This is a genomic window from Flagellimonas sp., assembly GCF_965233845.1.
Classification (GTDB): domain Bacteria; phylum Bacteroidota; class Bacteroidia; order Flavobacteriales; family Flavobacteriaceae; genus Flagellimonas.
The window spans coordinates 2,367,331-2,482,673 of the sequence record NZ_OZ247584.1; the positions used below are offsets into that span (position 1 = coordinate 2,367,331).

Genomic DNA, 115,343 nt, shown 5'->3' on the forward strand with positions numbered 1-115,343 from the left:
CGATGGAGGAAATACGAAGGCGGTGAATGCCATCTACTTCGTCCAACGCTTTCACCAAATCAAAAAAAGTGTGTTCATGCTTTTTATTGCCAAACTCTCCCTTCCCGTAATCCCCTATGTTTACGCCTGTCAACACAATTTCCTTGATGCCTTTGGAGGCAATTTCGGTAGCATTGGACAACACATTTTCCAAAGTATCACTTCGGGATATCCCTCTTGCCAATGGGATGGTACAATAGGTGCACTTGTAGTCACAGCCATCCTGAACCTTTAAAAATGCCCGGGTCCTATCCCCAATCGCATAACTACCCACATAAAAGTCAGCTTCCTCAATCTCGCAGGAGTGTACTTCTCCCTGCTCATTTTTGGTAAGGTCGTTAAGGTAATCGGTAATCTTAAATTTTTCCGTAGCACCCAAAACCAAATCCACTCCGTCAACCTCGGCCAATTGCTCAGGTTTCAATTGCGCATAGCATCCCACAGCAGCCACAAAAGCCTCCGGATTACTTTTTTGGGCTTGTTTTACAATGGTCTTAAAGCGTTTGTCCGCATTTTCCGTGACAGAACAGGTGTTGATCACATAAATGTCGGCCTTCTCAGCAAAGTCCACACGGTCAAAGTCCTCCTTTTCAAAACTTCTGGCTATGGTAGAGGTTTCGGAGAAATTAAGCTTGCAACCCAAGGTATAAAAAGCAACTTTTTTGCGCATTGACCCTTCTTAAATTTTGGGCTGCAAAGATAGTGATTCGTTGGGACTTAGGTTGTTCTGGATGTATTCCAATTTTGAACGGCCTTTTGAAAACGAATAAGTGATTCCTATAACAAAATCCCCGCAGACCCATATTGCATAATACCCAAAACTTGGACTATTTTAGTTGACCACATAAACACCTTCCAAAATTGCACTCATGAAGCACTTTTTGCTCTTTGCATTCATCTTATTTCTTTCACCAATTTCCGCCCAAGAAAAGACGGACATCGAATGGTGGAATCCGGCCGAGCATGAGTTCCCAGTGATTTCAGGCCAAGCTTGGCCCAATGAGGTGGAATCCCACTTCCACAGACTTCCTGCCCGTGCAGAACAAAACGTAAGAACAGCGGTTTGGAACTTATCGAAGCAAGCGGCCGGCTTGTCCATCAGGTTTTGGAGCAATGCCAAAAACATTCACGTAAAATACACGCTCAAAGGAAACCTCTCTCTACCCCATATGCCAGCAACAGGGGTCAGCGGATTGGATTTGTACGGCAAAACGCCTCACGGGGACTGGATACGCCATTGGGGGTTCTACTCCTTGGATAAGGAAAGTAACTATACCTTCACCATTGATTCGGATACTCAGGCCTACTATCAATACGGTAGGGAGTATCAGCTCTTTTTGCCGCTATACAATGAAATAGCAAGTTTGGAAATTGGAATAGAGGATGGTTCCTATTTGAATCCACTTCCGATAAGAAAAGAGAAGCCCATTGTAGCCTATGGTACGTCCATTTGCCAAGGAGCATGCGCCTCGCGACCCGGAATGGCATGGACCAATATATTGGAACGTAGACTGGATAGATCCATCATCAATCTTGGCTTTTCGGGGAATGGCAGACTGGAACCCGAACTCATTGAGTTAATGACTGAAATTGACGCCAAACTCTATATCCTGGATTGCCTTCCCAACCTGAGTCCAAACCGCGATAATACCCAACTACTGTTATTGAATGCGGTAAAAAGACTCAAGGAGAAAAGACCCCATACCCCAATAATTCTGACAGCACATGTGGGTTACGCCGATGATTTTACCAACCAAGAAAACAAAGACCGGTACATACCTCTAAATGAAGACCTCGAGAAGGCATTCTATCAGTTAAAATCTGAGGGGTATACGGATGTTTTCTTGTTAGCGAAGGACACTATTGGCCTAGGGTTTGATTCTTTTGTGGATATCATTCATCCCAATGATTATGGCATGCTACAATATGCCGATGCTTATGAGCAACTGATTCGTGAAATTCTGCATGAACCTAAAGGGGAAATTCCCACCACCATCCCCAAAACACAAGGTAGGGATATAGCGGTGTATCAATGGGAAAATCGACATCAACAAATTCTAGAGGCGAATTCTTTGAATCCTCCCAAGATCTGTCTGTTCGGGGATTCTATTATCAATTTTTGGGGAGGAGAACCAAAGTCCAGTATTGCCAACGGAGCGGATTCTTGGGAAGAAATATTATCACCACTGGGTATACGGAATTTTGGATACGGATGGGATCGCATTGAAAATGTGCTATGGCGGGTACAGCATGGTGAGTTGGACGGATTCGAATCGGAAAGCATTATTCTCATGATTGGAACCAACAATCTCCATCTCAATACGGATTCTGAGATTATTTCCGGATTACGAAATTTGATACAGGCTATAAAAACCCGTCAACCCAAAAGTCAACTACATCTTATTGGGATACTGCCAAGAATGGGAAAAGAGACTCGGGTCAGGGAAATTAATCTCAAAATTGCCGAATTGGCCCAATTGGAAAACATCCCATATGCAGATATTGGAAGCCCGCTATTATTAGAGAACGGAACTTTAAACGAGTCTCTATTTACCGATGGCCTACACCCAAATGCCGAAGGATATAGATTGCTCGCCCAACAGTTGGTCTCACAGCTTCAAAAGGCTTCGGAATAATTATAGTAGGGTATAATGGCCATGAATGCATAGCCATTTCCCATGTTCTTTTACAAAAATTCGGGTTGATTTCCCTCTTGACGCAAAGGGTTCTCCATTGGTAATACCCTGATCCCTCCAATAATAGGTAATCCAAGCCACATTGCCCTTAATAGTCACTTGAGGTTCGTCCATTTCGGTATGTATCCGTTCTGAATCCTTTACCCAAGCTGCCACTCCCCTCACTTCGGTCTCCTTCCCCACTCTGAGGATTGAATCTGTTTCCCCAAATTGGGTAAAATCAGGATGCACATAGGTTGCATAGCGTTCAACATCGCCTTTTTCAATGGCATCCCACATGGATATCAATGTGGATTTTATTGCTTCTTTCTCTTCTTCAACTGTTGCGACAATATCTTCCTCATGCTTTTTTTCAGGAATGCAGCTTATCAAGAGAAAACTTGCTACGATAAGGTTTGTAAGTGGTTTCATTTGAATTCGGATTTAGGTGTTTTAGCAAAGTAAGCAAAAGTGAACCTCTTTATCCGTTCTTGTCCCCTGTAAAATTTCATTCTTTTTCCATTAACTTCGTGGACCTAGCTGCAATATTCTAATCAACAGATAACTTTTGAACATGCACAAGACTGTCCTTACCCTGTCCATGCTTCTTTTACTTGTGGGTTGCAACACCAAATCCTCTGACAAGAAGACGGCAAAAGATACGCTCCCTAAAATAGCCATCGCAGGAATTGCTATTGAATCCAGTACCTTCTCTCCTGCAGTCACATTGGAGGATGCTTTCCATGCCAAAACGGGAGATGATGTCTTTTCCCTATATCCATTTATGTCCAAAGATTCGCTCTCTAGAAAACGTGCCCATTGGTTTCCAACCCTAAAAGGTCATGCATTGCCAGGCGGTATCGTAACTAAGGAAACTTACGAATCCTTGGTGGGCAAAACTTTGGAGATGCTTAAGGAAAATGCACCCTATGACGGGCTCTTTTTTGACATTCACGGGGCTATGAGTGTCGAAGGTTTGGATGACCCCGAAGGGGACCTTATTTCTCGTATTCGGGAAGTAGTTGGATACGAAACGCTTATATCCACCTGCATGGATCTGCACGGCAATGTTTCACAAAGACTTGCAGAACAAACCGATTTAATCACCTGCTATCGTATGGCGCCACACGAAGATGCCATGGAATCCAAAAAAAGGGCGGTAGTGAATCTTCTGGATAGATTGGAAGGTAATCAAGGAAAGCCTGCTTACAAAGCTTGGATTCCAGTTCCTATACTTTTACCCGGGGAGATGACGAGTACCCGTGTTGAGCCAGGAAAAAGTCTTTACGCCAAGGTTGCCCCAATCGCAGCTCAGAAAGGTATTGTGGATGCCGCTATATGGGTAGGATATGCATGGGCGGACGAACCTAGAAATCATGCCGTGGTGATGGTAACTGGGGACGACAGGGACAAAGTAACTCAAGGTGCTGAACAACTGGCCAACAGTTTTTGGGAGGCTAGAAATGCCTTTGAATTTGTTGCCCCAACCACAACTTTGGAAGAAAGCTTGAAAAAAGCACTGTCCAGCAAGGAGAAACCCTTTATCATCAGTGATATGGGAGATAACCCGACTGCAGGAGGTGCCGGTGATGTCACCTGGACTTTGAGAGAGTTATTGGCTAGACCGGAATTTTCTTCCCCCAATGGCCCGAGTTTGATTTATGCTTCCATTCCTGGCCCAGATCTGGTGCAAAAAGCGGTGGAATTGGGTGTGGGAGAAAAAATAACGGCATTGGCAGGAGCCCAAGTGGACAGCCGTTTTTCACCTCCCATTGAACTCTCAGGAACTATAGAGGCAATCAAGCACGGGGATAGGCATGCCGAAACGGAAGTGGTAGTGAAAGTGGGAAGTATTTCAGTAATCGTTACCAAAAAAAGGAAGCCTTACCACAAGGAAAATGACTTTACCAATTTGGGATTGGATCCGAGAAACTCAGACATCCTAGTGGTGAAAATTGGGTATTTGGTACCTGAACTTTACAATATGAGAGGGGATTGGATTATGGCCCTTACTCCCGGTGGAGTAGATCAAGATTTGGAGCGTTTGGGGTACCAGCGAATCAATAGGCCTATGTTTCCATTGGATAAAGACATGGAAAATCCCAATCTAATGGCCCAGCTCATTCCTTTATCAAGTAATGCCATTAAACAATAACTAAACCGAACTAGTTGCTCGTTCAAAGGAAGATTAGCTTTGCCAGAGTTTGATATTCAACAATATTTTGCATTAATGATCAGTAATTAACTGGCTTGTCAGGTCGAGCGCAGTCGAGACCTACTTGAATAACCCAGGTTAATGACTTCTCGACTGCGCTCGAAGTGACATTATCTTAGTAATTCCGCCATTTTTTGGTCAGTTCAAAGACCTGCTCTAAAATTCGGGCCTCCACCTCATCAAATTCCCTCCCTCTCCTGGCCATCATGACCTTGGCCGCTTCAAATGCCCTTTTGGGCATGTAAGTTGAGAAACCTGAAGCTCCTCCCCAACTAAAGCTGGGAATAAAATTCCTAGGAAACCCAGGCACATAGATATTGGAATTTACGCCAATTACGGTTCCTGTATTGAACATGGTATTGATTGCGGTTTTACTATGGTCTCCCATCATTAATCCACAAAACTGAAGTCCTGTATGGTCAAACTTTTGCGTCTCATAATTCCACATACGGACTTTGGCATAGTTGTTCTTAAGGTTGGAGTTGTTGGAATCGGCTCCAATATTGCACCATTCCCCAAGCACTGCATTCCCTAAATACCCTTCATGTCCCTTACTGGAGTATCCAAAAATTACAGAGTTGCTAATCTCGCCACACACCTTTCCATGGGGACCAACTGTTGTGGGTCCATAAATCTTGGCTCCCATTTTCACCACGGCTTTTTCGCAAAGTGCCAACCCCCCGCGAATCAGTGCGCCTTCCCACACTTCAGCATTAGCTCCGATATATATGGGGCCATTGGAAGCATTCAGAATACTATATTCCACGCTCGCTCCCTCTTCCAAGAAAATGTTTTCAGGACTGATGAGTTTATTGGTATTCGAAATTGGGGCACTTTTCCTTCCCTCGGTGATGAAATCATAATCGGCCTGGAGAGCCTCGCCATTTTTGGAAAAAATATCCCAAGTAAAATCTACTGTGATAAGTTCTCCCTCATAAGTTTTCATTTTGTAAGTGGAAAAATCCGGCTCCGAATTGGGGTCGGCGGTGTGATAGGCCACTACCTTATCTCCATATTGGATGGCCTCGTTTGCTGAAAGGACACTTACCATTTCAGACAGACCTTGGTCGGGTACGATGGCTCCATCTATGACTACGTTTTCCTTTGCGGAAACCATGGGATACTTCTCTGAGAGATATTCCTCTGTCTTAAAACTTAGTTTGGTTTTGAGTCTTCTTTCCCATTTTTCCCTAATGGTCAATATGCCTATTCGTATTTCTGCTACGGGTCTGGTAAATGTAAAGGGAAGTAGTGCGGTCCTTCTTGGGCCATCGGCCAGAATATAATTCATGCTGGTTGTTTCTAGCTGTAAAAATAAAAAACGCCCTTGATTAAAAATCAAGGGCGCCTCATCTATTTATTAAGAAGTTGACTACTCAGCCTTTTCTTCTTTGTTGAATTTCTTGTACTTGTTCTTGAACTTGTCAATTCTACCAGCGGTATCCACCAATTTGGTCTTACCAGTATAATACGGATGTGAAGTTCTGGAGATTTCCAATTTTACCAAAGGATACTCAACACCGTCCACGGTAATGGTTTCTTTGGCATCAGCAGTAGACTTTGTTATAAATACGTCGTCATTGGACATATCCTTAAAAGCTACCAATCTATAATTTTCTGGGTGTATACCTTTTCTCATCGCCTTAAAAACTTATTCTCAGAATTTTCGAGCTGCAAATTTAATGATTTCTTTTAGAATCCCAACCCAAAAACATTAAAAAAGAAAAAATCTACCTTTAACTGTAACAAAACCTTAACAAAGGTCACTAACAGACAGCTATCAATCTTAAATAATTTTTTAAAATGGAAGAAAATCAACCAAAAGTGGGAACGTTTTCCCGCAATTATGGAATAATACTTGGATTAGCGTCCATAGTATTTGGTGTAATGTTATACACACAGAACCTTCATTACGAAATGAGCACTCCGGTAATCGTTGTTTCCACCATAATTACAGCAATAATCATATTTGTTGGAACAATGAATTTCAAAAAGGCCAATGGAGGATATCTTAAAATTGTTGAAGCCCTAAAATTGGGAGTAGGCATTGCTCTGGTTTCAGCTATTTTATCCTTGATTTACCAATACCTTTTAATCAATTTCATTGAGCCTGATTTCATGGACAAAGCATTTGAAATAGCTAAGTCCGCAGCTTTTGAAAAAAATCCCCGCCTGACCGAGGAGCAATGGCAGCAGGGTGTTGAGATGCAAAAGAAATTGGGATGGATTAGATATCCTATTGGGTTAATCATAAGCTGCATCATTGGATTGGTATTAGGTTTGATTACAGGCTTGATTCTCAAAAAAAACAAACCGGCCTACTAACACAAAAAATGCTACTTTTGAAGGGAATTCCAGAAAGAAACAATGCAGATTTCCATTGTAATCCCTTTACTTAACGAGCAAGAATCCCTTACAGAACTCCATGATTGGATTGTACAAGTTATGCAATCCAATCATTTTTTGTACGAGATTATTTTTATTGATGACGGAAGTATGGATGATTCTTGGAAAACCATACAAGAGCTTTCAGAAAAAAATGAAAACGTTAAGGGGATTCGGTTTTTAAAAAACTACGGAAAGTCCCAGGCCCTGCACGCCGGTTTTGAAGCCGCTGAAGGAGAGGTTGTCATTACCATGGATGCAGATTTGCAGGACAATCCGGAGGAAATCCCCGAACTGTACAACCTTATCAAGCAAGACAACTATCACATTGTCTCTGGCTGGAAAAAGAAACGCTACGATTCCGTAATCACCAAAAACATCCCATCCAAGCTGTTCAATTGGGCCGCACGAAGAACTTCGGGAGTCAAACTCCATGATTTTAACTGTGGACTCAAGGCCTTCAACAAAGATGTGGTTAAAAACATTGAAGTTTCTGGTGAAATGCATAGGTACATTCCAGTACTTGCCAAGAATGCCGGTTTTTCCAATATTACCGAAAAGGTGGTTCAACACCAGGCCAGAAAATATGGGAGCACCAAATTTGGTGCGGAACGTTTTGTAAACGGATTTTTGGATTTGATCACCATCTGGTTCGTCTCCAAATTTGGCCGACAACCCATGCATCTTTTTGGTGCCCTGGGTGTAATTATGTTTGTAGTAGGTTTTGGTTTTTCCATCTATTTGGGAATAGACAAACTCTTTTTAAACCCCACTGGCCGTTTGATAACCGACCGACCCCAGTTCTATATTGCCTTGGTGGCCATGGTCATCGGAACCCAGTTGTTTTTAGCTGGTTTTTTGGGTGAAATTATGGTTCGCTCAAGAAAAAATGATACCCGATATACCATCTCCAAGAAAATTAACATTTAAGCGAGGCCAATTTCATATTCTTTGTACTTTTAACACGAAGAAAATTACATTATTTCATGGATTCCATCACCGCAAATGCCAAGACTTGGCTTACCGATTTTTTTGACGCAGACACCAAAAAGGAAGTTCAATACCTTATAGAAAACGATACCGAAGAATTAAAGGAACGTTTTTATAAGGATTTGGAATTTGGAACCGGGGGAATGCGGGGGATCATGGGGGTTGGAACCAACAGAATCAACAAATACACCTTGGGTAAAAACACCCAGGGGCTCAGTAATTATTTAAAAAAGGTTCATGGCAACAACGAGATCAAAGTGGTTATTGCCTACGATTGCCGTCATAATTCGGACACTTTATCCAAAACAGTATCCGAGGTTTTTGCTGCCAATGGAATCCAAGTTTATTTGTTCTCCGAATTACGAACTACGCCTGAACTTTCTTTTGCGGTAAGACATTTGGGCTGTCAAGCGGGAATTGTTCTGACTGCATCGCACAATCCACCTGAATACAATGGGTACAAAGTGTACTGGGCAGATGGAGGGCAAATTGTACCACCACAGGATGGCGAAATCATAGCTGAAATAGATTCGCTTTCTTTTGAGGATATAAAGTTTGAGGCCGATGCTGGGCTTATTCAGCTTATAGATAAAGAAGTGGACGAGGCTTTCTTTAAAGCTTCGGTAAGCAACGGCAGTTTTGATGCCAAGGGAAAAGATGATTTTAAGATTGTGTTCACCTCTTTGCACGGTACCTCTATTACTGCCATTCCCGAGGTGTTGAAAAGAGCCGGCTACAACAATGTCACCATCATAGAAGAACAGGCCAAACCTGATGGGGCGTTCCCTACTGTGGAATCTCCAAACCCAGAAGAACCCGCTGCTTTGGCCATGGCCATTAAAAAAGCAGAGGAAATTGGAGCCGATATGGTGGTGGGCACCGACCCTGACAGTGATCGCCTAGGAATAGCCGTTAGAAACTTGGAAGGCAAAATAGAATTGCTCAATGGTAACCAGACCATGATCATGATGACCAAGTTTTTGTTGGACAAATTCAAGGACAAAGGATTGCAGGGCAATGAGTTTGTAGCTTCCACCATTGTATCCACACCCATGATGCAACAAATGGCAAAAGCCTATGGGGTGGAATGCAAGACCTCCCTGACCGGATTTAAGTGGATTGGGAAAATGATAAAGGACTTCCCGGATTCCCAATTTATAGGTGGAGGAGAAGAAAGTTTTGGTTATATGGTTGGCGATTTTGTTCGGGATAAGGACGCAGTTACCTCTACCCTACTGGCTTGCGAAATAGCTTCTGATGCCAAAGCCAGTGGCAGCTCTTTTTATGAAGAACTGATCAATTGCTATGTTGAGTTCGGCTTCTACAAAGAGAAACTCATTTCCCTGACCAAAAAAGGAATCAGTGGTGCTGAGGAGATCAAGCAAATGTTGATTGATTTCAAAGAAAATCCAGTGGATTCTGTTCAAGGTTCCAAGGTGGTTTGGATTGAGGACTACAATACTTCGACTGCCAAAAATGTACAAACCGGAGAGGAAAAGGCCATAGACCTGCCAAAATCGAACGTTTTGATCTACGAAACCGAAGATGGCACACGAATTGCCGCAAGACCTAGCGGAACCGAACCCAAGGTGAAATTTTACATGAGCACCAACGCCAAATTGGAGAATGCTGCGGATTATAAATCCGTAAATTCGCAGTTGGATGCCAAACTGGAGGGCATCGTTTCCGAATTGAACTTGTAGTGAATGAATTATTTTAAAAAGATTCTCCGTTTTGCAGTTCCCTATCGCAAATACGGTTTTCTCAATATTTTCTTTAATATCCTGTACGCTCTTTTTAGCGCGCTTTCCTTTGCGGCCTTGATTCCCATGTTGGATGTGCTTTTCAAGCCTAACGAAAAGGTGCTTGTAGAGCCAGTTTATACTGGAATGGGTGGTTTAAAGGATTATCTCCAGGATTACATCAACTATCGGGTCACAGCTTATTCCGGAGATGATGATATGAAAGGACTTATTTTGGTCATTGGATTGGTACTGGTATTGTTTCTTTTGAAAAACGCCTTCAATTATCTGGCCATGTTTTTTATCACCTTTCTTAGAAATGGGGTGCTAAAGGACATTCGGAACAAAATGTACCAGAAAATTGTGGATTTGCCCATCTCCTATTTTTCGGAAAAACGCAAAGGGGATGTTATAGCCAGAATCACTTCGGATGTTTTGGAGATTCAACACTCTTTCCTGTCCATTTTGGAATTGATTGTTAGGGAGCCCTTGACCATTCTGTTTACCATTTTGATCATGTTCGGCATCAGCGCCAAACTGACCATTTTTGTTTTTGTTTTTATTCCCATTGCAGGCATGATTATTTCCCGAATTGGAAAGTCGCTAAAGCGAAAATCAGATAAAGTACAGAAGGAACAAGGTGAGTTTTTGTCCATTGTGGAGGAAACTTTGGGTGGTTTACGGGTCATCAAGGCCTTTAACTCTGAATCTCGTTTTTTCAATACCTTCAAAAAATCCACAAACCGCTTTTTTACGTTTTCCAACTCCCTATTGAACAGGCAAAACCTAGCCTCGCCAACTGGCGAATTTTTGGGCATATTGGTTATTGGCGTACTGCTATGGTTTGGAGGTAAGATGGTCTTGGTGGATAAAACGCTGGACCCCTCCTCTTTTATAGCCTATATGGGACTTGCATATAATATTCTAACCCCTGCAAAGGCCATTAGCAAGGCTTCCTACGGCGTTAGAAAAGGAAATGCCGCCGCAGAACGGGTATTGGAAGTTCTGGAATCTGAAAATCCAATCGCGGACAGTCCAAACGCCACAGAAAAAACAGATTTCTCCAATAGCATATCCCTCAAGGAGGTTTCCTTTAAGTATGAGGATGATTATGTCTTGGAAAACTTCAATCTGGAGGTCAAAAAAGGGCATACCGTAGCCTTGGTTGGCCAATCCGGAAGCGGGAAAAGTACCATCGCCAATTTGGTCACCCGTTTTTACGATGTGAACGAGGGCGAAATCAACATTGATGGAATCAACATCAAGGATATTTCCAAAAAATCCCTTCGTGGACTTATGAGCTTGGTGACCCAGGATTCCATCTTGTTCAACGATACGGTTAAAAACAATATTGGTCTGGGCAAAGAGGGCGCTACTGATGAAGAAATTATGGAAGCTGCCAAAGTGGCCAATGCCCATGACTTTATCATGGAACTTCCCAATGGCTATGATACCAATATTGGGGATAGCGGAAACAAATTAAGTGGAGGCCAAAAACAACGGTTGTCCATAGCAAGAGCGGTGTTGAAAAACCCTCCTATCATGATTTTGGACGAGGCCACTTCCGCCTTGGACACGGAGAGCGAGAAGCTCGTTCAGGATGCGCTGGAGAAAATGATGCAAAACCGAACCTCCATTGTCATCGCACACCGTCTTTCCACCATTCAAAATGCAGATTCCATCGTAGTCCTCAGTAAAGGAAAAATTGTGGAGCAAGGCACCCATGATGAACTGATGAAGTCGCAAAAGGGATACAAGAAACTGGTAGAAATGCAGACGCTTGGGTAAAAGTTAAAGTACAAGCTCAAGTTCAAATTCCAAACTCAAAATACCAAAATTCCAAACTCCAATCTTAAAGCACCAAACTCCAAGAACCTAGACTTGAGAGCCAAGAGCCAAGACTCCAAATCCCAAAATCCCAACATCTGTTACCTGACTTCTGACATCCGAAACCTGGTAATCAAAGCACCAAAATTCCAAACTCCAACAACCAAGACCAAAGACTAAACACCCCAAGACTCAAACTCCAAATTCCAAGCATCCAAAAACCGGACAGTTCATCATCTCATGTCTCACGTCTCACGTCTCACGTCTCACGTCTCACGTCTAAAAAGAATTAAACCTTTTACCTTTACCATAGTCATAGCATCAAATCAACAAAAAATTGATCGCTGAGGAAACCTTAGTCGCTGAGCTAAAACATAAGGATAGTCAAGCCAGAGCCTTTGAAGTGTTGGTCAACACCTATAAGGAACGCTTGTATTGGCATATCCGAAGGATTGTCCTGAATCATGATGATGCTGATGATGTGCTTCAGAATACATTTATCAAAGTGTATCGAAACATAGACGGTTTTAAAGGGGACAGTAAGCTGTATTCATGGATGTATCGCATAGCGACCAACGAATCCTTGACTTTTTTAAAACAAAAATCCAGGAAAGCGGGTATCAGTGATGAAGAATTGAAAACGGCAATGGTAGAAAACCTTCAGTCCGATGTGTATTTTGAAGGAGATGAAATCCAATTAAAGCTTCAGAAAGCTTTGGCCACACTGCCTGACAAGCAAAAGTTGGTTTTCACCATGAAGTATTTTCAGGAAATGAAATATGAGGAGATATCAGAAGTGCTTGAAACCTCGGTAGGGGCTCTAAAAACCTCTTACCATTTGGCGGTAAAGAAAATTGAAACGTATCTTAAAGCCGATTAAACCTTTTTAAGGTTCGGGGGTCAAACAAAAAAGATGGGAAAGGATAAAAAAAATAAATTCAAAACTCCGGAAGGTTATTTCGATAACTTTCATGACCGACTTATGGACAGAATCCAGCAGGAGGATTCCCAAGAGGAAAATTCCATAATTCCTAAGTCGGACGGTTTTGCTGTGCCCGAAACCTACTTTGAAGACCTTACCCCAAAAGTAATGGCCCAACTGGAACCTAAAGAAGTTAAGGTTGTTCAACTTAAACCGTATAAGAAAATATACTACAGCATAGCTGGAGTTGCCGCAGTATTGCTGTTGTTCTTTGGACTCAATGGAAACCATACCGATACGGTAACCTTTGATGACTTGGCAAATTCTGAACTGGAAGCCTATTTTGATACTACCGACCTCAATCTTTCTTCCTATGAAATTGCCGAGGTGATTTCGCTGGAGCAAATTGAACTGTCCGATATGTTGGACCAACATTTGGGCGAGGAGCAAATTTTGGAATATCTGGATGAAAATGTGGAGGACATTGAGGATTTAAACCTAGACTACAATGATTATGACTAAAAAAATACTCATTCTAATTTTCAGTTTTGCCATGGGAACCTCATGGTTTTATGCCCAGGGTCCTGCCCGTGAACGCATCAAAACCCTAAAAGTGGCATTTATTACGGAGCGTTTGAACCTCACCAGCCAAGAGGCGCAATCCTTCTGGCCCATTTACAATGAATACGAAGAAACTTTAGAGCGTATTCGCAGAACCGAACGCATGGAACTTCGCTCCCAAATAGCATTCATCCAGGATTTATCCAATGCAGAGTCCTCTACCCTATTGACCAAGTTTTTGGATGTACAAGAAGAAAAGCATGAAGCCCAACTGGAGTTCATCTCCAAGATAAAAAATGTGATTTCGCCAAAAAAGACCTTGCTACTGCTGAAGGCCGAAGAAGATTTTAAAAAGCGACTGTTACAACAAATGCGAAAACGTAGGGGTGGCGGGTAACCTCTTAAGCATGTCAATATCCGTACTTGAGTCAAGTGCCTAAATATGCAGCTTATAGATGAATTCTATTTAATCCAATCGAGCTTCCCAAATATTTATCAATTGAAATCTTCCATCCGTCAATTGATACATGTCATTGATCAATTCTGACCTGATCACTGGCGAGCAATAAGATTTATTTGCAGTACCCTACAATTACAAGGGTGTTAATTGAAAAAACTGCTTAAAAATCTTATTATGAAAATCAAAGCATTATTTACTATTGCCATGACTACGATTCTCTGGAGCTGCAGCTCGGATGACCCTGCAAACATACAGAATCCTGAACCTACTGTCTCGGAACTGCAAAAAGAGACCGCTGATCTTTTAACGGATGATGGAAACTCCAAAGTATGGAGAATTGCATCAGCGAAACTTGTTAATGGTGACGAAGTCCTTGATATTACAGATAATTTTAATGTGGCCGATGATGAGTTCATCTTTTCAGGTGGAACGGATGGGTCTCTAGAGTGGCGCAGAGGTCATGATGTCAACAAATCTGCATCAACCGTAGACGGAACATTGCTTGACTACTATAGGTCACCAAAGACTTCCTCATTTTCTTTTGTTGGGGAAAGCACCTCTGATTTGGCATCCGATGATTTTGATATCAAAGTAATGGAAGATGGAACAGTGGAAGCGACATTGTCAGGATCAGTAACAGCAAAAAGTGGTGCCAACGCAGGAAAGTCCACTGAAGGGATTTTGAATTTTACTTTGGCTGGCAAGGATGTGGTAGACTACAAAGCTCCAGTCGAAGATCTTGATTTTTCCGAGGCTTTTACATTTGAATCTGCGGCAATTAATGGCCGTTCCCCAGGGATGATCGGATCTTACAGTGACAATAGTTTTTTTATTGTTACCAAGGAAGATGTTCTTGATAACTTCGAAAAAAGACCTGAGCGAGTAATCAAATTCAATATGAATGATAACTCCCAGACAGACTATGTCAATTATGATTCTGAAGAAGATGCTGTTTCCAAACAATTGCATATTGTCAATAATCAACTCATAGCATTTGGAGCTAGATATGTAAATACCTATGGATTGGACATTTCTGGCGCCCCGACTTCCGTACCTCACAATATCATATCCGAGGAGTACGAAATGGAAATTGCCTTTACCCGTTTTGGGATATCGGTTCAAGACGATGCTGCATATATTATAGGCGGGGCATTTATTCCTGCAACTATTGACAATAGTGCAATTTTCGAAATAGAGGAAGCAAAGAATATTTACAAATGGGATTTGGAAAGTCAAACTTCTACCTTATTCGCAACCCTCCCAGAAACCAGATATGGTGCCAGAGGTACCATTATCAACAATAAAATGTATGTGTTTGGAGGAGGCCAAGATTTTTACGATACAAATCCCTCCAATACCATTTACATTATTGACATGGACAATCCCACCGATATTGAAACCCTCTACATGGAAAAACCATTGAGTTTTAGTTTTGTCCAAAAAAATGAGAATTTGATTTATGTGGCTGGCTTCAAAGCAAATGTAGAAATGGAAGATGATGTTTTAACCGTTGTTGGAAAGGAAACTACAATTGGGGTGTTCAATACATTGGATAACAGTTTTACTGAACTAACACATAACCTACCCAAACCAAGTGTACACCATTCCATCCATCAAATGGCATTGTTCAATGATGAAATGTACATAATCTATGGCGGAGAGCACGGTGAAGAAATTCTTGATAGCTTTTATGAGGAGTGGGCCATTTACAAAGCGGATCTAAATTAATGCGGTACGAATTAAAGTGAGTTCGATGAAATTTTGTTCACTGATCTAATCGATAAAAAACATAAAAAAGGAGCCAATTGGCTCCTTTTTTAATTAAACCATCTCCCATTTCCATAGTCAAAGAACCAGAAACCATAAAATCTACATTATGAAAGCTTTAAAAACAATCCTAGTCGCCGTGGCCCTTTTGGGAACAATGGCCGTTAGTGCCCAAAGAACAGTGGTTCGCGTATATCCCAAACACGGAACCGTGGTAACTACCATTAAAAAACCACGAGTAGTGGTGCACAAAAAGACCAATTTTTATTTCGCGGATGGCGTGTGGTATAAAGCACGGGGAAAAAGGTATGTGGTCTGTGCGGCCCCAGTAGGAATCAAAGTGAAAAGACTTCCCAGAACCCGAACCGTGGTTGTGGTAAACGGAAGAAAACTATATAAATCCAGAGGTGTCTGGTATAAAAAATCAGGTCGCCATTACGTGGTGGTCAACGTTTAAGTTGGTTTGGTTAGTAGTTAGAAAAGAGCGGCGATATTCTCGTCGCTTTTTTATTGAAATACCAATTTGGCAATCCTGTTTTTTCCAGAGGCATAGGCAACCGTATCGTTCAAAAAACGAAGGGAGTAAAAGCCTTCATCACTGAGCTGTTTCCAATGCTGTCCTGAATCTTGGGAATAGGAAATCCCGGTAAATCCTACGGCTACCAATCCCTCCCCATCGGAATGGGGTACATACTGCACACAACTTTTATAGTTGGGTTCCTCCCCATCGGCAATCAATTGCCAAGTTACACCCCCATCTTGGGTAACCACCTTATTGGCTTTGTTGGATTGGGGCTGGGTATAATCCCCTCCAATGGCAAACCCGATGTTTTCATCATAAAAATCAATGGAATAAATACCTTCGGTAGGTTTCTCTTTAACAATGGGCGTTACCGTTTTTGACCAAGTTTCACCCTTGTCCTTGGACTTATATATGGCGCCAGCCGTTGTCGCAATCCAAGCATTGTTGCCCACAATAGCAATATTGGTGTTGCTGGCTGCAAAAGCCGCTTCCCCTTCTTCGGCTTCTGGCAACTGTGAACAAGGCAATTTAGTCCAGGTATTACCCCCATCCCGGGTAATGATGATAGACAGGCATCCGTGCATGCTATCGCCAACGGCCATTCCTTCCCTATCGTTCCAAAATTTCAGGGAATCATAAAAAACACCTTCACCTTCTTCCTTATACACCAATTCCATGGTTCCAGCATCTCCAGTTTTGTAGAGTAATGCCGGATTTCCAGCCGAAAGCATGAAAAAGTCCGAAGACGTCTTTCCCACCGCCCTAAATCCAGGATAAAGGCTGTCATGGGTTTGTCTATTGGAACGCACCTTGTGGTTGACAACATCCACGGTTCCATATACGCCTCCACTCCCCGCAAATGCCAATGTTTTGCTATCCAAAAACGCAAGAGCACGTATGCTTACCGAGTCTTCAAAAACCGTCTTTATCTGAACCGTGGAAAAATGCTTTGGTTTTTCCTTTTCGGAACAGGCAACGATCAAAATCAATAAGGCAAGCAATGGGAAGTATTTCATGCAGATGTGTTTGTTCAAATGTAATTGGAATCTTATTAGAAACCATACCTTTGCATTTCTTAATTTTTGGGATGCGATTACACCGAAACTTGGTCTTTGCCGTAATTGATGCGTTGAACATGATCTTCAACGAAAATGAATATGCCGATAAGGTAATTGAGAAAGTACTGCGGTATGATAAGCGATGGGGTTCACGGGATCGCGGCTTTATTGCTGAAACCACTTACGATATTGTACGTTGGAAACGCCTTTATACTGAAATATCGGAGGTGCACGAACCTTACTCTAGGGAACATTTGTTCCGATTGTTTGCCGTATGGTGTGTGCTGCGTGGCATCCGAATCCCGGATTGGAAGCAATTGGAAGGTACTCCCGAGCGTCGGATCAAGGGTAGGTTTGATGAGCTGTCCAAAATCAGAAAAATAAAAGAATCCGTACCAGATTGGATGGATGAACTTGGTGAAAAGTCATTGGGAAATGAACTTTGGACAAAGGAAATCACTGCCTTGAACAAGCAGGCCGAGGTCATTCTTAGAACCAATACCTTGAAAATAAAAAAGGAACAGCTTCAAATTGCCTTGGAACAACATGAAATTGAAACTGAACCTATCAAGGGCTATCCCGATGCCTTAAAACTCAAGGAAAGAAAAAATGTTTTCACCACGGAATCCTTTAAGGATGGCTTGTTTGAAGTGCAGGATGCCTCTTCTCAACTGGTAGCTCCTTTTTTGGAGGTAAAACCTGGACAACGAGTGGTGGATGCCTGTGCCGGTGCTGGCGGGAAGACTTTGCATTTGGCCGCACAAATGGAAAACAAAGGACAGCTGATTGCCCTCGACATTTATGAGAGTAAACTCAAAAAACTGAAGATTCGGGCGCGTCGCAATGGGGTCCACAATGTGGAAACAAGGGTTATTGATTCCACCAAGGTCATCAAAAAACTGCACAATAGTGCAGACCGACTTCTACTGGATGCTCCTTGCTCAGGCTTGGGCGTAATTCGTCGTAATCCAGACTCCAAATGGAAGTTGGAACCTGAATTTATTGACCGTATCATGGGGGTTCAGCAGGATATACTTCAGAACTACAGCAAAATGCTCAAAAAAGGTGGGCAAATGGTATATGCCACCTGTTCTATTCTTCCACAAGAAAACACGGAGCAGGTACAAAAATTCTTGGATTCTGAACCTGGGCAAGAATTTACCTTGGTCAAGGAGCAAAATTTATTTGCATCAGAACATGGGTATGATGGTTTCTATATGGCGTTGCTCAGGAAACAATGAGCAGTGAACAATGAAAAAAAGCTATTCGATTTTCAAATTCCAAACTTGAAATCCCAAACACAGATACCAAGCACCAAATACCAAGTTCCATACTTCAAAAATCAAACTTAAGTTCAAGCTTCAACGCGCTGCCCGTTAACCCAAGACCCATGACCAGAGACCAAAGACCAAAGACCGAAGACTAGAGACCAGAGACCCAAGACTTCAAATTCCAAGAATCCCATTTATTTGATTTATGTAACTTTGAAGCATGGCAAAACGTGTTTCCATCGAGGAGTTTTATAGTTTCAGTCAAAACCGCATTCCAGAAGATCTCAAAACAGGGATAGGGCATTTCAATGTATTTAAGTTGGATGAATTTGCGGGGCCCAAGCCCAAACCTATGCCCTTTAACCGTAGGGATTACTTCAAAATAAGTCTGGTATCCGGCAGAAGTAAGGTGCACTACGCTGATAAGGTTGTGCCGGTCGATGAACATGTGCTGGTATTCTCCAACCCACAAATACCGTACAACTGGGAACAAATAGATGAGCAACTTACAGGGTATTTTTGTGTATTCACCGAAACTTTTTTTCATCAATTTGGCGCACTCTTGAATTACCCAGTTTTTCAGCCCGGAGGGATTCCCGTGGTGCAGTTGACCCATCAGGATATGGATAGGTTTACGCCCTTGTTTCAACGCATGTTCGAAGAGCTGAATTCAGATTACGCCTTCAAATATGATATCTTGAGAAACCTAGTTTTTGAACTCATTCATGAGGCTATGAAACTGCAGCCCGCCCATACCATTGCCAATATCCATTCCAACGCCTCGGAAAGAATCACCTCCCTTTTTACCGAATTATTGGAAAGACAGTTCCCCATAGAGAGCACGGGGCAGCGCATGAAGCTTCGTTTTCCATCTGATTTTGCCAATCAACTCAGCATCCATACAAACCACTTAAACAGGGCATTACAGGAGGTTGAGCAGAAAAGCACCTCCCACTTAATTGCGGAACGGGTTATCAAAGAAGCCAAGATACTCGTAAGACACAGCAATTGGAATATAGCCGAGATTGCATATGCGCTCGGATTTGAGGAAACTGCCCATTTTTCCAACTTCTTCAAAAAACACACCGACCTCTCCCCCTTAAAGTTTCGAAAAATCGAAATTGTTTGATTTTTGCAATTATTGGATTGACCCTCACAAGATAATCAAGTCATCCCCGCTGAACTTTGCAGTATTCATAACTAAAAACAAAAAACATGAGTACAAAAATTGCATTGATTACAGGCGGAAGTCGAGGGCTGGGTAAGGACATGGCCATTGAACTTGCAAAAAAAGGCTTGAATGTGGTCATCACATACCATTCAAACAAAGCAGCTGCCGAAACCACCATTGGGGAGATAGAGGTCATGGGCAGACAAGGTGTTGCCTTGCAGCTGGACACCACCAGTCTTTCTTTTGAATCCTTCAAGGTCCAGTTGGCCCAAACCCTTAAAAAGGAGTTCAACTCGGACGGTATTGATTTTCTAATCAATAATGCCGGATTCGGGTATAACGCATCTATTACCGAAACCACTGAGAAAAATTTCGATCAGTTGTTTAATGTCCACTTTAAGGGGGTCTATTTTTTAACCCAGACCCTTTTACCCATTCTAAAGGATGGGGGTGGAATTGTCAATATATCAAGCGGGCTTGCTCGTTTTTCTTTTCCCGGATATTCGGCCTATGCGGCAATGAAAGGGGCTGTGGAAGTCTTTACCAGATATCTGGCCAAAGAGTTGGGATCAAGGAAAATTAAAGCAAACACGGTTGCTCCTGGGGCAATCAACACCGATTTCAACAAGGAACGTTTTGAGGAAATGCCTCAAATGGTTGAGCATATAGCCAACCTAACTCCCTTAGGGCGAGTAGGTGAAAGCCATGATATTGGTGGTTTGGTCGCTTTTTTATGTACAGATGAGGCCAAATGGATCAACGGTCAGCGCATTGAAGCCTCTGGAGGGATGTTTGTATAGCAACCGGTTTTCCAAAAACTATTAACAATCCAAGGTTGAAAACTGTTGTTGAGCTTGGCATGGAATCGTATAGAAAAGCGTAAATTTGCACTTTCTTAATCTGTTCAACAATTAGGCTGATATGATTCATTTCTTTGGGGACAAGGCAACTAAGGTTTTTGCCGTCCAGACCACTCAAGAAATTGCACCAAAAGACATTCAAAAACTTACATGGTTGTTCGCCTGTCCCGAACTAGTTTCGGCAGCAACAAAAAAACCTCTGGCGTCTCTTGACGCCTTTTTTATTGGGCCTCGGGCGGCCATGATAACCCCTTGGAGCACCAATGCCACAGAGATAACCCAGAATATGGGCATAGAGGGAATTCAAAGAATTGAGGAATTTCACGCAACCGAAGAGGGGCATCAGGACTATGACCCCATGCTTTTTCAAAAGTATCAGGGATTAAACCAAGATGTTTTTACTATTGATATTGTTCCCGAGCCCATTTTGGAAATTGATGATATTGCCAGCTATAACCAGCAGGAAGGTTTGGCATTGAGTGATGACGAAGTCTCTTATTTGGAGGAACTGGCGGAACGTATTGGCAGAAAGCTGACGGATTCGGAGGTATTTGGCTTCAGTCAAGTAAATTCTGAACATTGCCGACATAAAATTTTCAACGGGACATTTATTATAGATGGGGAAGAAAAGCCATCGTCCTTGTTCAAAATGATCAAAAAGACTTCGGAGGAAAATCCGAATGGAATTGTTTCAGCCTACAAGGACAATGTAGCTTTTATCGATGGGCCCAAAGCGGTGCAATTTGCTCCCAAAACAGCCGACAAGCCTGACTATTATGAAGAAACGGAGTTCGATTCGGTTTTATCGTTGAAAGCCGAAACCCATAATTTTCCAACCACGGTAGAACCTTTTAACGGGGCAGCCACAGGTTCAGGAGGAGAAATCAGAGACCGTTTGGCAGGCGGAAAAGGCTCGCTTCCTTTGGCAGGAACAGCAGTGTACATGACCGCTTACTCCCGATTGGAAGACCCATTCGACTCCGCTCAGGGCCGTCCATGGGAAAAGGGCATGGTGGAACGCGACTGGTTGTACCAGACTCCCATGGATATTTTGATCAAGGCTTCCAACGGTGCCTCCGATTTTGGGAACAAATTTGGACAACCCCTAATTGCAGGTTCCGTACTTACCTTCGAACATCAAGAGGAAGCTCGAAAATTAGGCTTTGATAAGGTTATTATGCTGGCCGGGGGAATTGGATATGGAAAAAAAGAGCAAGCCCTTAAGGATCAACCCCAGAAGGAAGACAGAATTGTCATTCTGGGAGGAGATAATTATCGTATAGGGATGGGAGGTGCCGCAGTATCCAGTGCAGATACTGGGGAATTTAGTTCTGCCATTGAACTGAATGCGGTACAACGCTCCAATCCCGAAATGCAAAAAAGAGCCTCCAATGCCATTCGAGGAATGGTGGAGAGTCATGATAACCCTATTGTTTCCATACATGATCATGGTGCTGGTGGACATCTCAACTGTTTGTCCGAATTGGTTGAGGAAACCGGAGGTACCATCAATACCGATAAACTTCCTGTGGGGGACCCTACCCTATCGGCCAAAGAACTTATCGGTAACGAATCCCAGGAAAGAATGGGATTGGTCATTGGTAAAAAAGACTTGGATTTATTAGATCGTATCGCGGCTCGTGAGCGCTCCCCCATGTACAATGTGGGCGAGGTTACAGGAGATCATCGATTTACATTTGTTTCGGATAAATCCGGGGATAAACCCATGGATTTGGAGCTTTCCGACATGTTTGGAAGTTCCCCAAAAACCATCATGGAGGACAGCACGGTGTCTCGGGAATATCCCAAGCTCAAGTACTCCCTGGAACATTTTCACGATTATCTGGAACAATTGCTTCAGTTGGAGGCCGTGGCCTGCAAAGACTGGCTGACCAACAAAGTGGATCGCTGTGTTGGAGGTCGGGTGGCCAAACAACAATGTACAGGTCCATTACAATTGCCATTGAATAATTGCGGGGTGATGGCATTGGATTTCAAAAGCAAGGAAGGAATTGCCACCAGTATTGGACACTCGCCAATTTCGGGCTTGGTAGACCCCGTTGCCGGTAGCCATAATAGTATCACGGAAGCTTTGACTAATATCATATGGGCACCGTTGAAGGATGGACTTAAATCGGTTTCCTTATCCGCCAATTGGATGTGGCCCTGTAAAAATGAAGGCGAAGACGCTCGTTTATACGAGGCTGTTAAAGCTGTTTCCGATTTTTCCATTGCGCTGGGAATCAACGTTCCTACAGGAAAAGATTCCCTTTCCATGAAGCAAAAATATAAGGATGGGGATGTGATTTCACCCGGCACAGTAATCATTTCTGCGGCCGCAAATTGTAACGACATCAACAAAATTGTTGAACCTGTCCTGCAAAAAGATGGCGGGGATATCTATTACATCAACTTATCCAAAGATGGACACAAGCTAGGAGGTTCCTCATTCGCACAAATCCTGAATAAAATAGGTGACGAAGCTCCTTCAGTAAAAGATGCAGCCTATGTGAAGTTGGTTTTCAACACCCTACAGTCATTGATAAAAGAGGATAAAATTCTTGCGGGTCATGATGTGGCCTCTGGCGGATTGATCACTACGCTTTTGGAAATGTGTTTTGCTGATTTGGCTCTTGGAGCGCAACTGGATCTTACCGAAATTGGTGAGGAAGATACCATCAAATTACTTTTCGCCGAAAATGCGGGAATTGTTTTCCAAGCTGCCGACAGTTCGGTGGAAGAAGTGCTAAGGGATTCGGGGATTGAGGCAATCAAAATTGGTTCGGTTGCTTCAAAAGAGGAACTGACCATCAAAAACCACGGCATAGAAATAGGCTTGAATATTCCATCGCTAAGAGACACTTGGTTCAAAACTTCATATCTTCTGGACGACAAGCAAACGGCAAACAATCTGGCCAAAGACCGCTATGAAAACTACAAAAACCAGCCGTTGGTTTACAAGTTTCCGGAAGGCGCCGCTTCGAGTGCCCCAATGAAATCGGGAAGTATTGAGAAGCCAAAGGCGGCCATCCTCCGCGAAAAAGGAAGCAACTCCGAACGCGAAATGGCCAATGCTATGTACCTGGCCGGATTTGATGTAAAAGATGTGCATATGACCGACCTGATTTCCGGCAGAGAAACTCTGGAAGACATTCAGTTTTTAGGTGCCGTAGGTGGTTTTTCCAATTCTGACGTACTCGGTAGTGCCAAGGGATGGGCTGGTGCCATCAAATACAATGAGAAGGCCAATAAGGTCATCAACAATTTCTTTGCTAGACCTGATACCTTATCCATTGGGATTTGCAATGGTTGTCAATTGTTCATGGAGTTGGATTTGATCAATCCGGATCACGAAACGCACGGGCGATTGACCTACAATGATTCGGGCAAGCACGAAAGTAATTTTACCTCGGTCAAGATTCAAGACAACAACTCAGTGATGTTGGGCTCTCTGGCGGGATCAACATTAGGAGTATGGATTTCCCATGGCGAAGGAAAGTTCAGCCTCCCACATTCTGAAGACCAATATGATATTGTGGCCAAATATGGTTATGAAGGCTATCCCGCCAACCCTAATGGGAGTGACTTCAATACCGCCATGCTATGCGACAAAACAGGTAGACACTTGGTGACCATGCCACATATTGAGCGTTCCACTTTTCCATGGAACTGGGCGCACTATCCGAAGGATAGGAATGATGAGGTCTCGCCTTGGCTACAAGCATTTATCAATGCTAGGGAATGGGTGGAACTTCATAGACTCTAGACTTTAGACGTAAGATACAAGACAATAGACACAAGACACAAGACACTTGGAATAACCTGATTCGGCATGGCAGTATGGTTCGTGTCAAACAATACAGCTATTTACCTCTCAAAAAGTAATTCGTTAAATTAGTGTCTAACCGTTAAAAACAACTCCATTGTGTCCAATATCATACGCCAAGCTACCCTTAAGGACGTTCCTGTCATAGTTGAAATGCTGGCCAATGACAAATTGGGCAAGCTACGGGAGGATTTTCGGAAACCCCTTCCTGAAAAGTATCTAAAAGCGTTTGAGAATATCAATAAAGACCCAAACCAAGAGTTGATGATAATCGAGGACGATTCCGGCAATACCATTGGCACCATGCAGCTCAGTTTTATTCAATATTTGACCTATCAAGGTGGGATTCGGGCCCAAATAGAGGCAGTTCGCGTACATCAGGAGTATCGCGGCAAGGGAATCGGCAAAAAATTGTTCCAATGGGCCATTGAGCACGCTAGGGAAAAAGGAGCTCATGTAGTACAACTCACCACGGATAAAAAACGCCCAGATGCTTTGGAATTTTACCAAGTCCTGGGGTTTAAAGCTTCCCATGAAGGCCTCAAATTACATTTGGGCTGAATCAAAACTGATGAAGACAACTTTCAATTCTTCAAGTACTTAAGGACTTAATGGATAAGTCCAAAAATTATCAATTCAACAATCCAACAGTCCAATTATCCAAAAATCCATTTTAAAATACCATATCCTTTCCCTATTTTGCAATTACTTTACAGAAACTTACTATGCAAACAGTTACCAGATTATTTGATTTTCCATATTACCAATTGGAAAAATTCCCCCTTGAAAATTCGCTGGTTACCAAATACAACGGAAAGTGGGTGCCTACTTCTACCCAGGCCTATATTGATCAGGCCAATGCCGTTAGCCGAGCTTTATTGAGATTAGGGGTTCAACCAAACGACAAAATTGCCGTGATTTCCATGACCAACAGAACGGAATGGAACATTATGGATATAGGGGTATTGCAAATCGGTGCGCAAAATGTACCTATCTACCCCACCATCTCAGCGGCGGATTACGAATATGTACTGAACCACTCCGAGGCAAAATACTGCTTTGTTTCCTGTAACGAAGTTCTGGAAAAGGTGCTTGAGGTATCTTCCAAAATCAAAAACCTGAAGGACGTGTACTCCTTTGACGAATTGGGCAATTGCAAAAACTGGAAAGAAGTTTTGGATCTGGGTGCGGACACATCCAATCAGGATGAAGTGGAAAAGTTGAAAGCGCAGGTAGCACCCAATGACCTGGCCACCTTGATTTATACCTCAGGTACCACGGGAAGGCCCAAAGGTGTGATGTTGTCCCATGATAATCTGGTAAGCAACGCCATTGAAAGTTCCAAACGTTTTCCCATTGTGGACGGCGAAACCCGCTCCCTAAGCTTTTTGCCCCTGTGCCATGTCTATGAGCGAATGCTTATTTATTTGTACCAATACAGAGGTGTAGCCATACATTATGCCGAATCCTTGGAAACCATAAGTGACAACCTCAAGGAAACGGAACCACATGTAATGACGGCCGTACCCCGTCTGTTGGAAAAGGTATACGACAAGATCATAGCCAAAGGAGCGGCACTTACTGGTATAAAAAGAAAGCTTTTCTTCTGGGCCGTTGAAGTGGGACTCAAATACGAACCGTATGGACAAAACGGTTGGTGGTACGAAAAGAAATTGGCCTTGGCCCGTAAACTAATTTTTAGCAAATGGAAAGAAGGGCTTGGTGGCAACCTAAAATTGATAGCCTCAGGTAGTGCTGCCTTACAACCCCGTCTGGCGCGAATTTTCAACGCTGCCGAAATGGGCGTAATGGAAGGATATGGCCTTACCGAGACTTCTCCCGTGGTTTCTGTAAACGATATGCGGGAAAGCGGTTTTAAAATTGGAACGGTAGGTAGACCTATTGCAAGAACGGAAGTAAAAATTGCCGATGACGGCGAAATCTGCATCAAAGGGCCACAAGTGATGCAAGGGTATTACAAAGACCCTGAAAAAACTGCGGAGGTTTTAAAAGATGGCTACTTCCATACCGGTGATATTGGAGAGGTGGATGCTGATGGTTTCCTGCGCATCACCGACCGTAAAAAGGAGATGTTCAAGACTTCTGGCGGAAAGTATGTGGCTCCGCAATTGTTGGAGAACCGTTTTAAGCAATCCCGGTTTATAGAACAGATCATGGTTGTGGGCGAAGGCGAGAAAATGCCCGCTGCCCTGATTCAACCCAATTTTGAGTTTTTGCACAAATGGGCCAAACGCCATGAGATTACGGTGGGTGCCAACTCAGATATAACCATAAATGACAAGGTCATTGCGCGTTTCCAGGAAGAAGTGGACTTGGCCAATGAGGACTTTGCCAAATGGGAGAAAGTAAAACAGTTTAGGCTCACCCCAGATGTATGGAGTGTGGATGATGGCCACCTGACCCCAACCATGAAACTGCGGCGGAAAATTGTCAAGGAAAAATATCTAGACCTGTATAATAGTATTTACGGGTATTAGAACCAACCAAAAAAAGAAACCCTCCGCTTTGCGGAGGGTTTTTACTTTTCATAATGACACATCCCCGATTTCGAACACTTCCCTAATTTCAACAAGTTGAAATTTTCCCTTCTCAAGAAGGGAGTTTTCTAAAAGGGCTCCAAAAGATTTCCCCTCTTGAGAGGGGCTAGGGGTGTGTTATCTGGACAAAGCTTAAAATCACTCTAACTTACCTTCACTTGGCAAAATTTATATCTACTAAACCTTCCAACTTGTTCTGAACGCAGTTGCCTTGCTCCAACTCCTTGATGGACTTCAACAAAATCTCCCTGTTTTTACCCCTAAGCAGATATTCAGTCTCTTTATTATCCAATCTACAAAACGTACGGAAATAAATACTTTTCACAATGACACATCCCCGATTTCGAACACTTCCCTAATTTCAACAAGTTGAAATTTTCCCTTCTCTAGAAGGGAGTTTTCTAAAAGGGCTCCAAAAGATTCCCCCCCTTGAGAGGGGCTAGGGGTGTGTTATTCTAGACAAAACTTAAAATCACTCTAACTTACCCCCTCTTGGCAAAATTTATATCTACTAAACCTTCCAACTCCTTGATGGACTTTAACAAAATCTCCTTGTTTTTTCCATAAAGCAAATAATCAGTCTCATTATTGTTAAGTCCACGGGACGTGTGCGAATAAATACTCTTTACCTCAAAAATTGACATTATGATATTGATATTGGGAGTACTCTCGCAAAGAAATGTTTACTCTATTCATTGAATCAAAAAGTGACTACTTTACATATACAGCATTTGCATACGTTGAACCATCCCCACCAAGTAGTTCGATTGGCTCTTCATCATTCTTCCATACAAATCCAGCCGTTTCTTCGCCATAATCACCATATCCAGCAACAAATACATCATTGTCATAAACGTAAACTGAGAATGCCTTTTCACCTCCTGAAAGAATCTTTGGTTCAGCGTTAACCCATAAAACTGCCTGATTATTCTCATCTCCGGCAATGTATGTGTCGGAATCAGCTGTCATAATAGAGTGTGCATATGCATGGTACTCTGCATCAGTGGATAGGATGACCTCCCCATTTTCCCATGCTCTGGCGATGTAATTATACGGATCAAGATTAAATTCGTGACCAGCCACATAAACGTCATCACCTTCAACATAAACCGAAAGTGCTCGTGCATCGTTACTATTTATATGCTCTAGGTATATAGGTTCACCGTTTTTCCACACTCTTGCATATTCATACCCATCTACAACCTGATATCCGGCTACATACAAATCAGTTCCACTAACGTAAATTGACTCTCCAAATGTATCGCTTGTTTCATCAAAAGTATATGAATCATATTCCTTACCATTTTTCCAAACCTTAGCTATGAAACGGCCATCTTCCTCTTCAAATCCGGTAACATAATAATCCGTTCCCGCAAGAAAAATGGAATTTGCAATGGCTTCATTTTGCCCATCAGTCAATAAGATTTCATCATCATCAATCCAAACTTTTGCCTGATTTGTATTGTTTAAACTTTCAAATCCAGCATTATAAACAACACCATCCTCCCTCACGGCAATAGAACGGGCACCTGCTTCGTTTTCACCATCGGTTAAAAACGTAACCTGGCCATCTTTCCAAAACATTGCAATAGCTTTGCTGTTATCATATCCACGACCAGCCACGTAAACACTTGGCCCCTGGGGTTCGGGAATTGCCAAAGTAAAATCCTTAATACTTGTGGCCGTTTCTGTACCAACAGTCACTTTAATCTTCCCATCAACATCTCCATTGGGCACAACAGCTACCAATTGGGTAGCGGTGGCGCTGTTTAAGGAAGCATTTACCCCATTAAATTGCACCACGTTCCCACTGGTAGTTGTGGCAAAGTTTTTACCCGTAATGGTCACCGTTTTGCCCACTTCTTGTGTCAAGGGAGCAAAACTGGTAATTTCCAGGGTATTGGCTTCCCCTGGTGGTGTGTCGTCATCTTTGTTCTTGCTACAGGCCAACACCAAAACACCGGTTGCGGCCAATACTAAAATGGAATTCCATATGTTTTTCATCATCTAAAATTTTGGGGCTAGTTTACTCGCTCCTAATGAAAAAACTTCCCCCAAATTGATGGATGCCCTTTTTCAATTGACGGATGGGCTTTCCTATTTGAAATTACTCCCAAACTAAATTGTATTTATTATGCATGCATAATAAATTTTTGTATATTTGGTCACACCAATCCTGTTCCATGAAAGATTTGACCATTGATTATGCTTTAAGGGCCACTTGGCAAGCAGTTAGCAAGATGTACAATGAAGAGGCCAAGAACTACGGGCTTACCATGGCCATAGGTTTTACCCTACTGAGCATAGACCCCAAAAAAGGTACCCCAAGTACCGCATTGGGGCCCAAAATGGGTATGGAGGCCACTAGCCTATCCAGAATTCTGAAAAACATAGAGGAACGGGGTTACATTCAACGGAAACCTAACCCCAAGGACGGGCGGGGCGTTTTGATCCACCTTACCGCTTTGGGGCTGGACAAACGCAAGGACTCCAAGGATGTGGTGCTTCGGTTCAACGAGGTGGTCAAAGAACATGTTTCCGAAGCCGACTTGGCTAGCTTTTTTAAGACCGCGGCAGTGATCAACAAGCTTATCGTAGATAAAAAAATATATATAAAATCAACAAATTAATTCCAACGCTTACATGAAAAGGCATATCAATAAAGTTGCCGTAATCGGTTCTGGCATCATGGGCAGTGGCATAGCCTGTCACTTTGCCAATATCGGGGTCCAAGTATTATTATTGGATATTGTTCCCCGAGAACTTACCGAGAAGGAAAAAGCCAAGGGTCTCAGCTTGGAGGACAAGGTGGTGCGCAACAGACTGGTGAACGATTCCCTGGCCGCAGCCCTAAAATCAAAACCCTCTCCCATTTACCATCAAAAATTTGCCAATAGAATCGCTACTGGTAATTTGGAAGACGATGTTGCCAAGGTTGCAGACGTGGATTGGATCATTGAAGTAGTGGTGGAGCGCCTCGATATTAAAAAACAGGTGTTTGAAAACCTGGAAAAGTATAGAACGCCCGGCACGTTGATCACATCCAATACCTCGGGTATTCCCATCAAGTTTATGAGTGAAGGAAGGAGTGACGACTTCCAAAAACATTTTTGCGGAACCCATTTTTTCAATCCGGCCAGGTACCTTAAACTGTTTGAGATTATTCCTGGACCAAAAACCTCTATGGAAGTGCTGGATTTCCTTAACGGATATGGGGAGCAATTCCTCGGGAAAACCTCAGTGGTAGCCAAGGACACTCCTGCTTTTATTGGGAATCGCATTGGAATTTTCAGCATTCAAAGTCTCTTCCATGCGGTTAAAGATTTAGGAATGACCGTGGAAGAAGTGGATAAACTTACAGGACCTGTCATTGGCCGACCTAAATCCGCAACTTTCCGAACGGTGGATGTGGTTGGTTTGGACACCTTGGTACATGTGGCCAATGGCATCCATGAAAATTGCAAAGAGGATGAACGTCTCGAGTTATTTCAACTTCCTGACTTCATCAACACCATGGTGGAAAACAAATGGTTGGGGAGCAAAACGGGACAAGGCTTCTATAAAAAAGTAAAGGACGATAAGGGGAAAAGTGAAATCCTCACTTTGGATTTGGACTCCATGGACTATCGGGCTAAGAAAAGTGCCAAGTTCGCTACCCTGGAATTGACAAAGACCATTGATAAGGTGGTAGACCGTTTTTCGGTACTTACTTCTGGGAAGGACAAAGCTGGGGAATTTTACAGAAAGAGTTTTGGAGCCTTGTTCGCCTATGTTTCGCATCGAATTCCAGAAATTTCGGATGAGCTTTATAAAATAGACGATGCCATGAAGGCTGGATTTGGATGGGAACACGGGCCTTTCCAGATTTGGGATGCGGTAGGGTTGGAAAAAGGACTGGAATTCATTAAAGCAGAAGGATTGGAGGCTGCAGCCTGGGTTTCTGAAATGAAAGAAGCTGGTGTTACCTCGTTTTATGCTGTAAAAGACGGTGCTACCTATTTTTATAATATTCCTAAAAAATCAATGGCCAAAGTACCCGGTCAGGATGCTTTTATAATTCTGGATAACATCCGGAAATCCAATGAGGTATTCAAGAACAGTGGGGTGGTCATCGAAGATTTGGGAGATGGCATCTTGAATATCGAATTCCAATCCAAGATGAATACCATTGGCGGGGATGTTTTGGCCGGACTCAACAAAGCGGTTGATTTGGCCGAAAAGGATTTCCAAGGATTGGTGGTAGGAAACCAAGCAGCCAATTTCTCGGTTGGGGCCAATATTGGAATGATCTTTATGATGGCCGTGGAGCAAGAGTATGATGAACTCAATATGGCCATTAAATATTTCCAGGATACCATGATGCGGATGCGATATTCCTCAATTCCGACTATTTCAGCCCCTCACGGCATGTGCTTGGGTGGCGGATGTGAGCTTTCCTTGCACGCGGATAAGATTGTAGCCGCAGCGGAGACCTACATTGGATTGGTGGAGTTTGGCGTTGGGGTCATCCCCGGTGGAGGTGGTTCCAAGGAAATGGCCTTGCGTGCTTCGGACACTTTCCGTAAAAACGATGTGGAATTGAACGTGCTACAAGAGTATTTCCTCACCATTGGAATGGCCAAAGTATCCACTTCGGCCTATGAGGCTTACGATTTGGGAATCATGCAAAAAGGAAAAGATGTAGTGGTTGTCAATAAAGACCGACAAATAGCTACAGCCAAGGCCTATGCCAAGCTAATGGCGGAAGCAGGATATACTCAACCCGTAAAACGCAAGGATGTTAAGGTACTTGGAAAACAGGCTCTGGGTATGTTCTTGGTGGGAACGGATTCCATGGAAGCCGGGCATTATATCTCTGAACATGACAAGAAAATTGCAGATAAATTGGCCTATGTAATGGCCGGAGGGGATTTGTCCGAGGCCAGTTATGTCACCGAACAATATCTTTTGGACTTGGAGCGGGAAGCATTCCTATCCCTCTGTACCGAAAGAAAGACTTTGGAACGTATTCAGCATATGTTGAAAACAGGGAAACCTTTGAGAAACTAGAATCTAGAAAAAAGAGCCAAGACAATTGGTCTTGATTCTTGGCTCTTGCATCTTATATCTATAAAAAATGAAAACAGCATACATAGTTAAAGCATACAGAACAGCAGTGGGAAAGGCTCCCAGAGGTTTGTTTAGGTTTAAAAGACCTGATGAACTGGCAGCGGAAACCATTGAACACATGATGAAAGAGCTGCCCAATCTGGACAAAAAACGTATTGATGACGTCATTGTCGGAAACGCTATGCCAGAAGCGGAACAAGGATTGAACATGGCCCGTTTGATTTCCTTGATGGGATTGAACATTGATGATGTACCCGGGGTTACGGTCAACAGATATTGTGCATCCGGTTTGGAAACCATAGGGATTGCCACCGCCAAAATCCAGTCTGGAATGGCAGATTGTATTATTGCCGGGGGTTCTGAAAGCATGAGCTACATTCCCATGGGTGGATACAAACCCACTCCGGATTATGCCACGGCCAAAGAAGGACATGAAGACTATTATTGGGGCATGGGATTGACTGCCGAAGCAGTGGCCAAGCAATTCAACATATCCAGGGAAGACCAAGACGTATTTGCGTATAGCTCCCACATGAAAGCGCTTAAAGCCCAAGAGGAAAATCGTTTTCAGGATCAAATTGTTCCCATAGAGGTAGAACACACCTTTGTCAATGAAGCAGGAAAAAAGGAAACCAAGTCCTATACGGTAAGTAAGGATGAAGGGCCGCGAAAAGGAACCAACATTCCCACGCTTAATAAGTTACGACCTGTTTTTGCTGCCGGAGGAAGTGTTACGGCAGGAAATTCATCCCAAATGAGTGATGGAGCAGCCTTTGTGATGGTGATGAGTGAGGAAATGGTAAAAGAACTGAATCTGGAGCCCGTTGCCCGTTTGGTCAACTACGCGGCAGCAGGAGTAGAGCCCCGAATTATGGGAATTGGTCCGGTAAAGGCTATTCCAAAAGCGTTAAAACAAGCCGGCTTAAAACAGGATGATGTGGAATTGATTGAGTTGAATGAGGCCTTTGCATCCCAATCGCTTGCTGTAATTCGCGAATTGGGTCTAAATCAAGAAATTGTGAACGTAAATGGCGGCGCAATCGCCTTGGGGCATCCCTTGGGCTGTACAGGGGCCAAGTTATCGGTTCAACTTTTTGATGAAATGCGAAAACGCGGCATGAAAGGAAAATACGGCATGGTGACCATGTGCGTTGGTACCGGACAAGGAGCGGCGGGGATATATGAGTTTTTATCCTAAGAACGTAAGAAAAGAGATTAGAGAAAAGAGACGTTTCAATGAAAAGACATAATTATAAAAAGTTGAGGATTTGGCTGCTTGGATTGGAAATAGCCAATGAAATTTCGGATTTGCTCGTCAATTTCCCCAACCATGAACGATACGATCTAAGTTCTCAAATTAGCAGGTGCTCAATCTCAATGCCAAGCAACATAGCCGAAGGGTCCTCCAGAACAGATAAATCTTTTAAATACTTTATAGATGTCGCTTTGGGATCTTCCTTTGAACTCGGAACACAACTTTTAATTGCAAAACACAGAAATTATATCAACCCTAAAAATTTAAATATCCTTGAAGATAAAATTGAAGAATGGCAAAAAATGACCATGGGATTTCAAAACGGATTGAAATAAGTCTTTCATCTATTTTCTATCTTCTATAATCATAATCAAAATGGAAACAATAAACAAAGACATCCTCCGAGGTGGGCAATTCTTGGTCAAAGAAACCAAATGCGAAGACATATTTACCCTTGAGGACCTCAACGAAGAGCAAAAAATGATGCGGGAAAGCACGAAAGAGTTCGTGGATCGTGAACTCTGGGGCCACTGGGAACGTTTTGAGCAGAAAGACTATGCCTATACCGAAGAAACCATGCGGAAAGCTGGGGAATTGGGCCTGTTGAGCATCGCTGTTCCAGAAGCTTACGGCGGTATGGGAATGGGATTTGTCTCTACCATGTTGGTATGCGATTATATTTCTGGAGCAACGGGTTCCTTTAGTACAGCATTTGGTGCACATACAGGTATTGGCACCATGCCCATCACCTTGTATGGAACTGAGGAACAAAAGCAAAAGTATGTACCCAAGTTAGCGACAGGTGAATGGTTTGGTGCTTACTGTCTAACAGAACCTGGGGCGGGTTCGGATGCCAATTCGGGTAAGACCAAAGCAGTTTTGTCCGAAGACGGGAAATTCTATAGCATTACAGGACAAAAAATGTGGATTTCCAATGCGGGATTCTGTAACGTGTTCATTGTGTTCGCCAGAATTGAGGACGATAAAAACATCACCGGATTCATTGTCGAAAACGACCCAGAAAATGGAATCACCCTGGGAGATGAGGAAAAGAAATTAGGAATTCACTCCTCCTCTACCCGGCAGGTGTTTTTCAACGAAACCAAGGTTCCGGTTGAAAACATGCTTTCCGAAAGAGGAAATGGGTTCAAAATTGCCATGAACGCCTTAAATGTAGGCCGAATCAAGTTGGCTGCCGCATGTTTGGAGGCACAACGTAGGGTATTGAACGAGGCCACAAAATATGCGAATGAACGTGTCCAGTTTAAAACCCCTATTATGAACTTCGGGGCAATCAAGGCCAAGGTGGCGGATATGGCCACCAATGTCTATGCAGATGAATCAGCTTGTTACCGAGCTGCCAAAAATATTGAGGATAGAATTGCCATTAGGGAAACCGAAGGAAACTCACACCAAGAAGCCGAGCTGAAAGGGGTAGAGGAATATGCCATTGAGTGCTCCATCCTAAAAGTGGCGGTTTCGGAACATGTGCAGCACACTACCGATGAAGGTATTCAAATATTTGGCGGAATGGGCTTTAGCGCAGATACTCCTATGGAATCTGCCTGGAGGGATGCCAGAATTTCCAGGATATATGAAGGTACCAACGAGATCAACAGAATGTTGGCCGTGGGCATGTTGGTTAAAAAAGCCATGAAAGGTCATGTGGATTTATTGGGGCCGGCCACCGCTGTTGGTGAGGAGTTGATGGGCATTCCATCTTTCGATACTCCTGATTTCTCCGAACTCTTTTCTGAAGAAAAAGACTTGGTGACTCGCTTGAAAAAGGTCTTTTTGATGATAGCCGGAAGCGCAGTCCAAAAGTATGGGCCAGCGTTGGAGGAACATCAGATGTTATTGATGTCGGCTGCGGATATTTTGATTCAGATTTATTTGGCAGAATCCACTATCTTACGCACGGAGAAAAACGCCAAAAGATTTGGAGAAGATTCCCAAGCGGCGCAAATTGCAATGAGCAAGTTATATTTGTACCGCGCCGTGGATATTATCAATAAAAAAGGAAAGGAAGCGATAGTTTCTTTTGCTGAGGGCGACGAACAACGTATGATGCTCATGGGCCTCAAACGTTTTACGAAATATACAAATCAACCCAATGTCGTGGCACTCCGCACCCTAGTTGCGGACAAGGTTGCAGCGGATAATGGGTATACCTTTGACTAATTCAAATGATGCTGAAACAAAGCTCAATTTGGAACCGCCTCGAAAGGGGCGGTTTTTTTATGGTTTATTTTGACACTTTTGGCAATCCGTATACCTTTATTCCATGGATGAAAAATTGCTGAATACCGTCTACAATTCTGAAAGTTTTAGAAATCAAGGACATACCCTTATTGATCTTTTGGCCAATCACCTGGAGCGGACTTTATCAGGTTCCTCCCCGAAGACTATTCATTGGAAAAATCCAGAAGACGAGCTAGGGTTATGGAAGGATTTTTTGGAACAAGGAAACCTTTCCGATTTCTTTCCCCAGATCCTGCAGCGCACCACCCACACGCACAACCCCAAATATGTGGGGCATCAAGTAGCTGCACCAGCGCCCATCGGTGCGCTTACAGGAATGATCGGTTCCATATTGAACAATGGAATGGCGGTGTACGAGATGGGGATGGCCCCCACGGCCATGGAACGTATGGTGTGCGATTTGTTGGGCGAACGAATCGGCTATGACACAAACTCGCGTGGCATCCTAACATCTGGTGGTACCCTGGCTAATTTAACAGCTCTATTATCAGCAAGAAAGGCCATGGTTGACACTGATGTTTGGAACAATGGACACACCCATAAATTGGGTATCATGGTCAGTGAGGAAGCGCATTACTGCGTGGACAGGGCAGTCAAAATCATGGGGCTGGGCGAAGCCGGTATTATCAAGGTTCCTGTAACCGATACCTACACCATTGACGTGGAAAAATTGGAACCGTACTACCAAGAAGCAAAGAAAAATGGTGTTGAGGTGTTTGCCATAGTGGGAAGTGCTCCGTCCACAGCAACTGGAATTTATGACGATTTGGAAGCCATTGGACAATTTGCAGAAAAACACAACCTATGGTTTCATGTGGACGGTGCCCACGGTGGGGCTGCCATATTCTCCAAGAAATACAAACACCTGCTGTCCGGAATCCAACTTTCGGATTCTGTGGTTATTGACGGACATAAAATGATGATGATGCCCACCATTACCACTGCCTTGATTTTCAAGGAAGGAAAGCATTCACACACCACCTTTACCCAAAAAGCTGATTATTTGCTAACCCATACGGACGAAGAAGACTGGTATAACGGTGGCAAAAGAACTTTTGAATGCACCAAGTCCATGATGAGCTTGCATTGGTTTTTAATGCTCAAAATGTATGGAGAGGAAGCTTTTGATCAAAATGTGACCACACTTTATGATTTGGCCATGGATTTTGAACAGTTGCTAAAGAAAGATGATCACTTTGAACTCGCTTTTGAACCCCAATCCAACATCCTTTGTTTTCGATATCTAGACGATGCGTTGAATCCGGAAGAATTAAACACTTTAAATCAATCTATACGCCAGGTATTACTGGAAGACGGGGAATTCTACTTGGTACAAACAAAATTGCGCGGCATCCATTATTTAAGAACAACCTTGATGAATCCGTTCACCACAACGGAACACCTCTCCCAAATGTTGGAAAAGATTAAATCCGTAGCTGAAAAACTGTTGGCGAAACAGCTTAGCTAATGGATTCCAGAATTTTCTCCTCGCTCTTTTTTCTAGAGAAATTGATGGCGCATTCAATTAAGGCCAAATGGGAATAAGCTTGTGGGAAGTTCCCCAATAAACGTTTGGTCTTGAAGTCAATGTCCTCACTAAACAAACCGAGGTGATTGCTGTAACTCAACAAGCGCTCAAAATGGGCCAAGGCTTTTTCCTCCTCCCCTATTTTGAACAGACTATTGATAAACCAGAAAGTACAAATGGTAAAGGATGAGGACGGCAATCCGAAATCATCTTCATTTTTATAGCGGTACAACAAGCCGTCATTACTTAAATCCTCTTCAATGGCCCGAACAGTGCTCACAAATTTTGGGTCTTTGGCATGAATGAATCCATAGGATTCCATGAGCAGCACAGAGGCATCCAAATCACTGGAACCATAGGATTGCACAAAGGCATTTCTATCAGGATTCCAAGCATGTTCGTGTATATCCTCCTTGATTTCTTGTTCAAGAGTGGTCCACTTTTCAATTTTTCTGGATTTTCCAAAAATTCGTGCCACCTTGATCGCCCTATCCAGGGCCACCCAGCACAACACCTTGGAAAAGGTAAAATGCCTATCCTCCCCACGGAACTCCCAGATTCCCTTATCGGGTTCTCGCCAGTGTTTACTAACAATCCAAACAATTCCCTTGGTGATGCTCCAAAGCTCCTCCCCGTTCTCCATATCGTTGCTAAACTTGACCAACTGCTCATAGATCACATCCATCAAAATGCCATAAATGTCATTCTGCTTTTGCTTGTATGCTGCATTTCCGATGCGTACCGGCTTGGAACCTTTATATCCATCCAGATGGTCCAGTGTTTTTTCAGTTAGGGTCTTCTCCTTGTTAATACCGTACATGATCTGGAGTTTTTCATCCTTGTCCGGCATCAAATCAATAATGAACTGCAAATATCTTTTGGCCGAATTCTTATGTCCAAGTTCAGAAACCACTTTGATCACCATGGAAGCATCCCTGATCCAACAAAACCTATAATCCCAATTTCTTACCTCCCCAATGGTTTCGGGCAAAGAAGTAGTGGCAGCGGCCAATACGGCCCCGGTTTTATCATAGGTCAGCATTTTTAAGGTAATGGCACTACGCATAATTTCATTGTTGAACTGCTTGTAAGTTGGCGTTCTATCCACCCAATCCAACCAATAAATTTTGGTGCGTTCCAGTTCCAGAGACATTTTTTCCGTAGTTGGTTTCAGGATTTTTTCATTATAGCAAATGAGGAAATATCCATCTTCCTTAAGCACAATTTCCTCTCCGTCTATTACCCTGTTCTTGTTGAATGAGGTATAAAGAAAAAGAGTATCAAATTTTTGCTTGTTGGTTAGGCTCACAATGAAATTGGCCTTTACATGGTTGGTGGTATTCCCCTGCGCATATTCCAATCGGGGGTCGTAGTTAACACTAAACCTTGGCGATCCAGAAACGTGTTTGATATACCGAACAATTTCTGGTGGAGCATTGTATTTTCCTGTCAGTTTATGGTACCTCGGCATAAAATCATGAACCTCAAAAGTATTTTCCCCATCGGAATAACGCGTGACCAAAATAGCGGTATTTCTATAGTACTCTTGATGTATTTCGTAATTGTATTTGGTCTTGATTTCAAAACTCCCACCATTCTTATTATCCAAGAGTTTGGCAAAAACTGAAGTGGAATCAAATTGGGGTAGGCAACACCAATCCAGGGAGCCGGTATCGGAAATCAACGCGGCACTTCTACAGTTACCAATTATTCCGTAATTTAGGTTATCCATAGTCAGGATTTAAATTTCTGTTGGTTAGATAATGGTTTTTTTACCTTCTATTAAATCGAAAAAATAGGAATTTTATTACATTTTCATCCTAAAATCACGATTCATGAGTAAAACTATAATTATTTCCAATAGACTACCAGTACAATTGCAAATAAGTGAAGCTGGACTCACCGCTACTCCGAGTGTTGGAGGCTTGGCCACGGGAATGAAATCGGTACACAGTGGGGGCGAAAGCCTATGGATTGGATGGTCTGGACTTACTGAGGAAGACACACCTGCGGACCTTGAATCGGAGATTGATGCAGCTCTTGCCAAACATGGTTGTGCCAAGGTTAACCTTACCGCCAAAGAAATTGATGGTTTCTATTTTGGATTTAGCAATAGGACCATATGGCCCTTGTTCCACTACTTTTTGGAATACACTGAATTTGAGCTCGATTTCTGGAATGTATATAAATCCGTGAACCAAAAATTTGCGGACGCCATCATTGAACAATCCAATGAGGATGACACCATCTGGGTGCACGATTACCAACTGATGTTGGTGCCTCAAATGGTCAGGGAAAAAAGACCCAATACCTCCATTGGATTCTTTTTGCACATTCCGTTCCCTTCTTATGAGATTTTCAGGACCATGCCCTGGAGGGAAGAGGTCCTAGAGGGCCTGCTAGGTTCTGACCTGATTGGTTTCCATACCTATGATTATGAGCGGCATTTTTTAAGTTCTGTACGAAGACTTCTGGGACTTGAGGTGAGTTTTAATGATGTCTATCAAGATCACAGAGTAATCAAAGTGGACTCCTTTCCTATGGGAATCGACTACAAAAAGTTTAGGGATGCGGCCATAGAACATGATAAGAACAGCCAAGATAATCGCTCCGATTTTCAAATTAAATTGGATGACCATAAAGCTTCAGCGCCAGATACCAAACTCATCATATCCATAGACCGATTGGATTACAGTAAAGGAATTGCCAAACGCATTAATGCCTTTGAGTACTTTTTGAACAAGTATCCGCAGTACAAAGAAAAAGTTAGATTGATCATTTTGGCGGTGCCATCACGATCCAACGTACCTCAATATCAGCTCTTAAAAAAGGAAATTGATGAACTGGTGGGTCGCATCAACGGTGAGCTTTCTACAGTTAACTGGACCCCCATTTGGTACTTCTACCGCTCCATGCCCTTTGAAAACCTTATCGACCTCTATACCAGTAGTGATATTGCCTGGTTAACACCTTTGAGGGATGGAATGAATCTGGTAGCCAAAGAGTACATCGCCACCCGAATAGACAAAACTGGGGTCTTGATCTTAAGCGAGATGGCCGGATCTGCCTACGAAATGAACGAGGCACTCCTCATCAACCCGAATAATTTTGAACAACAGGCAGATACCCTAAAACAAGCGATTACCATGCCCAAGGAGGAACAAATGGCTAGGAACATGTTCCTTCAAAACAGATTGGAACGATACAATGTGGAGGTTTGGGCCAATGAATTTATGAACGCCCTCAATCAAAAAAGTGAGGGGGGCGACACCTTTGTGTCCCAAAAAATGTCCAATTCCATCTTGAATCAGATCAGCAAGCAATATGCCAGCTCAAAGAAACGATTGCTGTTCTTGGACTATGATGGAACGCTCACCGGATTCCATAAGGATCCCCAAAAAGCGACCCCTGATGCTGAATTATACAAGCTGCTGGATCAATTGCACAACGACAAGAACACTACGCTGTTTTTAATAAGCGGAAGAGACAAACAAACGTTTACCAAATGGTTCCTGGACAAAAAATACAATATGATCGTGGAACATGGAGTATGGATTTCCACCGGAGGTGAACCCTTCCGCATGCTGGAAAACGTTAAGGGCGAATGGATGGAAAAAATAAAACCGGTATTGGAGTCCTTTGTGGATCGAACACCGGGATCCTTCATTGAAGAAAAAAACTACTCCATGGCTTGGCACTACCGAAATACCGATCCTGACTTTGGCGAAAAAAGGGCCACAGAGCTCAACACCGTGCTTACCAGTCTTATTGGGAACGATGATATTAGCGTGCTCAATGGTAACAAGGTAATGGAAGTTAAAAGTAGCAACGTGAACAAGGGACGGGCTTCTGTACGCATGCTGGGAGAAGATGATTACGACTTTGTTTTTGCCATTGGAGATGATTGGACCGATGAATTCATGTTCCAGGAATTACCGGATTCTGCCGTGACCGTTAAAGTGGGACTCAAAAAAACACAGGCCAAGTACTATGTGGAAAACACCAAACGTGTCCGTGATTTGCTCCACCAACTTGTAGACTCATGACTTTAAGAATTGTCCCCATAATTTTACTCCTTACCTCCTTTCAAAGTATGTTTTCGCAGGCCAATACGGAAGTGTACCTTTTTGATTTAAGCCTGGAAAATGGAAATCCCGTGCTGTCCAATCCCAAAAACATTTCAAACAATCACGGCTATGACAACCAACCCTCTTTTATGGATGATCATACCATTCTATTTTCGGCAACCCGAGCTGATCAAACCGATATCAAGAAATTCAACATAGAAGGCGGAAGCACATCGGAATGGGTGAGCAATACACCAACAGGAAGTGAATATTCTCCTTTAAAAATTCCGAACAAAGAAGCAGTTTCTTCCATTCGGCTGGATTTGGATGGTTTGCAATTGCTTTACGAATATGATTTGAAAACCGGGGAATCCAAGCCCATCTTGCCCAAACAAAAAGTGGGTTATCATGTCTGGTTCAATGAAAATATATTGGTCACTTCTGTTCTGGTTGACAATCGAATGGACCTAGTGGTCAACAATGTTAAGGAAGGCACGCAAAAAACCATAGCCCGAAATGTGGGTCGCTCCTTTCATAAAATTCCCGACACCAACTTGGTCAGTTATGTGAGCAAAGTGAATAACCCTTGGGAAATTCGCTCATTGGATCCCATTAGCGGGCTTACCAAGAAACTAGCGGATATTCCAAATCAAAGTGAGGATATTTGTTGGGTAAACAGGGAAATGCTTTTGACCGGAACTGGAAAATCCATTCTTAAATTCAATGTTGGCTCAGACAAAGAATGGCAATCCGTAATAGACTTTGATCTGGATGAAATCAACAACATCACCCGAATGGCCATCAATCCAAGTGGTAACCGTTTGGCTTTTGTTGCAGAGGTATCTCCAATAAGTGTCATTGACCGGCAAGTGAAGACCTTTAATAATCGGGATCTATTTGGATTTGTTTCCAATTATAGCGAGGATGTTGTGGTAGAGCGATTTCCAAACAAACCCATGTATGTGGGGCGCCAGAAAATGACCGATAGTTATGATCGCTTCTATCAAAACACCAAAGAAGCCAAGGTGGAAGTAGTCAAGCGCATCAGAATTGGAAATACCGTGATAGATGAGGAAATCACCTTGGTTGATGGGAGAAAAGGGCATCAAGTGGCTCTCTATGAGGTGAAAAATGGGTTCATCACCTCCATGCGGTTTATATTTCCTGATCGGGAGACCAATGATACCGAGGCGGTGGTACAATCCCAATTGGACGCCTATAATGCCAGGGATATAGATGCTTTTATGGCAACCTATTCGGATGATATTGAACTCTTCAACTTTCCAAACGAGTCATTTATGAAAGGAAAAACAAAAATGAAAGCCCGTTATGAAGAGTTTTTCAAATCCACTCCCGATCTCCACTGTCAAATCAAAAACCGTATGGTCATCGGCAACAAAGTGATTGACGAAGAGTATATAACAGGTACCAAATCCAGTTTTAGTGCAGCAGCAATTTATGAAGTGGATGATGGAAAAATCACTAAGGTTACCTTTATCCGGTAAGGGCCATCGTATTAGCTAGACCAACATTTAGAAAATTCCTTAGCTTTTGTTACATTCACAACTCATTTTTAAAATCCCAACCCATGAGATTATCCTTCTTTCTTGGACTGCTTTCCTTCATTTATCTAAATCCAATCATGGCCCAAACTGAATTCGACAAACCCTATATTTCCATTGGAGTGGTGGTAACGGATTTGGAGGCATCCTTGGACTTCTACACCAATGTTATTGGGATGAAAGAATTGGGAGAATTCTCCGTGACCGATGAAATGGGAGAGAAAACAGGATTGACCGGAGGAATAGCTTTTGATGTCAAAGTCTTAAAACTCTATGACGCCCCCAATGCAACAGAGTATAAATTGATGTCTTTTGGCAACGAAAAAAATGAGGGGGAAAAGCATATTCAAGATCGGAATGGAATGCGATACATCACCATATTTTATAAGTCCCTGGATGCCGTAATACAAAGATTGGAAGACAATAACATTACATTCTTGAACCAAAAATCAACCACCATTCCCGATGGGAGGAGATTTATACTGGTGCAAGACCCGGACGGAACTTTTATTGAACTGATTGGAAACTAAAATGAAAAAAAAATACATCCTTCTAATTGCGTTTTTAGGTGCTACCGTTGTTTTTTCGCAAACAGACACAAGGCTTTATGACATTATCAATTCGGTATCCGCTGAAAGGATAAAACAAGACGTGACCACATTAGCCAATTTTGGCACCCGACATACGTTGAGTGATACCGTTTCGCAAACCCGCGGCATTGGAGCAGCAAGACGATGGATCAAATCCGAATTTGAAAAAACATCAGCCTCCTGCAATGGGTGTCTGGAAGTGTTCTATCAAAAAAACCTGGTTAAAAAAGAGGAAGGTCCACGAATTGTCAAAGATGTCTGGGTGGTCAATGTGGTGGCCATTCAGCGCGGCACCAAGTATCCAAATAGGTATATCATCATGAGCGGGGATATTGATTCCCGTGTCAGTGACCCTAACAACTATACTTCGGACTCTCCCGGTGCCAACGATAATGCCAGTGGAATGGCCGGAACTTTGGAAGCAGCCAGGGTACTCTCCAACTATCAATTTGAGAACAGTATTATGTATGTGGGACTATCCGGGGAAGAACAAGGACTATTTGGAGGTAAGGGTTTGGCAAACCATGCCAAGGAAAAAGGATGGGAGATCATTGGTATCATGAACAACGACATGATTGGAAATATAACCGGGGTTGACGGTGTGGTAAGCAATCGTGACTTCCGTATCTTCTCCGAACCCGTTCCCCCTACAGAAACTGAAAAACAGCGGAGAGCTAGACGATTTTACGGGGGTGAAGTGGATGGCATTTCCAGGCAACTGGCGCGCTACGTCCACAAGACCACCCAAACCTACATGCCAGAAATGAACCCCATCATGGTATATCGGTTAGATCGATTTGGTAGAGGGGGTCACCACAGACCTTTTAACGACGTTGGTTTTGCCGGAATCAGGATAATGGAAGCTCATGAGAACTACACCCAGCAACATCAAGACATAAGACTAGAGAACGGGATAGCCTATGGCGATGTGTTGGAACATGTCAACTTTGATTATGCCAAAAAGCTTACCGCGGTCAATGCCATTAATTTGGCGTCAATAGCTTGGGCTCCCCCAGCCCCAACAACATTAGAAATTGGGGGAATTGTAGAGCCTTCGGCCAAGCTTAAATGGAGCAAGGTGGATGGTGCTGTGGGTTATAAAATCTATTGGAGGGACACCACCTCCCCTACTTGGGACAACCACAAATTTGTTGGGAATGTCACCGAATTTGTCCTGGACGGCATTGTTGTTGATAATTTCTTTTTTGGGATAGCTGCGGTTGGAGCAGATGGGCATGAGAGCCCAGTAGTGTTTCCCAATAAAGTATTCAGATAGGCTAAGACCTTTAAAAATCATACTAAACGTATTGGAATGAAAAATAAAATTGTATTAAGTGTAATGCTTTTGGGAATAATGACAGGCGTATCCGCCCAAATGTTCACCCAACTGGACACCCTAAGGGGTAGTATTACCCCAGAAAGGGAATGGTGGGATGTGAGTTATTACGACCTAAACCTTAAGGTAGACCCCGAGGCAGAGTATATTTCGGGCTTCAATCGTATTAGGTACAAGGTTCTCAAAGAGGCAGATGTTATCCAAATTGACCTGCAGCGACCTTTACAAATTAACGAGGTAACCCAGGACAATCAACCCTTGGAGTTTACCTCCATTGGCCCTGCCCACTTTATCAAACTAAAAAAGAAACAACGCAAAGGGGATTACAACGAACTTAAGGTCGTTTATTCCGGGGAACCAAGAAAAGCCGTCCGCGCACCCTGGGATGGAGGGTTTTCATGGAGTAGGGATGATAACAACCTGCCATTTGCCGCTACCTCATGCCAGGGCTTGGGTGCCAGCGTTTGGTGGCCCAATAAGGATCATATGTACGATGAAGTGGATAGCATGCGCATTAGTGTGGATGTTCCCAAGAACTTAATGAATGTTTCCAATGGTAGGCTGATAGACACCAGTGAAGGTGATACGACCAAAAATTTTACCTGGTTTGTTTCCAATCCCATTAACAACTACTGCGTGAACGTGAACATTGGGGATTATGTCCATTTTGGAGAACAATACGAAGGTGAAAAGGGTGCTTTGGATGTGGATTATTATGTGCTTCGGGATAATTTGGACAAGGCAAAAGAGCAATTCAAGCAAACCTCCATGATGCTGGAAGCCTTTGAACATTGGTTTGGCCCCTACCCTTTTTATGAGGACAGTTTTAAGCTGGTGGAGGTACCTTATTTGGGTATGGAACACCAAAGTTCCGTAACCTATGGCAATAAATATCAAAATGGGTATCTGGGTCGCGACCTTTCCGGTTCTGGCTGGGGATTAAAATTTGATTTTATCATCATCCATGAAGGTGGACATGAGTGGTTTGCCAACAATATCACCTACAAGGATATTGCCGATATGTGGATTCATGAGGCTTTTACCGCCTATTCGGAAAATCTCTATTTGGACTATCATTACGGCACCAAAGCCTCTGAAGAGTATGTTATTGGAACCCGAAAAAACATCAGAAACGACAGACCCATCATTGGTCCCTATAATGTAAATAAATCAGGCTCTGGGGACATGTACTACAAGGGAGCAAATATGTTGCACACCTTGCGGCAACTGTTGGAAGATGATAAGCTCTGGAGAGCAATTTTAAGGGGATTGAACGAGGAGTTTTACCATCAAACCGTTACCACGGAGCAAATTGAAAACTATATCAGCAAGAAAACCAAAAAAGACTTATCCGCTTTTTTCAACCAATATCTAAGAACTACAATGATACCCAAATTGGAGTACAAACAAGATGGGGATACGTTGCGTTATAGATATGTGGACATTGTTGAGGATTTTGACATGCCCATTCGCCTTTTTGTTGATGGTAAGGAGCAGTGGATTTACCCCAATTCGGAATGGAAAACGGAAAAATTGAAAGGTGCCACCTTGGTCTTTGATGAGAACTTTTATGTAGAGACCAAACAAATTTAAATGAAGGAAATTCCCGAACATTACTTTAAAAATGATATCGAGTGGCGGAAATGGCTTCACGATCATCACAATTCCTCTGCTGGAATTTATCTGATTCTGTATAAGGTAGATCATCACATGGAAAGTATGCGGTGGGAGGAAGCTGTGCGCGTTGCCCTATGTTATGGATGGATTGACAGCACGGTAAAAAGTCTGGGAGATGGTAAGCGCAGGCAATACTTTTGCCCCAGAAAACCCAAAAGTGTATGGAGCAAGGTCAACAAGGATCACATAGAAGAATTGATGGCCAATGACCAAATGCACCAAAGTGGTTTGGAGTCTATTCAAATAGCTAAGGAAAATGGCTCGTGGATAGCTTTGGATGATGTGGAAAACTGTGTGGTTCCTCCCGATTTACAAAAAGCTTTCAATAGAAACAAAAAGGCATTTTCCAACTTTGAAAGTTTTACCCGATCGCAAAAAAAGAGTTACCTCTATTGGTTAAACCAAGCCAAAAGGGAAGAAACCCGGCAAAAGCGGATTGTAGAAATCATTGATGGATGCAAAAAGAACATTAAGTCCAGAAACAGTAGATAAAACCTAACCCTCCTTTCCGTACAACCTATGGTAGACGATTGCTGCGAGTCCACCTAGCATGGAAAAACCAGTGAGCATCCAAAACACGTTTTGATGCCCAAGTTCTTCTCCCTTATGCGCATCGAGCAAGATTCCGTACGCTGGCCCAGCAAAGATATCGGGGGTATATCCTATTAAGGAAATGAGCCCAACAGCGGTCCCTGTCAACATCAATGGGATTTTGCCTTTCTGCATCACCCCAAAGTACAGTGCCCTTGCCGCATAGATCCCTGCGGCCACAATCACTACGGACATAAAAAACAAGGACGTGGTTGAAGGTCCAATAATTCCTGAACCAAATAGAATCCCACCTAAAATACAGGCCCCAAAACTATACACCAACCACAGGGTGATTCTAAAACGGTCTACCAATAGTCCCACCAAAACCCCAATTGTTGGCCTTAAAAACTGGAAAAAGGTTCCTGTTTGGGCCGCTTTTACCTCATTGTACAACATCACTTCGTTGGCATATTGCGATATAATATCCGTAATCTTATAGCCTACATAGGCACAAAGAATAATAATCATCAGCAACCAAACCGAGGGAATTTGCAGTACCTCCCCAATTTCCTTTTTAGAAATACGGTCGGCCAGAATTTCCCGCTCGTCCGTTCCAGATTTCAGAAAAACCCAAACCAAGACTCCTATAATAGCTATGATTGCACTGGAGGTATACACAATATATTGAAAAGCTTCTCTCCGTTCCCCAAGGGAGCTGTTATCCACTTCATCACCCAAAAAAAATGAGAAGATGAACACGCCCAACAGACCAAATAGGGCTCCCGTGAGTCCGCGTCCCCCGTCCAGGAGTCCAAACGCCTTTCCCTGCGCAGAATCCCCGCCCCACACCCGCGTTGCTTTGATCATAGGTGCCCAAAACAAAAAAATGGTGGTAAAACCCCAATAACCATATAATACTTGCAATTGATTAAAGCTCGGATAAGTAACAAAAAACAGGCCTCCCAAGGCGGTCATCCATAAAGCAATGGCAATTAATTTTCGCGGAGGATATTTATCGGCCAAAGGCCCCCCAAACAAGTAAGAAATCAAGGCTACGATCCCATAAACCGAAAAGCATAGACCTAGTTGGGTATTGTCCAATTGAAATACATCCAGGATGGTACTTCTAAAAATCCGAGGAAGTACAAAGGGAAGAATAAAAACCGCTTCTCCAGCCAGAATCAGCAAAGTAAGATAATACCAAGGGGCTTTTTTATCCATTCGCTATAAATATAGCCAAAAATCCAAGCTTTAAACCTTGTGAACATCTTCCCGTTAGGTTATCTCAGAGATAACTACACTATTGAATTACCAACTGTTCCCAATTCTTGATATCTCCATCGATTATAATTGTTCTGTTCTTCTTAGCAACGGTGGAAACACCTCCAATAACGGATCCCAAAAAAGCTCCTACAATGGAGAAACCTACCATGTTTTCTGAAGTGGAAGTCACAAAAAATCCCTCTTCCTCGCCAAGAGCAAGACCAAAAACTGCTCCGGTAGCAGCCCCAAAAAGAGCTCCCAGACCCACATTATGCCCCCCTGCCCTTTTCAATTTTATCTTTTCAATATTGTTGAAGGGAATTTCCGTGGTCTTTTTTCCTTTCAAAAGCACCAACCCGTTTGAAGACCAGGACACTACAAAACCTTTTGCTATTTTGGTTCCCTGCAAATCAAAAACCCGTACAAAAAGATTTTCAGTATCCAGAGGTTCTTGGGCAAACACAGTTGTTTCCACTAACAACATCCCGAGGATGATGAGTTTTTTCATTGGAATCGGATTTAAAGGTTAATTACCGCTTTAGGGGAACAGGAATTTCAATAGCAACCAATTAAAATTGAGCAAATTACTTCAGAATTCCTAATATCCCTGTAGAATGTCCAACGATAAGTGGGGATAATCCAGCGTATGGGTATCAAAAAAACCAAATGCAATGCCATTAACAAGCCTTTAAGAAAACCACTCTTCGTTTTTGGTATCTTTAGCTGACTAATTGAACCTATAATGAAATACTTCTACGTTGCACTGGTGTTCCTAGCATCGGTAAGCCTGCATGCCCAAGAAAAAGACAAAAAAGATGACGCCAAATGGGATGTTTCCAATCCCAAGGGGGACTTCAATTTCCAAGATCACCAGTTTACTACAGACGAAGGCACCTGGATGAATTTGGATGTGAGCCCGGATGGTTCCCAAATTGTCTTTGATTTATTGGGTGATATCTATTCTATGCCAATTTCTGGTGGGAAAGCTAAACTTTTAAGAGGTGGAATCCCTTTTGAGGTGCAACCGAGATTTAGTCCGGATGGCTCTAAAATTTCCTTTACCAGCGATGCAGGAGGCGGGGATAATATTTGGGTGATGGACGCTGATGGCTCTGACGCCAAGCAGGTCACCAAAGAAAGTTTCAGGTTGCTGAACAATTCGTATTGGATGCCTAATGGTCATTATCTGGTGGCACGTAAGCATTTTACTTCCCAACGTTCCCTTGGTGCAGGCGAAATTTGGCAATATCATATCACAGGAGGAACCGGGCTACAACTTACCAAACGTAAAAACGATCAGCAGGACGTCAACGAACCCTGTGTTTCTCCTGATGGCAGATACCTATACTACAGCGAGGATGTTTATCCTGGGGGATTCTTTCAATACAACAAGGATCCCAACAAACAGATCTATGTAATAAAACGCTATGATTTTGAATCTGGAAAAACCGTTACGGTAACCGGAGGCCCTGGTGGGGCAGCCAGACCCCAAGTGTCCCCAGATGGCAAGCTGCTCGCTTTTGTAAAACGTGTACGCACCAAAAGTGTACTATATCTGCATGACCTCGAGACTGGTGAGGAATGGCCTATTTTGGATTCATTGAACAAAGACCAACAAGAGGCCTGGGCCATTTTTGGGGTATACCCCAACTTTAATTGGATGCCCAATAACCAAGAAATTGTTTTTTGGAACAAAGGAAAAATCCATAGAATCAATATTGAGACCCAAGAGGTTGTCAATATCCCATTTAGTGTAGATGCCAATATAAAGATTGCCGAAACCCTTAGGGTGGATTCCCCAGTTGCTCCTGACCAGTTCACCGCCAAGGTGATTCGCCATGCGGTGACCTCCCCCGACCAAAAAACATTGGTTTTTAATGCCCTTGGGCACCTATGGACCAAGAAGCTGCCCAACGGAAAGCCCAAACGCTTAACCAAGGGAACGGATTTTGAGTTTGAACCCACTTTTGCTCCGGATGGAAAGACCATAGCCTATGTTACCTGGAATGATGAAAATCTGGGAGCGATATACAAGATATCCTCCTCTGGAGGAACGCCCGTAAAACTCAGTTCGGAAAAAGGCATTTACCGCACCCCTTCGTTTAGCTTGGATGGGCGTAAAATCACATATCGAAAAGAGCCCGGCAACAATGACCAAGGACGAAGCTTTGCCAAGAAAACAGGTATCTACTCCATCAATGCAGATGGTTCTAACCCCAATTGGGTGGTAAATGAAGGTGAATATCCAACCTTCAGTAAAGATGGAAAACGTATTTTCTACCAAACCGGGGGAATGTTTTTTGGAAGCCTGACAAAGGAGCTTAAGTCGGTAAATCTAAATGGCAAGGACAAAAAAACACATGTCAAATCCAAATATGCCAACCGTCTGGTACCCAGCCCTGACAATAAATGGATTGCCTTTACCAACTTACATAAAGCTTATATAGCACCTTTGGTGCTCAATGGAAAGGAAATTGATTTGGACAACAATTCCAAATCTGTTCCAGTTTCACAGATTTCCAAGGATGCAGGCATCAACTTGCATTGGTCCAGTGACAGCAAAAGAATCTTCTGGACCTTGGGCGAAGAGTATTTCGCGAACGATATCAAAGACCGCTATACCTTTTTACCCGGGTCACCTGAAAAGACCGCTAAAATGGATAGTATTGGAACCAAAATCGGTTTGGTTACCAAAACCCATAAACCTTCAGGCAGAATCGCGTTCACTAACGCTCGAATCCTAACCATGGAAGGGGACGAAATCATTGAAAATGGCACCATCGTCATAAACGAAAATAAAATTGAATATTTAGGCAAGTCAGATGAAATTAATGTGCCTTCCAATGCAAAAGTATTTGATGCTACTGGAAAGACCATCATGCCTGGAATTGTGGATGCACATGCCCATATTGGCGGTTTTCGATATGGACTGACCACTCAAAAACATTGGCAGTTGTATGCAAATTTGGCCTTTGGAGTAACCACTTCCCATGACCCCTCGGCCAATACAGAGTCCGTTTTTGCCATGTCCGAATTGATTAAAAATGGGAATATGGTAGGGCCTCGCTTGTATTCTACAGGTATCATCTTGTATGGCGCCGATGGGGATTTCAAGGCCGTGATCAACAATCTTGACGATGCCCGTTCTGCCATCAGAAGAACCAAGGCCTTTGGGGCCAAGTCGGTGAAAAGCTATAACCAACCCAGAAGGGACCAGCGGCAGCAGGTGATGCAAGCCGCACGGGAATTGGGTATCAACGTAGTACCCGAAGGTGGTTCTACTTTCTACCACAACATGACCATGATCATGGACGGCCATACTGGAATAGAACACAATATCCCGGTTGCCCCGGTTTATAAAGATGTGGTGGAACTCTGGAAAACCAGTGGATCAGGGTATACCCCTACCCTTGTGGTCAACTATGGAGGAATGAATGGAGAGTATTATTTCTATCAGAAAGACAAGATATGGGAGAACGGAAAACTCTTGAAATATACCCCAAGAGGTTTGGTTGATTCCCGATCCAGGTACCGAACCATGATTCCGGATGAGGAATATGAAAATGGTCATATACTGGTTTCCAAAACTGCTACGGCCCTGGCCAATGAAGGCGTCAAGGTTAATTTGGGTGCCCACGGGCAATTGCAGGGTCTTGGTGCCCATTGGGAACTTTGGCTATTGCACCAAGGTGGACTTACCAACATGCAAACGCTGCAGGCAGCTACCATTAATGGGGCCAGGTACATTGGTGCCGGAAATGATATAGGTTCCTTAAAAGTGGGGAAACTTGCAGATTTGATTGTTTTAGACAAAAACCCCCTGGAGGACATCCGAAACACGGAATCAGTGAAATACACCATGGTCAATGGTCGTCTCTTTGATACGGAAACCATGGATGAAATTGGAAATACGGAGCTAAACCGAAGCCAGTTTTGGTGGGAAAACAATAAATACAATGCTGCTTTCCCTTGGCATGAAGAAGCCCAAAGCTTCACACGCCCAGGCTGTGGTTGTCATATTGGGCACAACTAACCGCCTCGTCCCAGGGGCCTAAACAACACTGCGATGAAAAAAACAGCACTACTCCTGGTCATGATTGCCCTAACGGCATGCAATCAGGCCCAGGAAAAAGCAATTACCGGCGACCTTTTATTGAGCGATGTCAATGTAATTGATGTTCGCGAAGGAACCCTATTGGCCCATCAACACCTTGTGATAGATTCAGGGAAAATAAAATATATTCTTTCAGAAGAACAGCTCCCTAAAAATTTTAATGAGCATATTGATGGTTCAGGAAAGTTTGTGATTCCTGGCCTTGCTGAAATGCACGCGCACATCCCCCCTCCCTCAACTTCGCAAGAACGATTGGAAGAAACGCTATTCCTGTACTTATCCAATGGTATCACCACGATTCGTGGCATGCTGGGAGCACCAAATCATCTGGAATTGCGGGAACAGGTGAAAACAGGAGAGATCCTGGGGCCTAGGATTTTTACCTCCAGTCCTTCCCTTAATGGTAATTCGGTTACTTCAGAAGAAGAGGCCATTACCAAAGTAACGGCCTATCAAAAAGATGGCTATGATTTTTTAAAAATCCATCCGGGTATTCAACGCAATGTGTTTGATGCGCTGGTCAAAACGGCCAATGAGGTAGGCATTACCTTTGCGGGCCATGTTCCTGTGGATGTGGGCATCCGACATGCCCTGGAAAGCAATTTCGCCTCCATTGACCATATTGATGGTTATTTGGAAGGGCTGGTGCCCGCTTCCGAAACTGTTGACCCTACGGCCAATGGATTCTTTGGATATAATTTTACTCCGTTGGCAGATGTTTCCCTAATTGATGAACTGGTCGCACTTTCCAAAGAGCACAAAGTATGGATCGTGCCCACTCAAAGTTTGTTTGAGCGATGGTTTGCCCCTATTTCCGCGGAAACACTACTGGCACAGCCGGAAATGAAATATATGCCTGTCTCCACCTTGGAAAATTGGAAAAAAATCAAATTGAACTCCACCGGGCCGGATTCCGGTTTTGATGAAGCCCAATGGCACAATTTTATTGCTATCCGAAGGCAATTTCTAAAGGCGCTGCAAGACAACGGTCAAGGTATTTTGTTGGGTTCCGATGCCCCGCAACTGTTCAACGTTCCAGGATTTTCCATCCACCACGAAATTGAAGGTATGGTGAGAGCAGGGATGACTCCTTTGGAAATCATTCAATCCGGGACCATTAACCCAGCCCGATTTTTTGGGCTGGAACAAGAATTTGGGGAGGTTAAGGAAGGATTGGCCGCGGATCTCGTTGTTCTGGAATCCAATCCATTGGATAACTTGTCTGCCCTGAAAGATATCTCAGGAGTTATTCGTCAAGGCAAGTGGTTATCCCAAGAAATGATTGCCCTTAAACTTGAAAAAATTGCTGAGAACGCCTCCAAAAACTAAGAATTCACCTAATCATTAATCTAAAAACGACAAATTACCTAAAATGATAAAAAAGTTACTTTTTCTGATGACGCTTTGCGCGTCCACAGTGGTCTTTGGCCAAGAATTCAATATGGATTTACTGCAGGACATGAAACCCAGAAATATTGGCCCAGCTGGGATGAGTGGTCGGGTTACCGCCATTGATGTGGTACACTCCAATCCTGATATTATGTATGTGGGAACCGCTTCCGGTGGGCTTTGGAAATCCACTTCAGGGGGCATTAAATGGAAACCCATTTTTGAAAAGGAAGTTACAGCCTCCATTGGGGCAGTGGCCATACAACAGTCCAATCCCTCTGTAATTTGGGCAGGAACAGGAGAGGGAAACCCACGAAATAGTCTTAACGGAGGCTATGGTATCTTCAAATCATTGGATGGCGGTAAAACCTGGATGTCCATGGGATTGGAAAAAACAAGGCACATTCACAGAATCATTATAGACCCTACCAATCCAGATGTAGTCTATGCAGGAGCCATTGGATCCCCTTGGGGCGAGCATCCCGAACGCGGCGTTTTTAAAACTACGGACGGGGGAAAAACTTGGAGCAAAATCCTATTTGTAAACAACAAAACGGGAGTGGCAGATATGGTCATGGACCCCTCCAATCCCAATAAACTTATTGTGGCCTTATGGGAGCACAAACGTGACCCCTGGTTCTTTAAATCCGGTGGAGAAGGAAGTGGTCTTTACATAACCCATGATGGCGGTGTTAACTGGAAAAAGGTAACGGAAAAAGACGGGCTGCCCAAAGGGGAATTGGGAAGAATTGGAATAGCCATTGCCAAAAACAAACCCAATGTGGTATATGCCTTGGTGGAAGCCAAGAAAAATGCACTCTATAAGTCCGAGGACGGAGGTGCCAAATGGAAGAAAATCAATGATAAGAACGATATTGGCAATCGTCCGTTCTACTATTCTGAAATCTACGTAGACCCAGAAAATGAGAATCGGGTATATTCCATTTTTACTTACGTGAATGTTTCGGAAGATGGTGGGAAAAATTTCAAGCAATTGATGCCCGCTTACCAAGTGGATAATGGGGTACATCCCGATCACCATGCGTGGTGGATCCATCCCAAAAATGGTCAATTTATGATAGATGGGAATGATGGAGGTATGAACATCACCAAAGATGGTGGCAAAACTTGGCGTTTTGTGGGCAACCTACCCTTGGCCCAATTCTATCACATCAGTGTGGATCATGAGTACCCTTACAATGTGTACGGAGGCATGCAGGATAACGGTTCTTGGAGAGGACCAGCGTACGCTTGGCGTCATCAAGGCATACGAAACGATTACTGGCAAGAAATTGCTTTCGGGGATGGTTTTGATGTGGTTCCCGATTTGGATGATAACCAATTTGGTTATGCCATGAGTCAGCAAGGCTTTGTTTCCCGATACGATTGGAAAACGGGAAATAATTATATTGTTCGCCCTACCCCACCTGATGCCACCACTAAACTTCGGTTCAACTGGAACGCAGGCATTGGACAGGATCCATTTGACAACAGCACCGTTTATTTTGGAAGTCAATTTGTCCATAAATCCACCAATAAAGGACTTACCTGGGAGGTAATCTCTCCAGATTTGACCACCAATGACAAGGAAAAACAGAAGCAAAGTGAAAGTGGTGGATTGACCATGGACGCCACCGGAGCTGAAAATCATTGTACCATTCTTGTCATAGAACCTTCACCTGTGGAGCAAAACATGCTTTGGGTAGGCACGGATGACGGACGCGTGCACATTACCCAAAATGGAGGGGAAAGCTGGACAGAGGTAACACAAAACATCAAAGGATTGCCCAAGGGAAGCTGGATTCCACAGATTAAAGCCTCGAAAACCCATAGAGGCGAAGCCTTGTTGGTGGCCAATGACTACCGAAGGTTTAATTATACCCCCTATGCTTATCGAACCAAGGATTATGGAAAAACCTGGACACGAATCGTGGACGGGAATGATGTGGAAAGTTATGTGCTATCCATAGTAGAAGACAAGGAAAATCCCAACCTACTCTTTTTAGGTACTGATGACGGACTTTACATCTCCTTCAATGCTGGCGGGAAATGGCAAAAATGGACAGAAGGATTCCCAACGGTATCTACTAAAGATTTGGTTATTCATCCCAGAGAGCAGGATTTGGTGATTGGGACGTTTGGGCGGGCAGCCTGGGTCTTGGATGATATCCGTCCGTTAAGGGCCTTGGCCCAAAACCCCTCCATTCTCCAAAAGGAGGTAAGTCTTTTTGAATCTCCTGACGCCTATTTAGCAGCTTATCAACAAGCCACGGGAAGCAGATTTGGCGGGGATGCCGTCTATAACGGTGAAAACAGAAAACAAGGGGCCATGTTGACCTATTATCTGAAGGAAGGAAAGGAACACGAGTCCAAATCAGATAAAAAAGAAGATGAAGAGGAAAAGGCAGATGAAACCAAAAAGGACGAAAAACCAAAAAAGGATTCCATTTTCATCAAAATTTATGATGGGGATAGACTGATTAGGACCCTCTCTCACAAAACACCTAAAAAAGCAGGATTCCATAGGGTGTATTGGGGATTGGATGAAAAAGGACCGGATACCCCTGCAAGGAAAATCAGCAAAAGCAAGAGAGAAAATGGGGGTGTATCTGTAAAGCCCGGTACTTACAAGGTGAAAATTCAATATGGAGATCATTCGGATTCCACTCGTGTTATCGTAAAAACAGACCCTCGAATCAAAACTTCCTTGGAGGGAATCCAAGAAGTTTATGACATGGGCAAAAAATTGGAAGGCTACACCCAAACCGCTGCCGATGCGGTAAAGCAATTGGTGCAGAACAAAAATCTGGCCCAAAAGTTCAAAAAAGAAATGAAGGAACTGGATAAGGAAAAATACAAGGACCAGATCAAAGCTTCTGGAGACATTGTCAAAAAAATAGATTCGGTTGTTGCCCTTTATCTGGGTAAGGAAGACAAAAGGCAAGGGATCACAAGAAATCCGGAAATTACCGTGATGCAGCGCTTAAATACGGCCAGTTTTTATGTTGGTACAAGAAAATCAGGTATCACAGAAACCGAAAAGAAATTGGTGCAATTTGCCCATGAGGAACTGAAGAAAGCATTGGATAAGACCAATTCGTTTTTTACAAATGATTGGAAACCTTACCAAGAATCCATAGAAGCTTTAAATTTGTCCCCTTTTAAGGAAACGCAAGTTTTTGAACTAGATTAAAATAGTATGGTCAAGAAAATTGTATTTAGCTTAATGACAATAGGGTTTGCAGCCCAACTGAGTGCCCAACAAGCCGGAGAGGATGAATGGGGTGCTTGGTATATGTATTTCGGAACCAACAAAATTGCGGAACGGTTCAGTATTCATACAGAGGCCCAGTTCCGATTCTATGAAACGGCCTCCAACTTTAACCAAATGCTGTTGCGAACCGGACTCAATTACCATATAGACAAGAACGCCATAGCCACCTTGGGTTATGGTTACATCACGACTGATGGTACTTTTGAGGAGTTTCCCAACGAAACAAACAGTAAGGAGCATCGTATTTTCCAACAGTTCATTTTGAAAAATAAAGTCTGGGAGTTTCTATTTGAGCACCGTTATCGACTGGAGCAACGGTTTTTGGATTTTGGGGGTCGGACAGATACCCAGCATCGTGGACGGTATAGGATTCAAATGACCTTGCCCTTGACGGATACTTTCTTCCTGAATTTTTATGATGAGCTGTTCATCAATTTACAGGATGACCTTTTTGGGCAAAACCGTTTGTACGGAGCATTGGGGATTCATGTGACCAGTAACAGCAGTGTTCAAGTGGGTTACCTACGAAATCAGTTTGCCAATGCGGTCTTTGATCGTGTGCAGATAGGAATCTTCTATAATCCCGACTTAAGGGGAGTGTTCAAGAAGAAAGGGGCCACCAACTAATCCCTATTGATTGCCCATTTGTTCTGAACCAGAAGTTTAACTTTTATCAAGAACAAATGGGTCTTCAAAAAATCAACTTTAAAAATTCAGATGGTCAAACTTTGGTAGGTCGGTTAGAGCTGCCCGCAGACCAACATCCCCATAGTTATGCCATTTTTGCGCATTGCTTTACGTGCAACAAAAACTTGTTGGCGGTAAAAAACATAGGAAAAGCACTCACCTCCCACGGATTTGGGGTCTTGCGTTTTGATTTCACAGGACTTGGGGAAAGTGATGGGGATTTTGCCGACACCAACTTCTCAGGTAATGTAGGTGATCTTGTAGCTGCTGCTGAGTTTTTGAAAGATAATTATGAAGCCCCCACCCTCATTATTGGACATTCCTTGGGTGGTGCAGCTTCCATTTTTGCCGCAGCGCAGATTCCATCCATCAAAGCGGTTGCAACTATTGGTTCCCCATCCAATCCAGTACACGTAAAACACCTGCTTCATAGCGGAGTGGATGAAATCCTGGCCACTGGAAAAGCTGTAATCAATTTAAGCGGAAGGGATTTCACCATTAAAAAGCAATTTTTGGATGATTTGGAAACCAAATCCTTGCCCGAAACCGCCAAGGCCCTTCGCAAACCCCTTTTGATCATGCATTCCCCGCAGGACGATACGGTGGGAATCAAAAATGCAGAAGAAATCTATATGGCTGCCCATCATCCAAAAAGTTTTGTTTCCTTGGACGGGGCGGATCACCTCCTCTCCAAAAAAGAGGATTCCATTTATGCTGGAAATGTAATTGCGGGTTGGGCAATGCGGTATATGGGTCCAGTGGAAAACCAAGAACCAAAGTTGAAAACCAAGCATCAAGTGGTGGCTAGTTTGGATGCGGAAGATGGATTTACTACACAAATGAAAGTGGGCAGGCATTATATGGTTGCGGATGAACCCGAAAGTTTTGGAGGCAACGATTTTGGGCCTTCACCCTATGAATTGGTTTCGGCTGGTTTATCTGCCTGTACGGTCATGACCATTCAGATGTACTCCAAAAGAAAAGGTTGGCCGGTTAATAATGTGGAAGTCCATACTTCCTATAGCAAAACCCATGCACTGGATTGTGAGAATTGCGAACAGGATAGTGCCAAAATAGATACCTTTCACCGGGAAATCAGGCTTTCAGGGGATTTGGACGAGAAGCAAAAAGCACGAATTATGCAAATCGCGGACAAGTGTCCCGTTCATAAAACCCTGCATAGCGAGACCCAGGTCATCAGCAAATTAGTGGAGTAAATGCGGTTTAGCCGCGCATGTACAGGATGTCAAAATAATCCAGCTCAAGTTCTATAGCCGACCTTCGGATTTTACCTAAGCAACGCACATATTCGTTATAACCAATTTTCCCATCGTACCACAATTTTTTTAAACGATGGTACCCCTTGCAGAAAGATCTTCTCTTTTTGCAATACACTAGAAAATCAATATAATGTGACGGCTGTTGAACCAGCATAAATTAAATTTTTTAGTGCCTTAGGGGGAAATCAGGCTTTATCAAAATAACGCTGTAATTAAAAGATCAGTATTTTTAATTCCGTTAAAGGTTCATATTAGGAATATGGATGGCTAAAACATCTCCTATGTTCAACAGTCTGTTTATCCCTTAAACCCAGGTATATATGGAAAGTCCATTATTTGAGGTAAACTTGGAGGGCACGCATAGTGTAAGGGTTCCAACGGAAGTCGTCACTCCCTTTTTGGAGGCCGGACACAAAAGGGTCAGGATAAAAGCTTGCTTCGAAAATAAAGAAGTAACCTATTATGCAGCACTCCAGAAACGTCAAGGTGCCTATTTTGTGATGTTCAACAAGGGGAATCAAAAAAACTTGGGTATTTATCCTGGTGATTACTTCCAGATGCAGTTCTATGAGGACACTTCCAAATATGGGGTAGAGATGCCCGAAGAACTGGATGCAGTACTATCAACGGACATGGATGCACAAACCATCTTTGAGGGTTTCACCGATGGCAAAAAAAGAAGCATCATTTACATGGTTTCCAGTTACAAAAATTCCCAAACCCGAATTGATAAATCGCTCCTGCTTTGTGAAAACCTAAAAAGAGGCGTTAAGGACAACAAATCACTTTTGGAAATTATTTAGGTTGAATTCACATTAAATAATTGGTACCTTAGACCAAACCTAAAAACCCTTACGATGAAAAAAATACAAATTGCAGCCATGAGCCTACTGGTTCTAACGGCATTCAGTTGTAAACAAGCTAAAAAAGAGGCGGAAACAACCACTGATGAAGTTGTTGAAGAAATAAAAGAAGAGATTGTAGAGGTTAAGAGCATCTCTTTTTCCATGGAAGCCAAAAGCGACAGTAATGTGGGAGGTGAAGTCACTTTTACCGAGGAAAATGGGACTGTGATTATGAAAGCCGAGCTTACGGGGCTTACCGAAGGTGAACATGCCATCCATATTCATGAAAAAGCAGATTGCTCCTCGGCAGATGGTAAATCAACAGGTGGGCACTGGAACCCTACCTTCCAACCACATGGCAAATGGGGAGCAGAAGAAGGCTACCACAAAGGCGATATTGGAAACTTTGTGGCTGATGCTGAAGGCAATGCCACTGTTGATTTTGGAACATCCGAATGGTGTATTGGATGCGATGATGAAACCAAGAACATTGTAGGAAAAGCGGTAATTGTCCATCAAGGCGTAGATGATTACACCTCACAACCCAGTGGAGCGGCCGGGGCTCGAGTGGCCTGTACAGGTATTATTCAATAGAGAAAATTCAAGAGCCACTTTCCAGTGGCTCTTTTCATTTAAAATTATTTGGCATGAAACTAGGGGCATTCTCCGTTAGTCTAGCTGCCAAAGACCTTTATGCATCCACGGAATTTTATGTAAAGTTGGGATTTAAGGTTTTTGCAGGAAGTGCGAAACAAAATTATCTCATACTTAAAAATGGCAATGCCCTCATTGGGCTTTTCCAAGGAATATTCGAAAACAATATACTTACCTTCAACCCGGGTTGGGATGAATATGCCCAAAAGATGGAGGCTTATGATGACATTCGGGATATTCAAAAAAGTTTGAAAGCCGATGGTGTTCCGTTGCTCCCTGAAACCGATGAGAACGGCACGGGACCAGGAAGTGTCATGATATCCGATCCAGACAGTAATGTTTTCTTGCTAGACCAGCATATCCGAACAATTTCCCTGCTTTGACTTACACTCATGATTTTACGTAACCAGTTACATTATTTTATATCTTTGCGTAACTAGTTACATAATTAATATGGAACCTGATTTTCTACAAGAACTCAAACATTTGGGGTTCACAGCTCGCATAAAGAGATTGAATGAAAGCATTGTGGCCAGCACCGTGGATCACTATTCCAGTTTGAACCTGGCATTGGAACCCAACTGGCACGTTATTTTTTTATTGCTGAAACAGCGGGACACCCTTACTGTAACGGAAATGGCCCAAACCTTGGGATTCTCCCACCCTGCCATGATCAAGACCACCCGAAAAATGAAAGAGCAGGGTTATTTGGAGTATCAAAAAGATGCACTTGACCAACGAAAGACCTTGATACAACTTTCCAAAAAAGGAAAGAGACTCCTTCCAAAGTTTGAAAAAGAATGGAATAGAATTCAACAAGTGCTTCAGGAGGTTGTGGACGATGCCCTTCTAAACAAACTGGATACGTTGGAACAAAATCTTAAGGAAAGTAGTTTTTCGGAACGCTATGCTATCCGTTTTGAAGAACGTAAAAAAGACAAGCCGTTTACCATACGCAATGCCCTTCCTTCCGAATTTCAACAAATTGGGCAACTTATGGTGGAGGTCTATTCGGGCCTGGACGGTTTTCCCAAGCAGGAAGACCAACCAGCCTATTACCATACCCTCGCCAACATAGGTGACTTTACCAAAAAGCCGAACACAGAACTGTTGGTGGCTGTATCCCCTTCCCAGAACATTTTAGGCGGCGTCCTTTATTTTGGGGATATGAAACACTACGGCTCAGGAGGTACGGCCACACAAATGAAAAATGCCTCGGGGTTTCGGTTGTTGGCAGTTGCTTCCTCGGCCAGGGGCTTGGGTGTAGGAAAAGCGTTGAGTATGGCCTGTATAGATAAGGCCAGGGAACATGGAAATACCCAGATGCTGATTCATTCCACAGCCTACATGAAGCCCGCTCGAAAGATGTATCGGAAACTGGGTTTTGTTCGCTATCCCAAATTGGATTTTGAACAAGAAGGATTGCAAGTTCATGGATTTAGGCTTATTCTGAAGTAACTTAGGCCAAAAGTTGTTCAAGCCATGGATGAGTCTTTGGAAAATTCCAGTAGTGCCCTAGCCTCCCATTTTTTCAGAACGGAATATGGGAAGCTCGTTGCCGTAATTTCCAGATATTTAGGAAACCGTCATGTGGAGACGGCTGAAGATATTGTGCAAGAAACCATGTTGAAGGCCACCTCTCACTGGGAAATGAACGGTATTCCCGACAATCCCAAAGCTTGGCTGTATACTACCGCTAAAAACCTATCACTCAATGCCATCAAACGCGGCAAGTACCAAAGGGATTATCTATCCAAAAACAGCGTAAAACCAAGTTTGGAGGATGGATTGCCCTTTTCGGAAGAACTTATGGCGGACAGCCAACTACGAATGATGTTTTGCTGTTGCCACCCTTCCATTTCCGAAAATTCCCAAATTGCCCTTGTTTTAAAGATTCTCTCTGGTTTTAGTATCCAAGAGATTGCCCATGCTTTTTTCTCCAACACCGAAACCATAAACAAGCGTTTGGTTAGAGGCAGAAAACAATTGCGGCAGGTAAGTTTGGAGCTTTTCAACGAGGAAGTGATCAACCAACGACTGGGAGCTGTGTTAAAGACGATTTACCTCTTGTTCAATGAAGGGTATTTTCCTTCCCGTAAAAATGAGGTTATCCGATTTGACCTTTGTCTCGAAGCAATTCGCCTGGCCAAACTGCTTCTGGAAAGCAAAAGCATCGAACAAAAAACAGATATTCATTCACTTTTGGCACTTATGTATTTCAATGTTTCGAGGTTTAACTCCAGGGTTTCCAAAAACGGCAAAGTATTAGATCTTAAGGAACAGGACAGGAGTTTGTGGGATGCTGAATCCATTCAAACTGGCATGCAATATTTGGAAGAGGTGACCCAAAGTCACAAGGTTTCCAAATACGCCATTTTGGCCACCATTTCTGCCCATCATTGTGCAGCTCCTACATATGGGCAAACCAAATGGAATGATATTTTGGGTCTATACGACCAACTGCTCTCTCTGGAACAATCTCCCATTGTGGCACTGAATCGGGCTGTTGTCCTTTCGGAGGTTGAAGGAGCCACCAAGGCCATTGAAACATTGAAAGAGTTGGCTTCCGAATCAGATATAGGGCAGTACTATATGTACCCCTTTGCCTTGGGTGAACTTTATAAGCGAAATCAGGAATGGGACAAAGCGCTGGAGGCCTATCAAAATGCTAAAGAGCTAACTCCAAACCCAAGAGATAAGGAACTTTTATCAAAAAAAATTCAGGAGCTTGTCCCTAATTTGCCTTCCCAATTGTCCTAGGGTTGAATTTTAATCCAAAAACAAGAAAATCATGAGAGAATTTTTATTGCTTATCCGAAGTGAAGAATCGCCCAAGGCCAATTTGTCCCCAGAACAAATGCAACAGCACATTGAAAAAGTGGGGGGATATCTGCAACGGCTCACAGAGGAAGGTAGGATGAAATCGGCTCAACCTTTGGAAATGGAAGGTACCATGCTATCCTACCAAAATGGGCAGATTATAGACGGTCCCTACAACGAGACCAAGGAAATTATTTCAGGTTATTACCACCTATTGGCCAAAGACATGGAAGAAGCTGTCTCCATTGCCAAACAAGACCCAAGATTTGAAGAGGGTATTTGGCGGGTAGAAGTCAGGCCCATTAAATATGTTGAGGGCATAAACTAACTTAAAAAAGGAACGGCTTGCTAAAGCAAGCCGTTCCCACCATCAAAATAAACCTAAAAACCAATACTGGTTCTTATAACTTTACCCCCACCCCAAATCCAATAATCCAGGGGTTGATATCCACATCGGCACCTACAGTGGCACCCAGAGCGGTGGTAGCATTCACGGTTGCATCGGTATTTAGAAAAAGTTTCTTCACATCCAGGTTTAAGAACCATTTATCGTTGAGCATATAGTCAAATCCGCCCTGTAAGGCATATCCAATGCTGGTGTCATAGTCCACGTCATCGGCAACAGGGCCCTCATCAACACCATAAAACAATGTGAGGTTTAAACCCGCTCCCACATAAGGAACAAAATCCCCTCCTGTAAAGTGGTATTGTCCGGTCAAGGTTGGAGGAAGTAACCAAACATGCCCCAAATCCAAATCACCGGCAGCTGTTCCAACGGCCTCTACATCGTGTTTGGTAGTGGCCAAAATCAATTCCAAGGACCAGTTTTCATTGAAAAAATAAGAGATATCAAATTCTGGAACTACGGCCGTGGATATGGAGGCATCCCCACCAATAGTCTCAATATCCGCACTTTCATCCGGAGTCACAACAATTCCCCTTAAACGAAACTGCCACTTGCTGGTATCATTATTGCTAGGTATATCCTGCGCCCATACATTGGTTATCATAGCCATTAGTATTGCCAAAACAAAAATTCCTTTTTTTCCCATGTTTTTTGATTTTAATTTTGGTCAAAACTAGGGTTGGAATACTTCAAGGAATATGACCTTTATCATTGGACACCAAACCCCCAGTAAAACCAAAGCATACGCCCTAAAAGTTTTTACCTAAAGCGTCAAATTTGTTGCAAAACAAAAATGGGACTATCCTAAGTGCTATAATTTCCTTTATTTTGAATGGTAAATCTTTGCCCAATGAACCCTTCTGCTTCCGGATGGATCAATAAGTTTGGACATCTTGTCCAAAAAGAGCGCCTACACTTTGCTGACTTTGAAAGTTTGTACCTGGAACTGAAAAAGAACGGTTTTATCTATGGCATCCATCTTGGGATTTCCAATTTTATTCCCGTCCAGCATGAGCTCACGGAAGATGAAATAGCCAAAATCAACCTGTTGACCGCACTCTACTATACCTTTAGGTTGGAGAAAGGAGAGGTGGAGTTTGACCTCTTTGTGAACACCGTTTTTGCCTATTACCAATCACTTGAAGTTGGAAAAATTTCATTTCTAAACAAGATTTTGGCCGGGGGCCACACGGAAAACCAGCTTGAAAAATTGTTGGATTCCCGAATCTACTTGGGGGGAAATGCATTTAACAGGGCTCTTGGGAACAGTTTGACCAATTCACTTCTTTATGTAGACATTCTTATTTTTAGGGTTTACCTCAAAGGCCATTCCCCAATTATGGAGCATGCCCAAAAGTTGGAATATGTAATCATGAATATTGCATACCAAACTTTAAATTCCAAGGAAACCGATGAAAAGGATGCCAAATTGATGCAGCTTTTGGCCTCTTCACTGACCTATGTGGATCTGAACAGTGCAAATTTTGATGGTACTTATCGGGATTTATTACGCTCCAATTTTACTCCTGAAGAGCGCCAATATTTTTTGGATATGGCCTGCTTGACCATCTGGGAAGACCAGACATTGAACTACACAGAATCGGACTATATTTTTGGTTTGGGAACCGACTTGGAAAAGACCGAAAATGAGGTGAAATTGGCTTTGGAAAATGTGAAGGATTTCTTTGAAAAAAACAGGGACAAAGTTCCCTATTTAAACGACAAAAATTTGGCCTTGCAATTCTATGATGGAATGTCCAAAAACGTCAGTAAATTAATTCTGAGAAATAGCAAAAGGTTAAAAAAAGAACTTGCTGAAAGTAAGGAATTGGTGACCCTATTATCCAAATCTGCGGTTAAGGAATTAAGTCCAGATGAAAAGAAAAAAGTTCAGAATCAGCTGCTGGATGTTTTTAAAAGTGTGCCTTCCTTGGCCATTTTTATGTTGCCCGGAGGAGCGGTTCTTTTACCCATTTTCATTAAATTGATTCCTAAATTACTTCCTTCCGCCTTTGATGACAACAGAATTGAGGAGAGTTAGCCTGTTTGAAGGCCGAAAACGCACTATAAAGAAAATTTATGGTGATTTTTTAAAGGATTTATATTTTTGAAATTCAGATTCTTACCAGCCTCTACTCCAACCATAACTTAAAGTCTTTTACACGCTCCCTGCTCACTATAATTTCTTGCTCATTATACCGATTTAGCTTGATTTGGAGCCTTGAATTGGTGTAAGAAATGATATCATTGATGTGATTTACGTTCACATAAAACTTTCGGCTTACCCTAAAAAACATTTGGGGCGAAAGCTCTTCTTCCAAATTTTCCAAGGTGGTGTCCAATAAATAATTTCTTCCCTCGGACGTGGCCGCATAGGTTCCTTTATTTTCACTGTAAAAGCATTCCACCTCATCGGCATTGATGATCTTCAGATGTTGTCCAACTTTTACCGTAAACCTTTTTTTGTACTCTCTTTCCAGAGGGTTTACCAATAGCTTTTTTATGTCGTTAAAATCGACCGAAATTTTCTGGTTTCCAGGCTTAAAATTTTGGTACTTTTTTATGGCACTTTCCAGCTCCTCATCATCAATCGGTTTTAATAAATAATCTATGCTGTTCAACTTGAAAGCTTGGAGGGCATATTCGTCATAAGCTGTGGTGAAAATGATGGCACTTTTCACCTCCACAATTTCAAAAATTTCAAAGGACAAACCATCTGAAAGTTGGATGTCCAAAAAAATCAAATCGGGATGGGGATTGTTCTGAAACCACTCAATGGATTCTTCCACCGAATGGAGCATCATGGAGACATGCACATCCAAATCTGAAAGTAGACGGCTTAATCTTCTTGCGGCCGGTTTTTCATCCTCAATAATAATTACGTTCATTATAGCCATTATCAGTTAGTGTTCGTGGATACCATTATTTTCTTTGTTCATAAACTCTTGCATTTTTCGCCGCTCCCATTTCGCTATCAACGGTCTACCGAACAAGGTTAGGCCTTGAATAAGTATAATTGCGGCCCAACTCAAGGTAATGGTCCAAAATTGCCAATGCAGATAATTGGCAAAGCCCACTTCCTGAATACCGGTTGCCTCTATGATCATGCGACTGGTATCCGCCTTTACAATCCATAATATGGCATTGAACAAAAGGAACACAAAAACATGGGTATAAAAACCCCTGATTTTCCTAGCCTTTTTCTGGGCCTTCCCATATTTTGCAACTTCTGGTTCCATTAGCGGTACTTGTCCATTTCCTTTTCGTCCTCCTCAATATACTTTTGAATCTGTTTTTCCTCCCAATCCTTTCCAAACAACAGATTGAAACCAAAAACTTTGGAAGCATGGAATCCCAGACCGATTCCCCAACCGAATAAGGTTACAAAGTGCGGCCATTGCCAAAAGTCATCCGTGTGCAAATAGATATTCACCAAAATAAAGGTGTTGATGATAACGTAAACGGCCAAATGAATGTAAAACCCCTTGAGTTCCTCAATCTTCTTTTTAGCTCTTTTATATTTTTCTTGATCAAATTGTTCCATGATTATCTCCATTTATTTTTACTTTCCTCATCTTCCATCAACTGTTTTATTTTTCGCTCTTCCCATTTTCTCCCAAAAAAGGGATTAAGGTCAAAGGTTTTGAGTGCGTGGAAGAAAACACCAATCCCCCATCCAAATGCTACCCATAAAAACCACATATAACCAAATCCGATGGTTAGGTAATTAATAAGGGCCAGAATAGAGACAACAACAACATAGGACCCTAGGTTACCATAGAATTTTTTAAGCTCCTCCACCCGTTCCTTTGCCCTGATATACTTGTTCTCTTTATTGAAATTGTCCATGTTGTCCAGTGTTTAGCAAGGTTTTTAAAGATAAGGATTCGTTAGAATTCGTTGCTGTTCATGTACTCCTTAATTTTTCGCTCTTCCCAGTTTTTTCCCAATATAGGATGGTATCCGCTGGCATTCATCCACTGAGCGATAAGGCCTATCCCCCAACCTAAAGCTGGAAAAAGCACCCAGGGAAAACTTGTGGTGTAGTAATTGACATACGCCAATATGGGGATCACAATACAGTAGCTGATTAAACTGCTGTAAAAACCTTTTAATTCTTTGACTCGTTCCTTGGCTCTCTCGTATTTAAAATCTCTATAGTTTTCCATTTGTTTTGTATTGATGTTCATCTTGTTTTGAATTACACTTCAAAATTCGGAACAAACAGTTAGGGTAAAAAAAGAGAAGGAGTCAATTGTTAATTAAGCGGGATGAGTTGTTGTTGGGGTTGGACATGAGATGTGAGATATGAGATATGAGATATGAGACGTGAGATGTGAGATATGAGATGTGAGACCCAAGAATCAAGACATTAGATTTTGGACTTTTATCTTAAAAATCCTCTTTCTCCATAAGTTCCCTGATCTTTCGTTCTTCCCAGCGCTTGCCCCAAAGCGGATTTGTTCCAAAAGCTTCCATTCCGTGCATTAAGAGTCCAAAACCCCAGCCCAGTGTTGGGAAAAAGGCCCATAAAAAATCCGTAGTCCTGAAATTGAGCCACCACAGGAAGGGTATAACAATGCAATAGGCCGTAAGGTTGGAATAGAAGTCCTTAATGGCCTTTACCCGTTCTTTTGCTTTTATATAGCGTTTTTCGGCAATATAACTCTGCTGAGTTTCTTTTACGCTAATGTTTTGGGTGAGCATGGGTAAGGCAACACTAAATTTGGATTTGGTTTTTCCAATTTCCACCGCTCTGTCCGTTAAGATACTATAGCGCTGCTTAATGTTCTGAAGTCCCACCCCACTGCTTTTTTTAACGACCTGTTTTTCCTGGAGATTATTACTTACAACCAAGTTTCCCGCCTTTTCTTCAACTTTGATATGCAAGGGCTTGGCCGCCGTGACCACATTGTGCTTCACCGCATTTTCCAATAGTAACTGCAAGGACAATGGAACAATTTTAGCTTCTGGAACACCGCTCTTCTCCGGAATATCGAAAACTATACTGTCTTCAAATCGCATCTTAAGCAACCTAACATAGGTACGGGCAAAGTTGAGTTCCTCGTCCACCGTCACCAAATCCTTGTTCTTTTGCTCCAAAACATATCGATATACTTTGGAAAGCGATGTGGTGAATTTTTGGGCCTGGGAAGGATCTTCCTCAATTAGGCTGGTCAACACATTTAAGCTGTTAAATAGAAAATGGGGATCCAACTGATTTTTTAGTGCATCGAAGCGCGCAGAAGCCGTTCCTGCAATAATTTTCTGCTCTTTGACCCTTTTTTCCTGCCAATTCCTATAGAAATAAAAGGCGTGGAAAAAGACGGAAATGACAATCGTAATTAATAGAGCTACCACATAATAAATGGCCCTTTCACCTGCAATGAAATCCTCCCAGTCTTTGCCTTCAAAACCAATATTGATTACGATTCTGATCCAGAAAATTCCAAGCATAGTGAGAACCACGCTGCCTAGTGCCCCTATAATCAAGCGGTATTTTGCGTAGCGTTTCCATACCACTTTGTGGTTCAGATAATCATAGTAAACCCCATTAAGCAAGCTTAGGACAATGGAATAGAATATGTAGTATCCTATCTCGCGTAAAAGGTCAATATCAAAAGATACCGACCCTCCCGAAAGTGCCCTAAGGCCAATAAATATTCCGGCAATGATCAACCCGATCAATATGGCCGTGGCCAATAACTTGCCGATATATTGTAATGATATTTTCATTCACCACATTGATTAAGAACAACCTCTGCCCGATCCTTACCCCAAGAAGGATAAAAAGGCGTATCATTGCTAAAATTAGCAAAAAGTTCCAAGGACTTTTCCACGTCTTTACAATAGGGGGTTACATCTTTGCCAAAATATTTGGCACTTCCCATATCCCATTCTGCTTTGGACAGCACAACGCGAGGGTTTTGAGGAGCCATGGCCAATGCTTGCTCATATAATTGAAAGTTCTTTCCAGAAAGCGTCATGCCATAGGTGGCACCATCATAAGCAATCCAAGCCGTATTGATCAGGGCTTCCAGAACTATCAGTTCAGGATTGTCTGGGGAAATGGCCTTTGCCAAATCCAAAAACTCCTTTGCCTTTTCCAACTGCTTGGACAGTTTTTCAAAATCTTTCTCCCCAAATGAGTGGATGGTATTGACATGGGCCACATAATAATGGGGGATCCAATTGTCCTGTTCCGCCATGGCAATCCGTTCAAAAAGATTGGAGGCTTCCGTGGGTTTTTGTTCGCCCCAAAGCTGAAATGCTTTTTGCATTCCGTTGGTATACCGATCTTGGGCGGTTGCCACACTGGTTACACAAATGACAAGTAGTACTAAAATCTTTTTCATGGTTTTATAGTTTTATAAGTTGCTGATTCGTTTTTTGATTGATGGTGAACTTGGCATCTTTCCACTCCGGAGGGCCATATTTGGCCGGAGCCTGATTACTACAGGCATAATTTTCCTTCGGATAAAATCCGAGGTATTTGTCCATTTTACCATTGTTGTTTTCATCATGATACACGGAAATACCATACTCTCCATAGGGAACATCATCGAAAACAAGCTCGCATTTGCCATCCACAATGGTGCTGCTTTTGCTTTTGAAGGTTTTTTCCAACCAATTCTGGGCCGAGTCGTATAGCCCAACCCGAAGCATTCCCTCATCACTTTCAATGTCTTGTATCTGCACCTTTAATGTGGCAGTGGACTGTGCAGAACCAATGAAGACCATACAGAGTATCATTCCAAAGCTTAAGATTGCTGATTTCATCACTTTTCGTTTTTATGATTTACACCCCAAAATTGGATCTAAGTCCTTTTGAAGCACAAAAAGAATGACTGAATTGTATGAATCAGGGGATGGATTGTAAGTTGGAATAAAAAACCCGATAGCTCAGCAAACTATCGGGCATACCAATTGAAAATATGAAAACTAACGTTGGCTGTAATCTTGATGGATGGCTTCTTCAAAAGCCTCCCAATGGGCATCTGTCATTCGCCGTGGGGTAAAAAGGCATATCCCGGCCGCACCATTTTGCATGGAAGTAGCAATGGCCGTTCCAATTTCCTCTGGAAGCAATCCATGGTTTTCCGGATCCTTTTCGCTGCCCTTCTTTTCAGGTTTTGGACAAATAAAGAGACCGCTGTACACTGGTGCCCCATTTTTTGCGGCGGCTACTTCCTCCTTGGTCATTTCACCGACCCATTCCGGGCCCTCTAAATAAAAATCATTGTAATTCATGGGATAAATGGCGTCCAGATTCCAGTTGTTCCACTCTTGTCGCACCAGTTTTTTAGAAATGGACGGTCCAGGAAATACCGCTGCATTGATTTTTTTATCCTTGGAATGTACTACCTCTGTAAGTCTGTTGACCATGCTAGTAATCAAGTCGTAGCGATATTGGAGCCATTCAGTTACCTGGGAAGGATCTTCCACTTCCTTTATATCGATTCCGGATTTTTCCTTGAAATCGGAAGTACATTGATCACAATAGCAGTAGTCAAATTGCGGGAACTCCCGATCCATGACCAATCCATATTTGTCCCACAGGCCGCGGGCCAAAATCACATCGGGAAACCGGATGTAATCCAAATGAATTCCATCAACTTCCTCTACTTCTGCTACGCTTCCATATAAATCGGCCAAAAAGTTGTAGACCCCTTCTTTGTTGGGACATAAAAAGGTGTAGTGCGAAACATAGGCAGGTTTATCAAAAGCGGATTCCCCATTACCGTTAATGGCATACCATTCCTTTTTTAACTTGGGATTTTTACCCTGTACCATGGTAGGAATCCATGTGTGGAATTCCATTCCCTCAGCTTTGGCCAGTTTGCCCACTCTCTTGTACGTAGCAGGATCATGCCCCCCATTGTACATAAGTCCGTCAATTCCCTTGGCTTTAAGATCTTTGAATTCAGCCGTAATTTCCGCATCGGTTGCATCTCCAGGTCCCCCAAGCCAAGCATACACGGGAATCTTGGGTTGCTCAGCGCATGATGCAAATAAAATGGTCATGATCAGTATCGGCAAAAGTCGTTTCATTATCAAGTTTTTGTGTTATTCGGCTTGAATTTAACCAAACTTTTTGGGTATTCATTTGATTCTTAGCTGAACGACATCGTCACCCATACGAACACCAAATTCGTCTATGCAAAATCTGTTCCGTCCATTCAAAAGGGGGTTTCATAAACCCAAACACCCTATCCGTCAAATGTGCGGCTTATATCTAAAAATTTACACCTAATATTCTTCCTTAATCAAAATCATGCATCCAATGAAAAAACTATCATTCATCCTATTTATGCTTTTCCTAGCTGCAGGAAGTATCCCAAATGCCCAAGCCCAGTTGGGAAAATTGGGCAAAAAAGTATCCAATAAGGTTAAAACCGAAGAGCGGAAGGCTAAAAAGGTTGTTAGCAACACCAAAAAAACGGGGAAACTACCCAAAACAGATGGGGCCACGGCACCTTCGGTCAAAACACGAACAACAGGGGATTCAACAAGTACGCCAACCGTTGGTCAAAATTCCCCCGCCATACCATCGGTATCAGGAGGCGGTGAAGCAGCCTGTAAAAACACGGAATCGTATTTTAAACTTGCCAGAAAGGATTTGGACAGAATAAGGAAACCCGACCCTAACGCTGAACCACTTTCGATTGCTGATATGAAAGGAGTTGTCAAGCGTGTGGAAGAACAGTGGATTCCAAAGATTGAAACACGAGATCCTTCTTGTGACAAATCCAAATTGGAAAGTGAAGTACAAGAAGTCAAAGACCTTATTGAAGGTAAGAAAGCTGATGCTGCGTTTATTGCGGTAGGAACCTATAACACAACTGGGGTTTGGGAAACCGTGGAATTTGGTGCTATGGAATTTGAAAAGTTCACAAATAAGCAACTTATCAAGCTCAATGGACCCTTGGGAAACTTGGAGGGCCATTTGGTTCAAAAAGCAACGGAAGACAATCCTGAAGCGGTCGCTTTTGATATAGAAGGACTTGGCCAGGGAGTAATTCTTCCCCATAAAGATGAATCTGGAAACATTCCATATTATCAGATGGCGGTCATTCAAGACCAAAAACCTGTGGCCATAATACTCTTTAGCAACACCAAAACCAAGGAAGTGTTGGAACAAGCCATGGATCAACGTGCCCAAGAGCGGTTGGAAAAGGAAAATTTAGATCCTTTTGTGAAAGACAATTTGGGCAAAATTGTAATCTCAACCCAAGGGCCCATTTACAAAAATGGAAAAGTTGGAGGTAAGGAAGGCGCTCCAGTTGTTCCATTGACTACTTCTTTCGAACTGGGTCAAGGATTTTGGGTACGCGTAATCATGGACAAGAACAAAGTCCCTATGAAACACTTGGCCTTAACGGGTTACCCTCCTGCTGGGGAGATAGGTACTGCCATCAGAACCCGGATTTTCTTTGATGGTGAGGAGGTGGGACAAGATCTTTTGAGATGTACAAAACCGGAAGATGTTGAAATAGTCACCAACGCCACAAGTTATCGGGAAAAAGGTTTCGACCCCAACGGCGCTGCCCAAGATGCCTATAGGGAAGGTTTTGAAGGAATTTTTGCCAAAAATCCCAGTTATGGGGAACACATCGTAGAGTTTAAAAAATACATTGTCAATTACAATGTGATAAATACAGAAGCGGGTGAAGGTGAGGAGAAATTTCCGCTGGAAGTATTACTTGCAGAATCTGGGCCGATCAAGGTCAATATTACCGAAAATAGTTGGAAAGCTTTTTGCAATAGTGGCGAAAACAATTATGGCCCTACTACTGGTGTAGTTAATAGCTATTCCAAATCAATTTTGGCATTGGCTAAAAAGGAAGCTGCTAGATCCAATTGGAAAGAAACGCCATTTTCTTGCGGATACGTTGATAAATATGAAAAATATCATGAAGTGACAGGAGTCCACATGTATACTGTTTATAAAGGAGCTGTTAAATCAAGAATGCCCAATGGTTCTATTGTTGAGCAGATAATTCTGATGGCTAATGGAGCCTTTTATGGGGTGGGTTCCAATACGCATAGATACCTTCCCCCAAAATGCAATTAACCTTAGCAAGCAATTAAATATTTAAAGCTCCTTTTTGGGGCTTTTTTTATTTTCAAAATCTAGGGGTTGCAAAAAATCACAACAAGAAAAAGCTCTATTCAATTTAAAATCAAACAGATACCCAACTAAAAGAATTGTAAAGTCGAAAAATCCAACATTTAACATTTCCTTGATGCAACCCTTTCCTATCCACCCCTGTCCTTAAGGCAAACAAATCCTAAAAAAGGGATTTTCATAATTCATTAAATCAAAAAACATGAAACAAAAAACCGGAAGGCTTAGGCTGCCCTGGTTATGGACCGGACTATGTCTTTTAATGGGCGGTCTCACCATCCAAGCACAGCAAAATTTTACTATTAGCGGGAATGTAACCGACAAAATCAATGGGGAGACCCTGTTTGGTACATCCATTTTTTTGGAAGGGACCACCATTGGTGCCATTACCAATGAATATGGCTTCTATTCCTTAACCGCTCCAGCTGGAGACTACACCTTGGTGTTCTCCCATATGGGGTACAAAGAAATTTCCATGCCCATCCAATTGAACCAGAATTTAAAAATGGACATGGAAATTGAAGAATTCTCTACTCAATTGGACGAGGTGGAGGTAACAGCCGAAGAACCCGAAAGGGCCATACTTAGAAAACCTGAAATGAGCGTATCCAAGCTCAATATTAAAACGGTAAAGCAGATGCCCGTTGTTTTGGGCGAGGTGGATGTTATTAAATCCTTGCAGATTTTACCTGGGGTTACCAACAACGGTGAAGGTTCCAGTGGTTTCCATGTTAGAGGAGGTGCAGTGGATCAAAACTTGGTATTGTTGGACGAGGCCATTATCTATAACACCTCGCATATGTTGGGCTTTTTCTCCGTTTTCAATGCGGATGCAGTCAAAGACCTTAAATTGTATAAAGGAGGAATCCCAGCTAAATTTGGTGGGAGGGTATCGTCTGTTCTTGATGTGCGCCAAAAAGATGGTAATAGCAAGAACTTTGCGCTAACGGGTGGTATTGGGGCTATTTCCAGCAGATTGGCCGCGGAAGGACCTATGTTCAACGACAGGGGCTCTTTCCTCGTTGCAGGCCGTGGTTCTTATGCCCATTTGTTTTTAAAGCTGGCTGGGGAGCAAAACAGCGTGAGTTTTTATGACCTCAACCTCAAAACCAATTACAACCTCAGCGAAAATGACAAGTTGTTCCTTTCTGGTTATTTTGGACGGGACGTTTTTGAATTTGGAGGTTCATTCAGCAGTAGCTACGGCAATGCATCTGGAAACCTAAGATGGAACCACATTTTCAACGACCGACTTTTCTCTAACCTGTCCCTTATTTACAGTAAGTACGACTATGAGCTGTCCATTGACGATTTTTCCTTTGATTGGATATCCTCCATCAAAAATTACAATGCCAAGTATGATCTCAAATACTATTTCAGCGATGCCTTTAAATTGGATTTTGGGGTAAGTACCCTCAAATACGAATTTGATCCTGGGCAAATCAAACCTAAAGGACCTGATTCCGCCATTAATGAATTACAATTGGAGCAAAAAGCCGCACTGGAAAGCGCCGCTTACGTTAATGCAGAACATAAACTTACGGATAGGTTAACGGCCCAATATGGGGTTAGGTTTAGCCATTTTAACCGAATGGGCGGGCAAAAATTGTCCCTGTATGCCAATGACCAACCTTTGGTCTATAACAACACCCTGCGAATATATCAGCGTATGGACCCTATTGATGAGATTAGCTTTGATAAGGGCGAAAGCATCAAAACATTCTCCAATTTGGAACCGCGAGCTTCATTGGCATATCAGCTAAATGATTATTCCTCTGTAAAGCTTGGATATTCCAGAGCAGCGCAGTATATCCACTTACTTTCCAACACCTCATCGGTAACTCCATTGGACGTGTGGACGCCTAGTGGAAAATACGTCAAACCACAATTATCGGATCAATATGCATTGGGATACTTCCGAAACTTTAAGGATAAGATGTATTCGTTGGAGGCAGAAGTCTATTACAAAACCGTGGACAACAGAATAGACTACATAGATGGATCCGATTTGATTGGAAACAATACCATAGAAACTGAAATTTTAAATGGAGAATCCCGCGCCTATGGACTGGAGTTGCTAATGCGAAAAAATGAGGGGGATTTAACCGGATGGATTTCTTACACGCTTTCCAAATCCGAACAAAGAACGTTTGGCGGCAGCGCAGGTGGGCCCGGTATCAACAATGGGGACTGGTACAATACCCCTTTTGACAGAACGCATGACATTTCGGTAACAGGAGCCTACCGATGCAATGATAAATGGAGTTTTGGAGCCAATGCCATTTACCAAACCGGAAGACCGGTAACCTATCCTAATGGGCAATACATTTATGAAGGTATTTCCATTGCCAATTATTCCCAACGAAATGCGGACAGATTACCCGATTATTACCGACTGGATGTTTCGGCCACTTACAGACCCAATAAAAGGCCAGATAAGCGTTGGAAGGGTGAGTGGGTCTTTGGTATTTACAATGTTTTTAACCGAAAGAACGCGGCTTCCATCTCCTTTGGTCAAAATGTGGAGACCGGGGCCAATGAAGCAACCCGAACAGCCATCTTTGGCATAGTGCCTTCCGTAACCTATAACTTTAAATTCTAACAAAATGAAATCCTATTATATAATTGCATTGAGTGCATTGGTAACATTGACGGCGTCCTGCACGGATGTTGTTAAAGTGGATGTGCCGGAAGGTCCTATCCGGTTGACCATTGAAGCATCCCTGGATTGGGAAAAAGGAACTGCGGGTAACGAGCAGACCATTCTGTTGAGCAACTCCACTGCCTTTTATGACAATCAAACGCCATCCCCTGTAACTGGGGCACTGGTAACGGTTACCAATAATGATACTGGGACCATCTTCAATTTTGAGGACCAAAATGATGGTAGATACACCACTACCAACTTTGTCCCAATTCTTGAAAATTCATATACGCTGAATATTACGCACAATGGGGAACGCTATACCGGAACGGAAACCTTGTTCCCAGTCTCCGATATCTCCGAAGTGTTTCAGTCCAAAGAGGATGGTGAGGATGATGAAGCATTGGAGGTCAATGTTTCCTTTCAGGATCCCGAAGGCATAGAGAACTATTATTACCTACGTTTTCAAAGCAGAAACGATGTGCTCCCAGAGCTGTTCGATATCAAGGACGAATTTATAGATGGCAATGAAGCCACTTTCTATTACGAAAAGACAGAGGATGAGAGCAACAACATTAGGGAGTTTGAACCAGGGGATATTGTGGACATTAAGCTTTTGGGTGTATCCGAGGATTATTATAACTATATGCAATTGCTCATTGAACAATTTGACAGCGCAGGTGATCCATTTAGTGCAACCCCGGTTGCGCTTGTTGGAAACTGTATAAACCTGGATGATTCCAGCAATGCCCCTTACGGGTATTTCAGGGTTACCCAAATGGTAGAGGACACTTTTACGTTTGAGTAGTTTTTTGGTTGGTGCAAATCCCAAGGTGCAAAGCTCTCTTTTGGCCTTGGGATTTTTTGTGCTACAATTCTTTATACTTCCACTGGACTATTCGGGATAAATTAGTATTCCAACCGTAGGAAAAACAGTTCTTTTTTGTCTCTTTTGACCAAGAATCCTCAATTTATTCTCTATTTAAGCCATTCATTACCAGATTTTTACTATATTAAAGAGTTGGGAATTTAACATTTACTCGTCCCCCTTTTTCCTTCCGTTCCCCTTTATAAGCAGACCCTTACTTGCAATTGTATAGGTGGACACATGCTGGTTGAAATTGTGCAAGTTGTAGCTTTTCATTCTTCGAGACTAATTCAACATAATAGCAACATTTAATTTCAACCTTATGAAAACACTACAAAAAAAGCTGTTTGTGGCATTGGCCGCATTCGCATTTTCCGGTTTGGCTCTAGCCCAGGAAAAAACCACGCAGGCCTATTGGGTCCATGAGGACCGCGTTAAGCCCTCCATGGTCATGGAGTATGAAAAAGTAAGCAAGGAGTTTACGGATCAGTGCAAAAAGCACAACATTCAAACTTTAGCTTGGATTTCCACCCAATCCGATGATTTTAGATATCTCTTTGTATCTCCCATCGATTCCCTTTCGGACATCTCTAAGGCCAATAAAGGATTTGGTACCCTACGGGATAAAATGGGCGAAGAAGCCTTTGACACCTTATTTGATGACATGGGCAAATGCTACGATGCCCATGGAGACTATGTCATCATCTTGGATAAGAGTCTCTCCTATATGCCCGACGGGATTACGCAAACCCCGGAGGGACAGGATTACCGTCGTTTCTACTATCTACACACAACGCCTGCTGGTATGAAAGGCATGAAAGAAGGAATGCAAGCCGTGAAAAAGATGTATGAAGACAAAGGTTCCAAAACGCATTACAGGGTATACCGAAGCGGTTTCGGAACCATGGGAAGCTTTTACATGGTGGCCATTGCAGCCAAAGATGGGGTAAGCTATGAAATGATGGGTGATGCCAATGAAAAATTGTTGGGGCCAGAAGCCCAGGCCATCTATGGGAAAGTCATGCAACACGTGACCAAAATGGAGGAGGTTACCGGAAAAATGAGGCCGGACCTTGCTTATTCCCCTAAGTAAAAATCCAATACCCTAGCGATAGTCGCTAGGTCTCTATTAACTAAAATCAACAACAATGAAAAAACTATTTGCATTGGGCTGTGCTATCGCCCTATTCGTATCCTGCAACCAAGGACCAGTCAGGTATACACAGTCCTCAGCTGAGATTGACACTGTAAAACAACTATTGTCCAACTATGATAGCAAAAGCTATGATACAAGTATGTATGCCGATACATCAAAAACACGCTACAATTCCTCTGATTTAATGTCCCCTTCAGAGACAATGGATTTTCACAAGGAAAACGACCCCAACTATTCAAGTCGAGGGTTTGCCGAAAAAGGACAGGAGTTTGAAATGGTGGTCACGGATGATGGTGAAACCTGGGTCAATTGCTGGTTGGAATGGCAGGGTACAATTGCTGCCAACGGCCAAGAATTAAAGATACCTGTACACTTGACCTATCGTTTTGTTGATGGAAAAATTGTACGGGAATTTGGGTATTGGGATCCAACCGAAGCTGTTCTAGCAATGCAGAAAATTGCTGCTGCGGCCAAAGCAGCTGAGGAAGAGGCGAAAGAATCAGAATAATTATACTAACATAAACCAACACACAATGAAAAAATTGATTTTAATTGCCCTGCTTTTACCTTTTATGGTATCCGCCCAGGAAGTTCAGGAGTATGGCATGTTCACCAATCTTATGCTCACGGCCAACCCGGAAAAAATCTCTGAATTTGAGGCGGGATTGGCAGCCCACAACAAAAAGTTCCATTCTGATGGAGCCTTCCAAGCCAATGTGTTTTTTGTAATGAGTGGCAAAAACTTCGGCAAATATGTCTGGAGTATGGGGCCCAATCCCTGGAGTTCCATGGATAATGCCCCAGGTAACGAAAATGGCCACAATGACGACTGGAATGCAAACGTGGCAGCCCATGCCCTATCGGATGCCACTGTGACCTATTGGAAGTTTGATACGGACCGATCCAATTTTACCAAGGATTTTAAGCTTAAAAACTTAGCGGTATTCATGTTGGACATCAAACGTTTTAAAGGCCGAGAATTTATGGGACTTTTGGATAAGGTTACCAAAGTATTCAAAACCAAAGATGCCGATTCGCAATGGGGCGTTTATTTTAATGAACTAAGCAATACGGATGGTCAGGACATGGCCTGGGTCAACTTTTTTGACAGTAGTTCTTGGATGGCCCAAGAGGATAAATTTCCCCAGTGGTACGAAGAAGTTCACGGGGAAGGTACTTTTATGGAGTTTTTAAAAGCTTTTGGGGATACTACACATTCCGATGTTCAAGAGCTTTGGGCCTTTAGGCCCGATCTTAGTGGTACCGACGGTTCAGTGCAAGCCGCCGATCGCCAGTAGGCCATAGAAGTAATGGAGTAGGGGCATGTAAATGCTCCTACTTTTTTGTGTCTTATTCATTAGCCTACACCTATTTCTTGCGATTTTGTAGGAATTGGAGACAAAGTGGTGGTAGTTCATCGAAATTTGTTCCGATTCCCAAGGAAATTGCGATACTCTTGGCATCTTTGAAGTTAGCACTAAGAGCTAATTTTCAATACGTTGCGTAATTTTAACCCCACAAATATGAACACTAAGCTTTATTTCCTGGCAATTTTGATGTTTACCCTTCTGATGGTAAGCTGCGAAAGTGAAACCAATCCGTATGCCAATGGCACGGGTAGAATAACCCTTCAATTAACAGATGCACCATTTCCATTTGAAATGGTGGCTGAAGCCAATGTAACCGTTTTCAAAGTTGAAGTGAGAAAGGTGGATGATGATGAGGAAACTGACGATAATGATGACAGTGATGAAGAGAACACCGATGGCTCTCCTTTTATTACCCTTATGGAAGAAGAAATTGAGATCAATCTATTGGAACTGACCAATGGCACCACTGAAATGTTGGCCAACGTTGAAGTGCCGGTTGGAACATACGATTTGGTTCGTGTTTATGTAAAAGGCGTAAATGTAGTCCTCACTGATGGAAGAACATTTGATTTAAAAGTACCTAGCGGAGAACAAACTGGGATTAAAGTCTTTGTGAAACCAAGTATCACTGTGGTTGGTGGTCTTTCTGCTGATTTGTTGTTGGACTTTGATGTCAGTCGTTCCTTCGTGGCCAAGGGGAATACAAAATCCGTTGAAGGCATTCACGGTTTTAACTTCAAACCCGTAATCAAAGCATGTAATCTGTCAACAGCTGGAACCCTTACCGGATTGATATCGTCCATGGAAAACGATGCCGATGTATTCTTGGAAGGTGCCCAAATCTCGGTGATGGCTGCGGATACTTTGAACACTTCTGGTTTCACAGATTCAGAAGGAAAATATACCATCATGGGATTGGAGGCAGGTACTTACCAAGTGTTCGCTGCTTTGGAAGGCTATATGAACAGTGATACCTTGGATGTGGAAATTGCCGCAGCCAACAAAACCATACAAGACTTTCAGTTGGAGAAAGTAGTTGAGGACGGAACGCCCAGCAACTAATCACAAAAGAAGATTCGGGAATAATAAAAAGCGGGATTGTCTCGCTTTTTTTGTTTTAAAGTTTGATTCAGAAATGTAACTTGCTTATGAAATCGAATTGCTCATTTGTTGGGCACTTTATAACTGAATACCTGACTTAAAATGTACATACCCCACTACTATAAGAACGAAAACCTCGAGGAAATCAAGGATTTTTTAAATCATAACAGCTTTGGAATCCTGGTCAACCAAGTGGATGGAAAACCATGGGCCACCCACATCCCGCTGGAATTGGATAGATCAGAAGAGGGCAAGGATGTTTTGGTGAGCCATATTTCCAAGGCTAATCCGCAATGGAAGTCCTTTGAATCCAATACCGAAGTGCTTTGCATTTTCAACGGGCCACATGCTTATGTATCCTCTTCTTGGTATCAGGAAGAAGAGGTTCCCACTTGGAACTATATTGCGGTCCATGTATACGGAAAAGTCAAAATCTTGAACAAGGACGAAACCATGGCATCCCTACATAAATTAGTAGACAAATATGAGAAGGGCTCAAAAAAACCACTCTCCTTGAACGACCTATCTCCAAAGACACTTCGCCAAGTGAATGGTATTGTAGCTTTTCAGATTGAAATCACCGATATTCAGGCAGCGTATAAGCTTTCCCAAACGCGACCTCACGATCATCCAAAGATTGTTGCCGAGTTATCGGAAAGGCAAGACCCTGGAAGTCAATACATAGCAGATCATATGGCGAACAATTGACCTATTCGTTGTCCATAAACTTGGTATCCGCCCAATTGGAATAACGTGGGTTGTCCACATGCATAATCCATAGCTCATCCTTATATTTTCCCTTCATTTGGGATTGATAAGCGGCATAGGCCTTTTCGTCTTGTTCATACTTGGCCAAGTAAACATAATTAAGTCCGTTATCCGGGTTTTTGAAGTATTTGGCATCCAATCCCCGTTTTTTAAGATCGGCCATGAAGCTCTTTAAATAGCCTTCGTTCTTGAACACATTGGCAACAATATAATGGCCCTTGCCTACCCCATCCAAGCTTATAAATTTCTCTATGGGTTTGTAAGCGCCTCCAGTGAAAGTTCGTTTGGGTTTTGCAACTTCCTTTGGTTTTTCAATATTTACGGCGAGGGTGGTATTTTCCATGGTATTGGCCAAAGAATCCAATTCTGTGTTTTTCGCAAGATAGAGCGTCTCGGCCATGGCCTCAATGTCTGGCCTCTTGTTTTCTGTCTGTCGCTTTACCATGCGCATGACCATTTCAAAACGCATTTCCAAATCGCGTTGCCTGTTATTTTCCAGAGAGTCCATCTTAAAGATCAGTTCATTTATGATGGCATAATTGTCCGCTTGTTGCTCCTTTAATTCCTTTACCTTGGCTTCCCAAAATGCTAAGTCTTCCTTATTGGTTGGACGCAAAGTAGTTTTGGCTTCCAACTTGTCCTTGCGTTTCTTTTTGCTTTCCTTGATGTCGGCCACAAAAGTTCCTTCAATGGGTTTTTGTTCTGGTTGCGAATCGGCCAGCAGCACGTTTCTAGACATGGTTGGAACAAAGGAGAAGGCAATGGAAACTTCATGGGTAACGCCCAAATGTGTCAGGTTTCTATTGAGGTTCTTTTCAAAATTATAGCCAAAAGAAAGTCGACGATTCAAGTTAAAACCCGTTCCTGCTGAAGCTCCATACAATTGATCATATCCCCCTTGGAGCCATCCCAATTTGGGAAGGTCCAAAATCAATCCTCCTCCAAAAATTGGGTCTTGGTTTGCCTCAAATCTGGCTCTGGCCAAAGGCAACAGGCGACCATCTTCAAAAATTCCAGCACCGTTCCTAAAGCTATGGGCAAATTGGATATGGCTCGAAAAGGTCTTTTCGTTGAACTCACTTAAAGACTTACCTGTTCTGATGTTATAATCCACCAAATTTTGGGCAAACACCCCAAAATCAAATTTTCCCAAAGAGAGATTTAATCCTGGTTGAAATGAGATAATCGAGTTCTGGGTGGCATCATTAAGGATGGGGTCGTCATCCAAAGCTACCGCTCGATCGGGATCAAAACTGCTTACATAGTATGGAATGTTGACACCAAAACTCAGGTTGCTCTTTTGTCCCAATTGTATGCCATGGGCGTAATTGGCCATAATCCCCAAATTGGAAATCACTCCTTCCTGCTGGTTATACAGACTAACACCCAAACCAACACGATCGTTGATTCGGCCACTATAGCTCAAAAAGTAGTTTTGGTTGTTATCGTTAAACTCTGCTCCTTGACTTCTATGAAACAAGTTTACATAGGATTTATCTTCACGAACTGCAGAAAATGTCGGGTTGATCAAAAAGCGATTGAACTTCAACAAATTCTGAAATGGCACATCGTAACTCACATAAGGGTTGCCATCCTGAGCGCTAAGCGTGCCGCAAAGCAAACAAGGTATCAGGAACGGAAATATCCAATTAAGGGGAAATGAATAGCTGCCTTTGGAGAATAGGGGTAATTTTACATCCATAGCCAAATGGTGTTTGTAGGTTAAAGATCCTGGGGAGCCCAGGTGCGTGTTTTTTGTTTGGTCTCATAGCAAGATTTGGGATACTTGTAAGAGTTTTACTATTAACTTAATTGTAATATTACGTATTAACTCGATAAAAAACCAATTTACTCGTTCAAATGCATGGTTTACACGATAATTAAACGCTCAACAGGTTAATAACGAGCGAATTACTGAAATATTCTGTGGTGATATCTCTTTCCGAATAGGATTGATTCTATTATTTCGCTGTAATTTTATCTAAACCTTGTTTATACCTTGGAATGTTTATGGATGAAATCATTGAAATTGTAGAATTCTCGGAAGCCTATACGTCTGCTTTTAAGGCACTTAACGAAGAATGGATCATTAAATACTTTAAAATGGAGGAAATGGACCGTATTTCCTTAAATAATCCCCAAGCTTATATTCTGGACAAAGGCGGTTACATTGGGGTGGCTTTGTTAAATGGAGAAGCTGTTGGTGTATGCGCCTTGATTCCCAGCACACGTGACGACTTTGATTTTGAGCTGGCCAAAATGGGCGTTTCCCCAAAGGCTCAGGGCAAAGGCATTGGCAAATTGTTGGGTTTGCACATTATAGATAAAGCCAAAGCCCTTGGATGCAAAAAACTATATCTGGAAAGCAACCGCATCCTTAAGCCCGCCTTGCAGCTATACCAAAAATTGGGCTTTACCGAAATTGTAGGTGCCTCCTCACCTTACCAGCGAAGTGACATTCAAATGGAACTGGACCTAACCAGTCAATAGGTCGCTTTCTTGGCTCCGTTAATTTTCACATCCCATTAAAAATGAGTACCTTAAAGATGTCATCATAAATTATAGAGCCATGGGAACCATTAAAAGATTGAACAAATGGGCCAATGCCCATACCTATTACCCCTTAGATCTTATTCGAGTAGCCTTAGGCGTTTTTCTTTTTATGAAAGGCGTTGAATTCATGACCAATCATGAGCAAATGGCGGAGGTAGTTAGACCCTTTCAGGAAATGCCCGGGGGCATGATCTTACTGCACTATATTGCCCCTGCCCATTTTGTAGGTGGATTTTTAATCGTAGTTGGTTTACTTACCCGATGGGCCGCCCTGGCGCAAATCCCAATTCTCTTGGGAGCCGTGTTAACCAATTTCTTGGGTGTAATGAACACGAACAATCTGGTATTGGCCACCATAACCTTGCTGGTCTGTATTTTCTTTTTGTTCTACGGTTCAGGGAAACATTCTGCGGACTATTATCTCAAGATGCAGAAATAGCCAGGGTAGATTTATAGGTTATCCAACTGGTTGCTTTTACCATCACTGCTGATGGTCCAAAAGAAACCGACAAAGAAAAATTGGTCTGCTGCTGGAGTAATGGCGCGCCTGTCAAAAATACCATCCACATTGGGAGCGTTGGCATACTGATAATCGCTAATGTTCTTGAATCCCAATACATTATTGACCGAAAAGTATAGGATCTTTTGTTGATCTATCAAGTAGGCCCAATTGAAGCTTAGATTATTGAAAGACTTCGTCTTTTCAGCTAAAAATTCTGGTGTGTTCGGATTGTTATAAGGCCTGCCCGACCCATAGGAATAGGATAGTCCCACCTGTGAGCGAAGCTTGGTGATAAAATATTTGGTTACAACGGACAAACTATGCTCTGGAGCAAAGTTGGGCGTAGCTCGCACTTCAAAGTTTCGATAGTCCCTTTCGGTGTTCAAATACGAATAGGAAATCCAATAATCCAATTGGCTTATGCTCTTGTTATCCCTCCAAAACACATCCAGTCCAGTAGCATAACCATTTCCGCTATTATCGAAGCTTGAGTTGAATTGTGGCATTTCCGTATCATATTTTATCAGGTTATCATAGTCTTTGTAATACGCTTCTGCCCTAAAAGTCTTTCCATCCCCTACCCTTTGATAATTCAGGATATAATGTGAGGTTTTTTCAGAACCAAGTGGCTGACCAAACTTAACCACCTCGGAAAGTGGGTTTTGATAGAAATCCCCATATGCCAATGAAAATTGACCTTTATCTCCCGGCTTATAGGCTAGGGAAACTCTTGGCATTAGCTCAAAGGCATTTAGTAAAGAGCTATGCTCTACCCTAGCGCCCAATTTCATGGCTAACTGATTGCTAAGAAAAATATCAGCTTCAGTGAAGCCTGCCCACAAACGATCTTGATACTCATTGTTGAAAGTGGTGTTTTCAGGCGTACTGAAAGTTTCATTGTAATTCATGGCAAAGAACTCCAATCCCATGTTGAGGTTGAACCTACTACTAAAGTTCTTGTGGGCTTTTACCTTTATGTGTGAAGCCGTTTCTTTGGTTTCGATGGCATTCTCCTGCAATCCAATGGAATTGGTATCCCAAGAAATAGCTGCTCCCGTAGTCAGGCTCCAATCGTTTTCAAAGTAGCGTTTATAGGAAGAATTGAAATATAAGTTGTTGTTCGTGAGCCCAAATCGGACAAAATCTTCATAATTGATGTCCTCTTGTTCTATGTCCAAATCGGCATGGTTAAACCCAGTATACAGTTTGAACATGCTTTTATTCCCCTTGCTTCTAAAGACAGCCTCCCCGGAAATGGATTCATAGGGACTATTCCATTCAACACCTTGGTCAGAAGGAATCAAGGCCTCATACGGGGAAAGATTGATATAGGAGGTGTTTATGCTCAAGGACTCATCCCCCCAGATTTTGGTATGTCCCACTCCCCCTCCAACAGACATTACGGATATATCCGTTTTATCCTGAACCGGAACATCCGTGGTGTTCAACAACAACACACTGGACAATGCCTGGCCATACTCTGCAGAGTATCCTCCAGTACTAAAGGTAATACCTTTAAATAGAAAAGGTGAAAATCTGCCACGGGTGGGAATGTTGTTCGCTGTGGCATTAAAGGGTTGAAACACCCGAAGACCGTCTATGAAAACCTGCGTCTCTCCTGCTTCGCCTCCGCGTACAAACAATCTTCCATCTTCATTGACGGTAGTAGTGCCCGGCAAAGTCTGCAAAGCCGCCACAAAATCCCCGGCTGCACCGGCGGTGGTAACAATATCCAATGGTTTTAACACGGACACCTTGGAGTTGTCCCCAGCCTCAAACGTTCCTGCGGTAAGTGTTACCCCTGTCAACGCATTTATGGATTCCGCCAAACTAATTTTCAAATTCGTAAAATAACTCACGTCCCCAACTTCGTAATGTGGGTCGTAGGTTAACATGGAAATTACCAAGGTTTGGGTTCCAGTTTCGGTGGTTTCAAAACTAAAAGAGCCATCTTCTCCTGTAGATGCACCGTCGTAAGTACCTTCCAAATACACATTGGCTCCTACAATAGGTTCATTTTTGGAATCGGTAACCAAACCTGATATGGTGGTCTGTCCCAAAAGAGTGGCCAGGTTACATAAAAAAAGAAAAAATAGCAGTTGACTTTTCATGACTGTTCGTTATTTGATGCCACAAAATTGTCACTGCGCCTTTTCATAAACCAATTGGCTATACCCAATTGTAGAATTTTAAGGACGAACTGAAGTATGCCCATCCTAGGGCAAGTTCGGACGCCAATGGCCCATATCAACCACTTAATTTTGTCTTTATTGGTTTTAACGTTAAATTTAAGTAGCTGTTAATCAACCTTTAAACCACAATCATCAAAAAGTACTGTTTCATAACCGTGGTATTGTTCCTTCTAGCAATTGGACTACAAGGACAAGAAAGTGTTATTGATAGCTTGCAACGGCTCTATCCATCAGCGGTCTCAGATTCTGCCCGTATCCGGATCTTAAAAAACATTTCTTGGGAATACATCAATAATCGTGGTAATGCCGATCTGGCCAAAAAACACATCGACAGTTTTCATACCATTAGTTCCAAAGCAGGTATAGAATGGGGTATCTACCTCGCCTATTACCAATATGCTGTATTGGCAAGGCAAAATGGGGACTATAACCTTGCCTTGGACTACATAGATAAATACCTTGACTACAAACGCAGGACAGATAAACCTTTTGAGTTGGCAAATGGGTTGTATCAAAAGGCTGTAATTCTAGATGATCTGGGCAAAGCGGAGAAAAGCCTAGAAATATACTATGACATCTTAAAAATATATGAAGAACACGAGGACCCCTTCAGCATAGCAACCATACTTAATGCTATTGGCGAAATCCTTAAGAACACAGGCAAAAAGGCCGAAGCCATGCAATCCTACCAAGAAGCGTTGGACATCTTTACAGAGCTAGGGGACAAAACAGAAATGGCCAACTGTCTCTTCAACATTGGGGATACCCATATGCAGTCCAAGGAATATACCCTCGCCGTGGAATACTTAAATCGAGCCTTGGCACTGGACATGGAGACAAATAGTGAGTGGGGCATGGCCTATGATTATGAAGCTTTGGGAAAGGTCTTTGCCTTTCAGAAGGAATACAACAAGTCCTTGGAGTATCACAATAGAGCCCTGGCACTTCGGGAAAAACTGGGTCAACGTATGGGTCTTTCCGAAAGTCATACGCAGATTGGTGCGGTCAATATAGCGCTCCAGAGATTTAATACGGCAGAGGAAAGTCTGCTTACCTCCGTTCAGATCGCTGAAGAAATGGGAGCCAAGGCCCAGCTTCAGAAAAATTATGGCCTACTATCCCAACTCTATGAAGAAAAGGGAGACTATCAAAACGCCTTGAATTTTAGAAACAAATATGTTGCGGTCAAGGACAGTTTGTTCAATACCGAAAAATCCAAACAAATAGAGGAACTACAAGTACGATTTGATACGGAGAAGAAGCAAGATGCCATTGCGGCTTTGGAAAAGGATGCAGAAATCAACGATCTTAAGCTTAAACAACAAACCACGTTAAGGAATATCATTATCGGTGTTTCCATTGCGGGCTTCTTGGTGCTCTTGTTTGTTTTCAATCGCTATAGGCACGCGCAGCGCGTTAAGCAGGCAGACCAGGAAAAGAAAAGGGTCATTGAGGAAGAACGAAAAAGAACCGAAATAGAGAAGCAGCGCGTATCTGAACTTCAGAAAATTGACAAGCTCAAGGACGAGTTCCTTGCCAATACTTCCCATGAGCTACGCACCCCCTTGGTGGGTATTATTGGACTTACGGAATCCTTAAAGGATGGGATTGCAGGAAAGCTTCCAAAAACGGCCATGGATAACCTAGATATGATTGCCAATAGTGGCAGAAGGTTATCCCATTTGGTGAACGACATCTTGGATTTTTCCAAACTAAAGAACCAGGATTTGGAGCTTGCCTTGCGCCCGGTGGATGTCCATGGAGTTTCCAATATTGTTTTGCAGCTTTCCCAACCCTTGCTCCAAGACAAAAAAATAAAGTTCATTAATTCCATTCCCAAAGAAATTCCCTTGGTTGATGCCGATGAAAACCGATTGCAGCAAATCTTGCACAATCTGATTGGCAATGCCATCAAATTCACCCCAAAGGGATATATCACCCTACTGGCCGAAACCAAAAAGGAGATGCTGTCCATCATCGTTTCCGATACAGGAATTGGAATTCCCGAGGACAAGCTAGAGACCATTTTCAACTCTTTTGAGCAAGGCGACGGTTCCACCCAGAGGGAGTATGGAGGGACAGGTCTGGGTCTTTCGGTTACCAAACAATTGGTAGAACTTCACGGGGGCACCATTGAAGCAACCTCTGAACAAGGCAAGGGTTCCATTTTTACATTTACGCTGCCCTTGAGCAAAACCAAACGGAAGGAGCTAAAAAAGAAAAACAAGTCCACCGCGGATTTTGTTCAGAACTTGAATAGTTATAAGGAAGAGGAGAATGTAAAATCAATACAGCCTGATCCCAACAAGGAATCCCTCAGAATTCTTGTGGTGGATGATGAGCCTGTGAACCGACGTGTTCTGGAAAACCATTTGACTATGGCCGGATATACCGTGGTAGAAGTAAGTTCTGGCAAAGAGGCTTTAAAAGCCATGGAATCCGAAATCCCATTCAACCTTGTTCTTCTGGATGTTATGATGCCAAGCATGTCGGGATATGAGGTCTGCAAGAAAATCAGAGAGAATATCCCAGCAAGTGAACTGCCCATCATTCTGCTGACTGCCAAAAACCGGGTTAATGAGTTGGTCACAGGATTTGATGCGGGAGCCAACGATTACTTGACCAAACCGTTTTCCAAAAATGAGCTGCTAAGTCGCATTAAAACCCATATCAATCTGAATACCATCCATCGTGCCACCTCCAAATTTGTACCAATGGAATTTGTCCACTCCGTTGGAAAAGAATCCATTACTGATGTGAAACTCGGAGACCATATAGAAAAGAATGTCACAGTTTTATTTAGTGATATTAGGGATTATACCCCTTTGGCGGAAACCATGACGCCGGAGCAAAACTTCAAATTTGTCAACGCATATGTTGGGCGAATGGGGCCAATAATCAAAGAAAACCAAGGCTTTGTAAACCAGTATTTGGGCGATGGCATTATGGCGCTCTTTCCAGAAAGCGCAGAGAATGCACTGGACGCGGCTATTGAAATGCAGCGAACACTGGCACTATACAACAAGAGAAGAATGGAAGAAAAAGGATACCGACCCATCACGGTTGGTATGGGATTACATTCAGGTCCCTTGGTCATGGGTATTATTGGGGACTCCAAAAGAAATGACCCAGCTGTAATTGCGGATACGGTAAACAGCGGTGCCCGAGTGGAGGGGGTCACCAAGCACTATGGAGCCAACATCATCATTAGTGAAAGTTGTCTGAAGTCCATGAAGGATTCCAGCGGTTTTAATTTTAGATATCTGGGCAAAGTAAAGGTCAAGGGCAAGCAAAAAGCCATGGGTATCTACGAGTGTATAGATGGGGATAGTATTTCCAGTATCTCCCTAAAACTGGAGACCCTCAAAGACTATAAAAAAGGTGTCAAACTATTCTTTGACCAAAAGTTTGAAGAAGCCACTGAAGCTTTTGAGGCAGTCCTATCCAAAAACCCGAATGACTCCGTAGTCCAGTATTTTCAGAATAAAGCCAGCATCTATGCCATTTCTGGAGCTCCTGGTAACTGGCAATCCACTACGGTAATGGATGAGAAATAAGCATAGGCTCCCTACGCTCTTTCGCCCTATAATTTAGATATCTTTCATATACTGCCCGCTGAGCTTTTTCCATAAAACTTTCGCAATGGGCTGGATGCATTTCAAATTGCGCATCAAAACGCCCTTCCATCCTCAAATAATCAGAAATGGCCATGGAAGGTTCGTCAGAATCCAATTCCAAAGTATTTAATCCGTCCGCTGTTCTGTTAGGGTTGTTTCTATACAATAACCATTGACCGGATTCCACTGCAGCTTTATGGTATTGGGATGGGTGACGCATATCAATGCCGTGGGCAGGGCTGTGGCAATACGCCAGAATTATAGACGGACCATCGTGTTGCTCTGCTTCCAAAAACGCTTTTAAAGTTTGTTCTTGATCTGCCCCTATTGCCACGGAAGCTACATATACATCTTCGTAGCCCATAGCCAACATACCCAGGTCCTTCTTTTGTTTGAGCTTACCTTTTGCCGCAAACTTGGCGGAAGCCCCAAAAGGGGTTGCCTTGGACATTTGCCCTCCTGTATTGGAATAAACCTCGTTGTCCAAGACCAAAATGTTTACATTTTTGCCTGAAGCCAACACATGATCCAATCCGCCGTAACCAATATCATACGCCCATCCGTCCCCGCCAACAATCCAAACGCTTTGTTTAACCAAACTGTCCAGCAATTCCAAAAGTGCTCCTGCTTCGGCTCTTTCCAAGAGAAGCAAGTCTTTTCTTAGTTTCTCTACCCGTTGCCTTTGCTGGAGGATTTCAGCCTCTGTATTCTGGGATGCGCCCAATATCGAGCCCACTAACTCGGAATCAAGAACATCCCCCAACTTAAGCAATAGATTTTTGGCTTGCTTTTCCTGATAGTCCAATGACAACCGAAAGCCTAACCCAAATTCCGCATTGTCCTCAAACAAGGAGTTGGACCAGGCAGGTCCCCTACCCGCTGCATTTTTGGACCAAGGCGTGGTTGGCAAGGCACCGCCAAAAATGGAACTTGCACCTGTAGCGTTGGCCACCAAAATACGATCTCCAAATAACTGGGACAACAGTTTCAGATAAGGGGCCTCTCCACATCCATCCACTCCCATCGGGTATTTGAACAAAGGTTCTTGCAATTGTTGTTGTGAAACCTTGGTCGTATCAATTTTCGTACGGTCCATTTCAGGGAGCTTGCGGAAAAATTCCCAACTTTTTCTTTCAGTTTCTATTTTGGAAGGGTGGACATTCACAACCAAAGCCTTTGCCGGACAGGCATCCACGCAATTGTTGCAGGATGTACATTGTTCCGGATTAACCTGAACGGTATAATTAAGCAAATCCATCCCTTCCACTTCCTCCAAAAATGGAATGGACTTGAATCTTTCAGGTGCACCTTGTAAATGGTCAACTTCATAAGCTTTTATCCGCAATGCCCCTTGCGGACAGGCCATGCTGCAGGCTCCACATTGCGTACAAAGGTCTGTATCCCAAACAGGGATTCCTTCTTTGGAATTTCGAACTATGTAGTTTGATGTTCCGCTTTCATAGGTACCATCCACAGGCAGCATGCTTGTTGGAATCTCATTCCCGCGCCCTGCCAAAAGACTGCCTAAAAGTGTATTGGCTAACGCTTCATCTTCATGTAAAAATGTACCTTTTTCAGTCGTGTTTTCAGTGGTATCCACTAAGGCAATACTCTCTTTCAATTCCGTTGAAAACAAGCTATTGGGAAGGTCTTTTGTCATCGCAAAATGCCACGCATGCAGTGAGGAGATGGTATATCCATTTACCATAAAGCTGGCAGGTAATGCCTTTAGGTTAACCAGATATAGGGCAATATTCTTCTGTTGGATGCAGTGTTGAATATTGAAAGGGAGTTCGGCCCAAAAGGTCTCTGGTGAAAGCTCGGAATTTACAAGCAAAGTTCCTTCCTCTGCAATACGTTGAAGGGCATTATCCGATTTTAGAAATTGAACCGAATCGCAGGCAACAAAATCAGCATTCTGGATAAGATAGGGAGCTTTAATCTGATGTTTTGAAATCCGTAAATTGGAAACGCTTCTGGAACTGGATTTTTTATAATCACACTCAGTGTATCCCTGAACATCGGTATCTGTACAGCTACCCAACAAGCTTATTCCAGCATTAAAGTACCGTTGCGTATCCGCACTCTTGGTTTCATAAAACAAAGCTTGATAATACTTTCCCTGGATTTGGATTTCTTCATTAATCGGAAGACTCATCTGGGTAACATCATCCTTTATTCCAACAGTGAAATTGTTTTTTGGCTCTTCTTGTTTTAAGTTATCAAAGATGGCTTTGACCATGGATGGGGTAAATTCCTTGGAACTAAGACCATAACGTCCGCCTACCACTTTTGGAAGTATTTTAAATTTGGTTCCCAAGGATTGAACCACGGACTGAAGCACATCCAAATACAGCGGTTCCCCAGTAGCACCTGATTCCTTGGTACGGTCGAGAACAGCAATGGCTCTGCAATAATCCGGAAGGCTCTGAATTAAATGTTTGGTGCTAAAAGGCCTAAAAAGACGCACCTTTACCAATCCTATTTTTTCCCCTTGGTCATTAAGTTGGTTAATGGTTTCCTCCAAGGTTTCTGTTGCGGATGCCATAGCGACAACCACTCGTTCTGCATTAGGATGTCCCACATAATCAAATAAGCGATAATGTCTTCCGGTACGTTTGGCAAAATCATCCATTTGATCCTGAACGATTTGTGGGCAAGCATTGTAATAAGGATTGGCAGCTTCCCTACTTTGAAAGAAAACATCTGGCCCTTGTGAAGTTCCCCTCACAAATGGATTGTTGGGGCTGAGCGCTCTTTTCTTATGGGCTTTAATAAGTTCGTTGTTGAGCATGGCATGAATCACATGATCATTGACATTTTCAATTCTGGAAGTTTCATGGGAGGTTCTAAACCCATCAAAAAAATGAACAAAAGGGACTCTTGAAGCCAAGGTTGCGGCTTGTGAAATCAAGGCAAAGTCCATTGCTTCCTGTACAGATGCCGACCCTAAAAAGGCATATCCCGTATTGCGGACTGCCATGATATCGCTGTGATCTCCAAAAACCGATAAGGCATGTGTAGCCACCGATCTTGTGGCCACATGGATGACATTGGGTGTCAGTTCACCTGCAATTTTGTACATATTGGGCATCAGGAGCAGAAGCCCTTGTGATGCCGTAAAAGTTGTGGAAAGTGCTCCAGTTTGTAGTGCCCCGTGCATGGCTCCCGCTACTCCACCCTCACTTTGCATTTCGATGATGGATGGAACGCCTCCAAAAATATTCTCCTGTTCATCTGCACTCCAAGCTTCCACCAATTCGGACATTTCCGAAGCTGGGGTGATAGGATAAATGGCACAAACCTCGTTAATCCGATAAGCCACATGTGCTGCAGCTTGGTTTCCATTTACGATGATGTATCGTTGTTCTTTCATGGGAGACAGATGACTAGTAAGGCTATTGGGTTATGCAAGGTGAATAAGCCGCCCGTTTGGGCGGCTTATTTCAATCTTACTTTTCAAACTCGATAGAAACCGGAGTTGGGTTGGTAAGCATGTCAAACACAGGTGAGAATTGTGAAAGTGCCCGTAGTTGCTCTTCAGAAGCATCAGATTTCACTTTGAATTTCACGGTGATTCCGTTGAATCCTTTTCTGACCTCAGGATCAAGCCCCAAGAATCCGTGAAGGTCACAACCTCCATTTAAAGAGGACTCCATACCTTCAATATCGATTCCTTGGGCAGCGGCATGGTAAACCATGGCTCCTGTAAGACAGGATCCCAAAGCATGCAATACAGTTTCGGCAGGGTTAGGTGCTTTATCCTGACCCAAAAGTACCTCTACATGGTCGGCTTCCATGGTGAAAGAATCCTTGCTTCTCTCCGTGTGCTCACTACCTACGCCATAGTAATCTTTGATGCTGGTCACACAGTGACCTCCCTCGATCCAATTGGTTTTGGCTCTAAACTCAAATTTGGCCAATGATGGATCTTCTTGAACGTGATTGATGGTTTCTACCAATTGATCTACGTTTACTCCGTTTTTAATGTTTGCTGTTGTAATCATTTTTTTGTTTTTAAGATTAAATATTTCGCATTTGCCATAGAAGATGCATCTGGCGTGCCAAAAATCATAATAACCTTATTATCAAATGATTACATTGATTTACTAAGAAAATTTATGTGGCGATATTTCGTTAATTGGCGAAATGTCGTTAGTGTAATTATGAAATCTCGTGAATTTACACCGGTCTTGTTATGCCCAGTGCCTTAATTTTTGAAGTTAGTGTGGTTGGGGGCAATCCCAGTAAAACAGCAGCGCCCTTTTCGCCTGATATTTTCCAGTTGGTTTTCCGTAAAGCCCTTAAAATGTTTTCCTTTTCCATTGTCACCCATTCTTGCGAAGTGAAAATGTAGTCCACCTCGGTGCTCGGTTCAATCGCCTGCTCTTTCAAAGCATTTGGGATGATACTCTCCCAATCTACCTGCCCATTCTGGGAAACTATAATGGCGCGTTCTACCAGATTCTGCAACTCCCTAACATTTCCAGGCCACGAATAATTGAGAAAAAGTTGTTCCTCTTCTTTGGTAAGCAGATTGATCTGTTTATTGAGTTTACCGCTGTACTGACCCATGATCTGGTTGGCTATTAAACAGACATCCGAACCCCTATCCCGCAATGCTGGAATTTGAATGGGAAACACATTGAGCCGATAGAACAAATCCTCCCTAAATTTCCCTTCCTTGGAGAATTGTAATAAGTCCCTATGGGTTGCGGCTATAATTCGCACATCCACCTTGACCGTATCAGAGCTCCCCACAGGATCAAATTCACCTTCTTGAATCACTCTTAGCAGTTTGGGTTGGAGGGCAAGTGGCAACTCCCCTATCTCATCCAAAAAAATGGTGCCTTTATCTGCTAAAAGGAACCTCCCTTTTCTACTTGCCGTAGCTCCGGTAAATGCGCCTTTTTCATGGCCAAAAAGTTCACTTTCTATTAGATTTTCAGGGATGGCTCCGCAATTGATCCTGATTAAGGGTTTTTCATGGCGATCACTGGCCATGTGGATGGCCCTGGCCACCAACTCTTTACCTGTTCCTGTCTCACCCTGAATCAAAACAGTGGCTCCGGTTTGCGCCACCCGTTCTATCAAGTCCAGTACTTTTTTCATGGATCGGTGTTTCGCTATGATGCCGTAGCCACTGGTCAGCTCCTTGATTTCTTCCTGTAAATACTGGGTCTGGTTCTTCAAGGAATTGATTTTATTTTCTGCTTGTAACCGCTCATCTATATTTCTAAGGATTAGGGTATAGAACGATTTTCTTTCGTTGCCATATCTACTTATAGTGCCTTCGTTAAGCGTTGCTGTTTCCTTGGAACCAATCACCTTGACCACCTTGGGCAGATAGGTGTTCATGCTTTTTCCATCACCATCCAAATCCTCTGTTACCAATTTTTCCAGCAGATGTGCGCTTTCTTCGTCCATAAAAAACAGGATGTTCCTCTGGATAACATCCTCATTTTCCAGAATTTCCTTAGCTGACGCATTGGCGACCAAAATCCTAAAGTTACTATCGAACATGATGATGGCATCCATGGCGCCATTGATCAAACCCATCATCTTGGAATTGGCCAGTTCCAAATCCCTTTTGGACACGGTCAACCGCTCTTGAATAATATCAAGTTCCCTGTGTCTTTTGATCAAAACGGACAAAATCCCCTGGGCAAATCCTCTATCTGCCGTTATCAATTCCACAAAATGAGCGGTTCCAATTTTTAACAGGGTGGTTTCTTCCATTGCCGTTACCGAAGCCGAACGAGGCTCCTCATCTATTAGGGCATATTCGCCAAAACACTCAAACTGGGATAGTGTAATATATAGGTGATCCTTGTCATGCACTTTTACCTTGCCCTCATAAATAACATACATGGCATCTCCCACCTCACCCTTTTGGATAATGCGGTCATTGGCATCAAAATGTTCCTTTTGGAGATGTTTGCAAAGCTGCTGCAACGAGGACTTCCCAACTTCTGAAAAGAAAGTCACTTGCTTCAGGAAATCTACCCATTGCTGTTGATTTAGATCTGAATCGGTCATGGCTGCAAATCACTGGTTAGGCACCAATTAAATATACGGTTTTGAATCCAAAGACAAATACTCGTCCATGGTACCCAATTGAATTTGATAGAACTCCCATTTTCTAGTTTTATAGTATAAATATTACTGATGGTTTTTTATACATTTATATCTAAAATTTATATTAATGACCATTACCCAATTGCAATATGTCCTGGCCGTTGCCGAGCACAAAAATTTCACCCTTGCCGCCGAAAAGAGTTATGTTACCCAACCTACGTTAAGCATGCAGGTTCAGAAATTGGAGGACGAGCTGGATATTTTAATATTTGATCGGGGCAAAAAACCCATAACCATCACCGAAGTAGGCCAAAAAATTGTTGCCCAGGCCAAAAACATTGTGGCTGAAGCCGAACGTATCAAAGATATCGTGGATCAGGACAAGGGCTTTATAGGTGGGGATTATACCATTGGAATCATACCGACGGTAATGCCCACGTTGCTTCCCATGTTCCTGAATACTTTTATTAAAAAGTACCCCAAGGTTAACCTGATCATAAAGGAGCAACCTACAGAGGCTTTGATTCGGAATATATTGGATGGGCATTTGGATGCGGGAATAGCGGCCACGCCCCTTGAAATTGAATTTATCAAGGAACGCCCATTGTATTATGAACCTTTTGTGGGTTATGTTCCTAGCAACCACCGTTTGGCTGACCATAAAGAATTGGGTACTGAGGATTTGGATGTCAGTGATATTCTCTTGCTACAGGATGGGCATTGCTTTAGGGACGGGGTAATCAATCTTTGCAAAACACCCAAGAACCATCAAGAGGAACATTTTAAAATTGAAAGTGGAAGCTTTGAAACCTTGGTGAGTCTTTCCGACGAAGGGATGGGAATGACACTGTTGCCTTACTTGAATACGTTGGAACTGGATTCAAAAAAAGTTAGCCAATTGCGGCCGTTCAAAAATCCATCACCGGCCAGGGAGATCAGTTTGATCTATCACAAAAGCGAATTGAAGATTCAAATAACGGAGGCGCTGAAAGAGGTAATCTCCAGTATCGTGAAAGGAGCTATAGCCTTTCAGGATGTCAAAATCATCAGTCCCTTGGCCAAATAAGAAATGTATCGCCAAAACAATTTTGGAAAGTGACCATAAAAAAAAGAGCCGTTTTACTTAAAACGGCTCTTTCTTGTTACGCTTTTATCAGCAGTAACGTCGGTTGCAATTCTGGTTTATCCAATATAAAATATTGCAACCAGATTTTAAGTTCTTCAATTTCACTTGGTAATAACCTTGAAACGGCTTTCTTGAGTTCTTTAGCGAATAGCTTAGCATCAAAACTAACCTTTTGCAGGACGGTTTTGGTGTAATCTAACATTGCTCTTGGCATATAACTATGATTTGGATTAAAAGGTTGTCCACCTAAATTATAAAAAAACAAGGAGCAAAGCATGAGCTCTGAGTTAAAAATTAAATAATTTCGTGTTAAAATCGATAAAACGTAAAATGTACCGCTCATACAATCAAGGAGTTAACTATCTAGCAATCAAAAGTTTCGTAGTCTTTTTCTTGCTTGTCAGCTGCTCTTCTTCCCGCTTTGCCCGTTTTGAATCCAAATTGGAATCTTCACCGCTCAACCGCTCTTTCCACAGTCTGGTTGTTTTTAATATCGATGCACAAAAGGAAGTTTACAACCATAATGGGGATAGATATTTTACTCCTGCTAGCAACACCAAAATTGTAACCCTTTATACCGGCACTAAATTTTTACCTCAGCAAGTGCCGGCATTGAAGTATAGCTCCCAAAACGATACCCTATACTTTGAAGGAACCGGAGATCCCAGCTTGCTCCACCCGTATTTTAAGGACAGTACCGCTATCGATTTAATTCAGAAACACAATACCATTCTTTGGTACCCGCATAATGCTACCGAAGATAGATATGGACCAGGTTGGGCTTGGGAAGACTTTGATACCTATTTCTCCCCGGAGAAAAGTGCTCTTCCACTATATGGAAATGTGGTGACCTTGTCCAATGTTCCAACATTTAAAGCATCTCCTGAATTGTTTTCGGATAGTGTTCAACTCAAAGAGGCACAATTCCGAAGGGAGGAGTTCCGGAATCAGTTTTACTTGAATCCTAAGATTACAGACACTATAGAAGTTCCGTTTATTACTGACATTGATAGGTCCCAGCGATTGTTGCAGGACGTTTTGGGAAAGGATGTTGCTTTGGTGGATGAATTTCCGCAAGGGACCAAGGAAATTTTGTACGGGATTCCCATGGATTCCATTTACAAGCGGATGATGCATAAAAGCGACAATTTTTTAGCGGAGCAAATCCTGATGCTGGCCTCTTCTACCCTATCGGATACCTTGAGCACCAAAACTGCAATAAATACCATGTTGGACGAGCATTTGAGCGACCTACCGCACAAGCCGCGATGGGTTGATGGTTCCGGACTATCCCGCTACAATCTTTTTACACCCAATTCTCTGGTGCATATTTTGAAAAAATTACATACTGAAATCCCCGAAGAGCGTTTGTTCCAACTTTTTCCTATGTGGGATGCCACGGGTACCGTGGACACTTGGAAACATCCAGGCCAACAACCCTTCATTTTTGCAAAGTCTGGTTCTTTTGGGAATCATTACAACCTTAGTGGGTACCTCAAGACCAAATCCGGATCAGTATTCATTTTCAGTTTTATGAACAACCATTTTAGGGTGCCACCACACGAAATTCGAACGTATATCTTTGAAACCCTTACGTCAATTCATGAGAAGTATTGACTTTTTCTTGATTGACCAATCCTCCGAATTTTTGCATTAGCAGTTGCAGTTTTGGAGAAATGTAGGTTTCACAGAAAGGTTTGGTGGGGTTGTTAAAGTAGTAATCATGAAATTGGACTTCGGAGGGTTTAAAACTTCCAAAACGAAATACTTGTGTTATCAATTCTTTTTCAAAATCTTTCTGAAGTTCTTCCAAAGTGGTTTTGGATTCGATTTTTTCTTCTTCCGTAAAAGCGTAAATGGCAGATCGGTATTTTTTTCGAAAGGAATGATCGCTTGTACTCTTATGCGTATGTAGGTGGATGGCTATCAAATCTTTCAACGGAATCAACTCTGGATTGTAGTGGACAATCACCGCTTCAGAAAAAGCATTTAATTCGCGTTTAGGAGAAACAAAACCCTGTTCTACCTTTTCCACGCCCAACAAGGACTGAAAAACAGCTTCGGTGCACCAGTGACACCCCCCGCCCAAGGCAATTTTCTTGATATCCATGCCTTATTGGTCGTAAAACTGCTAATCGAATAACTTATGTATTTGGGCATATTGCAAGAGCATAATGGTCTTGGCATCCCGAATTTCACCAGTGCCTATCATTTTAAGCGCCTGCTTAAACGGCATTTCCAACACTTCAATGTTCTCGGTCTCATCTTCAGCGCCGCCACCCTCACCTACTTTCATTTCCTCATGGTATTGCCCAATAAAAAAGTATAGAATTTCCGTAACTGAACCTGGGGACATATAAGACTCAAATACCTTTTCAATGGTATCAATCTTATAGCCTGTTTCTTCCTCCACTTCCATTCGGATGGTTTGCTCTGCATTGCCCTTCTCCAAAATACCCGCGCAGGCCTCAATCATCATTCCATCGGTATTACCATTCAAATAGGTAGGCATTCGAAATTGGCGCGTCAGCACTACCGATTTCTTTTCCTTGTTGTACAATAAAATTACAGCCCCATTACCACGATCATAGGCCTCCCTAATCTGGGTTTCCCATTCACCATCCTCCCGATGGTATTCAAAAGTGACCTTGTTAAGGGTATACCAATTGTCCGAGAGCAACTGTTTGCTTACGTTTCTTACGGTTCCATTTTTCATAGGTTATGGGTTGCGGGTTGCACAGAAGTAAAATATTAGATTAAACGGATGCTGCATTGTTCAAATATCGGCGAAAGGGAAGCATCTCCAAATAAACTAGTTTAATTTTCTCCTTAAAATCATCCTGTAAAACCTCTTCCTTTTTCATCTCATGCACCACGGCAAAGGTCTTGTTTCGTAGAAGGTCAATATGCGGATGATCGCTTGTAAATCCTTTCGGGGCATTGGTCAATTTTTCATCCTCGTACAAACTCCCAAAAGTCTCCTTAAAGCTTGGTCTGTCCAAAATCTCCTGGAGCTCCTCTCCATTGTAATCAATCCCATCACGAATACTACGAAGGGTTTTGGGGTCTGGACGCCAAAATCCCCCGGCCAACAAACATTGTTTTACCCCCACCTCTATGTAAAAATCCGCTGTATTGGGCGCTTTATCCAAACCTGCTCCGAAATGATCTTTATATATAGGTTTATGCGGATGGAACATTAAGTTGTTGTTGATTCGGTTGATGCCTTTCTTACCTGGGGTGGGGTAATAATCATCATGTAGGTGTGACATCGTCAAATCCAAATCGTCCAGCCAAACAACGAATTCATTCCGTAAAGTTCTATACCACTTTCGGTTGGCATCCATCCATTCTTTGGAGTTGTTTTTTTGAAGTTGGGCCAGGAAATCGAATAGTTCTGAAAAGTCCATCCACGGTTATTGAAGGACTAAAATAAAACTATTTTACACTTGTCTAATGTCTTTTGTCTTGTGTCTTCTGTCTAGAACCGATTATCCCCCATCACAATGTCGCCCAGACCACCTAAAATACTTCCTTCCCCTTTGTCCTTTCCTCCGCGGGGAATGGAAGCCAACACCCTTCCGGCCAACCTGCTAAAAGGCAAGGATTGGACATAGACGGTTCCGGGGCCACGCAAGGTGGCAAAGAAAAGTCCCTCGCCGCCAAATACGGTATTCTTAATACCACCCACAAATTCAATATTGTAGTCAACGGTGTGGGAGAAGCCCACAATGCATCCAGTATCCACTTTAAGTACCTCCCCAGGAGCCAGTTCTTTTTTGGCCATGGTTCCGCCTGCATGCACAAAGGCCAATCCATCTCCTTCCAACTTTTGCATGATAAAACCTTCGCCGCCAAATAAGCCGCGCCCCAGTCGTTTGGAAAATTCAATTCCGACGGATACCCCTTTGGCTGCGCATAAGAAGGCATCTTTTTGACAAATGAATTTGCCTCCTTTTTCAGACAAGTCTATAGGCAAAATTTTTCCTGGATAGGGAGAGGCAAAACTTACTTTCTTCTTGCCTTGTCCAATGTTTAAAAAGGCCGTCATAAACAAACTTTCACCTGTCAATAATCTTTTCCCTGCAGAGAAAAGTTTCCCCAATACTCCAGAATCCTGTCCTGACCCATCTCCAAAAATGGTATCCATTTTAATATCAGTATCCATCATCATAAAGCTGCCAGCCTCTGCTACTACTGCCTCTTGGGGGTCAAGCTCAATTTCTACATATTGCATTTCCTCCCCGTAAATGTCATAATCTATTTCGTGCGCGTTCATTTTTTATTGTTTTTAGTTGACAATGGTTAGTTGACGATTTACGGAATTTGTTACAAAGCCAATAAAGAATCCATTATTATTAATTTGAATGCGCAATAAGAATGGAATTCACATCAATTTAAGGTCATTCCTCTCCTATGCAAATCAAATGTTTGAGGGTTCTATGGTAGAGTTTCCCGTTTGCATATGAAGGTGTATTAACGGACCATGTCTTTCCTTTGGGGCCCAAATCATTTAAGCTTATCAAAGCCCTTTCATCAAAAACATCGGTTGTTGTATCTATGCAGTACACTACTCCCAACATGGTGGTAAAGTAAATCTTCCCATTCACAACAATGGGGTTGCCATTAAAATTCCAATGCCAGCCATCCCTTCGGGATCTCTTGTCGTTGGAAACGTCCAAGCCTCTACTATTAATGGTTTCCGTAGTAAGTTCTTGGTTCCAGATATAGGATTTGGTTCCACCTTTATATGCCACTTGCACCGGAACCTGCAAATATTCAGCCTTCCCAGACTTTAAATCTACCCTGGCCATTGTATAATCTGGCCCTATGTTCTTGCGATAGTTCCCTGATTTGAAACATAGAAAGTACAGTTTGTCCTCCACAATGATGTTGGTAAACCAAGCTGGGAACACATTGATTTCCAAGTCCTTTTGGATATCCACGTTTTCTTGGAGTGTATAAGAACCTTGGGCAGTATCATACATTCTAACATCTGCATTTTCGGTCAGCGATATTTTTCGTTGAAGCTTCCCGCTTTTGGAATCCACCAAATGGACCACACATTCCTTTTCAGTATACCAGACTGCGTAATCTTCATTCCAAGTGGCATTGTACAGCGCCAGACCTTCATCTGCATCGTATTTCCATATCCGTTTTCCATTATCCAAGTCGATTAGGGAATATCCAACAGGGGTTTCGGGAACATCGTGGTGCCCTCCCCTACCAATTAAAGCTGCTGGCTTTCCTTCAACGGTTGTGGACATCACAGGAGTATTGTAATGTGTAAGCCCATCTTCAGATATCCATTGCTGTTCACCCGTTTTCTTGTCTATACCGTATAAGTAGTTCCAACCGTAAACCCGTTCCCCATCTTTTTTCCAATAGGTCTCCATGCTTATCACCAAGTCCCCAGCTAAAAAAGGTTCAAACTGTTTATTGAATGGAAAATGTACCCCGTCCAACTCCTCTACCGGATTCCAAGTTCTTTCCCAAATCCGTTTCCCCTTAAGATCAAAGCAGCTTAGATTACCACTGGCATTGAAGAACCAAACATATTTACCGTCAGTTACTGGCCCTGGAGTTGAGGAATCACTAAAACCGTACATATATTCACTTTGGGCACTCCCTTTTAGCTCCCTTTCCCAAAGGATCTCCCCATCCTTCGCATCTATACCTAAGGCCAAAACATTCGCTCCTTTTATGGGTTGCCCCTCTTTTACCTCAAAAATGGGACTCATAACTGTCAAGAAAATGGTATCCTCCCAAACAGTAATCCCGCTCTGACCACCTTCCGGTAATTCCGCTGTCCATAGAATATTTTTCCCGGTAGTCACACTGAATTCAGTGGGCACTTTGGCTTCTGTTTTTATCATCCAGTTACCGTTGGGTCCCGCAGGTTGCGGCCAGTTATCGGTTTTTTGGGCTTGCAAAATCGTGCAACATAATAAAGAAAGTGCAAGGGATAAAGTTTTGATCATGTTATAGGTTATTTAGGAAATTTTATTTGACCACAAAGGTTTCCTTCCAGGAAATCGGGTTCCCTTGTTCAGTAAACCCCTCAAAAGACACTTCATAACAACCAACTACATCAGAAGTGTAGAATTCTATTGGAGATGGGTCTGAATCTAATACCACCTGGGGTAACCATAACAACTGTTCCCTAAAGTCAGGGATTTGGTCTGTGTCTGATCTTGTGGCTTGATGGTATTTTTGGTTGAAGTACTTTTTTGTAGGCAAAGGAGCAAATAGTTCCACAACCTGGATGTAATCCCTGTTGAATTCCTCCGGAAAGCTACCTTCCAATGTTTCCATTGCTATGATTCCATTATAAACAATGGAGTTTATCACGCAATCTTCCCGGGAGATATGGATTTGTTTGATCCTTTTCGCATCATAATCAATAATATCCGAATGCTTTTGTATCAACAACCCATCCACCAGTACCAATGGTAAAAGATTTGAGGCTATGTCATCTTCCCCGCTCCTAACTTTGAGGACTTCTTCCCCATTTTTTTGCTTGAACACCCATACATGCTCCAAGACTTCGGAAGCCGTCTCCCTAACCGTTGAAAATCGGGTATAATCATCCAAATCATAAATCTTGGAGAAGGTTCTATAAATGGGCAATGTCTGTGCTATGGGCACTACCGTGTCCTGTTTTAACTCGATAAAGGCATTTTCTACTTGATTGTGAACACTCCGCTTCAATATCAAATCCGCCATCTCTGTTGAAATACGTAGCTTGTTGAATTGTAAATCTCCATAATCCATAGAAGGTTGTTCATTGATTTGAAGATCATATTTATCCCAATTCTCGCCTAAAATTTGAACATAGGCCTTGCTGTTCAAATAGTCTTGGTTTAGATTAAAATAGAATTCCCCTGCCGAATTGGTCCGAGTTAGCTTAAGGACAAACTGCTTCCCCGGAATGGATAATGCCACTTCCTCTTCTTCCAGTACAAAACCCGGATCCTTGGACGTGATCGTTCCTGAAATCAATTCGCCCCTCAGTTCCGGTAAATAGATTGGGTTTGATGGGCTAGTCCTTGATTCTAATTGCGAGTTGCGTTTTTTTACATACGACTGGGCTGAAGACAGCTGTGGTCCTCCCAGAGAATCCACTTTGCGAATGGAAACCGAGTAGTTTCCCTTGGGAATTCCTTTTTGGAGTGATCGTACAATCAATAATCCCCGCTCCCGAGTACTGAATTCCTTTTTGCTCAATTCAAAAGCGAAAAACGGATTGGGTTCCACACTTTCCTTTAGGTCTGTGTGCCCTATTGTCTTTATGGATGGTAGAATGGAATCCTGGGCCTTTTGTACAATGGCCCGCTGATCACTTTGGAATGGATTGATCAGACCAATGTCACCGGTGTAAAAGTGATTCAAGCCGAAATTTTTCATCCATTGGGTATATCCAATAAGTTTGTAGTTTCCCGAAGGTACTGTTACCGGAATAAAGAACTCGCCCTGCCCAACACCATTCTTCAGTTTAATTTTATGACGGAAAATTAAGTCCCCATTCTCCCCAATCAATTCTACATAGGCTATTTTACTAAAATTACTTGGAGTTGTGGATTCAGATTTTAATGCATATACTTTATAGTACAACTGTTCCCCTGCTAATAATAAGGATTTGTTGTGGTGGAGGTACACCATTTCTTGGTGGGTGTAGTTCGAAACCAAATTTTTACCATGGTTATCTGAAATCATGGCCTGCCCATTGGTAATATAAGGAATCAATAGCATGAAACCCGCAATCAAACTTTTAACAATTTCTCTTATGACAGCCATTCCATCCATACTTGTTATTCTTCCCAAAATTCAGGTTCGGTTGTTTCCCACATCACAGAACAATCTGCACAAACCGTTGAAACAACGGCAATATCTCCTGTTGGAGTTGTACTATGGTATCGCACCATATCATCGGCCAAAAGATCAAAAATATCTGGGGTCCCATCGTTGGTTTCCAAAGGTGCAACAAATGGCAAACAGCCATCTACATACGGAGGTAAGTCCTCATCTGGAAAATAGTCGTTGTAATTGAAAAAGATTCTTTGGGATGTTACGGATGCTACGTGAAAGAATCCGAGTACTTTTTCATTTGCATTGCTTGTTGAGCGGACGTTCCCACTAAAAAATCCAGGCTGACTTGGAGAAAACAAATCGCCTTCAGCAGTCGATTCCTCCAATGTCTCCAGATAACTGTACGATTCCTGGGAGATGACCATTTGTTTGACGAGAATGCTATAGCGGTGCGATAAAATAAAATTATTTCTATCGATAAATCGCACCGAAAATCTTTGCACCTCACCCGAGTTGGATTCCTGAGGCCTGTTCAAGATGATATCGTTGGATGAATCGGTATTGTAGCAGGTACGCCCCACATCACCTTCTATTGGCCAAACCACAAGTTCACCCCCTAGAATCCTTAGGGTTTGCCCGCTCCACGAAGGAGCAACTATTTTATATGTTTCTTCGAATTTGTATCGCAAGTACTTGGAAAGTTGGGAATTGTCGTACTCTACTGATATGTCAACGCCCTCCGTGCCATCATTGGCTGTTCTGGAAACCATCAAATTATTAATGGGAGTGGGTTCTGGTCCCAAAACCGGATCCGATTCATAGGTGCGCCCATCCCTGGTGGTAACCAACAACCGATAGGTTCTACCTGGCACAGTTCCAAATTCGGTTACCGACCCGTAGGTTCCCGGGAATACCTCTTGAAATTCGTATTGGTTACCAAGGTCATCCACCACGGTCACATTGGCACTTACTTCCGGTGTTGGAACCAAATCTTCCAGACGGAAAGCCCGATTCAACAATATTTCCTGTTGCTTCACCTCATTGGTGAGGGTAGCCTCAATGACCAACGCATCCTCAAAAGTTTCAGTTTCCGGTACAAAAGATTCCACACAACCATAAAGGCTAGCTACTAGAAGAATCAATACTGCGATCCGTAGTATGCCAAACTGGGCCTTATATGTCATCTTTCCTTGTGTCAAAACTTAAAATTATAGGTAATGGTTGGTATTGGAATAGCAAAAATGGAGCTTTTATAAGCCTTGATTTGCCCTTCTTCCGTTACAAAGAATACGGAAAACGGGTTGTTCCTTCCCAACACATTGTACACTGATATATTCCAAAAACTATGGGCAAACTTTTTAATTTTATGGTTTCCCTCGATATTAAAACTGACATCCAATCTGTAATAATCCGGGATTCTAAATTTGTTTCGGTCACTATAAAAAGTGTATTCCTTGCCCTCGTACACATAATTGCCAACAGGATAGGTCACCGGTCTTCCCGTCTGGTACACAAAATTGGCCGAAAGACTAAAACGCCGGTTAAATTTATAGTTGGTCACCAAACTAAGATCATGGGGCTTATCAAAATTGGAAGAAAAATATTTCCCTCCATTTATTCGCTCTTCTTCCAAGTTCCCATCAAATTTGATCAGGGAACGTGAATAGGTATAACCTAGCCACCCATTTACCTTGCCTTGGTTCTTTTTTATCAACAGTTCAACCCCGTAGGACTTACCATCTCCTTGAAGTACGTTAGTTTCCACCGCCTCGTTCAATAGAAGATTGGCACCGGTCTTATAGTCCAATATGTTGGAGAACTTTTTATAATAGCCTTCAATACTTAGTTCATACTCGTTGTCATTGATGTTTTTATGTAGTCCCAAGGCAAATTGATCGGCCCGTTGGGGTTCTATATTGATGTCGGAAAGTTTCCAAGTATCCGTTGGAGAAGCGGTTGTGTTGTTGGACAAGGTATGTACATATTGAAAAGTGTTGTTGTAGCTGGCCTTGGCCGAAAGGCTTGGAGTCAAAAAATATCGAGTTGACAACCTGGCCTCCAGACCACCATAAGATTTGATTACCTCATTATTGTCAAACGTTTGGGTCTCAACAAGGGTTTCTTCACTCCTGGGCTGGCCTTCTGCATAGATCCGCTGCGCTGATTCCCCTAAAGCCGCATACCAGGAATACCGTAATCCGGCATTGATGGATAATCTATCATTTATTTTGAAATCATCGGATAGGAACACAGCGGCCTCCAGGCCTTTTTCCTTGGGAAGAAAAACGGGGTCAACAATGGATTCTCCGGCCAGAGGTTCAATACTTCCTGGATTTACATTGTAGAGTTTTCCAGATATTCCATAGTCAAAATTATGGGAAGCATTGTATAAATACTTCATTTTCAACTTTAGCAAGGTCTCTTCAATATCGTACTTCAAATCAAAATCGCCCACTGAATTGGCGTCAAAGTTTATATCGAACTTGTATTGGCTATTTGTAAAAATGAGATCTCCCTTGCTTTTGTCACTAAACTTATGGTTCCACTGGAGTGATACCGAACGATTGCTATAGGTCTGCAAGGAATCCCGGGTCACATTGAAGGCATCCCTGCTATAATACCCCATCACTTTAACATCGTTGTTCTTATTGATCTTATAGTTGTATTTGGCAATAACATCAAAAAAAGAAGCTTCACTATTGCTTAGGTTCTCATCTTCAAGGGAGCGTAAAATCCAATTGGAATAGGTAGCCCTTCCCCCTACCAAAAGCGATGATTTGTCCTTGATCAGTGGTGTTTCCAAGGTTAAATTACCCGTCACGGGACCAATGGAAGCCTCCCCAGAGAATTTTTGGTCATTTCCATCTTTGGTGTGAATGTCAAATACCGAGGACAATCTTCCCCCATGTTCTGCCGGGATGTTCCCTTTGTAAATATCCACATTGTTGGAGGTAAATGGATTGATTGCAGAAAAAAGACCAAAGAAGTGGGAAGGGTTATAAATGACCGCATGATCTAACAGGATAAGATTTTGGTCTGTTTTTCCCCCTCGTACATTGAATCCGGATGCTCCCTCCCCTGCAGTGGTGACCCCGGGCAAAGTAGTGGCCACTTTAAAGATATCCCGCTCTCCCAATACCAGGGGTATATTTTTTATTTCCTTGATTTCGATTTGAAGGACACCTCCAATGGTCTCCTCAATGTTCCTGTTCCTATCCCCTTCCACGACCACTTCATCCAGTATTTCGAAACTCTCCGTAAGTTCAAAATTCAACTGCCCATCGCCATAAACAATCAACTCCTTTTGCTCTCCCCTATAACCCAACGCACTTACCTCTATCTGTTGTCTTCCTACTGGCAGACGAATGCTAAAAAAGCCCTGGGCATTTGTGGTTGTACCTTGTCCATTTTCCTTGACCACTAGGGCCAAACCCTGAATAGGCTGTTGGGTAACCGAGTTAATGGCATAACCCTGAAGGGTCGCAAATCGATTTGGGCTGTTTCTATCCTCCTTGCCAATTTTGACGATTTCTCTCGTTTGTTGAACTGCTCCCTGACCTGTTCCTTGCAGGATAGGCATAATATCCCTGGCATGAATGCTTTCCACCGCCATGGAATCGGTAGTTTGTTCCTCCGAACTAGGAAAAAAGTTGTCAGGAAGCTCGTCATAAATAATACTTCCCTTGGTGAGCACCACTCGTTTACCATCCATTATATGATAGTTAAGGTTGCTATCGGAGAAAAGGTCGTTTAGAATTTCATTGATGGAGATCCCATCATAACTTTTGGAAATTGAACGGGTATCCAACCAGTCGTCCACATAATAAAAAATGTAATCCGTGCTTTCCTGAAGTTGAACCAATGCCTCCTTCATGGATTGGTTGTCAAAGGACAAACTTAATTGCTCGTCAATTTCCTGGGCAAATCCACAATAAAAACCCAATACCAATAAAGCACTTAGTATATGTTTCATTCCTCCGTTGTGCTTTTGTTGGATAAAAGTTGTTGGTGAATCACTTCCATCATTTTAATGACGTACTCGTCCCTGTTGGTTTTTTTGAGATTGTCAAAGGATTGTTTGTTCAGCGCACTCTTGGCTTCGGGGAAAATTCGGAGTATATCCTTTTTGTTTTTGATTTCGGTCAAATGGCCTCCATGGTTTACGTAATAGGCATTCTTGCTCACGAATTTATAGCGCACTAGGTTCTTTTTGTAATTGGCAAAACCGACCTTTTTATGTTTTTTCAAGAGTCGAAACAAAGGGTTTTCAGACAACACCTCATAAAATGAAGTCACCTTGGCTTGACCTTCCCCCTCATGGACAACTGCAAGGAATCTGCGTCCGTCGATAACAAATTCAGAAATTCTCTCCTTGACCAACTTCAATAGCTGCACTTGCGCATCACTTCGTAACGGTAGCAATAGTTCATCTTCATAGAGATCATATTTCATATCAACATCGAAATAGGTCTCCCCATCAAACACGATATGTCCCTTTAGGTAATCATTGGATGCATAGAATTTATGTGTGCCATCAACAGTACCATATTTCGCAACGGTCAAGGTTCCCTCCAGTAAATTGGTGTTTTCGATTCCCGTGGTTTTGTCAAACCAATTGTAGTGGTCTTTTTCCTGAATGGAAGATTGCCCCAAAGCCCATCCGTTGAAGAAAAGGAACATTGCGCACGTTATTGGAATTGCCCTAGTTTCCTTCATGACGGTTAATTGGTTAAGCAACTACAATAACAAATTGCAAGCCGCTTGGCAAGACGGAAAGATGAAGTAAAAATCATGACCGTTTTTCGATTACTCTAATGTAGCTTTTAAAGCAGTGTGAAGAAAATAGTTTAGACGAATAACGTTATATCCCACAAAACCGGCGTTTTTGGGCCAACAATGGTCTATTTCGAGCTTATAAACCAAACAACAAGAACAGAAAAACTGGGGATGAGAAGCCTACTCTTTTATTTTGACCGTCCACTCAAAATGGAATGTGGAAACCTCTATCCCATCTTTGTTTACTCCCACCGATTTCATCCAAAAGGTCTGCCCCTCACCCGTATTAACAGTTTTTTGGAGTGCCTCTTCTATTAAATGCCCATCCTCGCAGGTAAAGGTTATTCTTCCCGTGGCCTTTTTGGTAAAGGCTGCTTTGTTGTTGGCCACCAACATGGAAATGTTTTTACCACTTTTCTGGATTTTACGAATGACCATAGCACCGGTACTTAGCTCTGCAGCCATGCCCTGAACGGCCCAAAACATGGATCTAAAAGGATTCTGGTTGAACCATCTATGTTTTACACTCGTTACTGCTTTTTGTTCGTCAATATAGGTAAGGCGTACGCCACACCACCAGGCGGCAGGTAGTTTAAAAAAAGTGAAAGTATTGAATTTACTGGGACTAAGAGCCATGACTTATGTTTTGGTCGGTTAAAAATAACCAAATTAATCGTTACTTCTATTTGTTAAAAAAATGTTAATTTATAGTACTTTGTTTTGCATAGTACCATCTTTTGGATATATATTTGCATCGTAAGCTAATAGGTGATGCTTGTCATCAACCCGAAGCAAGCTCGGGTTCCCATCCAAATTTGGGGCCAGCCTAGTTGAAATTCTGTAACAATTTCAGAATGACAAATTGCAAAATCATCAATTAAAAATGGCAACAACATTAACCAAACACGAACGAAATTTATCCGCGATCATACATGCGTCCACCTTTTCCAAGTATTTTATTCCTTTTGGGAATTTTATTCTGCCGCTGATTTTGTGGACGGCCAATAAAAAAGAGTACGCATTTGTGGATTACAATGGTAAGCAGGCACTTAATTTTCAAATTAGTATGCTGTTGTATTCCATTGTTGTTGGATTGGTAAGTATTCCATTTTTTATCGGGTTTTTACCTGATTTATTTGACTGGAATTTCCTAGGCTTTCATCGGTTAAATGACCTGAACAATTTGAACATCCATTTTGATAGCGACGATTTTCGGTTCGGTCGGTTCTTTTGGCCGGTGGGTATCACAGGGCTGCTTCAGGCAGCCCTAGTTGTGATCAATGTGGTTTACACCATCTTGGCCACCATTAGGACAAATGATGGGGAGACCTTTAAATACCCTATTACCATAAAATTCATTAAATAATGAAGGAGCTGAAACACATATTGGTATTAATGTTTGTGGGGGTTTCCGCAATTGGGATTGCCCAAGCGGATTCGGATTCAGCCTTGTTCAAGACTTTGAAAGAAAAAGATAGTCTCCTATTTGATGCCGCCTTTAATCAATGTGACATCGCCACTCTGAACAATATGTTCACAGCGGATTTCGAGTTCTATCATGACAAAGGAGGTTTTACCGAGGGCAAGGAGACTTTTATCAATCAAATAAAAGAGGGTTGTTCCAATAGGAAGCAAGGCGAACCTCAACCTGCCAAAAGGTTTTTGGTAACCGGAAGTCTGGAAGTATTTCCCTTATACAAAAATGGCGAACTGTACGGGGCAATTCAACATGGGGTGCACACCTTTGAATTTCTTGATGAAAAAAAAGTATACCAAAAAGGGGATATTGCCAAGTATACACATTTATGGATATTGGAGGAAGGAAATTGGAAAATCAAAAGGGAGTTGAGTTATGACCATCAAATACAACATAATTAGCATCATCAATCAAAACATAAGGAGTTTAATCATCAATCAAAAAACGAAAAAACATCAATCAAATTAAATCATCAACCTGCCTGCCGGCAGGCAGGTCAAAAAACGTTTCCGCTCCCTCTTCTCATCAAAGAGGGACTGGGCGGAAGCAAAAAACGAACAGTTAAACAGATCCCGAACCTAGTTCGGCAAAATTAGAACCATGAAGTTATGAACATAGAAAACACAAAAGCACAAATGCGCAAAGGGGTTCTGGAGTATTGCATTCTGTCCATCTTAAATGACAAGGACAAGTATGCCTCAGAAATACTCGGAGCCTTAAAAGACGCTAAGATGCTGGTGGTGGAGGGCACCATATACCCTCTGTTAACGAGGCTGAAAAATGCTGGATTGCTCAACTACCGTTGGGAAGAATCCACCTCTGGCCCACCCCGAAAATACTATGCCCTTACCGAAACGGGAAGGTTGTTTCTCAACGAATTAAACGGTACCTGGGATGAACTAAGAAATGCAGTTAATCTGGTAACCAACACAAAATAAGAATCTAAAATGAACAAGACAGTAAATATAAATCTAGCCAATACCCTCTTCCATATAGATGATGAGGCGTATAACAAGCTTAGGCGGTATCTGGAATCCATAAAACGTTCCTTCTCCGGAACGGCTGGAAGCGATGAGATCATAGCTGATATTGAAGCAAGGGTCGCAGAGCTCTTCTTGGAAAAAATGGAAAACGAAAGGCAAGTCATCACCCAAAAGGAAGTGGACGAAGTCATCAATATTATGGGGCAGCCCGAAGATTATATGGTGGATGAGGACATTTTTGAGGACGAACCGAGAAAAAGCCAAACCGAGAACACCAGAAGAACTAAAAAACTGTACAGGGATATTGACCAAAAATACATTGGGGGTGTATGTTCCGGTCTAGAACATTACTTGGGTATTGATGCACTTTGGGTAAGATTGCTTTTTATCCTTTTGACCATTTTCAGTGGTTTCGGACTAGTAGCCTATATCCTCCTTTGGATTTTGGTTCCCGAAGCAGCCACCACCTCCCAAAAATTGGATATGTCGGGAGAGCCCATCAACATCAGCAATATAGAACGCAAAGTAAAAGAGGGGTTTGATGATGTTGCAGACAAGGTAAAAAACGTTGACTACGAAAAGGTAGGCAACAAGGTCAAGAGCAGCTCCAAGACCTTTTTTGATACCATCGGGGATATTATCATGTTCCTGTTTAAGATTTTTGGCAAGTTCATTGGAATATTGTTGATCATCATCGGGGCATCCAGCCTGGTAGGATTGTTCATTGCCATGTTTACCGTTGGTATGTCCAATGCCGTGCACATTCCCGGAGTGGATTTCTATGAAATCGTGAATACCACGGGAGCACCGGTATGGCTGATGTCCATCCTTATCTTTTTCGCTATCGGTATTCCGTTTTTCTTCCTGCTCTATTTGGGGTTGAAGATTTTGGTGAACAACTTGAAATCCATTGGAAACGTAGCCAAATTTTCCTTGCTCGGGCTTTGGTTGATATCCATAGGAACCATTTTTGCCCTGGGTGTTCGTCAGGCAGCGGAATTTGCCAATGTGGGCAGTGTGAACATCAAGGATCAAATGTATTTGGAAAATCCGGAGGATACGCTGGTCATCAAAATGAGGGATTCCGAATTGGAATTCAATATGGATGATGTGCATTTTGGACGCATGCGTTTTACCTATGATGAAAATGACAAGCGGATTTTGATTTCGGATGACGTGAACTTCAAAATACGAAAGTCCAAAGATGATCAAGTGTCCATAAATATTAGAAAGGACTCCCATGGAAGCTCTACCCCAGCTGCTAGGGAAAGAGCCAGACAGATCAATTATGGGTATGAGGTGCAGGATAACGAAATAATCTTTGATGATTATTTGACCACGGCAACCTCCAACAAGGCCAGGAACCAAGAGGTGACCTCAACGATTTTTGTTCCCGTAGGGAAAATCATCCAGTTTAATGAGTCCACCAGAGGACATGTGGGCCGTGGAATCAAAAACGATAGGGATTACTACAGAAGCAATATGATCGGCCATATATGGATCATGGGAGAAGATGGAGAACTTAAATGCCAAGATTGCCCCGAAGAACTGGAATCGGATGAGGAAGAAGAGGGTGGACGGATCATTTTGGACGAAAACGGAATCGATATCAATGTGAAAGACCGCAATGATCAATTTAAAATGAAAATTGATGAGGACGGTATAGAAATCAAAACAGGAGATCAATCAAACAATTGAGCAACCATTTTTGACAGTTGGGAAAATATTAGTACAAAATAACAATCATAAACACGAATTTCATACTGAATTAATTTCAGTATCATTTGAACACTTCATAAAATCAATCAATTAATAACAAATGCCCAGCCAAGCTGAGCATAAAAAGAACAATCATGACAACACTAGCTAGAATCGCAATCGCAGTATTATTGGCACTTTTTGCCTCCTCCTGTGTGATGGACATCAACTTTGGGAATGGCAAGAAAGGTAACGGACAGGTGGTGGAGGAAACCAGAAAGGTGACCGAGGAATTTACCGTTGTATCCGCCTCCGAAGGTCTGGATGTATTTGTAACCCAAGACCAGGATTTCAAAATTGAAGTTGAAGCCGATGAAAACATCATCGACCTTATCGGTACGGATATTAGGGATGGAAAACTCAGAATCCATGCCATTGAAAACATAGGAAGAGCGACCAAAAAGGTTTATGTCTCGCTTCCAGAGATCACAGGGCTAAAAAGTTCCAGTGGTGCGGACCTAATCGCACAGAATGTAATCGAATCCGAGAAATTGGATTTGGATGCAAGCAGTGGATCTGATCTTCATATTGAACTTGTAGCTGTTGAAGTTTCTGCAGATGCCAGCAGCGGCGCGGATATCAAAATATCAGGAAAGGTAGATGTCTTCTATGCGGACGCAAGCAGTGGCGCAGATATAAGGGGGCGTGATTTATTGGCCAAAACCTGTAATGCGGACGCGAGCAGTGGCGCGGGAATCTCTATAAATGTTTCGGAATCCCTAACAGCCGATGCCAGCAGCGGTGCGGACATTTCCTATACCGGTGATGCCAAAGTGCACACTAAAAAATCAGTCTCTGGCAGCGTCCATAAATACTAATTGAACCAAACCATCCAAAACTTGGAAAACCCGTTGAAATTTCAACGGGTTTTTGCTTTTCCAATTACCCTTGTGGTTATCTTAGTGCGTTCAAAACCGAGGTACGCATGCGCATTGAA

The 115,343-nt window shown here is 42.6% G+C and carries 95 protein-coding genes (2 of these 95 only partly in view); 60 read left to right on the forward strand and 35 right to left on the reverse strand.

Features of this window, described 5'->3' with window-relative positions:
• Nucleotides 1-709: the 5' portion of a tRNA (N(6)-L-threonylcarbamoyladenosine(37)-C(2))-methylthiotransferase MtaB gene (mtaB, locus tag ACO6S0_RS10450; protein WP_422348326.1), read on the reverse strand. It extends 620 nt beyond the left edge of the window; the window shows 709 of its 1,329 coding nt (coding positions 1-709); the start codon lies at nucleotides 707-709; its stop codon lies off the left edge, out of view.
• A 199-nt stretch (nucleotides 710-908) separates the two neighbouring features.
• On the opposite strand from mtaB, the gene ACO6S0_RS10455 reads away from it, so the two are divergent.
• Nucleotides 909-2,675 (forward strand): SGNH/GDSL hydrolase family protein, encoded by a 1,767-nt coding sequence (locus tag ACO6S0_RS10455; protein WP_422348327.1) that lies wholly within the window; start codon nucleotides 909-911, stop codon nucleotides 2,673-2,675.
• On the opposite strand, the gene ACO6S0_RS10460 is transcribed toward ACO6S0_RS10455, so the two are convergent.
• Nucleotides 2,676-3,146 carry a YybH family protein gene (locus ACO6S0_RS10460; protein WP_422348328.1) on the reverse strand — a complete coding sequence of 157 codons (471 nt, stop codon included), beginning with the start codon at nucleotides 3,144-3,146 and terminating at the stop codon, nucleotides 2,676-2,678.
• A 169-nt stretch (nucleotides 3,147-3,315) separates the two neighbouring features.
• Here ACO6S0_RS10460 and ACO6S0_RS10465 point away from each other — a divergent pair, with 169 nt between their 5' ends.
• Nucleotides 3,316-4,869 (forward strand): M81 family metallopeptidase, encoded by a 1,554-nt coding sequence (locus ACO6S0_RS10465; RefSeq protein WP_422351817.1) that lies wholly within the window; start codon nucleotides 3,316-3,318, stop codon nucleotides 4,867-4,869.
• Between the two features lie 175 nt (nucleotides 4,870-5,044).
• On the opposite strand, the gene ACO6S0_RS10470 is transcribed toward ACO6S0_RS10465, so the two are convergent.
• Both ACO6S0_RS10470 and ACO6S0_RS10475 read right to left on the reverse strand, forming a co-directional pair.
• Nucleotides 5,045-6,220: a GlmU family protein gene (locus ACO6S0_RS10470; protein WP_422348329.1), complete on the reverse strand. Its 1,176-nt coding sequence runs from the start codon at nucleotides 6,218-6,220 to the stop codon at nucleotides 5,045-5,047.
• Nucleotides 6,221-6,301: 81 nt separating this feature from the next.
• A complete protein-coding gene (locus tag ACO6S0_RS10475; protein WP_420400085.1) occupies nucleotides 6,302-6,568 on the reverse strand; it encodes a type B 50S ribosomal protein L31 in 267 nt (88 codons plus the stop codon).
• A gap of 164 nt (nucleotides 6,569-6,732) precedes the next feature.
• On the opposite strand from ACO6S0_RS10475, the gene ACO6S0_RS10480 reads away from it, so the two are divergent.
• From ACO6S0_RS10480 to ACO6S0_RS10520, 9 genes are all read left to right on the forward strand, one after another.
• Complete coding sequence (locus ACO6S0_RS10480) at nucleotides 6,733-7,254, forward strand: DUF4199 domain-containing protein (RefSeq protein WP_422348330.1); 522 nt, start codon at nucleotides 6,733-6,735, stop codon at nucleotides 7,252-7,254.
• A gap of 42 nt (nucleotides 7,255-7,296) precedes the next feature.
• Nucleotides 7,297-8,244: a glycosyltransferase family 2 protein gene (locus ACO6S0_RS10485; protein WP_422348331.1), complete on the forward strand. Its 948-nt coding sequence runs from the start codon at nucleotides 7,297-7,299 to the stop codon at nucleotides 8,242-8,244.
• 56 nt (nucleotides 8,245-8,300) lie between these two features.
• Nucleotides 8,301-10,007 (forward strand): phospho-sugar mutase, encoded by a 1,707-nt coding sequence (locus ACO6S0_RS10490; protein ID WP_422348332.1) that lies wholly within the window; start codon nucleotides 8,301-8,303, stop codon nucleotides 10,005-10,007.
• Nucleotides 10,008-10,010: 3 nt separating this feature from the next.
• A complete protein-coding gene (locus ACO6S0_RS10495) occupies nucleotides 10,011-11,834 on the forward strand; it encodes an ABC transporter ATP-binding protein (RefSeq protein WP_422348333.1) in 1,824 nt (607 codons plus the stop codon).
• Nucleotides 11,835-12,210: 376 nt separating this feature from the next.
• Complete coding sequence (locus tag ACO6S0_RS10500) at nucleotides 12,211-12,753, forward strand: RNA polymerase sigma factor (protein ID WP_422348334.1); 543 nt, start codon at nucleotides 12,211-12,213, stop codon at nucleotides 12,751-12,753.
• 33 nt (nucleotides 12,754-12,786) lie between these two features.
• Nucleotides 12,787-13,317, forward strand: coding sequence for a hypothetical protein (locus ACO6S0_RS10505; protein ID WP_422348335.1), 531 nt, complete (start codon nucleotides 12,787-12,789; stop codon nucleotides 13,315-13,317).
• Nucleotides 13,310-13,753, forward strand: coding sequence for a Spy/CpxP family protein refolding chaperone (locus ACO6S0_RS10510; RefSeq protein WP_422348336.1), 444 nt, complete (start codon nucleotides 13,310-13,312; stop codon nucleotides 13,751-13,753). The genes ACO6S0_RS10505 and ACO6S0_RS10510 overlap by 8 nt, the downstream gene beginning before the upstream one ends.
• 237 nt (nucleotides 13,754-13,990) lie before the next feature.
• Nucleotides 13,991-15,544: a hypothetical protein gene (locus tag ACO6S0_RS10515; RefSeq protein ID WP_422348337.1), complete on the forward strand. Its 1,554-nt coding sequence runs from the start codon at nucleotides 13,991-13,993 to the stop codon at nucleotides 15,542-15,544.
• 148 nt (nucleotides 15,545-15,692) lie between these two features.
• Nucleotides 15,693-16,040 carry a DUF6515 family protein gene (locus ACO6S0_RS10520; RefSeq protein WP_422348338.1) on the forward strand — a complete coding sequence of 116 codons (348 nt, stop codon included), beginning with the start codon at nucleotides 15,693-15,695 and terminating at the stop codon, nucleotides 16,038-16,040.
• Between the two features lie 50 nt (nucleotides 16,041-16,090).
• Here the strand turns inward: ACO6S0_RS10520 and ACO6S0_RS10525 are convergent, their stop codons facing one another.
• The gene (locus ACO6S0_RS10525; protein WP_422348339.1) at nucleotides 16,091-17,122 is read right to left on the reverse strand and encodes a YCF48-related protein; all 1,032 of its coding nucleotides are present in this window, start codon (nucleotides 17,120-17,122) and stop codon (nucleotides 16,091-16,093) included.
• A 71-nt stretch (nucleotides 17,123-17,193) separates the two neighbouring features.
• Here ACO6S0_RS10525 and ACO6S0_RS10530 point away from each other — a divergent pair, with 71 nt between their 5' ends.
• From ACO6S0_RS10530 to ACO6S0_RS10555, 6 genes are all read left to right on the forward strand, one after another.
• On the forward strand, nucleotides 17,194-18,405 hold the full coding sequence (locus ACO6S0_RS10530) for an RsmB/NOP family class I SAM-dependent RNA methyltransferase (protein WP_422348340.1): 1,212 nt from the start codon (nucleotides 17,194-17,196) through the stop codon (nucleotides 18,403-18,405).
• A 250-nt stretch (nucleotides 18,406-18,655) separates the two neighbouring features.
• A complete protein-coding gene (locus ACO6S0_RS10535; RefSeq protein WP_422348341.1) occupies nucleotides 18,656-19,564 on the forward strand; it encodes a helix-turn-helix domain-containing protein in 909 nt (302 codons plus the stop codon).
• An 86-nt stretch (nucleotides 19,565-19,650) separates the two neighbouring features.
• Nucleotides 19,651-20,406 carry an SDR family NAD(P)-dependent oxidoreductase gene (locus tag ACO6S0_RS10540; protein ID WP_422348342.1) on the forward strand — a complete coding sequence of 252 codons (756 nt, stop codon included), beginning with the start codon at nucleotides 19,651-19,653 and terminating at the stop codon, nucleotides 20,404-20,406.
• A gap of 121 nt (nucleotides 20,407-20,527) precedes the next feature.
• Complete coding sequence (purL, locus tag ACO6S0_RS10545) at nucleotides 20,528-24,232, forward strand: phosphoribosylformylglycinamidine synthase (RefSeq protein WP_422348343.1); 3,705 nt, start codon at nucleotides 20,528-20,530, stop codon at nucleotides 24,230-24,232.
• Nucleotides 24,233-24,391: 159 nt separating this feature from the next.
• The gene (locus tag ACO6S0_RS10550) at nucleotides 24,392-24,853 is read left to right on the forward strand and encodes a GNAT family N-acetyltransferase (RefSeq protein WP_422348344.1); all 462 of its coding nucleotides are present in this window, start codon (nucleotides 24,392-24,394) and stop codon (nucleotides 24,851-24,853) included.
• Between the two features lie 164 nt (nucleotides 24,854-25,017).
• On the forward strand, nucleotides 25,018-26,790 hold the full coding sequence (locus ACO6S0_RS10555) for an AMP-dependent synthetase/ligase (protein ID WP_422348345.1): 1,773 nt from the start codon (nucleotides 25,018-25,020) through the stop codon (nucleotides 26,788-26,790).
• 771 nt (nucleotides 26,791-27,561) lie between these two features.
• Here the strand turns inward: ACO6S0_RS10555 and ACO6S0_RS10560 are convergent.
• Nucleotides 27,562-28,857 carry an IPT/TIG domain-containing protein gene (locus ACO6S0_RS10560; protein ID WP_422348346.1) on the reverse strand — a complete coding sequence of 432 codons (1,296 nt, stop codon included), beginning with the start codon at nucleotides 28,855-28,857 and terminating at the stop codon, nucleotides 27,562-27,564.
• A gap of 176 nt (nucleotides 28,858-29,033) precedes the next feature.
• Between ACO6S0_RS10560 and ACO6S0_RS10565 the strand changes: the two genes are divergently transcribed.
• The 6 genes from ACO6S0_RS10565 (at nucleotide 29,034) to ACO6S0_RS10590 (ending at nucleotide 36,944) form a co-directional block, all read left to right on the forward strand.
• Nucleotides 29,034-29,480, forward strand: coding sequence for a MarR family winged helix-turn-helix transcriptional regulator (locus ACO6S0_RS10565; protein ID WP_422348347.1), 447 nt, complete (start codon nucleotides 29,034-29,036; stop codon nucleotides 29,478-29,480).
• Between the two features lie 13 nt (nucleotides 29,481-29,493).
• Nucleotides 29,494-31,899 (forward strand): 3-hydroxyacyl-CoA dehydrogenase/enoyl-CoA hydratase family protein, encoded by a 2,406-nt coding sequence (locus ACO6S0_RS10570; RefSeq protein WP_422348348.1) that lies wholly within the window; start codon nucleotides 29,494-29,496, stop codon nucleotides 31,897-31,899.
• Nucleotides 31,900-31,966: 67 nt separating this feature from the next.
• Nucleotides 31,967-33,157: an acetyl-CoA C-acyltransferase gene (locus ACO6S0_RS10575; protein WP_422348349.1), complete on the forward strand. Its 1,191-nt coding sequence runs from the start codon at nucleotides 31,967-31,969 to the stop codon at nucleotides 33,155-33,157.
• A gap of 38 nt (nucleotides 33,158-33,195) precedes the next feature.
• On the forward strand, nucleotides 33,196-33,549 hold the full coding sequence (locus ACO6S0_RS10580; protein WP_422348350.1) for a four helix bundle protein: 354 nt from the start codon (nucleotides 33,196-33,198) through the stop codon (nucleotides 33,547-33,549).
• 40 nt (nucleotides 33,550-33,589) lie between these two features.
• Nucleotides 33,590-35,395, forward strand: coding sequence for an acyl-CoA dehydrogenase family protein (locus tag ACO6S0_RS10585; protein WP_422348351.1), 1,806 nt, complete (start codon nucleotides 33,590-33,592; stop codon nucleotides 35,393-35,395).
• 103 nt (nucleotides 35,396-35,498) lie between these two features.
• Nucleotides 35,499-36,944, forward strand: coding sequence for a pyridoxal phosphate-dependent decarboxylase family protein (locus tag ACO6S0_RS10590; RefSeq protein ID WP_422348352.1), 1,446 nt, complete (start codon nucleotides 35,499-35,501; stop codon nucleotides 36,942-36,944).
• Here the strand turns inward: ACO6S0_RS10590 and ACO6S0_RS10595 are convergent.
• Nucleotides 36,937-38,736, reverse strand: coding sequence for a glycoside hydrolase family 15 protein (locus ACO6S0_RS10595; RefSeq protein ID WP_422348353.1), 1,800 nt, complete (start codon nucleotides 38,734-38,736; stop codon nucleotides 36,937-36,939). The genes ACO6S0_RS10590 and ACO6S0_RS10595 overlap by 8 nt on opposite strands.
• 103 nt (nucleotides 38,737-38,839) lie before the next feature.
• On the opposite strand from ACO6S0_RS10595, the gene ACO6S0_RS10600 reads away from it, so the two are divergent.
• The 6 genes from ACO6S0_RS10600 to ACO6S0_RS10625 all read left to right on the forward strand — a co-directional run bounded on the left by ACO6S0_RS10600 (nucleotide 38,840) and on the right by ACO6S0_RS10625 (nucleotide 46,728).
• The gene (locus ACO6S0_RS10600; protein ID WP_422348354.1) at nucleotides 38,840-41,050 is read left to right on the forward strand and encodes a bifunctional alpha,alpha-trehalose-phosphate synthase (UDP-forming)/trehalose-phosphatase; all 2,211 of its coding nucleotides are present in this window, start codon (nucleotides 38,840-38,842) and stop codon (nucleotides 41,048-41,050) included.
• Nucleotides 41,047-42,576, forward strand: coding sequence for a nuclear transport factor 2 family protein (locus ACO6S0_RS10605; RefSeq protein WP_422348355.1), 1,530 nt, complete (start codon nucleotides 41,047-41,049; stop codon nucleotides 42,574-42,576). The genes ACO6S0_RS10600 and ACO6S0_RS10605 overlap by 4 nt, the downstream gene beginning before the upstream one ends.
• 83 nt (nucleotides 42,577-42,659) lie before the next feature.
• Nucleotides 42,660-43,163 (forward strand): VOC family protein, encoded by a 504-nt coding sequence (locus tag ACO6S0_RS10610; RefSeq protein WP_422348356.1) that lies wholly within the window; start codon nucleotides 42,660-42,662, stop codon nucleotides 43,161-43,163.
• Nucleotide 43,164: 1 nt separating this feature from the next.
• Nucleotides 43,165-44,499, forward strand: coding sequence for a M28 family peptidase (locus ACO6S0_RS10615; RefSeq protein ID WP_422348357.1), 1,335 nt, complete (start codon nucleotides 43,165-43,167; stop codon nucleotides 44,497-44,499).
• A gap of 36 nt (nucleotides 44,500-44,535) precedes the next feature.
• On the forward strand, nucleotides 44,536-46,152 hold the full coding sequence (locus ACO6S0_RS10620) for a M1 family metallopeptidase (protein ID WP_422348358.1): 1,617 nt from the start codon (nucleotides 44,536-44,538) through the stop codon (nucleotides 46,150-46,152).
• Nucleotides 46,153-46,728, forward strand: coding sequence for a YdeI/OmpD-associated family protein (locus ACO6S0_RS10625; protein ID WP_422348359.1), 576 nt, complete (start codon nucleotides 46,153-46,155; stop codon nucleotides 46,726-46,728). It begins immediately after the preceding gene.
• Nucleotides 46,729-46,731: 3 nt separating this feature from the next.
• Here the strand turns inward: ACO6S0_RS10625 and ACO6S0_RS10630 are convergent, their stop codons facing one another.
• The gene (locus tag ACO6S0_RS10630; protein WP_422348360.1) at nucleotides 46,732-47,988 is read right to left on the reverse strand and encodes an MFS transporter; all 1,257 of its coding nucleotides are present in this window, start codon (nucleotides 47,986-47,988) and stop codon (nucleotides 46,732-46,734) included.
• Nucleotides 47,989-48,067: 79 nt separating this feature from the next.
• A complete protein-coding gene (locus ACO6S0_RS10635) occupies nucleotides 48,068-48,538 on the reverse strand; it encodes a hypothetical protein (RefSeq protein ID WP_422348361.1) in 471 nt (156 codons plus the stop codon).
• 234 nt (nucleotides 48,539-48,772) lie between these two features.
• Here ACO6S0_RS10635 and ACO6S0_RS10640 point away from each other — a divergent pair, with 234 nt between their 5' ends.
• The 11 genes from ACO6S0_RS10640 (at nucleotide 48,773) to ACO6S0_RS10690 (ending at nucleotide 63,421) form a co-directional block, all read left to right on the forward strand.
• Nucleotides 48,773-52,063, forward strand: coding sequence for an amidohydrolase family protein (locus tag ACO6S0_RS10640; protein WP_422348362.1), 3,291 nt, complete (start codon nucleotides 48,773-48,775; stop codon nucleotides 52,061-52,063).
• A 33-nt stretch (nucleotides 52,064-52,096) separates the two neighbouring features.
• Nucleotides 52,097-53,473: an amidohydrolase family protein gene (locus tag ACO6S0_RS10645; protein ID WP_422348363.1), complete on the forward strand. Its 1,377-nt coding sequence runs from the start codon at nucleotides 52,097-52,099 to the stop codon at nucleotides 53,471-53,473.
• A 46-nt stretch (nucleotides 53,474-53,519) separates the two neighbouring features.
• Entirely contained in the window at nucleotides 53,520-56,726 is a 3,207-nt protein-coding gene (locus ACO6S0_RS10650; RefSeq protein WP_422351818.1) for a WD40/YVTN/BNR-like repeat-containing protein, read from the forward strand.
• A 33-nt stretch (nucleotides 56,727-56,759) separates the two neighbouring features.
• On the forward strand, nucleotides 56,760-57,434 hold the full coding sequence (locus tag ACO6S0_RS10655; protein ID WP_422348364.1) for a DUF2490 domain-containing protein: 675 nt from the start codon (nucleotides 56,760-56,762) through the stop codon (nucleotides 57,432-57,434).
• Nucleotides 57,435-57,490: 56 nt separating this feature from the next.
• A complete protein-coding gene (locus ACO6S0_RS10660) occupies nucleotides 57,491-58,711 on the forward strand; it encodes an alpha/beta fold hydrolase (RefSeq protein WP_422348365.1) in 1,221 nt (406 codons plus the stop codon).
• Between the two features lie 383 nt (nucleotides 58,712-59,094).
• A complete protein-coding gene (locus ACO6S0_RS10665; protein WP_422348366.1) occupies nucleotides 59,095-59,577 on the forward strand; it encodes a YdeI/OmpD-associated family protein in 483 nt (160 codons plus the stop codon).
• A gap of 54 nt (nucleotides 59,578-59,631) precedes the next feature.
• Nucleotides 59,632-60,213 (forward strand): superoxide dismutase family protein, encoded by a 582-nt coding sequence (locus ACO6S0_RS10670; protein WP_422348367.1) that lies wholly within the window; start codon nucleotides 59,632-59,634, stop codon nucleotides 60,211-60,213.
• A 53-nt stretch (nucleotides 60,214-60,266) separates the two neighbouring features.
• Nucleotides 60,267-60,656 carry a VOC family protein gene (locus ACO6S0_RS10675; RefSeq protein WP_422348368.1) on the forward strand — a complete coding sequence of 130 codons (390 nt, stop codon included), beginning with the start codon at nucleotides 60,267-60,269 and terminating at the stop codon, nucleotides 60,654-60,656.
• Nucleotides 60,657-60,726: 70 nt separating this feature from the next.
• Nucleotides 60,727-61,731 carry a GNAT family N-acetyltransferase gene (locus ACO6S0_RS10680; protein WP_422348369.1) on the forward strand — a complete coding sequence of 335 codons (1,005 nt, stop codon included), beginning with the start codon at nucleotides 60,727-60,729 and terminating at the stop codon, nucleotides 61,729-61,731.
• A gap of 24 nt (nucleotides 61,732-61,755) precedes the next feature.
• On the forward strand, nucleotides 61,756-63,033 hold the full coding sequence (locus ACO6S0_RS10685) for an RNA polymerase sigma factor (protein WP_422348370.1): 1,278 nt from the start codon (nucleotides 61,756-61,758) through the stop codon (nucleotides 63,031-63,033).
• A 31-nt stretch (nucleotides 63,034-63,064) separates the two neighbouring features.
• Entirely contained in the window at nucleotides 63,065-63,421 is a 357-nt protein-coding gene (locus tag ACO6S0_RS10690) for a YciI family protein (RefSeq protein ID WP_422348371.1), read from the forward strand.
• Between the two features lie 73 nt (nucleotides 63,422-63,494).
• Here ACO6S0_RS10690 and ACO6S0_RS10695 read toward each other — a convergent pair whose 3' ends face one another.
• Complete coding sequence (locus ACO6S0_RS10695) at nucleotides 63,495-64,145, reverse strand: OmpW/AlkL family protein (RefSeq protein WP_422348372.1); 651 nt, start codon at nucleotides 64,143-64,145, stop codon at nucleotides 63,495-63,497.
• Between the two features lie 204 nt (nucleotides 64,146-64,349).
• Here ACO6S0_RS10695 and ACO6S0_RS10700 point away from each other — a divergent pair, with 204 nt between their 5' ends.
• Entirely contained in the window at nucleotides 64,350-65,540 is a 1,191-nt protein-coding gene (locus ACO6S0_RS10700) for an LETM1-related biofilm-associated protein (RefSeq protein ID WP_422348373.1), read from the forward strand.
• A 91-nt stretch (nucleotides 65,541-65,631) separates the two neighbouring features.
• On the opposite strand, the gene ACO6S0_RS10705 is transcribed toward ACO6S0_RS10700, so the two are convergent.
• The 9 genes from ACO6S0_RS10705 to ACO6S0_RS10745 all read right to left on the reverse strand — a co-directional run bounded on the left by ACO6S0_RS10705 (nucleotide 65,632) and on the right by ACO6S0_RS10745 (nucleotide 71,551).
• On the reverse strand, nucleotides 65,632-66,387 hold the full coding sequence (locus tag ACO6S0_RS10705; protein WP_422348374.1) for a LytR/AlgR family response regulator transcription factor: 756 nt from the start codon (nucleotides 66,385-66,387) through the stop codon (nucleotides 65,632-65,634).
• Between the two features lie 15 nt (nucleotides 66,388-66,402).
• Nucleotides 66,403-66,738, reverse strand: coding sequence for a 2TM domain-containing protein (locus tag ACO6S0_RS10710; protein WP_422348375.1), 336 nt, complete (start codon nucleotides 66,736-66,738; stop codon nucleotides 66,403-66,405).
• The gene (locus ACO6S0_RS10715; protein WP_422348376.1) at nucleotides 66,738-67,043 is read right to left on the reverse strand and encodes a 2TM domain-containing protein; all 306 of its coding nucleotides are present in this window, start codon (nucleotides 67,041-67,043) and stop codon (nucleotides 66,738-66,740) included. The genes ACO6S0_RS10710 and ACO6S0_RS10715 overlap by 1 nt, the downstream gene beginning before the upstream one ends.
• A gap of 2 nt (nucleotides 67,044-67,045) precedes the next feature.
• Entirely contained in the window at nucleotides 67,046-67,348 is a 303-nt protein-coding gene (locus tag ACO6S0_RS10720) for a 2TM domain-containing protein (RefSeq protein WP_422348377.1), read from the reverse strand.
• Nucleotides 67,349-67,389: 41 nt separating this feature from the next.
• Nucleotides 67,390-67,668, reverse strand: a complete 279-nt coding sequence (locus ACO6S0_RS10725) for a 2TM domain-containing protein (RefSeq protein WP_422348378.1) — start codon at nucleotides 67,666-67,668, stop codon at nucleotides 67,390-67,392.
• Nucleotides 67,669-67,891: 223 nt separating this feature from the next.
• Nucleotides 67,892-69,235, reverse strand: a complete 1,344-nt coding sequence (locus ACO6S0_RS10730) for a 2TM domain-containing protein (RefSeq protein WP_422348379.1) — start codon at nucleotides 69,233-69,235, stop codon at nucleotides 67,892-67,894.
• Nucleotides 69,232-69,855, reverse strand: a complete 624-nt coding sequence (locus tag ACO6S0_RS10735; RefSeq protein WP_422348380.1) for a tetratricopeptide repeat protein — start codon at nucleotides 69,853-69,855, stop codon at nucleotides 69,232-69,234. The genes ACO6S0_RS10730 and ACO6S0_RS10735 overlap by 4 nt, the downstream gene beginning before the upstream one ends.
• A gap of 4 nt (nucleotides 69,856-69,859) precedes the next feature.
• The gene (locus ACO6S0_RS10740) at nucleotides 69,860-70,279 is read right to left on the reverse strand and encodes a DUF2141 domain-containing protein (protein ID WP_422348381.1); all 420 of its coding nucleotides are present in this window, start codon (nucleotides 70,277-70,279) and stop codon (nucleotides 69,860-69,862) included.
• 162 nt (nucleotides 70,280-70,441) lie between these two features.
• Nucleotides 70,442-71,551 carry a hypothetical protein gene (locus ACO6S0_RS10745; protein WP_422348382.1) on the reverse strand — a complete coding sequence of 370 codons (1,110 nt, stop codon included), beginning with the start codon at nucleotides 71,549-71,551 and terminating at the stop codon, nucleotides 70,442-70,444.
• Nucleotides 71,552-71,783: 232 nt separating this feature from the next.
• On the opposite strand from ACO6S0_RS10745, the gene ACO6S0_RS10750 reads away from it, so the two are divergent.
• From ACO6S0_RS10750 to ACO6S0_RS10785, 8 genes are all read left to right on the forward strand, one after another.
• Nucleotides 71,784-73,574: a hypothetical protein gene (locus ACO6S0_RS10750; protein ID WP_422348383.1), complete on the forward strand. Its 1,791-nt coding sequence runs from the start codon at nucleotides 71,784-71,786 to the stop codon at nucleotides 73,572-73,574.
• A 256-nt stretch (nucleotides 73,575-73,830) separates the two neighbouring features.
• A complete protein-coding gene (locus ACO6S0_RS10755; protein WP_422348384.1) occupies nucleotides 73,831-76,230 on the forward strand; it encodes a TonB-dependent receptor in 2,400 nt (799 codons plus the stop codon).
• Nucleotides 76,231-76,234: 4 nt separating this feature from the next.
• Nucleotides 76,235-77,080, forward strand: a complete 846-nt coding sequence (locus tag ACO6S0_RS10760; protein WP_422348385.1) for a DUF4249 family protein — start codon at nucleotides 76,235-76,237, stop codon at nucleotides 77,078-77,080.
• A gap of 382 nt (nucleotides 77,081-77,462) precedes the next feature.
• A complete protein-coding gene (locus ACO6S0_RS10765) occupies nucleotides 77,463-78,233 on the forward strand; it encodes a hypothetical protein (protein WP_422348386.1) in 771 nt (256 codons plus the stop codon).
• Nucleotides 78,234-78,288: 55 nt separating this feature from the next.
• Nucleotides 78,289-78,804 (forward strand): nuclear transport factor 2 family protein, encoded by a 516-nt coding sequence (locus ACO6S0_RS10770; RefSeq protein ID WP_422348387.1) that lies wholly within the window; start codon nucleotides 78,289-78,291, stop codon nucleotides 78,802-78,804.
• 25 nt (nucleotides 78,805-78,829) lie between these two features.
• Nucleotides 78,830-79,594 carry a hypothetical protein gene (locus ACO6S0_RS10775; protein WP_422348388.1) on the forward strand — a complete coding sequence of 255 codons (765 nt, stop codon included), beginning with the start codon at nucleotides 78,830-78,832 and terminating at the stop codon, nucleotides 79,592-79,594.
• A 225-nt stretch (nucleotides 79,595-79,819) separates the two neighbouring features.
• On the forward strand, nucleotides 79,820-80,728 hold the full coding sequence (locus ACO6S0_RS10780; RefSeq protein WP_422348389.1) for a DUF4382 domain-containing protein: 909 nt from the start codon (nucleotides 79,820-79,822) through the stop codon (nucleotides 80,726-80,728).
• 141 nt (nucleotides 80,729-80,869) lie between these two features.
• Nucleotides 80,870-81,475: an FMN-binding negative transcriptional regulator gene (locus ACO6S0_RS10785; protein WP_422348390.1), complete on the forward strand. Its 606-nt coding sequence runs from the start codon at nucleotides 80,870-80,872 to the stop codon at nucleotides 81,473-81,475.
• A 1-nt stretch (nucleotide 81,476) separates the two neighbouring features.
• Here ACO6S0_RS10785 and ACO6S0_RS10790 read toward each other — a convergent pair whose 3' ends face one another.
• Complete coding sequence (locus ACO6S0_RS10790; protein ID WP_422348391.1) at nucleotides 81,477-83,237, reverse strand: type IX secretion system membrane protein PorP/SprF; 1,761 nt, start codon at nucleotides 83,235-83,237, stop codon at nucleotides 81,477-81,479.
• 308 nt (nucleotides 83,238-83,545) lie between these two features.
• On the opposite strand from ACO6S0_RS10790, the gene ACO6S0_RS10795 reads away from it, so the two are divergent.
• Both ACO6S0_RS10795 and ACO6S0_RS10800 read left to right on the forward strand, forming a co-directional pair.
• Nucleotides 83,546-84,025: a GNAT family N-acetyltransferase gene (locus ACO6S0_RS10795; protein ID WP_422348392.1), complete on the forward strand. Its 480-nt coding sequence runs from the start codon at nucleotides 83,546-83,548 to the stop codon at nucleotides 84,023-84,025.
• A gap of 79 nt (nucleotides 84,026-84,104) precedes the next feature.
• On the forward strand, nucleotides 84,105-84,527 hold the full coding sequence (locus ACO6S0_RS10800) for a DoxX family protein (protein ID WP_422348393.1): 423 nt from the start codon (nucleotides 84,105-84,107) through the stop codon (nucleotides 84,525-84,527).
• Nucleotides 84,528-84,538: 11 nt separating this feature from the next.
• Here the strand turns inward: ACO6S0_RS10800 and ACO6S0_RS10805 are convergent, their stop codons facing one another.
• Nucleotides 84,539-86,701, reverse strand: coding sequence for a TonB-dependent receptor (locus ACO6S0_RS10805; RefSeq protein WP_422348394.1), 2,163 nt, complete (start codon nucleotides 86,699-86,701; stop codon nucleotides 84,539-84,541).
• 242 nt (nucleotides 86,702-86,943) lie between these two features.
• On the opposite strand from ACO6S0_RS10805, the gene ACO6S0_RS10810 reads away from it, so the two are divergent.
• On the forward strand, nucleotides 86,944-90,339 hold the full coding sequence (locus ACO6S0_RS10810) for an ATP-binding protein (RefSeq protein ID WP_422348395.1): 3,396 nt from the start codon (nucleotides 86,944-86,946) through the stop codon (nucleotides 90,337-90,339).
• Here the strand turns inward: ACO6S0_RS10810 and ACO6S0_RS10815 are convergent.
• From ACO6S0_RS10815 to ACO6S0_RS10825, 3 genes are all read right to left on the reverse strand, one after another.
• On the reverse strand, nucleotides 90,317-93,775 hold the full coding sequence (locus ACO6S0_RS10815) for a 4Fe-4S binding protein (protein WP_422348396.1): 3,459 nt from the start codon (nucleotides 93,773-93,775) through the stop codon (nucleotides 90,317-90,319). The genes ACO6S0_RS10810 and ACO6S0_RS10815 overlap by 23 nt on opposite strands.
• 76 nt (nucleotides 93,776-93,851) lie before the next feature.
• Nucleotides 93,852-94,406: an OsmC family protein gene (locus ACO6S0_RS10820; protein WP_420400154.1), complete on the reverse strand. Its 555-nt coding sequence runs from the start codon at nucleotides 94,404-94,406 to the stop codon at nucleotides 93,852-93,854.
• A 175-nt stretch (nucleotides 94,407-94,581) separates the two neighbouring features.
• Complete coding sequence (locus ACO6S0_RS10825; RefSeq protein WP_422348397.1) at nucleotides 94,582-96,438, reverse strand: sigma 54-interacting transcriptional regulator; 1,857 nt, start codon at nucleotides 96,436-96,438, stop codon at nucleotides 94,582-94,584.
• 166 nt (nucleotides 96,439-96,604) lie between these two features.
• Here ACO6S0_RS10825 and ACO6S0_RS10830 point away from each other — a divergent pair, with 166 nt between their 5' ends.
• Nucleotides 96,605-97,543, forward strand: coding sequence for a LysR substrate-binding domain-containing protein (locus ACO6S0_RS10830; protein ID WP_422348398.1), 939 nt, complete (start codon nucleotides 96,605-96,607; stop codon nucleotides 97,541-97,543).
• A 76-nt stretch (nucleotides 97,544-97,619) separates the two neighbouring features.
• Here ACO6S0_RS10830 and ACO6S0_RS10835 read toward each other — a convergent pair whose 3' ends face one another.
• Nucleotides 97,620-97,946, reverse strand: coding sequence for a hypothetical protein (locus ACO6S0_RS10835; protein ID WP_422348399.1), 327 nt, complete (start codon nucleotides 97,944-97,946; stop codon nucleotides 97,620-97,622).
• Between ACO6S0_RS10835 and ACO6S0_RS10840 the strand changes: the two genes are divergently transcribed.
• A complete protein-coding gene (locus ACO6S0_RS10840; protein ID WP_422348400.1) occupies nucleotides 97,934-99,220 on the forward strand; it encodes a D-alanyl-D-alanine carboxypeptidase in 1,287 nt (428 codons plus the stop codon). The genes ACO6S0_RS10835 and ACO6S0_RS10840 overlap by 13 nt on opposite strands.
• Here the strand turns inward: ACO6S0_RS10840 and ACO6S0_RS10845 are convergent.
• The 10 genes from ACO6S0_RS10845 to ACO6S0_RS10890 all read right to left on the reverse strand — a co-directional run bounded on the left by ACO6S0_RS10845 (nucleotide 99,195) and on the right by ACO6S0_RS10890 (nucleotide 110,824).
• Nucleotides 99,195-99,713 carry a peptide-methionine (S)-S-oxide reductase gene (locus ACO6S0_RS10845; protein WP_422348401.1) on the reverse strand — a complete coding sequence of 173 codons (519 nt, stop codon included), beginning with the start codon at nucleotides 99,711-99,713 and terminating at the stop codon, nucleotides 99,195-99,197. The two genes, ACO6S0_RS10840 and ACO6S0_RS10845, sit on opposite strands and share 26 nt — an antisense overlap.
• A 21-nt stretch (nucleotides 99,714-99,734) precedes the next feature.
• Nucleotides 99,735-100,319, reverse strand: coding sequence for a GDP-mannose pyrophosphatase NudK (gene nudK, locus ACO6S0_RS10850; RefSeq protein WP_422348402.1), 585 nt, complete (start codon nucleotides 100,317-100,319; stop codon nucleotides 99,735-99,737).
• Nucleotides 100,320-100,359: 40 nt separating this feature from the next.
• Entirely contained in the window at nucleotides 100,360-101,013 is a 654-nt protein-coding gene (locus ACO6S0_RS10855) for a DUF2461 domain-containing protein (protein WP_422348403.1), read from the reverse strand.
• A gap of 71 nt (nucleotides 101,014-101,084) precedes the next feature.
• A complete protein-coding gene (locus tag ACO6S0_RS10860) occupies nucleotides 101,085-101,882 on the reverse strand; it encodes a TIGR00266 family protein (protein WP_420400161.1) in 798 nt (265 codons plus the stop codon).
• 124 nt (nucleotides 101,883-102,006) lie between these two features.
• Nucleotides 102,007-103,584 (reverse strand): PQQ-binding-like beta-propeller repeat protein, encoded by a 1,578-nt coding sequence (locus ACO6S0_RS10865; protein ID WP_422348404.1) that lies wholly within the window; start codon nucleotides 103,582-103,584, stop codon nucleotides 102,007-102,009.
• Between the two features lie 22 nt (nucleotides 103,585-103,606).
• Nucleotides 103,607-105,400, reverse strand: a complete 1,794-nt coding sequence (locus ACO6S0_RS10870) for a hypothetical protein (RefSeq protein ID WP_422348405.1) — start codon at nucleotides 105,398-105,400, stop codon at nucleotides 103,607-103,609.
• A gap of 14 nt (nucleotides 105,401-105,414) precedes the next feature.
• Nucleotides 105,415-106,596 (reverse strand): DUF4249 domain-containing protein, encoded by a 1,182-nt coding sequence (locus ACO6S0_RS10875; protein ID WP_422348406.1) that lies wholly within the window; start codon nucleotides 106,594-106,596, stop codon nucleotides 105,415-105,417.
• 11 nt (nucleotides 106,597-106,607) lie between these two features.
• Nucleotides 106,608-109,385: a TonB-dependent receptor gene (locus ACO6S0_RS10880; protein WP_422348407.1), complete on the reverse strand. Its 2,778-nt coding sequence runs from the start codon at nucleotides 109,383-109,385 to the stop codon at nucleotides 106,608-106,610.
• Complete coding sequence (locus tag ACO6S0_RS10885; protein ID WP_422348408.1) at nucleotides 109,382-110,092, reverse strand: hypothetical protein; 711 nt, start codon at nucleotides 110,090-110,092, stop codon at nucleotides 109,382-109,384. The genes ACO6S0_RS10880 and ACO6S0_RS10885 overlap by 4 nt, the downstream gene beginning before the upstream one ends.
• A 276-nt stretch (nucleotides 110,093-110,368) precedes the next feature.
• A complete protein-coding gene (locus ACO6S0_RS10890) occupies nucleotides 110,369-110,824 on the reverse strand; it encodes a DUF4442 domain-containing protein (protein ID WP_422348409.1) in 456 nt (151 codons plus the stop codon).
• A gap of 247 nt (nucleotides 110,825-111,071) precedes the next feature.
• Between ACO6S0_RS10890 and ACO6S0_RS10895 the strand changes: the two genes are divergently transcribed.
• The 6 genes from ACO6S0_RS10895 to ACO6S0_RS10920 form a co-directional block, all read left to right on the forward strand.
• The gene (locus tag ACO6S0_RS10895; protein WP_422348410.1) at nucleotides 111,072-111,554 is read left to right on the forward strand and encodes a DUF4870 domain-containing protein; all 483 of its coding nucleotides are present in this window, start codon (nucleotides 111,072-111,074) and stop codon (nucleotides 111,552-111,554) included.
• The gene (locus tag ACO6S0_RS10900; protein WP_422348411.1) at nucleotides 111,554-112,066 is read left to right on the forward strand and encodes a nuclear transport factor 2 family protein; all 513 of its coding nucleotides are present in this window, start codon (nucleotides 111,554-111,556) and stop codon (nucleotides 112,064-112,066) included. Before ACO6S0_RS10895 ends, ACO6S0_RS10900 begins: the two co-directional genes overlap by 1 nt.
• A 207-nt stretch (nucleotides 112,067-112,273) precedes the next feature.
• On the forward strand, nucleotides 112,274-112,603 hold the full coding sequence (locus ACO6S0_RS10905; protein WP_097045933.1) for a PadR family transcriptional regulator: 330 nt from the start codon (nucleotides 112,274-112,276) through the stop codon (nucleotides 112,601-112,603).
• 9 nt (nucleotides 112,604-112,612) lie between these two features.
• Entirely contained in the window at nucleotides 112,613-114,346 is a 1,734-nt protein-coding gene (locus ACO6S0_RS10910; protein WP_422348412.1) for a PspC domain-containing protein, read from the forward strand.
• A 155-nt stretch (nucleotides 114,347-114,501) separates the two neighbouring features.
• Entirely contained in the window at nucleotides 114,502-115,224 is a 723-nt protein-coding gene (locus ACO6S0_RS10915; protein WP_422348413.1) for a head GIN domain-containing protein, read from the forward strand.
• A 107-nt stretch (nucleotides 115,225-115,331) separates the two neighbouring features.
• On the forward strand, nucleotides 115,332-115,343 hold the 5' portion of the coding sequence (locus ACO6S0_RS10920; protein ID WP_422348414.1) for a dipeptide epimerase. Its footprint extends 999 nt past the window's final position; 12 of the gene's 1,011 nt are visible here — the first part of the coding sequence; the start codon lies at nucleotides 115,332-115,334; its stop codon lies beyond the right edge, outside the window.

Coding starts and splice junctions, on each gene's coding strand:
- ACO6S0_RS10455 (WP_422348327.1), top strand. CDS start 909: ATGAAGCACTTTTTGCTCTTTGCATTCATCTTATTTCTTTCACCAATT.
- ACO6S0_RS10460 (WP_422348328.1), bottom strand. CDS start 3,146: ATGAAACCACTTACAAACCTTATCGTAGCAAGTTTTCTCTTGATAAGC.
- ACO6S0_RS10465 (WP_422351817.1), top strand. CDS start 3,316: ATGCTTCTTTTACTTGTGGGTTGCAACACCAAATCCTCTGACAAGAAG.
- ACO6S0_RS10470 (WP_422348329.1), bottom strand. CDS start 6,220: ATGAATTATATTCTGGCCGATGGCCCAAGAAGGACCGCACTACTTCCC.
- ACO6S0_RS10475 (WP_420400085.1), bottom strand. CDS start 6,568: ATGAGAAAAGGTATACACCCAGAAAATTATAGATTGGTAGCTTTTAAG.
- ACO6S0_RS10480 (WP_422348330.1), top strand. CDS start 6,733: ATGGAAGAAAATCAACCAAAAGTGGGAACGTTTTCCCGCAATTATGGA.
- ACO6S0_RS10485 (WP_422348331.1), top strand. CDS start 7,297: ATGCAGATTTCCATTGTAATCCCTTTACTTAACGAGCAAGAATCCCTT.
- ACO6S0_RS10490 (WP_422348332.1), top strand. CDS start 8,301: ATGGATTCCATCACCGCAAATGCCAAGACTTGGCTTACCGATTTTTTT.
- ACO6S0_RS10495 (WP_422348333.1), top strand. CDS start 10,011: ATGAATTATTTTAAAAAGATTCTCCGTTTTGCAGTTCCCTATCGCAAA.
- ACO6S0_RS10505 (WP_422348335.1), top strand. CDS start 12,787: ATGGGAAAGGATAAAAAAAATAAATTCAAAACTCCGGAAGGTTATTTC.
- ACO6S0_RS10510 (WP_422348336.1), top strand. CDS start 13,310: ATGACTAAAAAAATACTCATTCTAATTTTCAGTTTTGCCATGGGAACC.
- ACO6S0_RS10515 (WP_422348337.1), top strand. CDS start 13,991: ATGAAAATCAAAGCATTATTTACTATTGCCATGACTACGATTCTCTGG.
- ACO6S0_RS10520 (WP_422348338.1), top strand. CDS start 15,693: ATGAAAGCTTTAAAAACAATCCTAGTCGCCGTGGCCCTTTTGGGAACA.
- ACO6S0_RS10525 (WP_422348339.1), bottom strand. CDS start 17,122: ATGAAATACTTCCCATTGCTTGCCTTATTGATTTTGATCGTTGCCTGT.
- ACO6S0_RS10530 (WP_422348340.1), top strand. CDS start 17,194: ATGCGATTACACCGAAACTTGGTCTTTGCCGTAATTGATGCGTTGAAC.
- ACO6S0_RS10535 (WP_422348341.1), top strand. CDS start 18,656: ATGGCAAAACGTGTTTCCATCGAGGAGTTTTATAGTTTCAGTCAAAAC.
- ACO6S0_RS10540 (WP_422348342.1), top strand. CDS start 19,651: ATGAGTACAAAAATTGCATTGATTACAGGCGGAAGTCGAGGGCTGGGT.
- purL (WP_422348343.1), top strand. CDS start 20,528: ATGATTCATTTCTTTGGGGACAAGGCAACTAAGGTTTTTGCCGTCCAG.
- ACO6S0_RS10555 (WP_422348345.1), top strand. CDS start 25,018: ATGCAAACAGTTACCAGATTATTTGATTTTCCATATTACCAATTGGAA.
- ACO6S0_RS10560 (WP_422348346.1), bottom strand. CDS start 28,857: ATGATGAAAAACATATGGAATTCCATTTTAGTATTGGCCGCAACCGGT.
- ACO6S0_RS10565 (WP_422348347.1), top strand. CDS start 29,034: ATGAAAGATTTGACCATTGATTATGCTTTAAGGGCCACTTGGCAAGCA.
- ACO6S0_RS10570 (WP_422348348.1), top strand. CDS start 29,494: ATGAAAAGGCATATCAATAAAGTTGCCGTAATCGGTTCTGGCATCATG.
- ACO6S0_RS10575 (WP_422348349.1), top strand. CDS start 31,967: ATGAAAACAGCATACATAGTTAAAGCATACAGAACAGCAGTGGGAAAG.
- ACO6S0_RS10580 (WP_422348350.1), top strand. CDS start 33,196: ATGAAAAGACATAATTATAAAAAGTTGAGGATTTGGCTGCTTGGATTG.
- ACO6S0_RS10585 (WP_422348351.1), top strand. CDS start 33,590: ATGGAAACAATAAACAAAGACATCCTCCGAGGTGGGCAATTCTTGGTC.
- ACO6S0_RS10590 (WP_422348352.1), top strand. CDS start 35,499: ATGGATGAAAAATTGCTGAATACCGTCTACAATTCTGAAAGTTTTAGA.
- ACO6S0_RS10595 (WP_422348353.1), bottom strand. CDS start 38,736: ATGGATAACCTAAATTACGGAATAATTGGTAACTGTAGAAGTGCCGCG.
- ACO6S0_RS10600 (WP_422348354.1), top strand. CDS start 38,840: ATGAGTAAAACTATAATTATTTCCAATAGACTACCAGTACAATTGCAA.
- ACO6S0_RS10605 (WP_422348355.1), top strand. CDS start 41,047: ATGACTTTAAGAATTGTCCCCATAATTTTACTCCTTACCTCCTTTCAA.
- ACO6S0_RS10610 (WP_422348356.1), top strand. CDS start 42,660: ATGAGATTATCCTTCTTTCTTGGACTGCTTTCCTTCATTTATCTAAAT.
- ACO6S0_RS10615 (WP_422348357.1), top strand. CDS start 43,165: ATGAAAAAAAAATACATCCTTCTAATTGCGTTTTTAGGTGCTACCGTT.
- ACO6S0_RS10620 (WP_422348358.1), top strand. CDS start 44,536: ATGAAAAATAAAATTGTATTAAGTGTAATGCTTTTGGGAATAATGACA.
- ACO6S0_RS10625 (WP_422348359.1), top strand. CDS start 46,153: ATGAAGGAAATTCCCGAACATTACTTTAAAAATGATATCGAGTGGCGG.
- ACO6S0_RS10630 (WP_422348360.1), bottom strand. CDS start 47,988: ATGGATAAAAAAGCCCCTTGGTATTATCTTACTTTGCTGATTCTGGCT.
- ACO6S0_RS10635 (WP_422348361.1), bottom strand. CDS start 48,538: ATGAAAAAACTCATCATCCTCGGGATGTTGTTAGTGGAAACAACTGTG.
- ACO6S0_RS10640 (WP_422348362.1), top strand. CDS start 48,773: ATGAAATACTTCTACGTTGCACTGGTGTTCCTAGCATCGGTAAGCCTG.
- ACO6S0_RS10645 (WP_422348363.1), top strand. CDS start 52,097: ATGAAAAAAACAGCACTACTCCTGGTCATGATTGCCCTAACGGCATGC.
- ACO6S0_RS10655 (WP_422348364.1), top strand. CDS start 56,760: ATGACAATAGGGTTTGCAGCCCAACTGAGTGCCCAACAAGCCGGAGAG.
- ACO6S0_RS10660 (WP_422348365.1), top strand. CDS start 57,491: ATGGGTCTTCAAAAAATCAACTTTAAAAATTCAGATGGTCAAACTTTG.
- ACO6S0_RS10665 (WP_422348366.1), top strand. CDS start 59,095: ATGGAAAGTCCATTATTTGAGGTAAACTTGGAGGGCACGCATAGTGTA.
- ACO6S0_RS10670 (WP_422348367.1), top strand. CDS start 59,632: ATGAAAAAAATACAAATTGCAGCCATGAGCCTACTGGTTCTAACGGCA.
- ACO6S0_RS10675 (WP_422348368.1), top strand. CDS start 60,267: ATGAAACTAGGGGCATTCTCCGTTAGTCTAGCTGCCAAAGACCTTTAT.
- ACO6S0_RS10680 (WP_422348369.1), top strand. CDS start 60,727: ATGGAACCTGATTTTCTACAAGAACTCAAACATTTGGGGTTCACAGCT.
- ACO6S0_RS10685 (WP_422348370.1), top strand. CDS start 61,756: ATGGATGAGTCTTTGGAAAATTCCAGTAGTGCCCTAGCCTCCCATTTT.
- ACO6S0_RS10690 (WP_422348371.1), top strand. CDS start 63,065: ATGAGAGAATTTTTATTGCTTATCCGAAGTGAAGAATCGCCCAAGGCC.
- ACO6S0_RS10695 (WP_422348372.1), bottom strand. CDS start 64,145: ATGGGAAAAAAAGGAATTTTTGTTTTGGCAATACTAATGGCTATGATA.
- ACO6S0_RS10700 (WP_422348373.1), top strand. CDS start 64,350: ATGAACCCTTCTGCTTCCGGATGGATCAATAAGTTTGGACATCTTGTC.
- ACO6S0_RS10705 (WP_422348374.1), bottom strand. CDS start 66,387: ATGAACGTAATTATTATTGAGGATGAAAAACCGGCCGCAAGAAGATTA.
- ACO6S0_RS10710 (WP_422348375.1), bottom strand. CDS start 66,738: ATGGAACCAGAAGTTGCAAAATATGGGAAGGCCCAGAAAAAGGCTAGG.
- ACO6S0_RS10715 (WP_422348376.1), bottom strand. CDS start 67,043: ATGGAACAATTTGATCAAGAAAAATATAAAAGAGCTAAAAAGAAGATT.
- ACO6S0_RS10720 (WP_422348377.1), bottom strand. CDS start 67,348: ATGGACAATTTCAATAAAGAGAACAAGTATATCAGGGCAAAGGAACGG.
- ACO6S0_RS10725 (WP_422348378.1), bottom strand. CDS start 67,668: ATGGAAAACTATAGAGATTTTAAATACGAGAGAGCCAAGGAACGAGTC.
- ACO6S0_RS10730 (WP_422348379.1), bottom strand. CDS start 69,235: ATGAAAATATCATTACAATATATCGGCAAGTTATTGGCCACGGCCATA.
- ACO6S0_RS10735 (WP_422348380.1), bottom strand. CDS start 69,855: ATGAAAAAGATTTTAGTACTACTTGTCATTTGTGTAACCAGTGTGGCA.
- ACO6S0_RS10740 (WP_422348381.1), bottom strand. CDS start 70,279: ATGAAATCAGCAATCTTAAGCTTTGGAATGATACTCTGTATGGTCTTC.
- ACO6S0_RS10745 (WP_422348382.1), bottom strand. CDS start 71,551: ATGAAACGACTTTTGCCGATACTGATCATGACCATTTTATTTGCATCA.
- ACO6S0_RS10750 (WP_422348383.1), top strand. CDS start 71,784: ATGAAAAAACTATCATTCATCCTATTTATGCTTTTCCTAGCTGCAGGA.
- ACO6S0_RS10755 (WP_422348384.1), top strand. CDS start 73,831: ATGAAACAAAAAACCGGAAGGCTTAGGCTGCCCTGGTTATGGACCGGA.
- ACO6S0_RS10760 (WP_422348385.1), top strand. CDS start 76,235: ATGAAATCCTATTATATAATTGCATTGAGTGCATTGGTAACATTGACG.
- ACO6S0_RS10765 (WP_422348386.1), top strand. CDS start 77,463: ATGAAAACACTACAAAAAAAGCTGTTTGTGGCATTGGCCGCATTCGCA.
- ACO6S0_RS10770 (WP_422348387.1), top strand. CDS start 78,289: ATGAAAAAACTATTTGCATTGGGCTGTGCTATCGCCCTATTCGTATCC.
- ACO6S0_RS10775 (WP_422348388.1), top strand. CDS start 78,830: ATGAAAAAATTGATTTTAATTGCCCTGCTTTTACCTTTTATGGTATCC.
- ACO6S0_RS10780 (WP_422348389.1), top strand. CDS start 79,820: ATGAACACTAAGCTTTATTTCCTGGCAATTTTGATGTTTACCCTTCTG.
- ACO6S0_RS10785 (WP_422348390.1), top strand. CDS start 80,870: ATGTACATACCCCACTACTATAAGAACGAAAACCTCGAGGAAATCAAG.
- ACO6S0_RS10790 (WP_422348391.1), bottom strand. CDS start 83,237: ATGGATGTAAAATTACCCCTATTCTCCAAAGGCAGCTATTCATTTCCC.
- ACO6S0_RS10795 (WP_422348392.1), top strand. CDS start 83,546: ATGGATGAAATCATTGAAATTGTAGAATTCTCGGAAGCCTATACGTCT.
- ACO6S0_RS10800 (WP_422348393.1), top strand. CDS start 84,105: ATGGGAACCATTAAAAGATTGAACAAATGGGCCAATGCCCATACCTAT.
- ACO6S0_RS10805 (WP_422348394.1), bottom strand. CDS start 86,701: ATGAAAAGTCAACTGCTATTTTTTCTTTTTTTATGTAACCTGGCCACT.
- ACO6S0_RS10815 (WP_422348396.1), bottom strand. CDS start 93,775: ATGAAAGAACAACGATACATCATCGTAAATGGAAACCAAGCTGCAGCA.
- ACO6S0_RS10820 (WP_420400154.1), bottom strand. CDS start 94,406: ATGATTACAACAGCAAACATTAAAAACGGAGTAAACGTAGATCAATTG.
- ACO6S0_RS10825 (WP_422348397.1), bottom strand. CDS start 96,438: ATGACCGATTCAGATCTAAATCAACAGCAATGGGTAGATTTCCTGAAG.
- ACO6S0_RS10830 (WP_422348398.1), top strand. CDS start 96,605: ATGACCATTACCCAATTGCAATATGTCCTGGCCGTTGCCGAGCACAAA.
- ACO6S0_RS10840 (WP_422348400.1), top strand. CDS start 97,934: ATGTACCGCTCATACAATCAAGGAGTTAACTATCTAGCAATCAAAAGT.
- ACO6S0_RS10835 (WP_422348399.1), bottom strand. CDS start 97,946: ATGAGCGGTACATTTTACGTTTTATCGATTTTAACACGAAATTATTTA.
- ACO6S0_RS10845 (WP_422348401.1), bottom strand. CDS start 99,713: ATGGATATCAAGAAAATTGCCTTGGGCGGGGGGTGTCACTGGTGCACC.
- nudK (WP_422348402.1), bottom strand. CDS start 100,319: ATGAAAAATGGAACCGTAAGAAACGTAAGCAAACAGTTGCTCTCGGAC.
- ACO6S0_RS10855 (WP_422348403.1), bottom strand. CDS start 101,013: ATGGACTTTTCAGAACTATTCGATTTCCTGGCCCAACTTCAAAAAAAC.
- ACO6S0_RS10860 (WP_420400161.1), bottom strand. CDS start 101,882: ATGAACGCGCACGAAATAGATTATGACATTTACGGGGAGGAAATGCAA.
- ACO6S0_RS10865 (WP_422348404.1), bottom strand. CDS start 103,584: ATGATCAAAACTTTATCCCTTGCACTTTCTTTATTATGTTGCACGATT.
- ACO6S0_RS10870 (WP_422348405.1), bottom strand. CDS start 105,400: ATGGCTGTCATAAGAGAAATTGTTAAAAGTTTGATTGCGGGTTTCATG.
- ACO6S0_RS10875 (WP_422348406.1), bottom strand. CDS start 106,596: ATGACATATAAGGCCCAGTTTGGCATACTACGGATCGCAGTATTGATT.
- ACO6S0_RS10880 (WP_422348407.1), bottom strand. CDS start 109,385: ATGAAACATATACTAAGTGCTTTATTGGTATTGGGTTTTTATTGTGGA.
- ACO6S0_RS10885 (WP_422348408.1), bottom strand. CDS start 110,092: ATGTTCCTTTTCTTCAACGGATGGGCTTTGGGGCAATCTTCCATTCAG.
- ACO6S0_RS10890 (WP_422348409.1), bottom strand. CDS start 110,824: ATGGCTCTTAGTCCCAGTAAATTCAATACTTTCACTTTTTTTAAACTA.
- ACO6S0_RS10895 (WP_422348410.1), top strand. CDS start 111,072: ATGGCAACAACATTAACCAAACACGAACGAAATTTATCCGCGATCATA.
- ACO6S0_RS10900 (WP_422348411.1), top strand. CDS start 111,554: ATGAAGGAGCTGAAACACATATTGGTATTAATGTTTGTGGGGGTTTCC.
- ACO6S0_RS10905 (WP_097045933.1), top strand. CDS start 112,274: ATGAACATAGAAAACACAAAAGCACAAATGCGCAAAGGGGTTCTGGAG.
- ACO6S0_RS10910 (WP_422348412.1), top strand. CDS start 112,613: ATGAACAAGACAGTAAATATAAATCTAGCCAATACCCTCTTCCATATA.
- ACO6S0_RS10915 (WP_422348413.1), top strand. CDS start 114,502: ATGACAACACTAGCTAGAATCGCAATCGCAGTATTATTGGCACTTTTT.